The sequence below is a fragment of the Polyangiaceae bacterium genome (assembly GCA_020633205.1).
In the GTDB taxonomy this organism is placed as follows: domain Bacteria; phylum Myxococcota_A; class Polyangia; order Polyangiales; family Polyangiaceae; genus JAHBVY01.
Genome location: JACKEB010000014.1, coordinates 1 through 115,343, shown reverse-complemented (window position 1 = coordinate 115,343; position 115,343 = coordinate 1). Strand labels below are relative to the sequence as shown.

The following is a 115,343-nucleotide window of genomic DNA, read 5'->3' as shown; positions in this document are numbered from 1 at the left end:
TATGCTGTGGCGGTGCTGAGCGGTGACGAGATCTTGGTCGCCGATCGGGACAACAATGTGATCCGCAAGGTAACACTTGCCGGCGTCGTAAGCACCTTCGCAGGTGACGGCAGCGCAGCAACCACCGACGGTGTTCTCGCAAGCGCCGCTTTCAACGCCCCCCAGGGACTCACCGTGGACGGCAGCGGTAACGTCTACGTCAGCGAAACCGGTGGGAACGTGCTGCGCAAGATCTCTGGCGGGCAAGTGACCACCATCGCGGGCGACGGTACCCAAGGCTGGATGGACTCCTCGACACCGCTCACCGCCGAGTTTTACGGGATGGAAGGCATCAGCGTGAGCAGCGATGGCAGCACGCTCTACGTCGCTGATGGCAATCGCGGTGATGACAGCGGAAACCATCGGGTGCGGGTAGTTCACCTCCAATAAGCACGCAGTGCTTCGCTCGTGCTGAAGGCGCTGACCTGCCGCTTTCCATGGCCAACCCGCGCAGCGGGACTACCATCGGCGCATGCTGAAGCAGGACTTCGTCATGCGCATCATCGAGAAGGCGATGCAGGCGATCGCTCGCGCCCTGGGCTATCAAGCCAAGGGGGAAGACACGCGAGCGCTGGAAGCGCTGTCTGAAGCCTACCTGGACTTGCTGCGCGTCGATCGGCAGACGTTCGAGACCTTGGACATCAAGACCCTGGTCACGCTGCTCGGGCCCCCGGAAGTCGTGCGCACGTTGGCGCGGGTGATGACCATCGAAGCACGTACCTTCGAGCGCATGGATCGCCCCTACCTGGCGAAGCAGCGGCGCACGCGAGCGACGGAACTCTACCTGGCGGTTGGCGTCGGGGACGATGCGGAGGACCTCGCGGCTCTGCGCGAACTGCACGCCTGGCTGAAGCAACAGCGAGACTGAAGCCTATTGACAGCAGCACCGCGGCGAAGGAAGCCATCTTGAGCGGCGAACACTCGCCGCGGCGAAACAGTAGGGCGGCGAAACAGTAGGGCGGCGAACACCTTGAGCGACTACTTCAAACTCTGCAGCAGCTGCAAAAAGCCGATTGGCTTCGAGCAGAACTACTTCGTGTGCAGCGTCTCGACCTGCAACCGCAAGCGCCTGGGGCTCTTCTTCTGTTCGCTGCCCTGCTGGGAGGCGCACTTGCCGATGATGCGGCACCGCGACGCATGGGCAGAGCAAACCAAGTCGCCCACTCAGGCCGCCTTCGAGCGCGAGCAGGCAGAAGAAGCCGCAGCTCAAGAGCGCGCCGCTGTTCGCGCCACCCCCGAAGCCCAAGAGGTTGCCGCGCGGAATGAAGAAGCACGTCAACAAGCGGTGCAACGCGCGCTGGAAGGCGATGACTCGGACCCCGCCCAGCGAGCAGCAAAGCTAGGGGTCGTGAAACGAAGCGCCGGCGGTGACCACGGCGGCGGTGAGAGACACGGCGGCGGTGAGAGACACGGCGGCGGTGAAAGAGGAGCAGGCAGCGGTGAAAGAGGAGCAGGCAGCGGAATGAGCGGACTACCCGAGATCGACGACAAGGACCTGCCTCAAGATATCCTCATCGTGGCCTCCAAGCTGAAGAAGTACATCCGCGCACGCTCAGAGTTCAACACCTCGGACAATGTGATGAGCGTGCTCAGCGACCACCTACGGCGGCTAAGCGTGGAGGCCATCAAGACCGCCGCGCGCGATGGTCGAAAGACCGTGCTCGACCGCGACGTCCTGAGCGTCCTGAACAACATCTCCTACCGCTCCTGAACCCGCGGCTTCGGACAACACCGCTTCAGACAACACCGCTTCAGACAATCGCGGCAAAACGCGATTTGAGGGAGCCGAAGGGCGGGCTACACTGAGAGATCGTGGTGTGGTTCTCCAGACCAGGTTCTCGCATCGTTCATGGCGGCTCCGCAGCCTGGCGGGAGATCAAGCGAGCGCGCCGCTTACTGGCCATGGCGCTGGTCGGCCTAGCGTGTAGCGAAGCCAACCCGGAGCTTCACCCAGCCGGCGTGCGCGGGGCAGAAGGTCTCGAACGCTGCGACCTCAAAGGCACCCTCGCATTGTGCGGCCAGACCTCGGTGTGGGAGAACCGCGAGCTCGAGAGCGGTCGGCGCATCCAGCTTCACTACGCAGTGCTTCGCTCATACTCGGCGTCCCCGGCCAGGGATGCAGTTTTCTTTCTCGCTGGCGGGCCGGGGCAATCCGCCATCACGCTCGCCCACGACATGGCCCCGCTACTCGAGAGTGTGCGCCGCGAACGTGACATCGTCTTCCTCGATCAGCGCGGCACTGGCCAATCGAATCCACTCAACTGCGAGCTCGCGGATCCAAACGACCCCAACGAGCAATTCCGTACGGATTTTAACCAGAACAAGCTCAAGCAATGTGTTGCCGCGCTAGACGCTGACACGACTCAGTACACGACCGCTGCCGCGGTAGCCGATCTGGAAGATGTGCGCAAAGCTCTGGGCTATGAGCGCGTAAACCTGATCGGCGCCTCCTACGGGACACGTCTCGCCCTCGCTTACGCTCGCGAGCACTCGAGCTCGCTCCGGAGCATGGTGCTCGACGGCGTCGCACCACCGCAGCTGCGCTTGTTCTTAGACTTCCTCCCCGACGGTCAGCGCGCGCTCGATCAAGCGTTCGACTACTGCGAACGCAACGTGGACTGCAACCGGAGCTACCCTTCCCTGCGGCAAGACTTCGCCGCGTTGATGGCCCGCCTCGAGCGCGAGCCGCTGATCGCCAAGGTGCAGCATCCGGAGACCGGAGAAGAGCTCGAACTCACGCTCACGGCGGATGCTTTCGCCTCTGCAGTTCGGGGCATGCTCTACTCCGCAGAGGTGAGCCAGCTCCTGCCGGTGGTGATCGAGCAAGTCGCCGACGGCAAGCTCGATGCGCTCCTCACCCAGGCGATGTTGGTGTCCCACAGCGTGCAAGAGACGATGAGCCTTGGGCTCCTGCTGTCGGTTGCCTGCGCTGAAGATCTACCTCGCGTCAGCGACGCCGAGCTGGCGGAGTACTCGAACCAGAGCTTCCTCCCCGCATCGAGCGTCACGGAAATCCGCAAGGCGTGTGATGTCTGGCCCCACGCGATAGCAGACGCCAAGGCCGCGGAGCCGGTGGTCAGCGACGTTCCGACGCTGCTGCTGTCAGGCGAGCTCGATCCAGCGACGCCGCCCCGTTGGGCGGATTTGACTTTGGATGGCTTACATCAAGGGCTGCATCTGGTCGTGCCTGGTCAGGGCCATGGCACCTTGAGTGTGGGGTGCGTGCCCAACCTGGTGAGTCGGTTCGTTCGCGATGGCAACACGCAGGGCCTGGACACCGGCTGCGTCGAGGGGCTGAAGCGCCCGCACTTCTTCCTGGATCTACTGGGACCGCGTCCTTGACGCCGCGCCTGGGTAGTCGCCAACTGACGCGCCTAGCGACGCAATGATTCAGGTCAGCGAGCTCGACAAGCGCTTTGGTGCGATCCACGCAGTGGCCGGAGTCAGTTTCCGTGCCGCTGATGGCGAGATCACCGGTTTGCTCGGTCCAAACGGAGCTGGCAAGACGACGACCCTGCGCATGCTCTACGGACTCACCCGCGCAGATTCAGGTTCCGCCACCATCGATGGAGTAGACATTGGGCGCTCACCGCGTGCGGCTCAGCAGCGCCTCGGTGTCGTGCCGGACCAGCGTGGGTTGTATCCGCGACTTACCGCACGGGAACACATTCACTACTTCGGCTCCTTGCAAGGCCTCGCTGGCGCTACCCTCGACGCGCGCATCGAGGCGCTCCTGGACGAGCTCGAGATGCGGTCCCTCGCCGATCGTCGCGTGCAAGGCTTTTCCCAGGGGGAACGCGCGAAGGTCGCGATCGCGCGCGCGCTGATCCACGCTCCGCAGAACCTTATTCTCGACGAGCCAACCAATGGCCTCGACGTGATGGCGACCCGGAGCATGCGCGGCGTGATTCGCGAGCTGAAGCGCCAAGGTCGCTGCGTGGTCTTTTCGAGCCACATCATGCAAGAGGTCGGCGAGCTGTGCGATCGCGTGGTGGTGATCGCCCGGGGTAAAGTCGTCGCCACCGGGACACCTGCCGAGCTACTAGAACGCGCCGGAACGAGCAACCTGGAGGACGCCTTCGTCGACGCGATTGGCAGCGCTGAGGGACTCGGATGAGTGAGTCAGCGCCCGAGTCGCCCGGGTCGCAGCCCACGGGTTTGGGGGGGAGGGTGCCAAGTCCCCTCAAGGTGCTGCTCGTTGTATTCCGCAAGGAATTGATAGACGCCCTACGGGACCGCCGGTCGCTGTTCTCTGCGCTCCTTTTCCCCCTGCTCATGCCGTTGCTCTTCTCGGTGATGTTCCAGACACTGATCGAGCGCGAGGCACCGACTGCGCGCACGAAATTGCCAGTGATCGGCATGGAAAATGCGCCCGGGTTGATCGAGCACCTGGGGACCCAGGGAGTTGACGCTGAGGCAGCTGCGGCTGACCTCACCCCCGATCCTCGACGCGCCGTCGAACTAGGCAAGGCTGAGGCCATCTTGGCCATTCCCAAAGACTACGCAGAACACTACCAGGCCGGCCGCCCAAGCTCCTTGCAGCTCTACTTCGACGACAGTCGCTCCGAGTCGCGGCGCACCGCGCGCAAAGCCCAGCGTGTGATCCTCGGCTACTCCCAGCGCGTGGGGGCGTTGCGCTTGATCGCCAGGGGAGTGAGCCCCGATCTTTTGCTGCCAATCCGCGTGGAAGAGCACGACACGAGCACCCCCAGCAAGCTCACGGCACGCCTCTTGAGCCTGATCCCGATGCTAGCGTTGATGGCGTGCTTCATCGGTAGCATGCAGGTAGCCATCGACACCACCGCGGGCGAACGGGAGCGAGGCTCCCTCGAGCCACTCTTGATCAATCCGGCGTCGCGCTTTGGATTATCCGGAGGGAAATGGCTTACGGCGTCCCTGTTCGGCTTGGTGAGTTGTAGCTTGACGCTCTTCACCAGTCTCGTCGCGATGAGTCAGGTCGATCTGCAGAAGCTAGGCTTGCACTTCTCCATTGGCTGGACGCAGGGCCTTCAGATGTGGCTCGTGCTTGTCCCCTTGTGCGCGCTTGCGAGCGCACTGCAGATGTTGATCGCTACCTTCGCGCGCTCTTACAAAGAGGCTCAAACGTACCTCTCGCTGATTCTGTTTTTGCCCATGTTGCCAGGGCTCCTCTTGAGCCTGTCGCCCGTCGACACCCAGCCGTGGATGTGGAGCGTGCCGATTCTCGCGCAGACTCAATTCCTCACGGATGTGATGGCGGGCAGCCCACCAGGTGCCCTGGGACTAGCACTGGCGGGCCTAGCGACGCTCGCGCTGTCACTCTTGTGTTTGGGAGTCGGCGCGCGCCTCTTGAACAGCGAGCGCATCGTGTTCGGGCGCTGAACGGCTTAGCGAGCGATCCGCACGGGATAGATGGCATGCTCTTTGGCAAAGCCACCAGGCAGATCCAGCGCCCAGCCAGCGCGAGTCAGACACTGCCGCGCGACGGGCACCTGCACGCCTTGCAGTGGAACCACCGAGAGGGTGTCGACGTCGACCACCTCATCGAGGGTCGTCTCGATCCGCAAGCTTGCGCTCTTCGCGCGGCAACGAACGAGCGCCCTACGAAGCGCCTGCTTGAACCAGCTCTGCTCGTCGATGCGCCCCAGCGTTCCGACGCCACCAAGCCCAATGCCGATTCCGCGGCCGCCTCCGCCAGCTCCGGTTCCGACCATGCCCCACTCGATGCCTTCGGTTGAAGGGCGCACCCCAGGCTCAATCGCGAGGTAGCTCGTCACGGGACTAACCGCGCCGCCGTAGGTAGCCAGAGTCATCATCTCGGGCTCGCTCAAGTCGGAGTAGAGATCCTGCCCAAACACCAGCGCCGCCCAGCGCTTGCTCTCCGCGGCGTCGGGAGACAAAGTGCGCTGCACCGACTTTTGCCAGAGCTTGCCTTGCAGCCGCACGAATCCTCCCGGAACCGAAACGAGCTCCGTTAGCCCGACGGCTTCTCCCTCCCAAAGCTCTTCGGGCTCTGGTAGCATGTCATTGGGCACACCGGGCGCGGTCAACTTTGGCGCGTGGAGGCGCAGCGGACGCACCAGCTCCTCGGCGCGCACACGGGAGTCGGCGCTATCATCGAAGCCGCCGTGCCAGAGCACGCCCCCCGTGGCCGCAGCCACTGGCGCGAACGCGTTGGTGTCGTCGCGTTCGAGGGCAGAGTCGCCAAGTCGGATGTCGACGATGTGCATCAACGCCTTGCTGCGAGCCAGCTTGCCTTTCAGCATGCCAGGAGTCAGCGAACGCCGAGTCTTCACGTCGGTGAAGAGCACCACCCGGCGCGGCCCCTTGCGATCCGCGAGGAGACGGTCAGCCGTGTCCAGGGCGTCTCCCAGCTCGGAGCCGTTGGCAAGCTTGGGTGAGTAGGCGCTCAAGTCTACCCGCGCCCGCTCGACGCCCACCCAGGACTTGAAGCGCTCCTCTGCTTTGCGATTGAAGTACACCAGCTGAACTTGGGCATCAGGAACGTAGCTGAGGTACGCACGCGCCGCGTCGGATGCAGCGCTCGAGCGCGATCCCATCGACTTCGAGGCATCGATCAACAGCACGACGCTGGCCCCTTTCGGGGCCTTGCTGAGCTGGGGCGCGAGCCGAAACTCGAAGTGGGTCAGCACCCGCTGCTTGGCAAATACGTATTGTCCGAACTCTCCGCTGATGCGCGGGGCCTTGGTGGGTACCAGCTCTAAGGTCGTCGCGGCATCGCGCGGCAACTGATACCGCCTGCCAGCTTGCCATGCTTTGCCGTTCAGCTTCAGCTGGTCTCCGGAGCGCGCGGCGCGCACTTCGATGCGCGCCGGCAGCTCTTCGGTTCCCATGCTCGGGAGCTCCACCAAGTAGCTGCCCTGAGAGTAGGTGAGTGGCATTTGCAGCGTGTACTCGACTTGCTTCACTTGACCCGGCGGACACGGGAACACCTGGAGAGCGAGATAGTCTTGCTGGCGCCACGAGAGCAGCGCTGGATCCTTGGGGTAATAGCCACCAACACCAGTCAGCTCCTGGTACTTCGCCGCTGCGGCTTCCGCCTCCATCAGATCACCAGCGAACCAGTGGGGCTTTCCGTTCAGGGATCCAAGCGTCCGCAGCCCAGTCGCCACTGCAGAGTTAGGCAGGTTGATCCAGAAGGTGGCCTGGTCGTGGCGCTCACCACCATTGAACACACTGCGCTCTACGACCAACTTCGCGAAGCCACGGTCAAGCGTCACGGAAACGCTGTTGTCCCGCTCGACCAGCGCGTCGGAGCGCAGGCCTTGCATCTCGTCCGCGGCAGCCGACGGCGCCGCCAAGCAAACCGCGGTGCACCCTAACCCCCAAACCCACCAGCTTCTCAAGGTCCGTAGCATCGTGGGGGCCTTCGACACGGAGCATCCCGCTAGGTTCCGAGGGAATCTTCTTCGCAGTCGCACATCGCTACGGCGCGAGAATGTTGCGACATCAGAAGAATCCGTTTGCGTGCTTCCGAAGCCCCAGAGTGGTACTTTGAAGCCATGCGTTGGCTTGTTTTGCTTACGGTTTCGAGCCTTGCTCTCGCCGCGTGCGGTGGCAGTGAGTTCACTTCCTCCGGCACTGACGGCGGCTCAGCCGGCGTGGGCGGCAGCGCAGGCGCTGGCGGCTCCGGTGTGGGTGGCAACGTCGACGGCGGCATGGGCGGCTTCGGCGGCACGGAAGTCGGCGGCCGCCCTAGCGGCGGCACTTCGGCGGGTGGCAGCGGTGGCTCGACCGTCGCGGCTTGTGCATTTCCAGCTGGATTGAGTGTGCCCGCCCAACCCCGCTACCACTCGACGCTCGACACCCTGGACGACGTGTTGTCGCCGGCGCTGGGAGTCGGCAAGTCGAGCAGCGTCAGCACCGATCCGAACAATGACTTCTTCCAGAGCGAGTGTGAGTTCGGGATCCGGATCAACGCGAAGAACGAGTTCTTCACGATCCCCGAGGCGGGAGACGGTACGGTCAACATCGACTACCGCCAAGGTGCGCTGATGTTCTACTTCGACTCCTACTTCGACAGCAGCGACAACACCGCTCACATGCTGTTCGAGACGGACAATCAGGAGAACGGTGGCTTCACCCTAGAGAAAACAGCCAACAACACCCTGCGCTTCATCGCCAGGGCGAGCGGCGCAGTTGGGGTTCCGTTCCAGGGTATCGTTCAGGCGCAGGACTACAGCATCGTCCACGACCAGCGCGTCCACATTGCCGTTAGCTGGAGCCTGCTGGTCAACGGCAGCAGCGGGAGCGGCGTGCAGCTCTACCTGAACGGTCAACGCCTGAACCTCCAGGGGGCACTGAGCCCCCTGAACATGCGCAACGGCAGCGAAGACCGCAGCCTGCGTTTCGGCAACACCGTCGATGGCGGCAACTTCGCGAGCGGCGTATTCGACGACATCTGGATCTTCGCTACGCCGATCCAAAATGGCGGCTAGCCTCCGACGCCGGCCACTAAATCCGCACTGCAATCAATCGAAGACGACGGTCTTGTTGTTGTAGACCAAGACGCGATCTTCCAGGTGCCAGCGCACCGCCTGGGAGAGCACCAGCTTCTCCAGGTCGCGTCCTTTCCGTACCAGCTCATCTACGGAGTCCCGGTGGCTCACCCGCTGCACACCTTGCTCGATGATCGGGCCCTGATCCAGGTCGCTTGTCACGTAGTGCGCCGTCGCCCCAATCAGCTTGACCCCACGCTGATGCGCTTGGTGATATGGCTTGCTGCCAACGAACGCAGGCAAGAACGAGTGGTGGATGTTGATCACGCGGCCATGTAGTCGGTCACAGAACTCGGGTGAGAGGATCTGCATGTAGCGAGCCAGGACCACGAGGTCGATCCCGCGGTGTTCCAGCAGTTCGAGCTCTTTCCCCTCTTGCTCCGCCTTGTTTAGCTTATCCACCGGGAAAACATGAAAGGGCACACCGAAGTCTTCAGCGACGCGACCAAGGTCCGGGTGATTGCTGATGATCAGCGGGATCACGCACGGCAGCTCACCTGCGCGGTGACGCAACAGCAAGTCGTACAAGCAGTGGTCGTACTTGGAGACGAAGATGGCCACGCGCTTGACGTCCTGCGCGTACGCGATGCGCCACTGCATATCGAAGCGTTCAGCGACCTCCCTCACCCCCTGCTCCAGCGCGGTGCGGTCCGTCATCAGCTCGCTCATGTCGAAGCGGATGCGCTGGAAAAACATGGCTTCGGCGGGATCCGAGTGCTGGTCGGAGTCGAGGATGTTCGCGCCGTGCCCATAGAGCAATTGCGCAAGACCAGCGACCAGCCCACGGCGGTCGCGGCAAGAGACCAGAAGCGTGGCGAGGTGCGGGGCTGAGTCGGTCACAGCCGGAGAATAGTCGCGCGTGGCTAGCAGGCCAGACGCCTCGCGTCGTCGTCAGCCCCCTGGACGGAAGAACACGACGTACGCGGCGACAGCTCCGACAATCAGAAGCAGGAAGAACAGGCCGGCGATCAGGATCCAGCCAAGCACCCGGTTGCCCTCTCCGGCCTTGGGTGGCGCGATGGACCCGCCGCTCGGAGGCTCCATCTCAATCTGCACGGTAAAGCCCTGCTGCCCCAAGAACATCCGCGCGTTATCGAAGAACTGCTGATAGCTCTGAGGGTCGACATCCAGGGGACGACCCCGCTGCTGGTAGAGCTTGTTCAGGCAGTTGAAGGTGCGAAGCTGACCAGTCTTCGCCGCGACGTTCACGGAACCGACCGTCACGGGCGCAAAGCCTGGCGCATCGGGCTTGAGGGAAATGTGCTGGAGCGCCTGCTTCCCGCCCCCGGTACTGTCGACCTCCGGCGCCAGCAACTCCACGCTGCGCACACAGCTCCCCGCGACCTTGAGCCGATGGAACTGCAGCGTGAAAAGCCCCGCGAAGTCGAAGCCTTGCTGCGCAATCATCGTGCGCTTCACCGACGCCATCGCTTGCTCCTCGACCTCTCTACCGCTCGCCTGCCGCAACACCGCGGCGAATGAAAGATTGCCGAAGGTCGTGAGCAAAGGACAACTGCTTGGCGGCCTGACTCACTCTACGACACATCCTGGCACAGCAAGGTAACCATCGGATTTCAATAGCAATTCCAAATGCCAGCGGTGGCACAGCGCGTGCTTGATGGGAGGCATGCGAATCGTCGGAAGCTTGTTCTTGGGTTTGGCGCTCTGCGCTGGTGCATGTGGTGGACAGACTGCGGGTGACCTCGGCAGCCGCGGGGATGGCGCGGGTCGCGGCGCAAACCAAGGAGACGGTCAAGGCGGCCAGGCGAGTTCCGAGGACTCCAGTGTCGACCCGGGTGAGCCCCAAGACGACGACTGGCAACCTGAGGACCTACCGGAAGAAGCGGACCCCAACGACGACACGGACCCGTCAGGCGATGTTCGCTACGGCTATTACGCGATCAACGGCGACCAGATCACGCTTACGTGGGGAAGCACGGATCGCGCGTGCGGCGACTCGCCGACCGTCACGTGCAACGAAGCCAAGGCCGAAGTGACGCTCAGCTTGCAACAACTCATCTCGCAGCAAAGCATCGATCTGGAGACCACACAGGGTGTGATGACCTCCAGTGGCGTGAACCAAGGCGGCAGCGGACCCGACGATTGTTGGTGGGGGGGAGGCAGCCCCTGGGGTCAACTCCGCCTCGATACGTTCACGGAGGATGAGTACATCATCGTCGTCACCGGTTCTGCGGCCCCCGGTGAACCAAACGTCGACGGCTACATCAATCTGATCGCCTGCGAGTAGCGGCTCTCACTCCGCTGCGGCTGCGTGAGACTGCCCCTCACGCAGCGTCGCCAGGATCGCGTCAACGTTCTTCTTGGCGTCTCCAAAAAGCATCCGTGAATTTTCCTTGTAGAAAAGCGGATTGTCGACACCCGAGTAGCCCGTCGCCATGGAGCGCTTCATGACCACGGTCGTCTCGGCCTTCCACACCTCGAGCACCGGCATGCCGTAGATGGGGCTGGAAGCGTCGTCGAGGGCGCCTGGGTTCACGATGTCGTTGGCGCCGATCACGAGCACCACGTCGGTCTCGGGGAAGTCGTCGTTGATCTCCTCCATCTCGAGCACGATGTCGTACGGCACCTTGGCTTCGGCCAGGAGCACGTTCATGTGACCGGGAAGGCGCCCAGCGACAGGGTGAATCGCAAAGCGTACCTGAGTGCCCTTCGCACGGAGGATCTTCGCGACCTCGAACAACGGATGCTGCGCCTGTGCGACCGCCATGCCGTACCCCGGAACGATCACCACGCTCTTCGCTTCTGACATCAGCGCGGCGACCTCAGCTGCCTCCACTGGCGTCGGCTCACCCTCCGGCGCGGAACCTCCTGCCGGCGCTGCGCCTTCCGTTGCCCCAAAGCCGCCGAAGATCACGTTCGCGATCGAGCGATTCATCGCGCGGCACATGATGTAGCTCAGGATCGCGCCGCTCGAACCAACCAGCGCACCGGTGATGATCAAGAGGTCGTTGGAGAGCATGAAGCCCGCGGCTGCGGCTGCCCAACCCGAGTAGCTGTTCAGCATCGAGACCACTACCGGCATATCGGCGCCGCCGATCGCCATCACCAAGTGGATCCCGAGAACACAGGCGATGCCAGTCATGATTCCCAGCGGAATCAGGCCAGCATGACCTTCTGCGGCCATGAATTGAGTCAGCAGGAAGATGCTCCCGCCAACCATCGCGAGGTTGATCAGGTGCCGACCCGGCAACATCAGCGGCTTGCTGCCGATGCTGCCGCGGAGCTTGCCGAAGGCGATCACGGAACCGGTGAACGTCACGGCGCCAACGAACACGCCGAGGAAGATCTCGACGTCATGAATCTTCGCCTCCACGCCAGTGAAGTGCTGATTCGGATCCAGGTAGGTCGCGTAGCCAACCAGCACCGCAGCGGCACCAACGAAGCTGTGCAGAATGGCAACCAGCTCCGGCATGCTGGTCATGGCGACGCGAGCCGCGAGCAGCGCGCCGATCAGCGCACCAACCACCACCACGCCACCCAGAACCGGGTAGCCACCCGTCATACGCGCCGCCGTGGCAGCGATGGCGAGCAGCATGCCGATGATTCCGTACAGATTTCCCCGCCGCGCCGTTTCCTGCGTCGAGAGTCCGCCGAGGCTCAAGATGAAGAGCACTCCAGCGCCGATATAGGCAACGGTGGTCAAGCTATCGAGCATCGGAGTGCCTCACTTCTGAAACATCTTGAGCATGCGCTGAGTGACCAAGAAGCCTCCAGCGATGTTGATGGTGGCGAGCAGGATGGCTGCGGCGCCGAGAATGGTGACCGCGCTCGTCAGTGGACCTGAGAGCTGCAGCATGCCGCCTACGATGATGATGCCACTGATCGCGTTGGTGACGCTCATCAGCGGCGTGTGCAGTGACGGAGACACATTCCACACCACCTGCCAGCCGACGAAGCAGGCGAGCACGAACACGGTGAAGTGGCTCAAGAACTCCTTGGGAGCGACCGCGCCGAGCCCCGCCAGCACCAACCCACCGACGAGCATCGTGATCGCGGTGGTCTGCGCTTTTTTCCTCGCGGCAATTACCGGATCCGGCTTGGTGGGCACCGGCGCCGGGATAGACGCCTTCTTGGGCGGCTCCGGCACGATCTTCGGCTTCGGCGGTGGCCACATCATCTCGCCGTCGTGCAGCACGAGGGCGCCCCGCACGACGTCGTCCTCGAGATCGACGTGCCAGCTCTTGGCGCCACCCATATCAGCGAGCAAGTGGGTGAGGTTCGTGCCGTAGAGCTGACTGGCTGTCGGCGCTAGACGACTAGGCAAATCCACATAGCCGATGATCGTGACGCCGTTGTGCTCGGTGACCTGTTCGGGCTGTGTGACTTCGCAGTTTCCCCCGGCCTCCGCAGCCAGGTCCACGACGACTCCGCCGGGACGCATCAGCTCCACGCACTTCTTGGTGATGAGCACTGGAGCAGGGCGACCGGGGATCAGCGCCGTGGTGATGATGATGTCCACTTCACGCGCCTGTTGCTCGAAGAGCTTCATCTCGGCGTCGATGAACTCTTTGCTCATCACCTTCGCGTAGCCACCCTCACCGGTGCCATCCTCCTCGAACTGCAGCTCGAGGAACTCAGCGCCCATGCTCTCGACCTGCTCTTTGACGGCAGGTCGCGTGTCGAAGGCGCGCACGATGGCTCCTAGACCGCGGGCGGCGCCAATGGCGGCCAAACCGGCGACGCCAGCGCCAATCACCATCACCTTCGCAGGCGGCACCTTGCCCGCCGCGGTGATTTGCCCGGTAAAGAAGCGACCGAAGAAGGACGCCGCCTCAATTACCGCACGGTAACCCGCAATGTTCGCCATCGAGCTCAGCGCGTCCATCTTTTGCGCGCGGCTGATGCGCGGGATTTGATCCATCGCAAGCAGCGTGACCTTGCGCTTCGAGAGACGTTCGAGCAGCGCCTCGTTCTTGGCCGGCCAGACGAAGCTGATCAGCGTCGCCCCTTCCCGCAGCAAGTCAGCTTCGTGGTGGCCACGCTGAGCATCCAGCTCCGGGGGCCGAACCTTCAACACGATGTCCGACTTCTCCCACAGCTCTTTCGGGTCCTTGATGATGCGCGCGCCGACGCTCTCGTAGTCAGAGTCGAGGAACGACGCGCCTTCGCCGGCTCCCGACTCCACCACGGCGTCGAAGCCAAGCTTCGTCAGGCGCTTGATGGTCTCAGGAGTCGCAGCCACCCGGCGTTCTCCGGGGCCGATTTCACGGGGGATCCCAACCAACATATGTGTCTCCTCGCGCGAGCCGCAGCGCAGTGCGGCCCGAACAGAAGTCATGGTCGTTCGCGCCGCGACGACGCGAAGCCGAATGAGCGTCGTTGCTCCGCTTGCGCAGAGAAACGGCAGACCGCCGTGCCAATGGGCGTGGACTGCTGCGGCCCCTTGATAGCGCAAAACGTTGCAGATTGGGGTACTGCGTCGCCTTCTGCATTGCGTCATTCGCAGGGGGTGAGGGAGCGTCGTCCAATAGCCGATTTTGTCGAAGGATCCGCCAGCGAGACTCACGCAATCGGAGCCCAATGTGCGCCCTGGTAGGTTGCATTGAAGTGCAGGATCGCCTCGCGCGCGCCGCGTGCGACGGAGTGGGTGGAGACCAACTGACCTCCCCCCAAACTCCTGAGACGCGCGAGGCCAAGACAGCAACAACCGGCGTCGGACTATCCTCGAAGGGGCGATGGGGGAATTCCGAATCTATCGAGCCGCCTGGGCACTGGTGGTCGTTGCCTGCGCTGGCTGCGGGGAAGATGCAGTGGACTCCGGCGACCGTCAGGTTCAGCCCGGAGTCGACGTGGAGACTTCAACAGGTCCCATCCATGGCGAAGAAGCAGGCGAGCTCAGGATCTTTCGCGGGATCCCCTATGCCGCTCCTCCTCTCTCCGAGCTGCGTTTCCGCGCGACAACGCCACACGCAATCTGGAGTGAGCGCCTCGACACGACCCAGTTTGGTCCGGGCTGCCCGCAAAACGGTGATAGCGTTCTGAACCCAGTGAGCGAAACCTCGGAGGACTGCTTGACGCTCAACATCTGGGCCCATCAGAACGCTCCTGATGACGCGCTCAGGCCGGTGATGGTGTATCTCCATGGCGGGGGCTTTGTCTCGGGCGCCGGCAGCTCGCCTTTGTATGAGTCGACCCGCGTCGCCAGTCAGGGTGATGTCGTGGTGGTGACCCTCAACTACCGCCTGGGCGCTCTCGGCTTCCTCGCTACCGACGAGATCCGCGCGGAGAACGGTAGCGATTCCGCATGGAACAATGGTCTATTGGACCAGCGCGCCGCCCTGCGCTGGATACAGGCGAATATCGCTGCGTTTGGCGGCGACCCAGGGAACGTCACGCTATTTGGACAGTCCGCGGGCGGCGTTTCCGTGTGTGCGCACTTGGCCATGTCTGAGAGCCGTCACCTGTTTCACAAAGCCATCCTTCAGAGTGCTGGCGGGTGCAGCGACATGCGGCTTCTCGAGGGGGATCCGCTCCCACCGGGCGGTACCCTCGCCCTAGCCGAAACGTTCATCGAGGCCGCAAACTGCGCGAGCGAGTCTTCTCCAGTGGCATGCCTACGCCGCCTACCCGTTGACGAGTTGTTGAGAGCTCAGACCGAAGTTCCTGCGAACTTTTGGGGGAATCAGGCGCTCGGGCCAAGCGTGGGAGGCGCCGAACTCAGTGCTCAACCCCTCGAGCAGCTGCGCCAGGATGCCGACGTCGCGGTCCCACTGCTCACAGGCGCCATGTCGGCGGAGATGGCGCTGTTCGTGTTCGGCAACGTCGTGAAGGCGGATACCGACACTGACTACCATGACGTCGCCGTCGCGTTGACCGGAAGCGCCGAGAAAGCAGCCAAGCTGGAGTCGGTGTACCCGCTCTCTCAGTTCGCTTCCGCGCGGGAAGCCGTGGTCGTCATGGGTACCGAGTTCGCGTACGCCTGCCCTGCCAAGCACCTTGCGACCTTCATGGCAGGACGCGGCGCACCGGCGTTCAACTACGAGATGCGCGCCACGGTTGGAGGCCTAGCGGGCGCCGTCGGTCCTGGGCATGGCTTGGACGTTCCCTTCGTCTTCGGAACACTGGACGCGAGCAACTTGCTCTCCTACGACGCTGAAGATCGTGCGCTATCCGACGCGATGATCGGCTTCTGGACCGAATTCGCGCGAAGCGGTGCTCCTGGCAGTGAGTGGCAAGCAGTGACCCAAGGCAGCTACGTTCTAGAGGAACAGAATCCCCATATGGAAATGGACGCGAGCGCGGGTCGCTGTCAGCAACTCGAGGTGCTTGGCCTGATCGGGATATGAGCAGGGGAGCAACTTGAACACAGCGGACACCCACTGGCTGAGGCGCAGCATGCGGCCGCTGCTCGGTGCCGTGGTCCTGATCAGCGTGATCAGCTTGCCGTTTATCCTGCTCGGGGAACAGCGCACGCTCGTCTGGACCAAGGAGCTCGTCGAACGCTCGGGGGCAGGCTTGGTCGTCGCGCTCGTCAGCCTGCTCGCCGCCGACGTCGTGCTGCCGGTGCCTTCGAGCTGGGTAGCTACGCTGAGCGGCGCGTCGTTTGGCTTCTGGGGTGGCCTCGGGGTCAACTGGCTCGGCTTGAACCTCGGGGCGCTCCTCGGGTATTCCCTGGGTCGGCGCGCGGGTCGGGTCGGTGCGCGACGGTTACTCGGCGAAGAGACCCTGGAGCGCCTGGCCAAGAGCTTCGACCGCTTTGGCATCTGGAGCATCCCTCTTTTCCGCGGGGTACCGGTACTTGCCGAAGCGAGCCTGATTGTCGCTGGAAGCTTGCGGCTCTCCCCCGCGCGCTACTGGGTAGCCTGCTTTAGCTCCAACTTGGGAGTCGCGGCGGTCTACGCCTGGGCAGGCGCGATGGCGCTCGACGGCACCAGCTGGCTGTGGGTGTTCCTGGGGTCAACATTGCTCCCCGGCGTGCTTTGGCTGGTGGCTCATCTGCGTCGGCCGAAGGTCGAGTCGTAGACTAGCCTGGAAGGCTGGCGGCATCGTCGCTCAGCTGAGTCAGCAGTGCCTCCGGCAGATCCCGTTCATCGTCATACGCAATACCAACGACCGCCCGTACTTCGCCCGCGGCGTCGAGTATGGGGAGCGCCACCGCTGCCTTTGCGCCAACGGCCGCTGCCCCTGGGCGCACATCCTTCGACGGCGCCTGCAGGTTGCATGTCGTAACGGGCGCCTTGCGCTCCCACGCCAGGCCCGCCATACCTTTACCGCACGGAATCGTCTTGGTCGCGGCGACTACTGGAGGCGGCAGTGCCACGGCGGCGCGCATTTGGAGCAGGTCCTCCTCGATCGCGTGCACGCTCCCAGCGACACCGCCGTTTCTAGCCAGGTAGGCCTCGAGCCATGTTTGGGCGTCCATTGGTAGATCCTTACTCCTTCCCGCCAGGCGGGCGATGGTCAAAGTCAAGACCCCCGTACAAACCGTGCATGCGGATTTCCCGCACACGGCTTACCAGTAGCCACTCAGCGCACAGCATTACGCGGCCTCCATCAAGATGGATTGCTCCGGATAGCGGACAGTGCCTCGGAGTTGGTACAGGCCCAGACGGTAGAAGTAGTCGCGATCCCAGCGGTCGACTTGTTTGGGTTTCAAGTGGCGACCCTTGCGAGCCACCAGCAGCCCTTTCAGCTGCTTCCAAACATACGTGTCGAGCTGATTGAATCGCTTCGCGGCATTTCCCGTGCGGAAGTAGTTTCCCCAGCCCCGTAGCACGGGGTTCAGCTGTTCGATGACGTCACGGATATCCGCATGGCATCTCGAGCGAGGGGTGAGGCCCTTCACACGGCTCCGGATCCGCTGCATCGCGCGCTGTGACGGCCAGCGATGGAGGAAGTAGAGCCGCTCACCCGACCTCTCCAGCACCTTGCCGCTCAACCGCTTGTGCAGATGACAGCCAAGAAAGTCAAAGCCCTGCTTGCCATCGTAGAGCTCGACTCGCCTGGTTTTCTCCGGATGTAGCTCGAGACCGAGGCGCTGCAGGATCACTCGGATCCGCGCCTCGGCCAGCTCGCAGTCCTTCTTGGTGCGGCAGATCACCACGAAGTCGTCCGCGTAACGCACCAGCGTTCCATACGGAGCGCTGTGGCGGGTCCACAAGACGTCGAGCACGTGCAAGTAGATGTTGGACAGCAAGGGGGAGATCACTCCCCCTTGTGGCGTGCCGCGCACCGACGCCTTCACGACGCCGTCCTCCATCACTCCGGCTTCGAGCCACTGCCGCAGCAACTTCAGCACCCGACGATCCGAGATGCGTCGCCCAACCAGCTTCATCAGCTTGGCGTGGTCGATGCTCCCGAAGTAGTCGCGGATGTCAGCGTCCAGCACGTGATGACCACCCTTCGAGCCGAGTTTCCTCAGCGTCTCGAGCGCCATCGTCGCGCTGCGCCGGGGACGAAACCCATAAGAACAAGGCAGAAAATCCGCCTCGAAGATGGGCTCAATCACCAGCTTTGCCGCCATCTGCACCACCCGATCGCGCACCGTCGGGATGCCTAGTGGCCGCTTCTTACCATCGGCTTTGGGGATGTACTGCCGCCGCACCACCTGCGGCCGATACTTCCCCGCTTTCAGCTCAGCTTGCAATTCCTCGAGGAATCGATGAGCCCCGTACTCCTCCACGTCGCAGATCGACTGGCGATCCACGCCCGCGGCTCCTTGGTTCTGTCTGACTCGCTTCCACGCCTCCTGGAGGATGTCACCCCGCCAGATGTGGTCGTACAGGGCGTGAAAGCGCCTATCCGGTGCCCGCTTGGCTGCTGCATATAGTTGGCGTTGTAGTTGTTGCGCTTTTCCGTGCGGTTTACACCTGCCGGGGTCGTTAGGTCCGGACTTGCCGGCCATTCCCTCACGCTTACCTACGCTTCCAACACGACTACCGCAGGGACCCTTCCCTCCTGCCGCGTTTTGCCGCACGGCATTCGTTCCCGCTGGTTGCCCAGCGGTCTTCGGTACCATGATCCCCTCGGACTCCCGCTGTGCAGTGGCCGATTTCGCCTTCGGCTTATACGACGCACCTCGCCCTGACTTGGGCCGCACAGACGGGCCTCCCGAGTTCCGCGCTCCTCCTTGCACACGTGCTGCCCCCCGTACCCCGCCGGAGCCGACTGCAAGCTTCGGTGCTCTCGCCGTCGATGTTGCCTTCGCCGTGATATGAGCGGCTCGGCCTCCGGATTGTTTCTCTGTCGAGGCTGCAGGTTTCACTTCATGTTGCGGCCCGCGTGCTTGCTCCCCGCTACGCAGCTCTCGCTGCTTCACGAGCTTTTGACACCCCGCTCGGGCAGGGAGATCTCGCTCCACTACCTGGGGCCTGCTACCCGGCGCACCGACGCTTACCGGAACGGGACTCTCACCCGCTGGAGAAACGCAGCTAGCGAAACACTCAGCATCCTGCGAACAGGCTTCCAAGTCTTTCGCGTCACGGCGCACCATAGCTGCAGCCTAGCGAAAGCCGGCAGCGCGGGCGAGGCTCGCTAGATGCAGCCTCACCACAGCTGACCGTTGAGGCCGAGGACGGCTCCGCCTGCGACCGGTTGCGTGACAAACGACCAGGGTCGACGAGGTGAGGGCGTGGAGCCGGGCCTCGATGGCGCGAAGGGTGAACTGTCGAAAAGCAACGCATATGCCACCGAGTCGACACCGCCTGCGAAGGCGAAACCAGGCGCGTCGAAGGTGACCGTCGGTGGCGGCGGCTCCGGGAGGCAACGCAAGTGACGCCGGTACGCGATAGGACGGTGTTGCAGTTCTTACCACACTGAGCGACCCTGCCCGCGCTGCGCTGTTTCCACATCGACAGTTCGCGGGGAGTAGACAAGTGACTGGGCGAGCTCGAACGGACGAACTGGTTGGGTTGGTTGGGGGCGCGATGGCACTCGCCGGAGCGCTCGGCTTGGTTGGCTGTGATGGTTGCGAACAACCTCCCCCCACGAGGCCGGACGCGGCGAGCTCCGCCAGCGGCTCCGCACAGCCCGGTCCCGCACCCAGCGGCTCGGCGGCAACGAACGCATCCCATCTCGGCCTGAAGCAGCTGAGCGCGACCTTCACTGACGCCAAGCAAGCCAAGGAGCGAGCGACCGCGACACCGATTGCGTTTGCGTGGGACCTCTTTCTCTACGTCAACTGGCCCGCCAAGAGCGGCGAGCGAGGTGTACCGGATCCTGCCCTAGAGCTCGGCGCCGATGGGCTAACGACCTGGAGCACTTGGAAACACACCAGCGAGGTGTACCTCCCAGGAGGCAAGCCTCCAGACGCCTGGAAGAGCGGCGATCCAAGCAAGCCGCCGCTGCTCGAGGCGCCCGAAATCGACGGACGCACGTTGACCGATAGCAACGGCAACCTGGTCGAATTCGAGGTCCGAATGAACGAGGCCACGTTCAGCTACATCGTGGCGCGACAGCTGTACGGCTACGCCGGTCAGCAGGCGTTACGCAAGCCAGGCGCCGAGGCCGTTGCGTTTCCTCCCGGATCACTGGAGGTGAAAGCCACCTGGCGCCTGCTGGATCCGATCAAAGACAAGGCCATCCTCGGCAACTACTACACGCGCACGGTTACCTACGCTTCGGACGGCGGTGGCACGACCCAGGCGGCGGCAGGCCTGACAGGGCTCCACATCATCAGCAAGGCGCTCCCGAACTGGGTGTGGGCGACCTTCGAACAGGTGGACAACGCCAAGACCACAGAGGCGAAGCTGTTGCAGCCCATTGCACCAGACGTCGCAGCGGCCAACGCCAAGATGCAGCAAGCGCTGCAGGGGACCGTTTGGGCCAACTACCAGCTGATCGGTGTGATGACGGAGCCTGTAGCGGATGGCAAGCCGGTCATCCTGGCCAATTCCCAAATGGAAACTGGTTTCCAGTCGACGTCTTCATGCCTGACGTGCCACTCCACCGCGTCTATCGGGCCCGACGACAACCCGCGCTTTCAGTTCTTCAAGCCGGGTTTTCAAGGCTACGTCGGCGAGCCACCGAGCCAGCCTTTCGACGCCGCACAGGGTGGCAAGTTCACCCGCCTCGATTTCGTGTGGTCACTGAAGCGCGCCCGTCAATGATCGCCGCCTCACCACTGCTGTTTTTGCGCTGACTAGCGCCTCCAAGGAACACGCCATGAGCGCACTCTTCGTACCGCGTATCCACTTCCTCGGGCTGATGGGCGCCAACACGCCCACCGCGAACAACAACAACTACGACTTGGTGCTGGACCCTGAGAACGTCGACTTGTTCGAGCCGTACAAGAGCATGAGCGACGACGCCTTTCGTCAGCTGATGCGCAGCCTGATCTTGAAGAGCCTGCCCTACAACTTGGGCACTCAAGAGGTCCTGAACGCCAACTGGGACTACGAGGGCGACAACAGCATGGTGATGAGCAAAGCCACTGTCACCACCCTCGACGACCTCAGCGGCAAGCGTCTGAGGAGCGCCGACGAAGATCCGTTGATCGGACTCAAGGTCGACATGTTGGGTGATCCGTGGGGAGACACTCCGTCACCTCCGGTGATCGTCGACAATGACCCGACCGGCGATCTCACGAGCCAGATCTTCAAGGCCAAGGTGTTGCTCGGCGACGAACAGCTGGGTTTCGTCGCCGACGCGCAGAAGGCGGGTCCACTGCCTCGCTGCTACTCCCGCTGGATTGACCTGCAGCGAAACCTGGTCGAGACCCCCGACGCCTGCTTCGCTGCGATCTGGCAGCAGGCACTGCCCAAAGCCGCCCTGGACTTCTACGGCACCGAGCGCTCGCCCATACTCAAGCACCTCGCCGAACAGGCAGAGCGCGAGGCAGGCTTGGTGATGCGCTTCTGCACCTACTACTTCGAGCGCAAATACACCGACCAGCAGATGGCTGACTTCTTCAAGAACGGCCAGCGGGTGCAGAACCTCTCTCAAGGCTTCTGCTTGGGTACCATCGGCGTGTGGCGCTCGGGCGACCTCGGGAGCGTTCCAATGGGGCGCCAGCTGCACTCGAGCGCTTCACTCAAGTTCGACAACCAAGGCACGGAGGTCGACTACGTCTTGGCACCGGCAGTCAGCGCCGTCGACGAGCAGCGCAGTGTGATCGCAGTGGACCTGATCACAACTTTCCCCGAGGTAACGAAGATTGGCCCGGACCAGGACCCGAAGAGCATCCAGAAGGTCGATCTCGGGACCGCCACTCTGGAGGTCGTCACCGCAGAAGGCAAAGTGGAGCCGCTCGGCGCCCTCGACTACTCGACCGCGACGTACATCGACGGCGCGGGCATCGTGGAGCTGCCGCTGAGCGCCGACCAGATCACGAAGATCAAGTCGGGGCGCCTTCAGTTGAGCTGCAGCAAGGCTCAGCAGAACCCGGTAATGCAAGAGCAGCTCCTGGTCTCGGAGACGGACGATCGCTCCGTTTACCTGACGGTCGGCGAATCCACGACGATCCAGGTGAAGGTGTTCGAGCGTGGCTCCTCGCCCACGACTCCGGTGAACGTTGGCGTTCAACAGTACCGGGTGAGGCAGACGCTAGAACCGCCCCAAGACGGCGTGCCCGGTGTACCGTTGAAGAACAACCTGCTCGCACCGCAGCACATCGAGCCCTATCTCAAGCTCGAACCGGAAGCAGCAACAGTCGGCGAGGACGGTATCCTCAACGTGAAGCTCGCCGCGCTGTGCGCCGGACTCGGCAAGCTGCGCTTCGTCCCGGGGAGTGACAACCCGCCAGATCCCGATCCGGTGATGCTCGCGACGTGGCTCAATCTCTACTTCTGCAACGTCCGGGTCCTGCCGAGCGATGATCACTACGACGAGGTACCCGACGACCAAATCACCTTCGAGTACCTATACGACGAAGTGCTTCGCTACTACTGGCGCTTGTTCCCGGTGATGGATCGCTACATGCCGCTCAACAACAAGCAGGCCATGACCCAGCGAGCGCAGAACATCTTGCTCTTGATCGACAAGAACCAGTGGTTCTCCACGCTGTTCATGCCTATCACCCGCGAGATGAGCGACGGCAAGCGCCGACTGCTTCAGCGCTGGTGCAACCGCGTACTGCGCGGCGAAGACACCTGAAAGTCCGCGGGGCGCAGCGTGAGATCGTCGCTCGCATTGCCCCATGGAATTTGTCTTCAGTCTTTCAACGGCAAGGCTCGAACGGGGTGTACGGTCCGGCGTAGCCGATGGTTTTGTAGACATCGAGGAAGGCCTGGACGATGGAGTCAGCGCGCATCTCGCTCGGGGAGGGAGCAGCGATGATGGCGACTTCCTTGTCCTTGGCGATGCTCAAATCCGCGTTGGAGAACACCTTCCCGTCCGTGGTGAGGTAGCAAATCAGGTCTGGCGACATGATCACTGGTGCAGCCTGATCGGAGCGCCAACCCATCAGGTTCTCGTTCTGGTTGTAGATCCAGAACTCGGTCCCCGATTTGTCCGTCAGCACGACGTATCCGAGGTCGAAGCCGCCGCTCGTCTCCTCGTTCGTGCGGGTGATTTTCCCCGTGAAGAGCAGCTCGCCGCCGAGGTACTCCACCACGGCTTGAACCGGATCCTTGGCCTTGCGCAGCGCCGCGCCGAGCCCCTCTGCGTAGGTCGTCGTGTGAAGCATCGCGCTTTGCTTCATCGTCTTTCCGGTCATGGTCCAGAACGCGACGCCCACGTATTGGTGAAAGGTGCCACCAGAGATGATCCCGTGAATGGCGTTGTTCGCGCTCGTCGGGTCTTGAGTATCGAGCCGCAAGTGCTCGTCACTGTTCGCCATCGCGATGGGTGAGATGGGCACGTTGTTGGATGCGTACGTGCACATGGAGAACTCAGGAATCGCCCGCCGCGCACCAGCGGCGTCCACCACTGGGATCCCTCCCTTGGCGGCGGTGCTCATGGGGATCAGGCTGTTTCCTGCCCCCACTTCGCCCGCCAGCACGAATGACAGCGGCTTACCGTCGATTTCCTCGAGGAACTTAAATGCCGTCGGTGCTGCCCCGAAATCAAAGTTGTCCAAGGTGGCATCAGGCGAACCGACGACTGCACTGACCGCCATTCGAGCATCATCCGCCACGTCTTCGTCTGGGTCTGCAAGCCGCAGGGGGCGCCCCGACGCGATGATCTCGGCCGCGATCTGCTTTCCGATGACGAGCGGACCGCCACCTCCCGCTCCTAGGATGGTTGCCCCCTGCAGGATGTCCTCGATAGCTTCTTTCTTCAGCTCGCGCATATCACCCTCCTCGCCTCCGGCCGCTGGGCGCCCCACGCACCTCAGCTCCCCGTGAGTCAGCGAGCCTACCGCAGATCTGCGAGCAACGCGCGGGCACGCTGCACCAACGGAACGGGCTTGGCACCCAAAGCGCGCCCTGTTGTCGCATTGGAACTCGGAACCGTGGATTCAGCGTCAGGCACCTCGGCGAGCGCGGTTTCGAGGGCCGCGCGCGCAGCCACGCGGTCGCCCTTGGCCACCTGAATGCGAGCCAAAGTGGTCGAGGCCGACAACACGAAAGCGGGTGCACCACGCTCGCGGGCGAGGTCAACAGCGGCCACCAGCTGAGGGATCGCCTCGTCGCTACCCGCGCCGTGGAGCAGCTCTCCCCGCCAGCGCAGTAGCTCGCTCTCGAAGGCAAGCTCCTGACGCGAGCGCGCACCATCGATCACGACATCGATGAAGTTCAGGCCATCCCTGAAAGCGCGCACTCGCCAGTGCCCCTCGGCGAGCATGACTCCGTAGAAGCTGGCCGCGAGCCCCGCTCCCATCGCTTGCCACCCGCCCCACGCAGACATCATCTCCGCCAGCGCTTGTTCCGGAGCCGCTTCGAGCGCCGCCCAGCCAGAGAGCATCTGACCCGTGGTGCGATAGATTGGAAACTCCCCCGCCAGGCGCAGCAAATCCTCTCCCCGTACGCCGGCGTTCTCGCGCTCCCCGAGGATCTGACTGGTGATCCCCTGAATCTGCCGAGCGATGGCGCGGCTGAAGTCGTGGTTCATCCCATCAGCCATGGCCCACGCTTCATCACCGCGAGCGCGGGCGAGCTCGAAGTGCCCAGTCACGGCCGCGTTCCACGCGCCGTAGGTCAAGCAAGTCATCCGCGGGTTCTGGGCGAAGAGCTGCACGTGGTGCATCACCCGCTCCGGGTTGAACAGCTCAAACACGCGTTGTACGTGCGCTTCCGCCTGGTTGAACTCCGCCAGCCAAAACGCCTTGTTGCCGACGGCAAACTCCGCTTCCAGCAACAGATCGGCATCCCCGGTCTCGTTGGCGATACCCAGGCATTGGTCGGCGAGCTCGCTCGCGCCTTTTAATTCCCCACGGAACAAGTGAGAGACACTCTGCCCAAACAACACGCGAAACAGCTGCTCGTGCGCACCCACGCGCCTGGCGAGCGCGCCTGCGCGGTCGAACGCCCAGCGCATCTCCTTGGAGGCAAAGCCTCGAGTCACCAAATAAACAGTGCCCAGATTCAGTTGGAGCGACAGCGCCAGCTGGTCCCGCTGCTCAAGCTCGGGGACGACGTTTTGGAGCTCCATTGCGCGCTCCAAGGACTCGAGGGCTCGGGCATAGGCGCCGTCGAGCAGCAGCTGCTCTCCGGCGACGCTCACCGCGAGTAGCTCATCGGAGCTGAGCCCCGCCTCTCGGAAGTGATGGGCAGCAAGCGGCGCGAGGCGCCGATCCTGCTGCATGCGAACCTCGAAGTAGCGCCCCACGCTCGCGTGATAGGCGCGACGCTGCTCGCCTCGCATACCGCTCAAGAGCGCTTCCCGCAGCTTGTCGTGACTGAAGCGCCAGCGGTCTTCCGACAGCTCCACGACCGGACGCGAACGAAGCAAGAGGTCTTCTACGTCGTCTCGCCGGGAGAGCTCGGCGAGTAGCTCGAGATCGAACTGGCGCCCTGTAATCGCGGCCAGCTCCAACACCGGTAAGGCATGCGACGGAACGCGGTTCAAACGCCGACGCAAGACGCCATCCATCCCGCTCGTCATCACCTGGCCGTCCGCCGGGCGTACGGCTTCCAGGCTCCCGGCCTCTTCTGCTAGTGCGCGCAACACCTCGACCGCGAAGAACGCGTTGCCCTCAGTTTGTTCCGCAAGGAAACCAATCAGCGCAGGGTCACCACCGCGATCGCCAAGCACAGAGGTGGTCAGGGACGCCAGTTCACGCTCGCTGAGCCTGCCTAGCCAAAGTTGGTCTGGGTCCCCAAGCTCGCTGGCGAGCGTTGGACGCTCGTCGTCGCGGTAGCTACCCACAATCAGGAGCGGGAGGCGCAGCGTCATCGGGAGAATGCGCTCCAGCAGCGACTGGCTCTCCGGCCCCATCCAGTGCAGATCCTCGAGCATCAAGAGCAGCGGCGCAGCCTGCTTCGCCAGCAGGGCCATCACGGCACCAAACATCGCGTCACGGGCGATGGTCGGATCGGGAGCGATGAACGGTGGGATCTGCCGGCTCAGCAAACGGGCAGCATCAGGCACCAGCACGGACAGCGCAGAGAGCTCATTGTCAGTGAGGCCGCGCGCACCGAGTAACAACGCGCGCAACGGATCACGCCAGATTTGATACGGGGCCTGAGCACCGTCGATCGCCTGCCTCACCTGCACAGACAGCCCGCGCACGCGGGCGCGGGTGCGCAGCTCCGACAGCAACCTCGACTTGCCGACGCCGCTCTCCCCCCGGAGCAGGACGAAACCTCCAACGCCTGCCTGCAACGCACGCACGGCATCTTCGAGCTGCTCGAGCTCCGTGCGACGCCCGATGAAGCGCGCTGACTGGAGGTAGCTCTCGCGCACATCGGACGCACGCTGCGGCCGGGTGCGCCCGGTCACTTCACTGAGATCGGCAATCACCGCAGCAGCATTCGAGTAGCGTCCCTCGGGACGCTTGGCCATCAAGCGGCGCAGCACGCCATCAATGGTCGTTTCCGTGACGTTGCTGGTGGCCCCCGCCCTGCGACCGCGCGCGCGCTTTAGCTGCTCCGGCGTGGCAAGCTGTGTCGACTCATCCACCGCACGCTCGTCGCCGCCAGCACTCACTTGGGTTGGCAGATCCAGGAGCACGCTGAACTCCGGGGTGTGGTTGAGGATTTGATCGCGTAGGCGCTCGGCGTTCGATGCGTCGAAGGGATAGCGCCCGGTGAGCGCCTCGAACAACATGACACCGACCGCGAAAAGGTCGCTTGCTTCCGTGGGGAGCTGACGAGCGTACACCTCGGGTGCCATGTAGCTCAGGGTGCCTGCAAAGTTCGGGATGTCGTCCCGCAGCGCAGCGACCCCAAAGTCCAACAGCTTGACCTGCCCACCGCTCGTCACCAGCACGTTGCCCGGCTTCACGTCCCTGTGAAGCACCCCGTGGCGATGCAGGTAGGCGAGCGCCTCCAGCAACTGCAGCCCCAGACCGACTCTTCCCGACGGAGGCAGCTTTTTTGTTGCCTCGCGGAAGTTAACTGCGTCTTCCAGCAGCTCCATGGTGAGGTAGGGTTGACCTGAATCGAACCCGTAATCATAGACCTTGATCACATGGGGATGGCGGAGCGACGCCAGCACCTTGAACTCGTTCGCGATCGCAATCAGGTGCTGCTGGCTCGCCGATGGGTAGCCAGCCGCCTTGCCCTTGGGGCTCCCCCCGGTGTCGGTTTCAGGCAATTCCGGCGCCGTGGGCGCCAGCTTGGCCTCCGGGGTCCCCACGAGGGTGGGCACGAGGTTCAGCTCCGACGGCGGTTTGGAGCTTTGGGAGGTTGGAGGCTCTAGCAACTTCAGCGCAACCGCACGGTCGGTCAGCAGATCCGTCGCTCGATAGACGACGCTCATGCCTCCGACCCCGATTTCGTCGTGAACTACGTAGCGGCGATCGACGATCGCAGCTCTCGCACGACGGGGTCCGGGCACCAACGGCATGGGGCCGCAGGATAGCTGGTGCGCGGCTGCTTGTGCTGCGATTCCTGCAGTGGCTAGTGAGGCGAATCTCTGATTCGCCGAACAATCAACACAGCGTTCCGCGTCTCAAAAGTAGCGCGAAGGCGCAAAACTCGGGCGCCCACACCCCAGAGGGGGCGGGCGAGTTTTGCAGCGAACTACGGAGACAGGACACTACCCGCTATTGAAACAAGCCGCGCACTTCTGCGCACGTCGTCCCAGCGGGCACCCGTTGGGATACGAAACGGCTTGTGTTAGCGGGCTGAAAGTCGGGGCGATTGGTATCAAGAAACTCGGTCTGCTGCGCGTTGCACTGATCGCCGTTGTCCTTGATACAGCCGATGATGTGTGACTGCAGCCCGGGCTTGCCGGCGATCATCGGCACTTCTGCGGAACCAGTGAGCGCGTCACACGAATCAACCTTCGCGCTGAGTTTTGCGACCGTGCGACTGACGATCCAAAGCGCCTGAGCACGTTCGAACTTCAGCGCGTCGGTCGGTGGATGAAAGTAGCCGTTGCCCTTTGACGCGAAACCCGTGAGACCGGGCTTGGTGTCAGCGTCAGGATCGCTCGCCTTGACCTGGGTTAGCGCGGGCCAAGCGTCATTCAATGGGTCGATCATCGTGTGACCCACGAGCAGAGCAACCGGTGCACTCTCCACGCTACCTCCAATTTCGAAGGCACCCGAGAAATCGATGCGGAAGATGGGAATGCCTCCCAAGTCGAATACATCCCCGGGGAACCAAACACCGAAGCGCTCGTTGCCTCCCAAGAAGTTGCTCTGGAAGTCGGGCAACGTGATGCCACAGGTGTTCACGGTCTCGTACGCGCCCGCTGCCTCCTGCACGCGGTTGCCAAGCAGCCAAACGCGGATCTTGTCGTTGCCTGCTTGCAGCACCATCGTGTTCGTCCAGGCGACGTCGATCTCCAGATAGCTTCCCCAGCTACCGGAGAGGTCGCAGGGTGCGCCCGCCGCGCCGGCGCTACCGCCCGTCGTGTTGCCAGCGCTGCCGCCGCTGCTTTGCCCCCCGCTGCCGCCAGCGCTGGTCGTCCCACCAGTTCCCGCGGTGCCCGCGCTACCCGCGGCACCACCTTGAGCACCCGAGCCTCCGCCGAGCAGCCCCGAGCTGTCGCTCGAACCGCACCCCACGGCCAAGAGGCTCAACAGCGAAACGCTCCATGCGAACCTGGAACCACACTTCAGAGACCCGCAAACCATTTTAGGTTTATAGCATTCGCGGCCCGGCTCGGGAAACCGGAACGCTCCCGCCTGCAGCAGACCACCCGGTGGAAGCTCACGGGTAAATCCTTCGCGATCACGGCGCTGGTCGCGAAACCTGCTGGCAACCGAGCGACACGCCGCGATCGTGGTCAAGGAGCGCCGACGCGAACGCTGTCTCCGGAGTGCGTCGCCCGCATACCTGATACTGAAAGGGCGTCGCCGTGTGTCGACTTCGGCCGCGCCGGTTTCCAGGCCCACATTTCCCCGCGGCAACCTTCCGTAGGCAAGGGAGGCCCACCTTGGTTCTGGTCCTCGAACCAATGCCGCAGCCTTTCCTGTGGGGGGGAGGTGCTCCGCCTACGCGCTGTGTCCGTTCGGCGTCTCTGTCAAGCGCGTGTGCGCCGATTCACTGCTGAAATCGACGTTGAAGATCCGGGTGAGGCTCGAGCCTGCGGTGTAGTGTCCAGAGCCGTGGTGTCCGCACGACCCGGGACGGCTCGCTTTCAAAAAATATCCGCCGAGGAAACGTGCGGATTCGCTGGTTCATCACCACTCTGGTGTTCCTGCGCCTCGCCTTATGGCAGCCTCAGCGCCCCCTGCGCTTGGGGGCGGTGTCGGCGCTAGCACCGTAGATCGCAATGAGGCCCAGCCGGGCCCAAGGGAATCGACGGAGCGAAGTCGAATTGTTGTTCTTCGCGCCTGCCGGGCGCGAAATCGGAGACCGCTCCGAGATCACCCGCGGCCTTCAAACGTTGCCAACCAGAGATGCAGGAATTCCTCGCAGCTAGCCTCAGCTACCCGACGGTGATCTTCAGCGCGCTGATGGTCGCGATGCTGCTGTACTGGCTGCTCGTGATCATCGGTGCCGTGGGCTTGGATCTACTGGGAGGCCACGATCACGCGCTGGAGATCGACGGACACCACCTCGACGCGATGGACGCCGCAGAAGCGCCGAGCGCGTTCCGCCTACGACAGGTGCCGGTGACGGTCGTGGTGTCGCTGCTGACGTTCTACAACTGGTTGCTGTGCCACCTCGGTAGTCACTACCTAATTCCGCACGTCAACTTCCTGAATCCGGGAATCGCCGCGACGCTCCTACTGTTGCTGAGTTTGGTCGTCAGCTTCTTGCTCACGAAGCTCAGCGTCGTTCCCCTGGCTCCGCTTTTCCACACGCATCAAGCCACGCGCCGCAAAGAGCTCGTGGGTGAGATCGTGACGGTGCGCACTGGGCGCGTGGACAGGAAGTACGGTCAGGCGCTGCTCGACGAGGACGAGCACGCGCTGCTGTTGGAGGTACGCTGCGATCCTGCAACCGAGCTGCGACGCGGCCAGCGCGTGATGATCATTTCGGTAGACGATGAAACCGGCAGCTATGAAGTTGAGCCGGTGGACGAGCTGCTTGGAGCTTCTCCGCGGAAACACCAAGAAGGCTGATTCCAGGTGCTCCTGGTACTGAGCCGTGCGCCGGATGGCGCCACGGGGCGAGAGTGAGGAAATGCGATGAACTTCGAACTTTCAACGCTATTGGCCGGGGCCGGTGCCCTACTGGTGTTTGTGGTCGGTTCCCTACTGATCATCACGCGCTTCTATCGCAAGGTGGATCAGGGCAAGGCGCTGATCGTCAACACCATGCGCGCAGAGCCGACCGTGACATTCACGGGCAAGGTGGTCATCCCGGTGTTCCACCGCGCGGAGGTGATGGACATCTCCGTAAAGACCATCGAGCTCGACCGGCGGGGACAGGAAGGCCTGATCTGCGCAGATAATATCCGCGCAGATATTAAGGTTACCTTCTTCGTGCGGGTAAACAAGACCGCTGAGGACGTGCTCAAGGTCGCACAGTCAATCGGTTGCGAGCGCGCCAGCTCGCAAAACACTCTCGAGCAACTGTTCAACGCAAAGTTCGGCGAAGCGCTGAAGACGGTCGGCAAGTGGCTCGAGTTCGAAGAGCTCTACACGAAGCGCGAAGAGTTCCGCGACCGCATCATCGAAGTCATCGGCAAAGACCTAAACGGCTACGTGCTGGAAGACGCGGCGATTGACTACCTGGAGCAAACGGCGCTCGAGTCCCTGGATCCGTCGAACATCCTCGACGCCCAGGGTATCCGCAAGATCACCGAGATCACCGCGCACATGAACGTCAAGACGAACTCTCTCAAACAGGAGGAGCGCAAGGCGATCAAGAAGCAGAACGTCGAGGCTCAAGAGGCCATCCTGGAGCTCGAGCGCCAACAGGCGGACGCAGAGGCCAAGCAGGCCCGCGAGATCGCCACCCTGCGTGCGCGCGAAGAAGCAGAGACACTCAAGGTTCAAGCTGAAGAGCGCAAGAAGCACGAACTCGCTCGGTTGAAGCAAGAAGAGGAAGTCTCCGTTCAGGCGGAGAACAAGCAGCGGCAAGTCGAGGTCGCCCAAAAGAACCGCGAACGCGTGATCGCGGTCGAGAGCGAGCGCGTCGAGAAGGAACGCGCCCTCGAGGCCATTGGGCGCGAGCGGGAAGTGGAACTCCAGCGCATCGAGAAGGAGAAGGCGCTGGAAGTCGAACGCAAGGCGATCGCTGACGTCATTGCCGCGAGGATCGCGGTCGAGAAGAGCGTGGCTGAGGAGGAAGAGCGCATCAAGGACCTGCGGGTGGTGGCGGAAGCCAAGCGCCTCAAGGAGTCCACGGTGATCGCCGCTGAAGCAGCTGCTCAGGAGAAGGTCACCCACAAGGTGAAGGAAGCCGAGGCGGACGAGCAGGTCGCGAAGCACACCGCCAAGCGCACGCTGACCCTAGCGGAGGCAGACCTCGAAGCCTCCGACAAGCAGGCCCGCGCCAAGATCCGGCTCGCGGAAGGCATCCAGGCCGAGGCCGCGGCCCAAGGCTTGGCGAACGTCAAGGTGAAGGAAGCCGATGCCGTCGCCGTGGAGAAGCTCGGCACGGCCAACGCCCGGGTCGCCCTCGAAACGGCTCAGGCCGAAGCGCGCGGACTGGAAGAGAAGGGCATGGTGGAGATCAAGCTCAAGAACGCAGAGGCCGAAGCCATCGAGCGTCAAGGCAAGGCCAACGCAGACGCTTCTCGTCAGATGTTCCTTGCGGAAGCACAAGGCGCCGAGAGCAAGGGCCTCGCAGATGCCAAGGTCAAGGAAGCGGACGCAGCCGCAACCGAGAAGCTCGGCACAGCTCAAGCCGTGGCCATTCGCGAGAAGATGTCCGCAGAGGCGGTGGGCCTGCAGGAAAAGGCCGGCGCGATGAAGGCACTCGACCCCGAGAGCCGCGCCCACGAGGAGTACCGAATCCGCCTGGAACAGCAAAAGGAGCTGGCACTCGCAGCCATCCAGAGCCGCGTCGCGGTCGCCGAGAGGCAAGCCGACGTCATGGGCTCCGCGATGGAGCACGCGAAGATCAATATCGTGGGTGGCGACGGACAGTTCCTCGATCGCTTCTTCAAGGCGGTGAGCCTGGGCGCCGCGGTGGATGGCGCCGTAGACCAGAGCGAGCTCCTGAAGAGTTCCGTGCGGGAATACCTGGAGGGCGACGCCAGCCTTCGCGGCGACGTAAAGGAGATCCTGGCCAGCCCCGGCTTCAACACCGAGGCGCTCAAGAACCTCTCGATCGTCGGCGCGCTGCATAAGCTGATGGGTGAGCTGGACCATGTGCAGCGCCCCAAGGTGGAGCAGCTGGTGCAACACGCCAAGGATTTGGGCCTCGGCTGACGAGCCTGGCGTGGCCCATTCGCCGCGCCTCACCCCCAAACTCGAGACATCCGAAGGATTAGCCCACGCGGTCTCCCGCGTGGGCGGATGACGAATCGATGGCTGACGACACGCCAGAAAACCAGCGCGACCTCGAAGGCGGAAGCTACGAGCTCATCCGGACGCGCCTGGTGGAGCAAGCCAAACGCTTGGCGCAAGGGGCTGAGGCGCTAAACACCGAGCGTCGGGCGGCCTTCGGCGGGCAAGAACTCGCAGTAGTCGGCAATGAGCGCGTACGCACCGAGAACAACTGCGTTCCCCGCGATATCGTGATGGTCGAAGGCCAACTGCTATTCGGCTACAACGTCTTCATTGGCTTGCGCACGGAAACGCAAGTCGCAGATGTATTCAGCCTCCATCGCTTCATGCGCACCGGAGAAGGCTTTGACGTCTCCGCGATTGGCAAGGGGGAACACGCACGTTCTTTCCTCGAGGATACGCGCTTCGTGGAGCAGTTCCTCGAGCTGTATACGTACTACAAGGACGCAAAGCTGATTCAACTGACGCGCTCGGAGTCGAAGCTCCTCGCGGTCTTCCAAACCGGCGCCAGCGTGGACGACAAGCGCGTTTTCCGCTGGGGCTTGGACTCCGGCGGGCACGCGACGTACATCGACAATCGCGGAGAACGGGACCACGTCTTCCCCAAGAGCCACGACTTCACGTGGCGTGAGACGACGCGGGAGCAGCACGTCAAGGGCCGGCATCCTCACGTCAACATCGAGAACGTCGTCTTCGTCGAGTGTGTGGACGGAGATCTGACGATCAAGGTCGAGAACAACACCGAGACCGGTCAAGGCATCTACGCGGAGCCTGTGGATGATCCACGGCAGAGCCTGGACGACGCAAGCATCTCCTACGCGATGCTTGGGCACCTGGTGTTGCTCAGGATGATCCCCTACGGCGAGACCCAACCTCGCTACCTGGTCTTTGCGACGCGTACCCACAAAGTGGTGCGAGTCGACGCCATCGGCGCCGCGTGTGTCCAGCTGCCGGAAGATCACGGTGTGATTTTTCCCGGTGGCTATGTGCTGATGGACGGTCAACACAAAGTCTTCGAAGGAGACTACGAGCGCTTCCTCTTCGAGCGCAGCGTGCGCTCGCCAAACGGCGAAGACGTGCTCTACATCTTTCATGAGCGCGAACAGGGCGTGTATGCGCTGTTCTCCTACAACCTGATCCGCAAGGAAGTACAAAACCCCATCGTATGCAGCGGGTATTCGCTCTTCGAAGACGGCCGCATGGTCGTGTTCCGCCAGAGCTCCGAGGAGCCTACGCGGGTGCACCCGATGCAGTTCTGGCAGACGCCCTTCGTTTCGATCGAGCACGCGGCGAAGCAACCCGTAAAGGGTGGTCCGCTCGGCAAGGTCGGCAACGCGGAGCTGGTGCGAGGCATCAGTGATTGTTTGAGCCTCTCGCGCATGGCGATTGAGACGACACCTACCCGGCAGATCTACGAAGACCTGATCCGCGCCATCACGCGCACCAATGACACTTACTACTGGCTGGGTCAGGAGGAGCTCGGCGCTCTGGGACCGGTGCTCGGCGAGCTCCGCTCAACCGCCGAGCTGATCGTCGATGAGTTCGACAAGGTCGTTGCGATCAAGGAGCGCGCCCAAGCTGCGCTTGCGGAGGCGCTCGAGAAACAGCAGGCCCTCGAGGCTCGAATCCGCCCGGATTCGTTCAATGCCATCGAGCAGTTCATGCAAGGACTGACGGAGCTCAGGAACCAACGGGGTCACCTGATCAGCTTGCGGGAGCTTCGCTACATTGACACCGCCCGCGTGGACGAACTCGAGCAGGAGTGCGTCGAGCAGTTCGACCGGCTCAGTCAAGCGACGGTCGGCTTCCTGCTCGATGCGGCGGCCCTCGCGCCCCTTCAGACTCAGCTCGCGGAGTTGCTGGAAGGGATCGCGACGGTAGAAAAGACGCCGGAGCTCAAGCCCCTCAGTGAGCGCCTGGAGACCACCAGCGAGGGGCTCACGCTGATGAGCGAAGTCGTGGGCAGCCTCGAGGTCGAGGATCCGACCCAGCGCACGCAGATCCTCGAGCGCATTAGCGAGGTATTCGCCACGCTGAACCGCGTCCGCGCCACGCTCCACAACAAAAAGAAAGCACTGCAGAGCGCCGAGGGGCGCGCGGAATTCGCTGCGCAGTTCAAGCTGCTTGGACAGAACGTGCAGAGCAGCCTAAGCCTTGCGGAAACGCCTGACGGCTGCGACGAGCAGCTTTCGCGACTGATGATCCAGCTGGAAGAGCTGGAAGCGCGCTTCAGCGAATTCGACGACTTCGTCGCCGAGCTGGCGCAGAAGCGTGACGAGATCTACGAAGCATTCAACCAGAAGAAGCAGCACCTCCTAGACGAGCGCCAGCGGCGCGCCCAGAACCTGGTCTCTGCAGCAGAGCGCATCCTGAGCAGCGTCGCGCGGCGTGGACAGGCGTTCGGCGATGACGATGCGCTGAATGCCTACTTCGCCAGCGACCCGATGGTGATGAAGGTGCGCGATCTGGCGGCGCGTCTCGCCGAGCTGGGCGAAGCGCCCAAAGCCGAAGAGCTTACCTCGCGCCTGAAGCAGGCGCGGCAAGATGCGTTGCGCGGCCTCAGGGACCGTCAGGAGCTGTTCGAAGACGGCGCCCAACTGATCAAGCTCGGAAAGCACCGATTCGCCGTCAACACTCAAGCCATCGAACTCAGCCTGCTGCCGCTCGGCAATAGCTCCGAGGACGGAATGGCGCTCGCCCTCTCAGGAACTGACTTCCGCGAGGCAATCGCAGATGAGGCCTTCAACGAGTACCAAGACTGCTGGCATCAACAACTGATCAGTGAAACGCCCGAGGTGTACCGAGGCGAGTTCCTCGCGGCGAGCGTCCTCCACCAAGCTCGCAATGGTGAGGGCGGGCTGTCTCTGGCGGCGCTACGAGAAGCCCAGCTCAGCGACGGCGGCCTCGAAGAGCTGGTCCGCAAGCAGGCTGCCGCACGCTACGACGAAGGCTACGAACGTGGGCTCCACGACGCGGACACCGCGCTCATCCTGCAGGCTGCCCTGAGCCTCAGTGAATCGGCAGGTCTGCTCCGCTACGATGCCGATGCCCGCGCCCTTGCCGCGTGGTACTGGGCGAACCTTCACTCCCAGCGCGCAGCTAGCGAAGGCTCTGACGAGCGCGGTCGGAAGCGCGCACTTTACGCACGCAGGGCGGCGAGCCTCGGTCGGCTGCAGCGTCAACTCGGCGACGACCACGGCCTGAAGGAGCTAGGCCGGGAGCTGGGCGCTGAAATTGCCGAGTTCTATCGGCATGCTCGGCGGGTCGGCCCGGAGGAGTTGAGCGAGCTGGCGGGCGGCTACTTGGCGGAAGAGCTGGCGGGGGAGACCCCAAGCTTCGTCTCGAGCCCGGGCGCGGAGCAGCTCCGGCGGAGTTTCCTGACGGCACTCGAAGATAGCGGCGCGCGCAGTGCCTTCGAAGCCGATGTGCGGGAACTGGAGTACGAGCCCGAAGCACAGCTCGTCACTGTACGCACCTGGCTCAGCGCCTTCGCGAGCAAGCTCCCCGAGCTTGAAAAGGGCGGCGCGGGAAAACATATCTTGGAAGCCTCCGTGCTCGTGCTCTCCGAGCGCATCCTCGACTACCGGGCCAGCAGCGCCTTGACCGAGTGCATCGTGGAGGGCTTGCTCGGCGATCACCCGCGAATCGTGGAGGGTAAGCTCCAGCTGTCGATATCGGAGTTCGAGCGACGTCTTGGCCGCTTCCTCGCGGTGCAAGTGCCGCGCTTCCGCGCCTACCGCACCGCGCGCCAGAACTTGCTCGATGGAGAACGACGCCGGCTACGCCTGGATGAGTTCAAGCCGAAGGTGCTCAGCTCCTTCGTGCGCAACCGGCTGATCAACGAAGTGTACCTCCCGCTGATTGGCGACAACTTCGCGAAGCAGCTCGGCGCGGCAGGGGACAACAAGCGCACGGACTTGATGGGCTTGTTGTTGCTGATCTCTCCGCCAGGCTACGGCAAGACCACACTCATGGAGTACGTCGCCAGCCGTTTAGGCTTGGTGTTCATGAAGGTGAACGGTCCCGCCCTGGGGCACGGAGTGCACAGCCTGGATCCGAGCGAGGCCCCCAACGCGACCGCACGCCAGGAGGTAGACAAGATCAACCTCGCGCTCGAGATGGGAAACAACGTGATGCTGTACCTGGACGACATCCAGCACACGCACCCGGAGCTGCTACAGAAGTTCATCTCACTCTGCGATGCGCAGCGGCGTATCGAAGGCGTGTGGCAAGGCCGAACTCGCACCTACGACCTGCGCGGAAAGCGCTTCTGCGTGGTGATGGCGGGCAATCCGTACACGGAATCTGGGGAAAAGTTCCAGATCCCGGATATGCTTTCGAACCGCGCGGATACGTACAACCTGGGAGACATCCTGGAAGGCAAAGACGACGTATTCGCGCTCAGCTACATCGAGAACGCGGTGACCTCGAACCCGGTGCTGGCGCCCTTGGCCAGCCGCTCCACGCGGGACCTGCACGCCTTCATCCGTATGGCGCAAGGAGAGGAAGTACCGGCGTCGGAGCTGGAGCACGGCTACTCCGCGGTCGAGATCGGCGAGATCAAAGCCGTGCTGACGCGCCTATTCAAGGTTCAAGGCATATTGCTCAAGGTGAACCAGGCGTACATCGCCTCGGCGTCCATGGACGACAAATTCCGCACGGAACCCTCCTTCAAGCTTCAGGGCAGCTACCGCAACATGAACAAGCTCGCCGAGAAGGTGGTGAGTGCGATGAACGAGGCGGAGCTGCAGTCGTTGGTGGAGGTTCACTACTCTGGCGAAGCGCAGACGCTGACAACCGGAGCGGAACACAACCTGCTCAAGCTGGCAGAACTCCGAGGCACGCTGAAACCTGAAGCTGCCCAACGCTGGGAGGAGATCAAGGCTGGGTTCAAGAAGCACCTGGCGCTTGGGGGTTCGGAGACTGACCCGGTGGTACGCGTCACGTCCCAACTGAGCAGCCTCGGTGAGCAGTTGATCGCGATCCGTGAGAGCATTCGCGAGGCGACGGCGTCCAGAGACACACCCAGCAAGCTCGAGTGGGTGGAGGGCCATATTCAGGCGCTAAACCAGTCGCTGGAGCGCCTGGCGGAACCAAAGGTGGCGCTCACGGTTCGCAACGATCCGCCACCAGGCATCGACGAGCTGCTCGCGATGCAGGTCCAGATCATGGAGCAAACCTTGGTGCCGTTCGTGCGGGTTGCGACACAGCGTCTCGATGACAGCGAAGCCTTGCGCGAGCGACTGGATGAGTTTATCGCCCAGGTTAAGGCGATCGACGCGCGCCTGAAGGGCGCTCTCGGTCCGACATACGGCTCATGAACTCCCCCATCCTATACGCCGCTCTGGGTGCGGTGCTCGCCTGGCTCGTGATGCGCCTGATGATGCGCCGCGATCAGATCAAACCCGAAGATGCCCAACGCCTGGTCTCCGAAGGCGCGCTGCTGGTTGATGTGCGCACCACGGCAGAGTTCAACGCTGGGCATCTACCGGGCGCGATCAACATTCCATTGCACGAGCTCGGAAAGCGCGCGGTGGAGCTCGAGCCGAAAGAGCAGGCCATCGTGGTCTACTGCGCCAGTGGGATGCGCAGCCGGGGCGCTCGGCGCGTCCTTCAGCAGGCAGGTTTCAACGCCGTGAGCGACCTCGGCTCCGCCTCGCGTTGGAAATAGCCGTATCGCCAGAAGCCGACGGGTTGTCGCGTGTCTAGAAAGCTCCCGTGACGATGCAGGGATTGCCCACCTCAGTGCCCCGGCGCCCACATTTGGTGCTAGGTCATCCCGACGCCGAGTCGCGCGAGTGAGCGAAAGCGCAAGCAGTTAGAGGCCAGATGACCTTGCACTGCCCGAAGCGCTCCCGGAAGCTTGGAGAGTGAGACGACGTTCCAGGGGTGGTGGACGGTTCGGGAGCACGCTCGGCCACGCGGGCCATTTCCGCACGACTTTGCTGACGGGCGCGCTGCTGGGCGTGCTGGCCGTTGCGCCGATCGCCTCCGCGAAGCCGAGCTGGAAGGAGATTGCCGCGGCTAACAAGGCGGCCGCGAAGGGGCGCGCTGCGGAGAAGCGTGGCGACTTCCAGGCAGCCCTCGAGGCCTACGAAGAGTCGGGGGGCCACGTCGACAGCTCAGCCAACCGGCGTCGCCTCGCTCGGGCCAAAGCTGGGCTGGGGCGCTTCCTCGAGGCAAAGGCGGAACTCGATCACGTGTTGAGCGACGACAAAGCGAGCAAGGGTCAGAAGCAGAGCGCACAGAAAGAGCTTGATGAGCTGCTTCAGCGCATTCCCAAGATCGCTTTCGAGCTCCCTGGCGACTTCGCGGGTCAACTCGAGCTAGACGGCGCTAGCGTCACACAGCCGAGCGAGGCTCAGCTAGTGGATCCCGGTACGCACAAGGTGCGTGCCACGGCGGATGGCTTCGAGGACTTCGAGCTCGAGCTCGAGCTCAAAGAGGGCGAGAGCAAAACGGCGTCGATCGAGCTGACATCAGTGGCCAAACAGAGCACCTCACCCCCAAAAGCGGAGCCTAAGGAGGAGTCAACGTCCCTGGCGAAGCCGCTTGGTTATGTGAGCCTGGGGGTAGGGATAGTTGGCGTGGCTCTGGGAAGCTACTTTGGTCTACAGGCGAGGAGCACTCGCAACGACCTTGGGGACGCTTGCGTGCAAGATCGTTGCCCCGCGGATTTAAAATCCAAGTACGACGATGGCAAACAGCAGGCGTTGTTCTCCACGATCGGCTTCGGGGTAGGCACTGCAGGGCTCGTGACGGGAGTCGTGCTCTTGATGCTCGCACCCAGTGAGACGGAGCAGGGTCCCGTTCAAGCGGGCGTTGGTGTGGACTCGGTCTGGGTCTCGGGGAGGTTCTGATGACGCGGCGACTTGGGCTCTACACTGCGCTTGGCGCGCTACTGACCTGCGGCTGCAGCAACCTGCTCGACTATGACTCCCTTGAGTTCGAAGAAGCCAGTGGTGGCGCCGCAGGCCAGGGCGGCGCGGGAGGCAGCGCAAACGGCGGCTCCGGCGCGAGCAACGGCGGCAGCGATGTGGCGGGCGGAAGCGCCGTTGGCGGAAACGGCATTGGCGGCAGCGCGACGGGAGGAGACAGCGGGTCAGGCACGACCGGTGGCACGTCGAACGGGGGCACTAACGCCGGTGGCAACGGCGGCAGCGCGGCTGGTGGCAGCGGCGCGAATGGCGGCTCGGCGACCACTGGAGGCAGCGCAAACGGAGGCGCGGGCAATGGCGGCAGCAGCACGAACGGCGGCTCGAGTGGTCAAAGCCAAGGCGGCACATCCTCAGTGGGACCTTGCCAGGGCGTGACTTGCGGAACGACCGAGTACTGTGATCCAGCGGACAGCCAGTGCAAATGTCTCCCGGGTTGGACGGCCAGTGGCGGGAGCTGCGCTCCCAATCTCCCCGGGGATCCGGCAGGACACTCGCAGCAGGCGGTGTGCGATATGTGGAACTGGGGTCATCAGGTGGACGACGCCAGCCCCTGGACGTCCGGCGGCAGTCAGTGTGATCCGGGCACTACTTCACGCGTCGGACTGAATGACACGGTTCGACGCCTGAACGCTTTCCGCTGGCTGATTGGCCTAGGTCCCAGCGCAGACAGTCCTACCGCAGACGAAACGGGGCGCTGGTGCGCCGTGCTCGCCTCTTGGAATCCTCCCGGAACCGTCCCGGATCCCCACAATCCCCCGAGCAGCGCGACGTGCTACACGGCGGCGGGTGCAACGGGCACGGGCTCCTCGAATCTCGCCTGGGGTCCCCGGCACCCAGCCAACGCGATTGACCAGTTCGTGCAGGACAACGGCGTGGCCTCGTTGGGACACCGCCGCTGGATCTTCAACCCGCCGCTCGGGCCCGTGGGCATCGGCTACTACGCTGGCGGCGGCCAGTACGGTGACGCCCAGTGCCTAGGCGTGTTCGCCAGCAACGGCGGTGGTCCCAACCCGGACTGGGTCTCCTGGCCTCCTCCTGGGTTCGCACCGGTCTCCGTCTTTGGGTGGGCCTGGAGTTTCCACCATAAAAACAGCCTCTCTGGCGCGAGCGTCAGTGTCACCCGTGACTCAGATGGCATGAACATGCCCGTCAACGTGACGGCTCTCACCGGCGGCTACGGCAGCTTGAAGGCCATCAGCATCACCAAGAGCTGGTCTGCGAGCGTCGGCGAGTCCTACACGGTAACGGTTTCGGGCTTCACAGGCGGACCAGTCACCTACCAAGTCACCCCAATCAGCTGCTAAACCTCGCGTCGCAACCCATGACGCGGCGGATTGTCTCCTGGGGTGAGACCCTTTGGGATCTCTACGAGCAAGAACGCTTGCTCGGTGGCTGTGCAGCCAACGTCGCGGTGCACCTTGCCCAGCTGGGCTGCGCAACACACCTCGTCACGCGGGTGGGCAAGGATGAGTTGGGAACCGCAGCGATCGAGGCGCTCGCCGCGCGTGGTCTGGATACAAGCAACGTGCAGGTCGACGCTGAGTCGCCAACCGGCTGCGTCCAGGTTCGAATCGAGAAGGGCCAGCCACGCTTCAGCATCGCGGGCCAGGCAGCCTGGGACCGCATCGAACTCGACGACGGACTGCGCAGCCTGCTGCAGCAGGCAGACGCCCTGGTTTTTGGAACGTTGGCCCAGCGAACACCTCTCGGCTTCACCACCCTGCGTGAAGCCGTGGCGCTCAGCGCGGCGCGCTTCCGCGTGTGTGACTTGAATATCCGCCAACCCTGGGCGAGCCCGGAGGCGATCGAGCAGTCAGTGGCGCTGGCTAACGTGATTAAGCTAAACGCCAAGGAAGCCGAGACGCTGCGCCAGATCTACGGAATCGAGGATGTCTGTGCTTGGCTCCTGTCGCGCGGAACCGAGATCGTCGCCCTCACGTTAGATGCTCAAGGGTCCGAGCTTCACACCGCACGCTCGTGCATCCAGATCCCGCCGTTTCCCCTCTCGGGGACGACCATCGACGCGGTTGGGGCTGGAGACGCCTACACGGCGGTGCTCACGGCGCATTTGGTGGCGGGGAGCAGCCTGCAGCAGGCGGGGGAGGCGGCGTCTCGCTACGCGGCTGCCGTGGTCGGATTCCCTGGAGCGACGCCCCAAATCCCCGCGGATGTCCTCGAAGCGACGCGCCCGCGCGACATCTACGACAACGTTCCGGCTGGCTAGGCCCTACGTCCGACCACCATCGGCTCGGCGCTACGCCAATCACCCACCTTGTCGTGTGGCTGAGTCGCTGACTCGGCCGGTACAGCAGGGAAACGACGCAAACCCGGCGTGTGCGCGGTCTATTCCCAGTCCCCAGCGGAAACGCCAACGCCGCTTCATGAAGCGTGGGGAGCAGCGTGTTCCGGGCCGGAAACGCGGGGCAAAGCGCGCTTTCTGGGTTCCGCGGCGCCCGTCGTTCGGCCTCCCGGATAGGACCCTGCTCACGGAAGCGCTTCCGCCGCGCGGAAGCCAACTCGGGCCTCCGGTCGTGGCTCGGCGCTCCCTCCCGCGCAGCGAACTTCACGGCGGACTCGTATTTCGCCCGGAAACGCCTCGAGCCCGAGGGGCAAGCCAGCGCTCTGATCGCGCTATTCGGAATATCCCGCAAATCCTCCGCACGGACCGACCAGCGGAAACGCCTGTCTTTTCACACGCGGAACCAAGCCCTGGGTCACGCATGACCGCACAACAGCGTCCGAGCTGAGACCGCATGGAAAAGACGTGGCCTCCAAAATCGGTTCCGCAGACGATTCCGTATGCAACCTTCCGCTAGTCTTTCCGTGATCAATCAGCTAGGTTTCAGCGATGCCGAAGGGAACCAAGAAAAAAGGCGGACACAAATGGCCTGCTGCCGCGCGAAAGCGCCCAGTCGAGCCGCTCACCCTCAAGGATGCCTACGAGTGCGGTCGCATCGTATTCGAGCAGTTTGAGGACCAATCCAACCGCGAGATCGTGGAAGCGGAGAAGCTGAGCATCACGAAGCTCACGCTGCACCGCTGCTGCGCCGCGTACCGCGTGCTCTGCAACTTGAACTACACCCCGGAGAACTGCCCCTTCGGGTTCGGTATCGCCGCGCGTCTCGACCTCGTCGAGGAGAAGTACCAGGCGGGCCTGGCCAAGCGCGCTGTCGACGAGCAGCTCTCTACTCAGGAGCTCGAGTTCGCGATCGCCGAGCTACGCCAGAAGCACCCGCGCACCGCGGGCAAGCAGCCCATGCTGCGCTTCGAGCGTGCACTCGGTCGCCTGGAGCCCTTCACCGATGGCCACTTCAACCTGCTGGGTGATTTGGACCAGGCCTCGCAGCTGTCCGAGGACAAGCGCGGAGTGCTCCTCGCACGCGCCAGCCAGCTGCGCGGTGAGCTAGAGAAGGTCGAGAAGGCGCTGAGCTCCGGTGGCGGTGCGAAGCCCAAGGCCGCGAAGAAGGCCAAGAAGAAGAAGACCTCGAAGAAGTGAGCCCTGGGTTCGCGTCTTCGGGCGCGAACCGGCCAACTTCGACTCGGTCTGCGAAAACGGCAGACCGTTCGGTAAGGCGAGTCAGCGATTCGCCGAACGATGGACAAAGCAGGGCGTCGAGTGGATCTCGGCGCCCTCTGTTGTTTGTAAGCGCCTGTTGTTTGTAAGCGCCTGTTGTTTGTAAGCGCCTGTTGTTTGTAAGCGCCTGTACTTTGTAAGCGCCCGTACTCTTTAGGGGCGGAGCAAGAAAGCAAAACGGGCACCCAGCTGGGTGCCCGTTTCGTTTTGGGTCGGAGGCCTGAGCTACTCTCCGATTTCCTTCTCGAGCGCGTCTAGCTCGCTCTCCATGTTGGCACTGGTGATCTGCGTCTCCGCTTCGTCCTCGAAGTCTGCTTCCGTGGGGATATCTTCAGCGTCGTCAGTCGCCGCCGTCTCCCCGGTTGCCGCAGCCGTGCTGGTGGTTGCCGCGGCGGGCTTCTCGTCAGGCTTGGCTGCCTTGTCCTCGTTGCAGGCCAGCGCCAGCAGACCCGCAGCGATGAGTAGAATTGCGCGCTTCACTTCGCCTCCTCCGCGTTGTCCTTCTTCGCCTTCAAGGTCTCGACGTGCTTGTCGTGACGCGCCTTCTCTTTGGCGATCAGCGTGTCGCAGCGCTTCACGACCTCGTCCTTGCCTTCCGCCTTGGCTACCACGCGGATACGGTTGAGGCGGGCCATGCGCCGTGCGTGGATCTTTAGTTCCGCTTTGACAGCAGGGCGCTTCAAGTCGTCACCGAGCTTCTCCTTGAGCTCGTCGCGGCGTGCCTTGCGTCGCTCCTTGCGCTTGTCCTTCCACTCTTTCCAGGCCTCACGCACCTCAGCACGCTCCTCCTTTTTCTCGGCGTGCTTCTTCTTCCACTCTTCCTTCTCTTCGTCGGTCATGTTGTCGAGCTTCTCTTTGAGCTCTTCTTTCTTCTCTTCTCGCTTCTCTTTGCGATCCTCACGCCGCTCCTTCGCCTTCTCCTTCATGGCTTGGAGCTTCTCTTTGGGCGTCTTGGGCTCTGACATGGCGGGGATGCTCAAGGTCACTCCAAGAGCAATCGCGACACCCCATGCCGCGTGATGACGTGCAAGCTTCATTGATTTCCTCCTCGTTCGCTTCGACAGCGAAGCCTCAGGATACGCCGCTAACGGGCGAGTGGTCGCTTAAAGATCCTTATCCAACGATACAGGTCCAGGCCATTCAGGAGCCACAGCAGGTTGCCTTCGAAGGGCGAATGGATCGCGCCGGGCTCAGTTGTTTCCGACGTGGAGTCTGTGAACCCACAATGGATCCCAAACGAGCGTTTGAGTCTCGCTCTGAAACAGCGACGCTGTGCATGAAGTGGGCTACAGGAGCAAACCGCCACGTAGGGACGAGCAAGTCTGCAACATCCCGAGCAGAGCGGTCGCCTCTGCAAACCCCGTGTGTCTCGTTCAGTTTGGAAGGCTCGCGCTGAAGCGCACTGCGACGCCGGGGCTGAGGCGATAGCCGCCAGAATAGCGCTCGATCACGTCACGTAACCCAAGCTTCCGCAGCGCCGATACGGCGACGTACACGCGGTTCGCACCGGCCTCGAAGATTGGGGATTCGTCGGGCCAACCGGCGGCGATCAGGTCACCAACGCTGAGTGCCTGGATGTTGCCACTCAAACGCTGTTTGGCTAGTGCCTCGAGGATACGGCGCAACGCGGCGCGTGAACTCAAGTTGTGTTTCACACCGTCGGGGTTCACCACCCAGCTGGCTTCAGGGCCAAGTACGACGGCGTCTCGCAGCTCGATGCGCTCACCGGCGTCAGGCTCGAACTCACTACGGATCAGCTCGCCGAAGTAGGTCTCGCACCGCTCGCGGTCAGGGCAGACGCCAAGCTCGGCCCAGACTTGCTCGAGCCTATCCAGGGCCTCGGCGGCGCTCGCGCGCTCTCTGGCCGGTGCCGCAAGGATATGCTGACTCGCCCAGCCGAAGTGCTCGGCCGCCCTGGTCGGTCCGTCACCAGCGAAGATCTCCGGCGCGAGCTGCGGCAGCTCGACCAAGGGGATCAGGGAACGCAAGAACTGCGTGAGGGCATACACATCCGCCCCGCCGCTTGGCTTCGCTCCAGCGGCCACTTCGGGTGCAAAGTGCGCGTCATTGAAGCCAAAGGGCTGGGTGTTCTCGCGCAGCAACAGCACGTTGAAACCGAAACCCAACACATAAGGTCTGCCGTCCGACGCGAACAGCACATTGGCCCCGCCGAAGCCACCCAGGTGGAGCGGCGGGGAGTCGCCGCCACTCAAGGACTCAACACCGCTGAGCAGCCGAAACAACAGGCGCTCCATATGCGTCGCCGCCACGTAGGGCAGGCGCGGCCCTGCAAACGCCATCTGTTCCGCGAGCGCCTCGAAACTTGTTACCGCGTGGCAATGCACGAGCGCGACGGGATGCTCCGGGACGTCGAGCAGGTCCAAAGCCGGAACGTTCTCCAGCAGCGACGCGCTGAGCTCCGGGTCCAAGCGCTGATTCTGACCTCGCAACCATGCATGAGCGCGTGCGAGCTGGCTAAGGGCTGACAGCGCCTGGTCGCTGGGCACCCGCGGCGCTGGTACCACCAACACCACGGGCTCGTTTCGCGCCGCTTGGTCACGCGCGCTGTAGAGGTGAAATGCACCCCGCGAACGCAGCGGAAGTAGATCTTCGAAGCGTTGGAGCCACATGGGCAGATCGCTAGGTTAGCTCGACACAGGACAGTGCGGATGACCAAATCGTGCGCGGGCCCCGAGGCCCGCATTGCTCACTCTCGCAGCATTGCTGACGGCGGGGTCAGGGTTCAGCCGTCGAAGTCGCCGTTACCGCGAGGACCGCCACCACCGCGTCGACCGCCTTTACCGCCACGCATCCCGCGCCGGGCGCCCAGGAGCTTCGCCATTTCCTTTGGGGTAAGGATCTTCGCGATCTCTTTCTTCTCACTCTCACGCAGTGCCTGCTGCTTCTTCTGCGCGGCGTCGATGCCTTGGAGCGCCTTCTTATAGGCGGCCTGATCGTTGCTGTCAGCATCGAGGAGCTTCTTGAGCGCCTGGCGATTCTTCTTCATCTCTTCGCGGATCGCCTTGTGCTTGGCCTTGTTCTTCTGAATCACGGCCTTGATCTTCTCCATTTTCTCTTTGGAAATGCCGGCGCGCTCGAAGCGCTTGGCCTTTCCGCCACCTTTACCCTTCTTGGCGGCTGGCTTCGCCGCTTGGCCAACGGGTGCTCCCGGGGTCACGGCGGCCAAGGCGGGAGCCGCGGCGAGGGACAGCACGAGAGCGGTGGCGAGAGTCTTCACGTAACGCATGGTTTCTCCTGAACGGCGGGTAGCTGAGCCCTCAGCCCCAAAGCCGTACCCGCGAGCTCAGACCAGAATCGGCGCGCACTCGACACTCGGACACGGTTCGGAAGCGATGCCTGAGCAGCCGACACCGTTAAGCGGTACCTGTCTTTTTTGTCTTTTGTTGCTCTGGAGTGCGGTGCCGCCTCCCCCCCACACGCCAAACTTCCAAGGAATTGCGCTGCATTGGCCTCGGCCGTGCCCTTCCCTCACGAACGCTGCTAGCACCAGCACGATGGCCGATCGCCCCTCCGAAGACGAAGCCCTGGAGCGCTTTCGTCAGGTCTTCGATCAGTGGATCCCCCACAACAAGGCCCTGCAGCTGGAGTTCATGGGACACGCGCCGGGCATCGCCATGATTCGCTTGCCCTACGCCAAGCACCTCGTGGGCAATCCTGAGAGCGGCGTGCTGCACGGCGGCGCGATCACCAGCCTGATGGACGCCACCTGTGGCGCGTCGGTGTTCATCAAGCGGCGCAAGCCTGGCCGCATCGCCACCCTCGACTTACGCATCGATTACCTGAAGCCAGCCACGCCGGAGCTCGACGTGATCGCTCGCGCTGAGTGCTACAAGGTCACGCGTAGTGTCGCCTTCGTGCGCGGCATCGCTCATCACGGAAACGAAGACGACCCCATCGCTCATGCAGCGGGCGCCTTCATGCTGTTCGACGAACACTTTGGACCCAAGAAGGGCAAGCAATCATGAGCGCCGAACAGCCTTGCCTCGCGGATCTGGTGAACCGCGCGCGGGAGCAGTCCGATTTCGCCGGACTAGTCGCCGCCATTCCCTACGCGAATTTTTTGGGGGTGAGGATGGAGCTGCGTGACGGCGAATTGATCGGCGTCTTAGGCTTTTCTGAGCACCTCGTGGGTAACCCCGCTGTGCCGGCCCTCCACGGAGGCACCATCGGCGCGCTCTTGGAGTCGACGTCGATCTTTCAGGTGCTCTGGCAAGCGGACACCCTGGTGCTGCCGAAGACCATCAACCTCACCATCGACTACCTGCGCTCCGCAAAGCCAGAAGACACCTTCTGCCATGGGGTGATCACCAAACACGGCCGGCGTGTCGTCAATGTGCGCGCCATCGCCTACCAATCGGATCGTGAAAAGCCGGTCGCCTCGGCGAACGCGCACTTTCTCGTCGAACCTCGCGAATGAGTATGGGCTACGCCATCGCATTCTCCGATATCGAGGCAGCACGGGCACGCATCGAGGGCCGCGTGCATCGCACGCCGGTGCTCACTTCAAGCACTCTCGATCGCCTCGCAAAGGGACACCGCGGAGACGAGTGCAAGCTCTTCTTCAAGTGCGAGAACCTGCAACGGGTCGGTGCCTTCAAAATCCGCGGGGCAATGAATGCGGTGCTCGCTTTGAGCGACGAAGAGGCGCGCCACGGCGTCGTCACCCACTCGAGCGGCAATCACGCTCAAGCATTGGCCTTGGCCGCGAGGGAACGCGGCATTCCTTGTCATGTGGTGATGCCCATCACCGCACCCAAGAGCAAGCGTGCCGCTGTGGCGGGCTATGGCGCGCGAGTCTATGAGTGCGAGCCCACGGTAAGCGCGCGCGCTGCGGGAGCCATGCGCGTCTGCTCCGAGACCGGCGCGCACTTCGTGGCGCCGTTCGACTCCCCATACGTGATGGCCGGCCAAGGCACCGCCGCCTGGGAGCTCCTCGAGCAGATATCGGATCTCGACGCGATCATCACTCCGGTGGGTGGTGGAGGCCTCTTGAGTGGCTGCAGCGTCGCGGCGAAGCATGTATCCCCAGGGATCCGTATGTTCGGCGCGGAGCCGAGCGGCGCTGACGACACCGCGCGCAGCAAGGCAGCTGGCAAACGACTCGCCAACGAACGCGTGAACACCATCGCCGATGGGCTGCTGACCAATGTAGGGGAGCTCACCTGGCCGGTCATCGACGAACTGGTCGAAGCGGTGTTTACCGTCACGGACGATCAAATAGTGGATGCCATGCGGACGGTTTGGGAGCGCATGAAGCTGATCATCGAACCCAGTGCTGCCGTCCCCGTGGCGGTCGTGTTGAGCGAGCAGTTTCGGGCGCTTGGGCTCCGCCGGGTGGGTGTCGTGCTGTCTGGCGGCAACGTGGACCTGACCAAGCTTCCCTTCAAGTAAGATCCGCGCGGCAATATACCGGACGCCCGCAACTCTGACGGCAACGCCGAGGGTAGCTCCTGGGCCCCAAGCACCTGAGGAAGGGGGGGTTCCGCTGCGAGCCAATCGCGTTAGGCTCCCAGCTCATGACGCGTCGAGTGCTGATAACGGGAGCGAACAAGGGCATCGGACAGGCCACCGTGGCCGCGGCCCTGGAACGTGACCCAGAGTGCTTCGTTTTCCTTGGTTCGCGCTCCAAGGAACGCGGAGAAGCTGCAAAAGCGGAACTCAGCGCCGAGCGGAGTGGCTGGGCAGAACGCATCGAAGTGTTGGGTTTGGATGTGGCGGACGACGCTTCCGTAGCCGCGGCTGCGGAGCATGTGGCGCAGCGCTACGGTCGGACTCCGGCTCCGCTCTCGGGGATCGTCAACAACGCAGGCATCGGACTTGGGAGCGCTGACCTCGCCACCATCCTCGACGTGAACACCCGAGGGCCCAAGCGAGTGATTGATGCGTTCTTGCCGCTGCTTGTGGAAGACGGACGCATAGTCAACGTCTCGTCCGCCTCGGGACCGATGTTCGTCTCGGGTTGCAGCGAAGCTCGGCAAGCGGAGTTCACCAATCCCGGCGCAACTTGGCAGACAGTGGAAGCGCTGATGAAAGAGGCACTGGACGTCAGGGCAGCGGGCGGCGACTTCGCGGGTGCGGGTTTGGGTGAGGGTAACGCCTACGGTCTCTCGAAGGCGCTCCTCAACCTCTACACGATGAGCCTCGCCCGGGAGTACCCACGGCGCACGATCAACGCGTGTACGCCAGGCTACATCGCAACGGACCTCACCCTCCCCCACGCCAAGGCGCGCGGCATGGATCCCGCAGCGATGGGCATGAAGACTCCGAAGGAAGGCTCCCGGGCTTCAATCCACCTGCTGTTCGGCGAGCCAGGCGGCAGCGGCTGGTACTTCGGGAGCGACGCTCAGCGCAGCCCCCTGGATCGCTATCGCTCCCCAGGGGACCCGGCGTACACCGGCGCCTGATTTCATTACCTCACGGAACCGCTAGTTGCAGGCAGCGACCGTCTGCACCTTGGGGCTCGTGGCCTGACGCACATTGGTGCAGAACTCAGGACACAGCGTGATCGACGTCGGGCTGGTGGCGTCGTCCAGGTAGTACGCCGGTGCGCTGCCGCACTGCGCCTTGGACGGCAGCTTGACGACGTTGGTCGAGCTGACGCCAGAGGCTTGGTACGTGAGCGAGAGCCGCGCTGGGCTCACCCCGTTCGGGTACTTGTACTCGCACAAGCGCTCAACCCTCGCGACCTCGTTCAAGATGCCTTCGAAGCGCGCTGGCGTCGCTCCCGATGCGTCGTACTCGATGCACGGCGGCGTATCCAACGTGGAGCAGAAGTTGCTGTGGGGTGACACACCGCTGTCCGCCAACACGGTCTCCACGTCGGTGATGTCCTGGGCATCGAATGGATCGATGCCGCCCCAGTAGATGGGGATCTGCGTAGCCTCGTAGTGCGTCTTCACCAAGCCCGCGAGCACCGTGTTACTGAGTTCACAGGTGTTGGGAGTGAACGCGTCACTGAACAACACGGCAACCATGTTGCGCCCCGTGTGCGTGTTCGCCGCCGTGTAGTCGATCACACCGCGAATCGCCGCCTCGGTGTTGGAGGAGCCGTTCGGGGTCGTGGTATTCAGCGCGTTCAGGATGGGAGTCAGGTTGGTCGGCAACACACCATAAGGTACCGCCGGTGCCCCAACCGCAGTGCACGCGCTCGATAGACCCCAGAAGTTGAGCGCGACGCCAATCCCGGCGTTGTTGCTGGTGTTCGCGAAGTCGTAGACACCCTTGATCTGCGCGCACCAGCGGCCGCTACCGCCGGACGTCGCAGTGCAGGTGCCCCCACTCATGCTGCCGGTCGCATCCAGCATCAGGTACATGTCGAGAGGCAGGGGCTCAGCGTCAGTGGTCGTCGGTGAACAGGTCACGCACGAGCCACCAGAGCAGACCTTGCCAGTGGCGGCGCAGTTGGTTCCTCCCGGATTCGTTCCTGAGCCCGTCGCGTTGCAGGTAGTGGCACGGTCGCCTTCGCAGGTCGGTTGGTTCGGCGTGCACAGCTGATCTTCGCAACCCGTCGCCACATCGCAGTACTGGGTGGTCGTGCACAGTTGCTCGACGGTGTAGTCCAGGCCGTCCGCGTTACAGTGACGATACTCGTTGCCGGAACAAGAGTACTGATTCGGGACGCAGACCAGCGACTTGCATTGATCGTCCGCGCACACTTGGCCCGTCGCCGTGCAGTCGGTCGATTTCGCGACTGACAAGCCGTCAGCAGCGCACTCTTCCAGCTTTTCCCCCGCGGAATCGCATGCGGTGACCCCGGGCTCACACACCCAAGCATCGCAGGTCGCCATCGCACCCGCCTGAACACAGGTGGTGCTGCCGGGGCAGTCGACCACTGGCAACCAGCTGTCGCCGGTGTCCGAGCAGGTCGTGATGCCGCCGCCCTGGCATCGCTCGTAACCGGCTGAGCACACGTCGGCCAGGCACTCCCCAAGCGAGCAGTAGTGGTCCTCTGCGCAGTCAGCGTTCTTGGTGCACTCCACGCAGTAGCCCGCAGCGCGATCACACAACAGACCGAGGGGCGTGCAATCGTTGTCGGAGTCGCAGCCGGGCCTGCACTTACCGCCTGCACACAGTTCCCCCTCGCTACAGTCGGCGGTCTCGACGCACTGCACGCAACGGCTCGAGGCCGGATCACAGACTTGACCGTTGGGACAGTCGAGGGAGTTCACGCAAGGGGTGAACGGCACGCACTGGTTCAGCAGGCAGTCGTTGTTTTCCGGGCAGTCTTCTGGCGCCACACACTGCACACAGAGCTGAGTGACTGGGTCGCAGATGTTGCGGTTCCCGGAGGCATTCACGCAGTCGAGGCTGTTGCTGCAGTTGGTCGGGCCGCTGCCACCGGTGCCAGCGACACCAGCCGTCCCCGCATTGCCTCCCGAACCAGCGCTGCCTGCACTGCCGCCGCTAGCCGCGCTACCGCCGTTGCCAGCGTTCCCGGCCGCCCCCGCGGCGCCTGCCGCCCCAGCAGCCCCAGCGCTCCCGCCAAAGCCCAACCCCCCGGAATCGGAGCCCCCACAACCTTGCACCACCAACGCGACCGCGATCGCTGCCCCCAAGCCTAGACGTGTCACGACCCCTCCTACGCTTCGGGCGTCCGCCACCTTTCCGGCGCCCGGCGGGAGCTTCGCACAAAACCGCGTCGAGGGTCAGAGCCCCGCGGAGGCCGACCCTTTCCCGGATGGGATTGGTCGATAGTTTGAGCCTAAACTATCGTCATCGCAGTGAAACCGGACGGCGTGCGATATCGCGCAACCCGAAGAGCAGTGTTCCGGAGCAGGCGTTCCAGCTCAGGGATACACACACCGAAAGCCAATGTGGGGAGCTCGGAAACCCTCCGGTGAGCCCGTATCCTCCAGGCGCTCGAGGGACCAGCTCTTGAGCTCAGCCGCACCCCGAGAGCGGTACGACCCGCCGCGGGCGACGTAGGAGCCGTCCGCCTCACGAGTCCACTCCGCGACGTTGCCAGAGAGGTCGAACACGCCGTCAGGGGTAGCACCGTCTGGCATCGTCCCGCTCAGCTCTGGTCCACGCGCATTCGTGCCGCACGGCCCCGTCACCCTGCCAAAAACCGCCCGTCGACACACCAGCCCAGTGTTGCCCCAGGGAAACTTTCTTGCCTGAACGCCTGCAGCAGCAAACAACCACTCGTCGCTGCTCGGTAGCCTGCCACCATCGGCTCGACAAAGGTCACCCGCCTGAGTCGGTGTGAGATCCGTCACTGGGCGCCCGGGTTCCTCGTCGAGCTTGCCCTTGCAGCCACCGCGAGCCACACAGCCGTTCCAGCGCTGGGCGGTCACCTCGTACGCGTCGATCGCAAAGGCAGGCACCTCGATCACCCGAGCGTCGACGACACCCTGGGCTTCCCAGTCACTGGGACCGAGCTCGAGCCTGCCGCCCGCGATCTCTACGCGCTCAACCGGCACCACACACCCGACGCGCACCGCCCGCGAGATGCGTTGCATGTTCCCAGGACAATCCGTTGGGGCGTCCATGCACGTATCCCCGAGGAGGCGCTGACCTTCCCCACAGCAACGCGGGCCTTTGGCGACCAATCCTGGCGTGCAACGCAAGGAAGCTTCGCGCTCGCGGATCGCCGCCCACACGACGAGGCCACCGATCCCGATACTGATCAGGACGGTTCCAACGCTGAGGGGTACTTTGAGCTCGGGGCTCATGCGCGGCGGAGGGTAACCCTTGAGCCCAGCCCATGCTCCCCCTTTGGTCCGCTTGACCCGAGTGGGTGGGATGCGCTACCACACTAGTAACTCCTATCTGAGTCACTACTGGACTTGTGACTCTCAGGGCGACCCGCATGCAGCATAACCACAAGTTTTGTTTGAGTTTTCCCGCATTGCTCCTGGCCCTCATCGGGTGCTCCTCTGCTCCTGAGGCAGTGGAAAGCCGTGGAGCGGCGGTGGACGAAGGCAGCGGTGCGGACGCCGTCCTGACCTTCAGCGCCGACTATTCGGAGGCCATCAGCGCCCCCCTCGAGGCCGGCGGTCGAGTGCGGATCAGCTACGACGCGAGCCGCACTCCATGCACGAGCTACAAGTACGGACAACCGGCGTACTCGGTGCTCGCGCACTGGCGCCTGGACGGCGGGGACGTTCAAACCCTTCAGGTCGCTGGCTTCGAGAGCTACCCGGGCGCGATCGACGCGAGCTTCGTGTTGCCTGGTGCAGGTGATCTGGAGCTTTGGTTCGAGAGCAGCGATGTCTACGGCTGCCACGCCTGGGACTCGGACTTCGGCGTCAACTATCATTTCCCCGTGGCATCAGCGTCTAGCGTGGAAGAGCCGGCCTGGATGGGCAACACCGCCTACGTCATCAACCGGCAGACGTGCGGCGCCACGGCCTGCGACTCAGACCGCCGCTCCTTGGATGACGGTTTCGCATACGACTCGTACGCGCGCCAGCGCGCGGCGGTGCGCTCTGCGTTCTTCGACGTGTGGCAGCCCGGCGTAACCGATTGGGACAACCCGGATCTGTGGCAACAACTCGACGCGCGGGTCTACTACCGCTTCACCGACGGCGGCGACAACGCGACGGAGTGGAGCTTTGAGTACGTGAACTTCCAGAAGCGCGTCGGAAACGACGCCCGCTACGAGTTGCCGCTCCGGCCTCACGACGTCCTCGGCGGCTACACTCGCACCAGCGCCGACCAATGCCCGGATGTACCGCTCGAGGTGGTCGAGGTCGCCGGGACGCCCACGTACGTGCGCACACATTTCGAGTTCTACTTCACAGTCAACGGGCGCGTACTCCAGGCAAGCGGCGGGACGCCGTTCGAAGGCGTCTTTGAAGACTACTACGGCCTGTACACGCCCTGCTTCTAGCCTGCAGAAGCGCTCGGGGCTCGTTCCCCGAGCAGGCCGAGCGCTTCAACCAGGGCATCTTCAACCAATGTGAAGCTCAGGCGCATGCCTTGAGGCGCACCGAAAAATTGCCCCGGGGAAATTGTGATCCCAGCCTCGTCTCGCAGCGTTTCGAGCCACGGCATCAGGTTTGCCCCGTCTCGCCTCTCTAGCCAGACGAACAGCGACTGCTCGAAGCCGGGATGCGCCGTCAGCCACCCCTGCTGACTTGCAGTCCAAGTATCGACCAGCGCGCGTTTCCCCCGTTGGAGCTTGGTGACGCGCTCCAAGAGCCAGGTCGCCTGTTCAACCGCTGCGGCGCCCCAAGCAAAGCAACCAGGTGGGGCGTTGCCAACGCTGAACAGCTCGCTGCGCCTGAAAGCTGAGACCAGCTCCCCTGGCGCGGCGATCCACCCTGCGCGCGCCCAGGGCACGCCCAGGCACTTGGTGGTGCTGCTCACCGTGATCAGGTTCGGCGCCTTACCAAACGCCGTGCTCACGGGCATGGCGAGCTCACGATAGACCTCGTCCACCAACAAGTAGCGCCCCTCGAGGCCGTTTGCGAAGGCCACGAGCTGCTCGTCGCTGAGCACTGCCGCCGTTGGATTGTGGGGGTTACTCACGATGACCAAGCGGGGCTCGACCCCCAGGTGGTCCAACATCGCGCCCACATCTTCTCCTCGCGGAAACCTTACGACGCGCGCGCCAAGCGCCTCAGGTATACGCCACAACGGTTCGTAGCCCGGCTCTTCAACTGCGACGCAGTCGCCGGGTTTGAGCAAGCCCTGGCAGACCGCGAACAACGCACCAGAAGCCCCCAAGGCAGGCACCAGCGCTTCGACCGGCACCTGATAGCGACCCGCGATTGCCCAAAGGAAGCGTTGACGTGCCTCGGGGTCGTCCGCGGCCTCGTATCCGAGCTCACTCGCCTGCACGGGTGGGGCGCCGCTACTCGCGAGATCGAAAGGGGTCTTACCGAAGTGCCGAATGGCGTACTCGAGGTAGTCGATGGTGGGCAGCACGGCGCGAGCATAGCCCCTCGCGCAACGAATGCGAGATGGGGCGGTCGGCGGAGGTGTTTTGGTGGTTTTGCGCCACCATCGGTGTGTTTGGCGCATCACCGCCACGCGAACTTGGAGATCTTGAGGTCCCGCGCCCGGACTTTCGCCACCCGCTGCACAGTTTGGCACAGCGCGAGCGGGACGCTTGCACGTCGTGTGTCACCCCTGGGCCATTGATTCCTCAAGGATATACGAATCGGACATTCCAGATGGAAAGCAAGGACCCCATATCAGCGCCATTACGGAAAAGTCTTCGCGGAACGCGAGCTACCGTGCGGCGCGCATCTTGGGTAGGCTAAGGGCATGAAAGCGTTTGCAGTTGTCTGTCTAGCAGTCCTGGCTACCACCGCGTGCGGCGGCTCGACCGATGACAACGCTGGTTCCGCAGGGAGTGCGGGCAACGGCGGCAGTGGAGGCAGCGCAGGGAGTGGAGGCAGCGCAGGCACCGGTGGCGTCGCCGGAGCAGCAGCCAAGGAGTGTATCGAAGGCGGCGGCTGGTGTGCCTACACCGACGGCACGTGCGGCCAGAGCGTCGACTGCTTCTGCCAAGCTCAGCGCCCCCAGGTCTGCGATCCCGTGGACCACTGGGTGTGCGGATGCGACGGGCAAGCGTACCACGGGGAGTGCGAGGCCCAGCGGGCCGGCGTAGACATCAACCGCACGGAGTGGACCTGTGCCTCTGGCGAGTACCAGCGTGGCCGCTGCGGCTTCTTACAGTGTGCGAACGAGGAAGTCTGCCAGGCAACGTATACGGACCGCCCGGAGCCTTCTAGCTACGACTGCGTGCATGTTGGCCAGTGCTACACCTGCGACTGCTTGACTCCGAAGATCACCGATGCGAACTGCGAGTGCGTAGAGCCTGTGGGTCAAGAAGCGCGCATCGAGTGCCATCTCCAGTAAATTTCCTCCCGGATTCAATAGCGAGGCTCCCCAATGAAGACGACCAAGCTCTCACTCTTGGCCACCGCCCCGCTCATGGCCGCCGGCCTGCTGCTCAACGCTTGCAGCTCCTCCGATGACTCCACGGGTAGCCAGTTGAGCGCCGCGGAGAAGGCTTGCAAGGATCGGGGCGGCTGGTGCCAATACGGAGGCCTGGCGTGCGGGGAGACTTCGGAGTGCATTTGCCGCGAGGGGAGCCCAGATGACTGCAGTCAGTTCCCCTTCGCTGCGGTCTGCGGCTGCGACGGCCAAGTGTACGACAACGTCTGCCTCGCCTGGCAGCAGCGCACGGACACCCGAAGCGGCTGGAGCTGCAGTGAACCGGAGGGCACCACGCCGTGTGGCTGGGTGCGCTGCAGCGCGGAGAGTCAGGCCTGCCTCGAGTTTTGGACGGATCGCCCCGAACCATCAGCGTACCGATGCCAGGAGATCGGTGACTGCACGTCTTGCGATTGTGTTCAGCTGGACCCGGACTGCACCTGCTCGATGGTTGGAGGCCGGCCGTACATCGAGTGCCACGCCCTACTTTGAGCTGGAGCCCGCGGAAGTTCTCGCGCCACGCTCAGACTCCGTTACGCTTGCGGGATGGGGGCGCTGAGCGCTGGGCTGATCACGGAACTCGCGTTCGCCGCTAGCGACTGGAGCAGCGTCGAGACTCAAGTGCTCACGCTCTTCGAGCAGCACATCGGCGGGGATACGTTGTTCTTCGCTGACGAGCGGGGACCGAGCGACGCGACTCGCGGCGTGCTCGTCGACTACCTGGCTGAGGTTCGGCCACTGTGGCCGTCGTTCAGCTTGGAGCTTTACCCCATGGCAATGGCGGCGCAGCAACGTGGCGGCGTGCTGGTGGACTCCGACGTCTTCGGCACGACGATGCGTGCGATGGCGCACTACCAACAGGTGATGGCGCCGGTGCGCGGCCGCACGACGCTGATCGGCGCGCTCACCCATCGCGGGCAATTGCTGCAAAAAGTGGCGATCGGTCGCTGTTGGGGCTCGCGGGACTTTCGGGATGCTGACGTCAGTGCGTTGCGCGAGGTGATCGGCGCACTCAGCTTGGCTCGGGCGGCATTCATGGCTCCTCCCCCCCAAAATCGAGGGCAGCAACCGCCAGAGCAGCGCCATGAGTTTGGGCTGACAGCGAGAGAGCAAGAGGTGGTCAGCTACCTGAGGCTTGGCTACACGAATCGCGACATCGCTCAGGCGCTGGGGACCAGTGTCAAAACCGTACGGAATCAGCTGAGCGTGGCATACAGCAAGCTAGGTGTTGCGAATCGCGCTGAGGCCGTGGGGCTCTTGTCAGCCAAATTCAGCTAGATAGGCCCTGCCAACACGAGCCATGGGACACTTGTCCCATGGTGCTGCTGCCTGCCTGACGCGAACCTTCAGGCATGGAACGACGCTATGACGTGATCATCGTTGGGGCCCGTTGTGCCGGTGCGAGTCTCGCCGCATTCCTCTCGCGCGGAGGCATGAAGGTGCTGATGGTCGACAAGGCGCGTATGCCGAGCGACCAAGTCTTGAGCACGAACACCTTGCACAGGACTGGTGTTTCCGTGCTGGATGAGCTGGGACTCGGGACGGCGCTGAGGCAGCTCTGCCCGGCGATGACCAGCATGCGCTATGACTGGTTTGGGGCGATCCTCGATCTGGATATCACGGAGCGCGCAGAGTACTGCCCGCGCCGCTACTCCCTGGATGGGCTGCTGCAAGAGGCGGCGCTGAAGAGCGGCGCAGAACTCTGGGACAGAACCAAGGTGAGCGGCTTGATGACCGAGAGGGGGCGAACCGCTGGGGTGTACCTGACCCGAGCAGACGGCACGTCAGGCAGCGTACGCGCAGACCTGGTGGTTGGCGCGGATGGGCGCAAGAGCCGCGTGGCGCAGTGGGTGGGGAGCGAGGAGCTGCTCGGCTACGACGCCCCGCGCGGCATGTACTGGAGCTACTGGCCCGCGCCTCGAAGCTGGGGGCACAGCCACCGTTTCCCCGCGGGAATGTATCTCTATCGCAGGGGTGAACACATCTCGGTGGCGTTCCACGCCCAGGACGATCAGCTGCTGATCGGCACGCTCCCGCTCAACTCCGAGATCGATGCCTTCAGACAACGACCACTGGACAGCCTGAGAGAACGCGCGGCACAGGTACCGGCCTTCGAAGAGACCGTGCAGCAGGAGCCTTGCGAAGCCGTGCGCGGCTATCTAGCGCAACGCTATTTCGTGCGCCGTCCAGTGGGTCCCGGTTGGCTCTTGCTGGGAGACGCAGGCGTGCACAAGGATTTCGTCTCCGGCGATGGGATCAGTGAGGCATTGCTCCAGGCCCGCTCAGCCGCGCAGGCGCTCCTGAGCAACACCCCGCGGGACATCGCCTTGGAGCGCTGGTGGCGCCAGCGAGACGTTGATGCCCTCCCGTTGTTCTTCCACAGTCAAGACGTCGCCCAACCAGGCAAGCCGGGCGAACTCGATCGCCTGGTGCTGAACAAGGTCGCTGAGGACGCGGAGCTCAAGCGGCGCTTCGCCGGCACGATGATTCGCGAGTCCAATCCCTACGAAATGCTCAGACCGACGACGGCGGCAGGTTGGGTGCTGAGGGCCGCGCTGCGAGGCAAGCCAGGGATCCTCTCCGAGTTTTTATCACGTGGAAAACGCGTCGCCGCGGTGAAGCGTGAACTCGCGCTGCGCGAAGCGCTGCTTCGTCGCGCTACCAGCGAGGCGTGGGCACCGACCACAGCGCAGTCGACTGAAGCGCAGGAGACAACACCAGCGCAGCAAACCCCCGCAGAGCAGAATCCAGCAACAGCGTGATTGTACAGCTGCGCGCGCCGTGATTGCCAACTCGTTGCGCGCTCGACGCTCCCCGGGCAACTCGGGCTTGGTATGGTGCTCCCATGCGACTCCGGATCCTGCCCCTGTTGATGTTGGCCGTCGCTTGCGACGAAGCGCCCGCGGACAAGCCCGCGGCGTCCGCGTCAGTACAAGCCGCCACGGCACTGCCAAGCGCCGTTCCCACGCCGGAACCCAAGAAGGAAGAGCCACCACCGGTGGTGAAGCGCGAGTGCAAGGCTGGGAACGTCGTGGACTTCGCGGACGCCGATGTCGAGGCCGAGGTGCGCCGCAAGCTGCAGAAGGAGAAGGGCGACATCACCAAGGCGGAGCTCGGCAAGATCAAGAGCCTCAAGCTCTCGTCGAGCAGCCTGAACTCCCTCGACAACTGCATCTTCCCCCATCTGACCCATGTGCAGGGGCTGTTCTTCGGCCGAGGTAAGATCAGGGACATCGAGCCGCTGGCCGAGCTGACGACGCTGCTCGACCTGAAGCTGGCGTTCAACCCGATCACGGACATCGCAAAGCTCGAGAAGCTGACCAAGCTCGACCGCCTCGATCTAGGGCACACCCAGATCCGCGACCTGAAGCCTCTCGAGAAGCTCACGGAGATCACCGATCTGCAGCTCGACGACACTCCCGTCGACGACCTGACACCCCTGGCCAAGCTGACGAAGCTCGAGAAGCTGTCGATTCAGCGCACGCGGGTAAAAGATCTGAAGCCGCTGAAAGAACTGAAGAGCCTGAAGTTCGTCTACATCAACGGCGCGCCGGTGGATGAACCCTTCGTGATCATGCGTCCGGGCCTAAAGGTGGTCGATCAGTAGTCGACTCGTCCGTAGAGCAACCTAGGTCTTCATGGCAAAGTCGAGTTCTCGTCTTCAGTCGTTTCCGCAAGGTTTTGGGGTCGCGGTGCTGCTCGCAGGCTTGCTTGCCTGCAAGAACGCCCAGAAACCCGAAGACCTAGGCCCAGACCCAGGCAGCTTGCCGCAGGGCACTGTTCCCGTCGGCACCGCTCCCCTCGGGACCACGCCTGTCGCAGCGCCGCTCGTGCCCGCCGTCGCGGCGCCTACGAGCCACGCGACCGCTTGCATTCCGATCACCGCTGAAGACACCACGACTGGCAGCGGCAATGCCCTCGTAACCCTGGTGGAGTTCACGGACCTGCAGTGTCCGTTCTGCTCTCGCGCCCAGAAGACGCTGGAGACCTTGCGCACCAACTACAACGAGAACGAGTTGCGGATCGTGGTCAAGCACAACCCGCTGCCGTTCCACAAGCAAGCGCGGGACGCAGCGCTCGCAGCCCAGGCCGTACAGCAGACCAGTGGGTCAGCGGTCGCGATGAAGTTCATCGGTCTGGTCATGAGCAACCAATCGGAGCTGCCGTCCACGGACTTCGCGCCCTGGGTGCTACAAGCAGGCGGAGACACCGAACAGTTCCGCACGGCAAAGCTCTCAACCGCGGTGAGCGCCAAGGTCGACGCGGACATCCAACAGGCCAAGGCCCTCAGTGCGAACGGTACACCGGCGTTCTTCATCAACGGCGCGAAGCTCAGTGGCGCGCAGCCCTACGAGAAGTTTCAGTCGGCCATCGAGGCGGAGATCAAGGAGACCCAGAAGCTGAAGGGAACGGGCACCGCCCCGGATCAGCTCTACGTAGCGCGCTGTCGGGAGAACCTGGGGACCGACACCAAGTAGCCGCCCAGCCCCAGAGCTGCGCGCAAATCTCCTGTATTTTTCGCCAGATCGACGGACCGCACTGGGACCATGTCACCCAATCTGAGTGACGAAAAGGCGTTGCCTGGTGGGATTTGCGCTATAGGCCCGGGGCTCATGGGCGAAGCCAGCATGGAGCGCATCGAGGTCACCGCTGAAGCCGCAGAAGGCCAGAGCCGGCCTGCGTCCACGCAAGGCCCTGACAACGCAGACTCGCCGTTCGTGGAGCCGTCCGCTGGAGCGATGGAAAAAGAGACTGAGCAAGGATTCGTGTGGCGCCTCGGCGGTGTGATCAAGACGCTCCGTCCACACCAATGGGTGAAGAACGCCTTCGTGGTGGCACCCGTGGTGTTCGCTAGAGAGATCTTCGACCCGGCCCTGCTCACCCGAGCGGCCAGCGCGTTTGGCGTGTTCTGCTTGTTGGCTGGCGCCGTCTACACGATGAACGACGTGGTGGACGTGACGGCGGACCGGGTGCACCCGGTGAAGCGTTACCGTCCAATCCCTTCCGGCCGCGTGCCGCTGCCCCTCGCGAAGGTGCTCGCGGCGGTGCTGGTCGTGCTGGCGCTTGGCTCGGCGCTCCTGATCAACGTCGGCTTCTTCGCGGTCGCTGCGCTCTACTTCCTGCAGAACCTGGCGTACTCGTTCAAGCTGAAGAAGGTCCCCTACCTCGATGTCAGCCTGATCGCCCTCGGGTTCGTGTTGCGGGTGGAGGCAGGCGGTTTCGCCACGCACATCTCGGTCTCTCGCTATCTGATCGCGTGTACTGCGCTGTTGGCGCTGTTTCTTGGCTTCGGTAAGCGTCGTCACGAGCTGGCGGCCGCAGCCGCTGACGTGGGCAAGACGCGCGCATCCCTCGAGCGCTACACGGCGGGTGGCCTAGACACCGCTTTGGTCGTCACAGCGGTCGCGACGATTGGCGTGTACCTGGCGTACACGCTGGATCCTTCCACTCGAGCATTTTTCCACACGGATTATCTCTGGCCCACGACGGCTTTCGTTGTCGCTGGCGTGCTGCGCTTCTTGCAGCTGGTGCGCAGCCGCCCGAAGGCTGAGAGCCCCACCCAGGAGATGCTTCGCGACGGCCCGTTCGTCGGCATCGTGCTGTTGTGGATCGGCCTGGTGCTCTGGATCGTCTACAACCTGCGGCCCGGGGGATGACCGACGTCGAGCAAGCGCCGCTACCGGCGCCGCAACCGGCGGCGCTGACCAAGACGGGTCCGATCACCGACTTGGTGCTGACGCTGCCGATCTTCTTGCTCTACCACCTGGGGGTGGTCTTTCTGCCGGTGCGCAACGCGGCAGACATGGTCACGCGGGAGCTGATGAGCCTCGCGGACAACAGCTTGCTCGCGTACTCCGGGCTGACCCTGGGCATCGGCGCGGTGTATGTCGCGGTGCTCTTGGTGTTCCGCAAACGCGGCGCCATGCAGTGGCAGCGCTTCGCTTGGGTCGCCGCAGAAGGCGTCCTGTACGCGGTGGCCATGCGCCTCATCGCAGGCTGGGTGGTCGGAGAAATCTTCCTGGGCGGTGTGTCCGGCGGCCCCTTCCAAGGCCTGGTGATGAGCCTTGGAGCGGGTTTCTACGAGGAAATTGCGTTCCGGGTGATCCTCTACGGCCTCGGGCTGAAGCTGTTGTTAGCGTTTTTGCCGGCGCCACTCCCCTTCAAGAAGCTGTGGTTCACCCTGGGCTGGGCGCTGGTCGCCTCGATGATCTTCAGCGGCTGGCACTACGTGGGGGCGCTTGGCGATCCATTCGACCCCAAGAGCTTTGTTTTCCGCACGGTTTGCGGCTTGGTGTTCACCGCCATCTATCACGTGCGCGGCTTTGCACCTGCCGTCTGGACCCACGCACTCTACGACATCTGGGTGTTGGTGTTCTGAGACTCGGCAGGCTCTGGGTTTGGGGGAGAGGTCAGCTGGGCCAAGACGAAGCACTCCAGGTTGCCCTTGGGACCCGGCAGCGTCGAGTCCGCCTCTGCCAAAAGCTCGAAGCCAACCGCTTCGAGCTGTGCCTTCACACCATCGATAGCCGCGGCGCGTAGCTTCGGATCACGAATCACACCCTTGAAGCGCCTCGCGACGTCTCGACCAACCTCGAACTGGGGCTTGATCATCGCCACCAGATGGCCTTCGACACGCAACGTCGCCGCAAGCGCAGCCGCGAGCTTCCCAATACCGATGAAGCTCGCGTCGACGACCACCAGGTCAATTGGCTCCGCGAAGTCTTTTGCCGCGAGGAACCGCGCGTTGGTCTTGTCGCGCACCTCGACTCGCGAATCTTGCACGAGCTTGGCGGCGAGCTGACCCTGTCCCACGTCAACGGCGTACACCTTCGAGACGCCCCGTTGCAGCAGGCAGTCGGTAAAGCCACCCGTCGACGCCCCGACGTCCACGCACGTGGTGCCAGCCAACGTCAGTCGGTCAGCAAACACCTCGAGCGCACCTTCGAGCTTGTGGCCCCCCCGGGACACGAAGCGATCGACGCCCCGCACCGTAAGGGGCGCGTCTTCCGCGAGCTGAGTGCCGGGCTTGTCGACGCGGGTGTCCCCCATGAAGACCTGGCCAGCCATCACCAGCGCCTGCGCCTTCGAGCGGCTTTCGCACAAGCCTCGCTCCACCAAGAGCAAATCTGCCCGCTTCTTCAACAACTTAGCTGCCTCAAGCTGAGAATATGGCACTTCGTGTAGCACACCAGCTTGGCCCGCTGAGTGCCCGATATAGCTAGTGTTTTCAGTGGTTTAACCAAACTGATTTGGCGCGGAAACGCCTTGTTTCTTGCCTGTATCACGGAAGGTTAGCAACCATGCGACGTAGCAGACTCGGGCTCCCCACAGGACGAACGTCTGGCCAGGCTGAGTTGGACTGGTTTCGGACGCTGGGAGAGGTAGGGGCGCCCACTCACGGAGGATAAAATGCAGAAGACTGCACGTTTGGGGATGGCGGGAGTAGTTGCTGCGGCGACTTTGATGTTCGCGGGTAGCGCATTCGCTCAGGAAGCGAGCGCAAGTGGCCAGGCCGGCATGACCCTGCCAGGCACTCCCGGCGCCTCGGCCACGACCGGTGGTTCCGATCACGCCACGATGTCAGAGCACATCGGTGTTGGCTACTTGGGGCGTCGGAGCATTCCGATTGCTGCCGATGGAGGTGGTGGCACCTTTGATGTGAACGGAGCGAGTGTTCAGGCACCGGTGATCGGCGTTCGCTACTGGCTGGATCCCAGCCTTGGAATCGATGCGGGGTTGGGATTCGTCAGCACCGGCGGCACCACCACGACGGACAACGGCAACACCAGCCAAGACCTTGACGATCAGGGAGCCACCGGCTTCCTGCTTCACGCCGGCGTACCGCTCAACCTGGCGGACGACGGGCACTTCAGCTTCCAAATCGTGCCGGAACTGAACGTGGGCTTCGCCAATTCCACCATCTCAGCACTCCCTGGTTCAGGTCAGCCGGATGTGAAGTTGAGCGGTTTTGGTCTGGATATTGGTGCGCGGGCTGGCGCGGAGATCCACTTCGGCTTCATCGGCATTCCGCAGCTCAGCCTCCAAGGCAGCGTCGGCTTGCTGTTTGCCATGGAGAGCCGCAAGGCCACCGTGGACTCCACGCCGGAGCAGTCGGTGAAGCACTCCACCACCGCGATTGGCACCACCGTCGGCGACAACCCGTGGAACATCTTCACGAGTAACGTCGCGGCGATGTACTACTTCTGAGATTGCGACCTGATCGTCGCCGGGATGCCGCAGCTAGCGAGCGTCCCGGCGTCGTGACAGACTCTTAAGCCTTGGAGGGAGCATGGTGCGCAACATCAAGTGGGGGATGATAGCCGTAGGTGCGCTGATGTGGGCGTGCGCAACTGACGGCCAAGGAGACCCAGGCGGTGCGCTGGGGAACGAAAGCCCGTTCAACAACGGCAGCGAGCAGCCCGGAGGCGGCGCTACTGAGAAGCCGACGAACTCCGCGACAGAGACCCCGTCCAGCTGCAACCTCACGGCCGCAGACGCGCTCGATATCCTGAGCAGCATGTGCGATCGCGCCGAGCAGTGCGGATGGAACGACGCGACCCAGGATCCACCGATTCAAGACGGAACCCAGCAACTGAACCTGGATCCACAGGGCATCGCCTTGCAGCTCTCAAGCAACATCTTGAGCCTGCCCTCGCTACGTGGCGAGAGCGACGCGACCAACTTCTTTGGTGATAGCTGCGAGTCGACGGATATCTGCGAAACGCACCCCGTCGAGTGCGGTATCACGATGACCGAGATCAACGGACAGCAGCTCTGCATCGGCACGCTGATGGCCTGTTTACAGGACATCGTGAACATGCTGCCCTGCACCGGAGACCCGCTCGAGTCACTCGGAGACTTCACGCTGCCCGCGTCCTGTGAGTTCTTCAACTACGAAGCGCCACCGGTGGACGACGGGAACAACCAGGGCTGAGTCATCGCCTCGAAAACCTCGGAGTTCGACTCTGAGAGAAAAGAGCCCGCGCTGGTCGCGGGCTCGACGCTTTTTGTCTCTATGGTTTCCGCACGGGTATCAAGAACGCCAAGATGAGCGCTCCAGCGGCGAGCCACCCGTTGAAGAAGGTTCCAGCGAAGCCGACCTCAGCGCACGCGCGCCCCTGAAGTTCGAGCGGCGAACCAGGGCTCGCACCCGTCGAATGCTTTAGCGCCCAGATGATGAAGCCGGCGACGATCGGCAGGCATGCCACTCCGAGCGCCACGGCTCCCAGCCGCCGGCGCCCGGCGCGACCTTTGACTGCCCAGACCATGGCGTAACCACCACAGACCATGCCAAGGACCATCAGCACGCTGATGGCAAGCGACGGCCAACCACAGTCCTGAATCGCGCTGTCACTCACTGCGGCCCCGATCTCACTGCGGCTTCGATCTCACTGCGGCTCTGGTCGGTTCCCTGGGGGAATCACGAAGCTCAGGCCAAGGGAGATCGTTCCAGCCAGCAACGGGAGCGCCCCACAAACCAGTCCCACCCAGACCGCCTGCTCCGCTTCGTAGTAACCCTGCTCACGAATGCGTGCCTTCGCGGACGGCTCGACCGCGTCACTCTCCAGCACCTCATCCACCAGTGCCCGACCGCGATACATTCCGAACGCGCCGAGGCCCGGTGCCAGCATCCCGAAGCAGAGCACGAAGATCGCAAACATGCGTCCTGCGCGCTGGCGAGCGATGACGAGGGTCACCCCAACCAGGCTGATCGGGATCGCCAAGATCAAGAGCAGCACGCAGAACCAGGCGGTCCAGCCGGCCATCTGAAACGTGTGCCATACGCCCGCCATGCGCTTCGCAGACTAACATCGAGCCAGCGAATCCACATCGCGGCGAGCTGCGATATCGCTCAGGAACTGCAGCACGGCATCTTGCATCTGCTGGGTGCCGGGCTGCTCTGTCGGCATATGGCTCGCGCCTTCGAGCACCACGAAGCGTTTTTCACCCGGGAGTCGCGCGAAGAAGCGCCGCGAGTGGGCGATGTTGGTCATGCGATCTTCACCTGGGTGCACCACGAGCACCGGACATCGGTCGAAGGCTTCAGGCTCCACATCGGGGACCGCCTGCATCAGGCTCCTGAGGAAGCGCGCCGGCACCCAGTTGCCGCCACCGAGTCGGTCGCGACTGCATAACGCCGAAAGCTCGGGAATGTTCGAGATGGCGTGCATCTTGGACATCTGGGCCATTGGCAGCGGGAGGTTATCCGTCAAGAACGCCAAGCGCTCCAGCAACTTAATCCCTACGGAACCAAGCAGCGGCGTGCGCGCGAAGTCGCGGCGCACCGCGTCCTCACGGGTGTCCGCCAGGGTGCTGGCGATGAGCCCCGCTACGCGCCCCGAACGCGCCGCGGCTTGATACGCGAGGAGCCCGCCAAGGCTGACCCCAAACAGCACGATCGGGCGCGAGTCCCGTCGCTGCTCTTCGGCGATCAAGTCGACGACGCAGTCGATCCACAGCTGATAGTCGAAGCGCCGCCAGGGAACCTGGGTGAGCCCGTAGCCCGGCAAGTCCGGTGCCACCGTCTCGTAGCCATGGCGCTGGGCGAGCACTGCCGCTGGCGCCATCACGCGGCCGTACGCCCCTGCTCCGTGGAGCACGATCGCCTTGAGCGGCGCGTTCGGATTCGCAAGCCGGTCGAGGTGCACCTCGAGGCCATTCCAGTGCCACCAGGATTCTTCCGGTGCGCTCTCCTCGTCGCAGCGCATTGCCTCAGGGAAAAATGGCTGGTAGCGGAGCCAAGCGGTTTGGCAACGGTAGCTCGGGGTCATCAGCCATTCATGGCTCCCCTCACCCCCAAATGCAGTGACCCTGGGCGACACTGCGTTGACTTCAGCTGCGGCGTTGACTTCAGCTGCGCGCGCGGCTCTCGAGGGGGGAGACGCCGGTCCAGCGCTTGAAGGCGCGGAAGAACGCGCTCGGTTCCGAGAAACCGAGCAGGAACGAAATCTCGGCGGCGCTGAGACCTGAGTCGAGGTAGCGCTTGGCCAGCCCGCTGCGCACTTCGTCACGCAGCTCTTTGAAGCCGTGGCCTTCCTCTTTGAGGCGGCGCTGCAGGCTGCGCGCCGTGAGGCCGAGCTCGGAGGCGACGTCTTCGATGCTGCTTTGACTGTTGCGAAGGCCCCGTTGAAGCGCGCTCCGCACCTGCTCGGCCAATAGTGAGCCGGTGGGCAGCGCGCCCTGCAAGTCCGCCGCGTGGCGGCTCAAGATCTCGAGCAGCGCGGGATCCGTCGTCTTGAGGGAAAACCCGAGCGCCTCGCTCGGCAACACGAGCTGCGTGTATTGGGCGCCGAACTTGACCGGCGCGGCGAAGAAGTCCTCGTACACCTTTGCTTCCCCGAGGCAATGATGCTGAAAGTCGACACGCACGGCCCGCAGGGTAGGCCCGTCGAGCAACTCTTGAGCGCGGCGCATCAAGAGCGCAAAACACAGCTCATGAGACGCCGGGGCTGGCACTGGGCTCTCCCGCAACACGCGCAGCTCGGCGACGCCAGCGCTCTCGAGCAAGCCAACCTCGACGGCGTCGTCCAGCAGGTTCAAGTAGCGCACCCACTGACGCAAGGCATCGCCTAGGGAGTTGGCGCTGCGGCACACGTACTCGACGACGCCGAACGTTCCCGCGGGGATCTGGTCTGCCAACCACAGCGCGAGGGTTGGTCGCTCGCTTAGCGCGACGGCGCTGTCCCAGGCCGCCGCAAACTGCGCGGGCCCAATGCGCGCGTCCGGCGCCAAGAGTTGCTCCGGAGCAAGCTCACACGCCTTCCAGAAGCTACTGGTGCGTGCCTCGTCTCCACCTAGAGCCAAGAGCAGCGGTTGAACGAGCAGACAACTGATCCCCGACACCAGGCCAGCATAGGCTAGAGGAGACTCCACACGACGATCCAAGCGGTGCCGCCCATCACCGCAAACGCGGCGCTCAGCCAAGCGGCGCGGTCGATGCCTTGACGCTTGATCAGCGGAACAGAGATCGACGCCAAGTCTCCGGCGTCCATCGCGGCATTGAACAGGAACACTGGCGCCGCGAGGGCTGGCTGCGCGACGGCGTAAAAGGCGAGCACCCCGAGGCCCATGTCGCGCACCCCAAACATCCGCGCCATGAGGCGCGCCGTTGGCGTGTCGTGAGCAGCCGGAAAGCCGAGCAGGCGGGATGTCACCCCGGCAGCAAACAACGGCGCTGCCCCAATCAGGAGTCGCATCACACCCATCCCAATCACCACGTAACCGAGCCAAGCCGTCACTTCGCCTCCCGCGCGTTGAGCCTGAACAAACCGGAGGCGGTGGAAGATCCGCCGGCTCCGCCCCAGGATCTGAGCCTGGGTAGGCCGCCCCACCAGTGACCACGCGCGACATTCCGCTGACGCTGGGCGCCGCGCCAGCTCATTGGCATCCGGAAGAAACTCCAGAATGCTGAGCCGTGGAGGCCCCTAGCGGCCATTTCAAAGCGAAGATCCATGCCCGCCCCGGTTCACCGACTCCAGCCCGCGCCGAGCGCTCTCGCCATTTTGGACGAGAGCGCCGAGCTCGAGCAGTTGGTGCGGGGCCTACAGTCGGGGAAAGCCTGGGCCCAGCGGGCGCTGCTCGAGGACCACGGCGCCTACGTGGAGCGGGTGCTGACGCGCATCCTGGGGCGCCACTCGGAGCTTGAGGATCTGGTGCAGGAAGTGTTTATCCGGGCGCTTTGCCGCGTGGATCAAATCGAGGAGCCGAGCGGCCTCCGGAGTTGGCTCGCGGCGTTTGCGGTGTTCGTCGCTCGCGAGGCGTTGCGCAAGCGGCGGCGCCGGAGTTGGCTGTTGTTCAGTGCCCCAGAAGAGCTCCCAGAACCGCCCGCTCCAACGGCGTCGCCGGAACTCTTGAACGCCTACCACGCGTTCTACGATGTGCTGGGCAAGCTCGACGTGGACCTTCGCATCGCCTTCGCCCTGCGGTGGGTAGAGGGAATGGAACTCACAGAGGTCGCCGCGCTGACCGATGTGTCCCTCGCCACCGCCAAGCGACGCCTCAAATCCGCGCGGGAACGCTTCGTGGTGCTGGCCGCCACGAATCCTTTCCTTCAGGATTGGTTGGGGGGGAGGGAGTCATGAGCGGCGATCTCCAAGAGCTGTCTCGGCAGATCCGCGAGCTGCAAGACGCGGAAGCCGACGCGCGGGAGCAACCCAGCGTCGAGCAGCGCATGGCGAGCATCCACGAAAAGCTAGGGCGCCGCAGCCAGGAGCGGCGCACCGCGGCGCGTGCTGAATACGCAAAGAATTTCCTCGCGGGCGCGCTGGGCGCGGCCGCGGCAGTGCTCGTCTCTTGGTTCTTCATGCGCGAGGTGCCGCTATCAGCAGCCGTCGATGGCGAGGCGGTCACAGCAGGCGCTTGGATCGCCAGCGCAGAGCAAAACAAGGCGCTCGCCTTCTCTGACGGGAGTCGTCTCACACTTCAAGCGAACGCTCGAGGCCGCGTAATCACCTTCGGCGAACACGGTGCAGACTTCGCATTGGAGTCTGGCACGCTCCACGCAGAAGTGGTTCCCCGCGAAAACAATCACTGGGTGATCGCTGCTGGCCCGTTCGAGGTACTCGTCACCGGAACGGAGTTCGACGCAACTTGGGATGCCAAAGCAGAAGCGCTGAGCGTAAACATGCGCCATGGCTCAGTCCGCATCAGCGGCAGTTGCCTGAGCGAGCCCCGCGCACTCAGCGGACAAGAGAGCGGCAGCTTCAGTTGCGCGCCGCAACGGGTGTCCGAGGCATCGGACACCAGCGCTGGGAGCGCCGCACCCAAGCCGGCCGCTGCGGTCGCCAAGACGGAGAACGCGGTCCCCAGGGCGGCGAGTGGACAAGAAGCGCCCCCTCAGAGCAAGAGCGCCACCGCTACGGCACCCAGCGCCAGCGCGCCTGCCGCAGCAGTAACGGAGGAAGACTGGCAAGCACTCGCCCGCGCCGGCCGCTTCAAGCCCGCGTTGGCCGCAGCTGAAGCGAGCGGCTTCTCCAGCCTGTGCACCAGCCTCGGGGCCGACCAGGTGCTCGAGCTCGGCAACGTCGCGCGTTTGGCGGGCAACCCCTCACGCGCCAGCGAGGCCTATCTATCCGCACGGCAACGTTTCGGCGGTTCGAACGCAGCGGCCACCGCCGCCTTCCAGCTGGGCCGTCTGGCGTTCGATGGCGCGCGCGACTACAGCAGCGCGCGTCGTTGGTTCGGCGCCTACCTGAGCGAGCGCCCCGGCGGCGGCCTTGCGCAGGAGGCATTGGGGCGCCTGATGGAGAGCGAACACCGCCAGGGTGACCAGACGAACGCGGCAGCGCACGCCGCGCAATACTTGAAGCGCTTCCCCGGTGGACCGCACGCCGGCTTGGCCCGTAGTATCGGCGGAGAATGACCCGAGGGCGTTCAAGGCTTTCGCTGACTGTAACTCGGTTGGCGCTGGTTGCTCTGGCCTGGCTCTGGATTTCTGAAGGCGCGGCTTACGCCGCGAGCATTCGCTTCATCGCGGAATCAGACACCGGCTTCGAACGCCGTCTCGCCGCGGAGATCGAGAGCGTCGGCTTCGAAGTGGAGAAGCCTGAGAGCCCCGAGACGCAATTACCAGAGCAAACCGCGGCGGTCGTCTACGTGCGCAACGATCCCCCTCAGGTGGAACTCTGGCTACTCGGAGAGAGCGGCAAGTTCGAGCTCTCCAGCGTGGTGCGGGATGACGCGAAGACCGCAGACGAAGACGCCGACACCGCCACGCTGCGCATCGCCGAGCGTCTGCGCGCGCTACTGCAACCGGTCTACGTGCAAGCGAAAGCAGCGGAGGCAGCGGCACAGCAGGCCGCTGCTCAAGGCCCCCCAGCGCCGAGCAATCCACCTCTTGTGAGCGTTCCTCAAGAGCCGCCTTCGCCACCTCGAAACACAGCACCCCCTCGAGCGGGCGCACCAGAACCCGCGCGCCCGCGTAACGAACGTCGTTTCTTCGCGGCAATGGGCATCGGTCTCGGACAACACGCGAGTGACGTAGTGCCTCAGGGGACGCTGGCGTTCGACTATCGTGCCCTGCCCAGTCTGGGACTCGGAGCGCTAGCGGTGCTGCCCCTCGCCAAAGCCACGATCTCCGATGGCGGCGACCAAGCCCAACTCGAGGCGTGGATGGCTGGCCTGCACAGCTACGCAAGGGTGTTCCCGCTCGAGAAGGTCGAGCTCCAGCTCGGTGCGGGCGTGTTGGCGGCCTACGTGAGAGCCGAGGGAGACGCGCAGTCGCCCCGCTTTGGCCGCAGTGTCGACGGGCTGCGCTGGGTGCCGTTCTTGGAAGGGGCAGCCGCGTATGCACTCACTGAAGCGTGGCTGGTGCGAGGCGCCGGGGCCATCGGCTTGGGTCTGCCGGACACGCCCATCGCGTTCGCTGGAGAAGAGGTCGCGGAGTGGGGAAAGCCGTGGATACTGACCCAGCTCAGCCTGGGCTATGCTTGGTAGCATTTCCTCCCGGTAATACTCTGTGGTCACTCTGCACCAAGCTAAGTCGTTGACCGAGGCGTCCAAAGGCCGTGCGCGGCCCCTGAGTGAGCAGACCTCGGTAGTGCTCCAGGTCAACCAGAGCATCCACGAGCCGACGCTGACCCAAGAAAGTCTCGACCCGCTTCAGGACCGCGTCTGCTTCCGGGGATGCCCCGAGCGCGCGCTGCAGCATCGCCAGGCGCGCCTCGACGTAGTGCTGATAGGTCGGGTCGACTTCCTCCAGGATCTCCCGAGCCGCGAGCAAGTGTTGCTCTGCATCTACCAAGTGCCCGCGCTCGAGTGAAATGGCTCCGAGCGCGGCGCGCGCAAAGCCGATGAAGCGCCGATTCCCAACCCGGTCGTGCTCCGCCAGCGCTTCCCGCTGTAGTGATTCGGCTCGATCCAGGTCCCCCATGAGATGCAGCGCAAACCCGAGGTTCGACTGGGAGTACATCTGCCGTGCAGGATCTCCGAGCTGCTTGAACAACATGCCTGCACGCTCCAGACAGCGTGCTGCCTCGACCAGGTCCGAATCGAGGCACAAGTTCCCAAGGTCCGTCAGGATCGTGCCGCACAAGGCATCGTCGCCCGCAGCCTCCGCGGCAACGTAGGCCCGCTGGAGCTGATTTCGCGCCTTTCTGGACTCGCCCCCTTCGAGTGCGAGCACTCCCAGCTGACGCAGTACCCTCGGCGCCAGTTGGCTGTTTCCCTGGAGCAAGGGATTTCGCAGCAGTTGCTCGGATCCGCGAGGATCAGTCTGTCGCCGAACGTCCGCCTCCGCGACCAACGTCAAGGCTTGAAGCTCCGACGGCATTTCCGACCGTGACCGCCCAAGCACGGCCAGGGCCTCTTCGTGGCGCCCCAGGACGCTGAGCGAGCGCGCTAGCTCGAGCTGCGCGAGGTGGCGCTCCTTCTCCCCAAGCAGATCCACCGACGCTGCCACCAGCGTGGTGCGCTCGAGGGCTGACTCGACGCTGCGGGCGAGAGCGAACGCAAGCTGCGCGCGCAACGTGCCCGAGAGCCGTCCCATCGCGAGACGCAGCTCCGCTGAGTTCGCTCTTGATTCGAGCACAACTCGCGCATGGGTCGTAGCGATCCCCCCCCACTTGTTTCCGCGGTGATATTGATTGGCGAGGTGGGAGAGTAGCGGTGGCCACACCACGAAACCCGACGCGTTTGCAGCGCGCTCGACGAGCGCCGAATCCACCAATTGTGCGACCAGTTCGCCCCCGACGCCCATCGAGCGGCCGAGCTCGAGGTCCCAGGGTCCCGCAAAGGCAGACAGCCGAAGCAACGCGTCGCGTTCCCCCTCGAGCAGCCCGCTCCATAGTTCCTCGAGGAGCTGGTGCCGCTCGCCACCCGACGCGTTGGAAGGGCCGACCAACGCGGAAACCTCTGCACAGGTCAGGGCCGTAAGGCTGTGCACGAGCTGATTCAGCGCCTGCATCCAGCCCCCACATGCACGAACCAAAGGGGCTACTTCTTCATTCCTTGCGGCAACGTCGAGCCGAGAAAGCTTCTGCGAGACGTAGTCCAACCCAGAGGAGAAGCTCAGCGGCTTGACCCGAACGTGCTGCGCGGCTTCTAGGTCGAGAGTTCGCCGACTCGTCACCAGCCGGGTCAGCCTAGGGTTGCTCTCACCCCAGGAAGAGAGGTGATGAAGCTCAGGATCCAACGCGCTCAGATTGTCCAGCCACACCACGCCACTGGGCAAACGCGCGATCGCGCTTTCGACCGCGTTTGGCTCACACTCAAGCGTCCGGCACAGGGCGTTGCGAAGGCCGGATCGGTGGCGCAGGTCACAACCCATGACGGGATTGGGCAAGCGCCGCGTCACTTCGCGCAGCACTCGCGACGTCCCTACTCGCGGGACCCCATGAACCACTAGCAAGCTTCCGGGACGACACGCGTCGAGCAGCTCCGCGATCAGACTGTCCCGACCAACCGCCAGATTGCCGTCACTCCCCGTTCTTGAAGAATCGGATGAGTGCCAGCGGTAGCCAACACCTTGCACCGTCAAGATGTGAAGCGGCTCGGCGGGATCGCGTTCGAGCTTCTTGCGCAGACGAGCAACCACGTTATCCGCCGCGCGCGTGAGGACCTGGGGAGCGTTCCCCAGCACGTCGACATTGATCTCCTGACGGGAGACGACTCCCTCCGCCTGAACCAGGCGCAGCAACACGTCGACCTCATTCTGGGTCAGCCGCACTCGCCGCTCACCCCGGAACACCAAGCGACTGGCCCCGTCTACGTATCCATCAATCAGGGAGATACGCAGGGTCATGAACGGAGAGTCTAGCTCCGCTCCAAAGCCGATTTGCGACATGTTGCGACGAGTCTTCGGGCACCTCCGAAGCTAGCGTTTCGCGGCCGAGTTCGCGCCGCCTGGGCGAACCGGCAGCCATCGGTGTTCGCGCCTTGGAGCGCGACTTTTCGCTGATTCGCGCCTCCGAGGCGCGAATTGGAGCATTCGGGAGAAGAGGATGAAAAAGCTCAACACATTACTGATCGCAGCATGCTGCGTCGTCGCATGCAACAAGCCCGAGGGTGAGCCCGCCGGCTCGGAGACCAAAGCTGCAGCCAGCCAGCCGCCCGCCGCCGCCGGCCCAAACGTCAGTCTCGAGGTCGTCGCCCCGTTTGCCAGCAAGGAACCAATCAAGATCAGCGGTACCCAGGCATTCGCGTTTCCAGGCACCAATGTGCTCGCATTTGTCGACGCGAAGGCCGCAGCCAGCTGCGACAAGCTGCCCTACAAGTTTGGGGGGGACATGGGGTCAGGCTTCGCCGTGGAGCTTCGGGTGTGGGACAATCCCGGGACGACTGAAGCGATCACACCTGGCTACACCATCTACTATCCGCTGAACGGACGCACCACCAACAGCGGCAACTCGAGTTCCAAGCTGGAAGTGAAGTTCAGCGAGATGAACGATGACGTCTGGGTGGGCACGGTCAGCGGTGTGATGACCGCCAACGACAAGATGACCGGCAGCTTCGTCGCGAAGGTCTGCAAGTAGCGATCGCTGGTGAGCCGTCTCGGCGCCCGGCGGCCATTCAGGGGTATGACGACGACTTACTTCAAGAGACCTCTCAAGCTTACGGCTCCTCTGCTCGCTTTGAGCTCTGCAGCACTGCTTTTGGCGTGCGGTAAATCAACGCTCGAACCGGTTGGGGCTGACTCTGGTGGCAGCGCTGGAGTGGGCGGGAGCAATGGCGGCTCGAGCGGCAATGCTGGTTCGAGTGGCAATGCTGGCAATGGCGGCTCCAGCGGCAGTGCCGGCTCCAGTGGGAACGCGGGAACGGCGGGCAGCGGAGGAAGCAGCGGAAGCTCGGCTTGCCTCACCCCCAACCCTGCGGGCTGCCAGCAAGACGGTTGCAACAACGACCAGTACTGTGACACCCCCGCCGACGAATGTTTCCCTACGGAATGCACCTGCGAAAACGGCGAGTGGAACTGCGTGGGGCGTAACTGCGGTGAGTACACCACGACCCCAGAGTGCGCGCAGGCCGAGTACTACGTGCGCGTCGGCTATGTCCAAGGTCAGGAAGCCACGGGTGACTTCTGCGTCGCCTACCAGGACGACAGTGGGGAGCAGCCTGCGTGGGAACCCGTTGGCTTGATGGAGGCCAATGGCTATCAGCCAGAACAGTTTGAAGGCCTGGACAAGCTCTCGCGCTACTTGCCGCTGAAGCAGAAGCCGCTCTACTTCACCAAGGCGACGGGCAGCTGCGCCGCGGGCGGTCCGGCGATCAACACCACCGGGGACGGGCACTACTTCACGTTCCTCAGCGTGCCTTACTCCCACGAGGCGGACCAGATGTGGGTCATCCCTGAGGTCGACCCGGATCCGATCGACCCAGGCTTCGGCGGCAGCCAGATCCGCATTCAGAACGCCACTTTCCGCGCGGATAACATCAGGGTCGCCGCACATGTTGCGGACGGTCCGCCCCAGGGTCTCGGTGACTACACCTTTGGTGACCCGAGCAATTCGTTCATCAGCTCTGAGAACCACCTCGAGTATCTAACGGTCGACGATGGGGAGCCTGCCGCAGCGGAACTCAGCTGGGCCGGTTGGGACCTACTGCCGCTCTACCACACCACGGTGTTCATCTCCGGAGACCGCGACGTGGGCTATCGTGGTCTCGGCTGCATCGGCTCTAATCCGGTGCTCGAAGGCTCCGACTACTCCAACTGCTACTACGTCGACCAGCTAGGGCAGTAGTCAGCGCAGCGGCGCGAGCGACTGGCAGACGGCGAGCACCTTCTGGAGCTCGCCGTCGTGCATTTGCACGTCGTACTCCAAGTACCCCGTGCACAGCGCGTGGCTGCCCGAGTCGATGGGCAAGATCACGAACACCCGACTCACCCGCTCGAAGTAGTGAATCGTCGTGCCCCCGCGGGTTTCCCCCAAGCGCACTCGATAGCTGCGCACGCTGAAGGGCAGCTTGGCTTGGTCGTCACCCCCAATTCCCCAACACGCGCTCGAGCATAGCAGCTAGCGGGTGTCGCCAGTCGCCGTTGGCCGCCACCCCTCGAAGCAGCGGCAAACGGCTCCTCGGGGTGATCCTCGAGCGGCCTCGATCTTGCAGCTTGCTACCCATGACTCCTGGGAGCCGCAGTGAGTTAGAGCTGCAACAGGCTCCAAGCGCATCGAAAACAAATCCTCAAGGAAATAAACGCGTCGACCCGGTGCTGATGCTGGGAGGCGCGCTCGCGCTGGGCGGCGTTGCGGTGACTCACCCGAGGTGGCTCATCGTCGCCGTGTTGAGCTTGCTCTTGCTCACCTGGCGTCACACCCGTTGGCCGACTCGCGCACTAGTGGTCCCATTTGTACTGCTGGGGGCCGCTCGCGCATCGCTCACGCTGGGCGACTACGATCGCGCGTGGCACGAGGCGCGCGCCTGGGTGGTGCCAGGGTCACGCTGTATCGGCCACGGCGAGGTCATCGCGTCTCCAGTGCTGCGCGGTGATCGCCTGGGAGTCACTGCACGACTCGAGCTCGAGTGCGACGCGAGGCAGCTGCCCCGCACACAGGTGGTGCGGCTATACGGCGGGCCAGACAGCCTCGGCCGCGGCGACCAGATCCACGTCGTGAGTCAGCTCTCGCCAGTGCAGATCTTGAGGAACCTCGAGCTGCCGGATCCGCGTCCAGGCGCCGCCCGAGGCGGAGTGACGCTGAGCGGCTCCGTACTGTCTCTCGAAATCGAGCGACCTGGCCGCGGCATTGGACACCGCATCGACGGCGCGCGCGGCTACGCGCGACGGCGCATCACCCAGACCTTCGATCCTCTCGCGGCGCCGATGGCTCGCGCCTTGGTGTTGGGTGAAAACGACTTGGACGCCGAGGACGACAGTGCGTTTCGCAAGAGTGGCCTATCGCATCTGCTCGCCGTCAGCGGCACGCACTTGGTGTTCGCGGTGGTGAGCTTGGTGACGGCGCTACAGGCGCTGCTCACCCGGCTTACGTTCATTTCCTCACGGTATCATTGTGGTCGCATCGCCGCGCTGATTGGTTGCCCGCTGGCGCTTGCCTACGCCGATTACGCCGGTGGCAGCGGATCTGCCTGGCGCGCCGCCTTCATGCTGTGTGCGGTGTTCGCGGCGCGCGCCCTGGAGCGACGTGCGGGGCCAGCGCGTAGCCTCGGCTGGTCTTTCGTAGCGGGCGCGCTGGTCGATCCGCTGGTCTGCTACGACGTGTCGTTCTTGCTCTCCGCTGCGGCGACTGTCGGCTTGGTCTGCATTGGTTCCCCGGCGCTGGCCTGGGCAGAGACCTGGAGCATCACCAAGAAGAGCAAGGTCATCGGCTATTTGGCGGCTTCGATCATGGCCACGGTCGGCTCGATGTTGCCCTGCGCGCCGCTCTTGGCGGTGCTGAGCCCGGATCTGACGCTGGCGGGGATCCTGGCAAATGTGGTCGCGGCCCCGCTGGGTGAGATCATCGCCTTACCCCTTTGCCTGGCTCATATCCTCGCGGCACCAGTTCCGGTGCTGGAGCAAGGCATGGCGAAGGCAGCGGGTGGCGCGCTGCTCGTGGTGCGCCAAGTGGCCCACTGGAGCGCCGCGGCTCGTAGCATGGCCTTCGCGGTTCCGCCGCCCACCGCAGCGCACCTCTGGGTGTTGGGCTGCACCGGGCTCGGCGCGTTGCTCGCCGCGTGGCGGAGGCGCTGGCGCGCGACCTGGCTTTGGGTAGCTGCACTGGTGCTGGGCAGCGTGGGTGCGGAAGCACTGGCTCGCTATCAGTCCCGTCCTCGCGGCGAGCTACGCATCGCCCAGCTCGATGTGGGCCAGGGCGACAGCGCACTGGTCGATCTGCCTGATGGCAAGCTCATGCTGATCGATGGCGGTGGTTCAGCTCAGCCAGAGGCCGGATTCGACCCTGGTCGGCGCGTGATCTTGCCAGTGCTCCGAGCCCGGCGGCGACGCCGCGTGGACGTGGTGCTCATCACGCACCCACATCCCGACCACTACGGAGGCTTGCCCAGCGTGCTCCAAGAAGCTCAAGTCGCCGAGATTTGGGACAGTTCGTTTCCCGGCGGCAAGACCTACGAACGCTTGCTACGCAGCGGCCCGCGGGTCCGTCACGCGGAGGAACTATGCGCACGCTACCCCGCTGGAGGGCACCCCGATCGCGGCTACTTGCTGGAAGTCTTGGGTCCCTGTCCCGGCTCCCCGGAGCTCGACGCAAACGACAACTCCATCGTGCTCCGCCTGAGCGTCGGCAAACGCCGCTTTCTGTTCACGGGTGACGCAGAGGCGGCCCAAGAAGCGCAGCTCCTCGAGCAACACGGCGGCGACCTCCAGGCGGACTGGCTGAAGGCTGGGCACCACGGCAGCCGCACTTCGAGCAGCGCAGAGCTGCTGCAGCACGTCGCTCCCGCGCTTGTCGGGATCTCATGCGGGGTACGCAACGGCTTCGGTCACCCACACCAAGAGGCGCTGGAACGGATCCAAGCCAGCGGCGCCGAGATTTGGCGCATCGACGACGCCGGGAGCTTGGAGCTGAATTTGGTCAACGGGACGCTCTACTACGGTGGCTTCGCCTGGGGGGATCGGGGGAGAGAACTACCGGCGCAGCCGCCCTTCGCAGCCAAAGCGACGCCATAGCCAGGTCCACCTCACCCCGGGTTTGACGGCAGCTCACACGCTCGGTAGCTCAGGCACATGACCGACGGCATCGAGACCATCTTCACCGCCGAGCAAATCCACGCCCGCGTCAAAGAGCTGGGCGCGGAGATCAGCCGCGACTACCAGAAGCGCAACCTGGTGCTGCTATGCATTCTAAAGGGCAGCTTCGTGTTCGCGGCGGATCTCGCTCGCGCCATCGACATTCCCTTGCGCATCGAGTTCATGGGCCTCTCCAGCTACGGAGAAGACACCAAGAGCTCCGGCGTGGTGCAGATCACTCAAGACGTGAGCACGCCCCTGGCGGGCGAGGACGTGCTCATCGTCGAGGACATCGTGGATACCGGCCTCACGCTGCACTACCTGCTGCAGCAGATTCAGACTCGCAGCCCTGCCAGCGTGCGCATCTGTTCCTTGCTCCACAAGCCGGCGCGAGAAAAGAAGAAGGTCGCAATCGACTACCTGGGCTTCACCATCGAAGACCGCTTCGTCATCGGGTACGGCCTAGACTGGGCGCAAAAGTACCGCAACCTGCCGTTCATCGGCGAGGTCACGAACCCCTGAATCCAGGGCGAGCAAACCCGAACCCGCGCCAAAGCGCCCACCATCCACCGCGCACCAGAGACATTGCCCCGCGGAACCAAGCATGGAATCCCAGAGCCTGCCCCACTTCCCAGCATTCGAAAAACTGCGCGGCGCACGCGTGCTCATCACCGGAGGAGCTGGCTTCATCGGCTCTCACCTTGCGCGGCGCGCGAGTTCGCTCGGAGCAAGCGTGCGTATCTTGGATGACTTGTCAGGCGGCTTCCTGGAGAACCTGGAAGGCATCGACTACGAGTTCTTCGAGGGTTCCGTCGAGGACGCGACGCTGGTGGAGCGAGCATCTGTAGACGTTGACTACGTGTTTCACGAGGCAGCGATGGTCTCCGTCCCGGAGAGCGTGGAGCAGCCCGCGCGCTGTTACAGCATCAACAATCTAGGCTGCCAGCATGTGCTCGAGAGCGCTGGCCGCGCCAAGGCCAAGCGTGTCGTGCTGGCGTCGAGCGCCGCAGCCTATGGTCAGACACCTAGCCTCCCGAGCAAGGAGACCGACGCGCCGGATTGCTGGTCGCCGTACGCTGCCAGCAAAGTCGCCGCTGAGCTCCAGAGCCAAGCCTGGGGCCGCGTGAGTGGGCTCTCTAGCGTGAACCTGCGCTACTTCAACGTGTACGGTCCCCGCCAGAACCCGAACTCAGCCTATGCGGCGGTTATCAGCGCGTTCGCCAAGGCGCTCATCTCGAGCAAGCAGCCGACCATTTTCGGAGACGGCTCTCAAACCCGAGACTTCACCCACGTTGACAATGTCGTCCTAGCTAATTTCCTCGCGGCAACGCATGATGCGGCTTTCATGGGTGACGTCTTCAACGTCGGCTTGGGGCATCAGACGAGCTTGCTCGACTTGCTCGCTGCGATGTGCCGCACCCTGGATGTGGACGTCAAACCCGCATTTGCGGAACTGCGAGCTGGCGATGTTGCCCACTCCTGCGCGGACATCGACCGCACTCGTAGCGCGCTCGGCTACGCACCATGCATCGACTTCGAGGCGGGCCTGCAGGACACGCTCGAAGACTTCAAGCAGCGCTACGCCGCAAACTGAAGCACGGCAACCTCAGCCGCGCTCAACGCACGCCGGCACACCGCGCTTGCCAGAACTCCGCGCTTACCAGAACTCCAGCCGCCTAGACGACGCTTCGGGGATCCACGCTCAGGCGGTATTCTGACGCGATGGACTCCCTCGAATCGCGCATCGAAAAGCTGGAGCGCTCGAACTTCCGTCTCAAACTGCTGATCGTTGGCGTGCTCGCCCTTTTCGCGGGCTGCAACGGCGTCACCTCTCACGTGGAGACGATGTACGCGCGGCGAGTCATCATCGTCGATCCAAGCGAGAAGGAAGTCGGCCGCCTCGAAGGCACGGCGGGCGGCGCATACCTACAGCTGAACGGCGGCGGCAAGCAGCTCAAGCTGGAAGGCAACACCGAGCTGAAGAAGTAGTCACTTGTTCTTTGCGCTGCGAAGCCGCTCGAGGCGCTCGCCAATCGCCTTTTCCAGGCCTTGATCGCTCGGCTCGTAGAACCTGGCACCCGAAATTGTTTCCGGGAGGTAATCCGCATCGACCCAGCCTCCGGCGTGGTCATGGGGGTACTGGTAGCCCGCGCCGTAGCCTTCCTGCTTCATCAGCTTGGTGGAGGCGTTGCGCAGTGACATCGGTACGGGCAACGCGCCGTGTCGCTTGATCGCCTCACGCGCGGCGGAAAACGCGCGGCCCACCGAGTTCGATTTGGGGCAGCTGGCGAGGTACAAGCACGCGTGGGCGATGGGGTATAGCCCTTCCGGCATCCCCATACGGCGAAAGGCTTGATCCGCGTTGACCGCGACCATCAGCGCTCGCGGATCTGCGTTCCCAACATCTTCACTCGCGAAGATGATCAAGCGGCGCAACACGAACAGCGGATCGTCGCCCGCTTCGAGCATGCGCATCAGCCAGTAGATCGACGCATCGGGGTCGGAGCCGCGCATGGACTTGATGAGCGCGCTCACCACGTTGTAGTGCTCTTCGCCGCTCTTGTCGTAGAGCAGCGTCGGTCCGCCGATCGCCTGCTCCACCAGATCCGAGTCGATGGCTGGCTGGTTCGGCTCCCGCAGCGACGCAGCCGTCTCCAACAATCCCAGAGCGCGTCTGGCGTCGCCTTGAGCCGCGACGGCGATCGTCTCCAGCACCTCCCGCGGTGCACTGGGGGGTAACGCCATGGTCGCCAAGCCGCGCACCTCGTCGGTGAGCGCGCGCTCGAGCAGGCTTACAATGTCGGCGCTCGATAGCTGCTCCAGGCGGAACACACGACAACGACTGAGCACCGCGGCATTCACGGCAAACGACGGGTTCTCTGTCGTGGCGCCGATCAGGCGAATGGTGCCGTTCTCGACGTGAGGCAGGAAGGCGTCTTGCTGGCTCTTGTTGAAGCGATGGATCTCATCGACGAACAAGATCGTGCTCTTGCCTTGATAGTCCCGGCGCTCCCGCGCTTCCTTGATGATGGTACGGAGCTCTGCCACGCCGCCGAGCACCGCGCTGAACGGAACGAACTCCGAGCGAGTGACTTCGCTGATCACATGGGCCAGCGTGGTCTTGCCGGACCCCGGCGGGCCCCAGAGGATCATCGACGGCAGGCGGTCGTCACGTATCGCCCGCGCAAGTAGCTTGCCCTCGCCGATCAGCTGTTGCTGACCAACGACCTCCGTGAGGCTGCGGGGCCGCATGCGGTCCGCCAGTGGTGCTTCGCCGCTCTGCTTTCCTTGCCGCGCGGCAAGAAGAGACGGCTGGCGGTCAGACGCTTTCATCCGTGCCTCTCACCGAAGATGGCAGTGCCGACGCGCACCTCGGTCGACCCAGCAAGCACTGCCGCCTCGAGATCGCCGCTCATGCCCATCGACAGCTCCGGCAAGGCTCGGCTTCCGCCGACGCGATCGCGCAGCTCGCGCAGGTTCTCGAAGAACCCGCGGGCTCCTTGTGGATCATCGGTCTGGGGGGGAATCGCCATCAACCCACGCACTTCGAGGCTTGGGTAGGCGCGGGCCGCCTGCAGCAAGTCCGGCAACGCGTCAGGGCTGACGCCAGACTTGTTCGCTTCGCCTCCGAGGTTGACCTCCAGCAGCACCTCGAGCGTCTTGGCTCTTCCCGCTGCGCCTTCGCACGCCTCGCTCTGCTTTGCGAGCTCAGCGAGCAGGCGCTCAGAGTCGACACTGCACACGCGCACCACACGGGGCACCACGAGCTTTGCTTTGTTCCGTTGCAGGTGCCCGATCATGTGCCAACGGATCTCCTTCAGGTCGCTCAACTCGTCGGCTTTGGTCGCAAGCTCCTGAGCGTAGCTCTCGCCAAAATCGCGCTGACCCAGCGCGTACGCTTCACGGATGGCGCTTACTGGCTGCTTCTTCGAGACGGCGAGGAGCTTCACGCTCTCCGGGTCACGCCCGGCGCGCACCGCGGCTTCACGCACGCGGGCTCGCACTGCCAACAGGCGCGCTGCAACCGAGGTGTCTGTCATCAGGCTCGGAGTGTTACCCATCCGTGGCGCCGGGCAATCAATCGACTCGGTGACGGCAACACCGGAACTCTACCGTCATCGGGTGAGGCTGTCGTAGACGTCGAGGGTGCCCCGGGCCATGCGCTCAACGCTGAAGTGGCGCGCTCTGGCGACACCTGCGGCGCTGTAGCGCCGACGCTCACTGGCGTTGTCCGCGAGTGTGACGATGGCGCGGGCGATCGCTGCGTGATCTTCAGGGTCCACGGTGATCGCCGCATCTGCCGCGACCTCCGCCATGCTCGACACGTCGCTCGTGATCACCGGACAGCCTGCAGCCATGGCCTCGACCACCGGGTAGCCGAAGCCTTCTGCCCGAGACACGAAGAGCTGCGCAGCCGCGCCACGCATCAGCGATCCAAGCTCCGCGTCGCTGACGAAACCCAACAGCTGCACCGCCCCAGGAGCATCCGCCTCAGCCAGTCGATCGGCAATCCTGCGCTGTGTCCCTTCGTCGAGCTCCGCCGCCCAGGCCAGCACCAGCTCGAGCTCTGGCGCCAAGCGTCGCGCCTCGATCACCGCAGAGAGCATCCCGTCGAAGTTCTTTCGCCAGTCACCCGCACCGACGTAGAGCACGTAGGTCTTCTCGAGCAACTCAAACTTGTCGCGCACCTGACGATCTCCACCGTCGGGTTCCGGACTCCACAGTCCGAGGTCGACACCGTTGTAGACCACCGATATTTTCTTTGGGGAAATACCCAAGAGGGTCACTAAGTCATTCGCGGTGGTCTCACTGATGGCGATGACGTGGTCGGCGGAAGCGTATCGCCGATGATCGAGCCGCAGCCTGCCTGGGTACCAGCCGTCGCGGTAGTCGAGGTAGCGGTCCGGATACCGCAGCGGGATTAGATCGTGCGCCGTGACCACTCTCGGGCAGCTCAGCTTGCCAAGGGGCGTTGCGTTAGGGTGACCTTGATGGAGCAAGTCCGGAGCAAGCTGTTTCAGCGCCCGTCCGAGGCTCACCCGCAAGCGATACGCCCAGGCAGCGTGGGTCTCTCGCGGTGCCGACCCCACGCGAGCGATCGCCTGCTTCACGTCCCCGTTGGCGACAGGTGCACCGAGGTAGCTGAAGGACTCGAGCGCCGTGAGCTCCAGCGGGTAGCCCCGCACTTCGCTCGCCAGTGCCTCCCCCAAGCTCGCTACATAACGACCGATACCGCGCGTGCGCGCACCGGTGCGCAGAACGGAAACATCATACAAAACGCGCGGCACTGAGGCTCGTTACTCCGCCGTGACTGATGGAGCAGGCGTTGGGGCCTCCGGCGCTGCGGGAGCGTCGGGCGCCTTGGCCGCTCCGGCGCCGCCTTTGGCCAGTGTCAGCTTTGCGTCGCGCACCATCAGGCTGTCACCAGAGGACGCTTGGAGCTTACCTTCCAAGCCTTCCCCCTTTTTATCCGCAAGGAAATATGCAGTGGTAATCTTTGCGTCTTCGGCGTCGGGGGTGAGGCGCACGCTCAGGGTCTCGCCCTCCACGCTGCCGGTTGCCGACATCTCACCCAAGGGTCCGGAGAGCTTCCCGCTCACTTCCCCTGCTTCATCGATGGTGAGGCTGATTTTGCCTTTGCCGGCTTCCGACTTACCGTCGTCATCTTTCCAGTTGCGGATGGCGCCGTCCTTCGCCTCCATTTCGATCAGGTAGTGCGTCGCGTCGTACTCGCCGGACCAGTCGCCTTCGTACCAGGGCTTGGGTTTGGGGGGAGGAGCAGCGCTCGCCACTTCGGTGGCGCTGGCGCTCGCTGTGGCGCCGGGCGCTGGGTCCTCTTTGCAGCCGCCGGCGCACACTCCCAAGGCGAGCGCCAGGGAGAGCCAGCCGCGTGACGAAGAATGCTGGAAGAAGCTCATGCTTGAGACGCTCCGTGTTGGCTGTTCCCGGTGACCATTTCAGTGATCCTCACCCCCACCTGACCTTCCACTTCTACCAGCTCCCCACGAGCGATTTCCCGTCCCGCACAACGCAGGACGACCGGCTCCGAGACGCGTTGCGTGGTCTCGATCACGTCGCCCGCCTGAAGCTCTGCCCACTCTCGCGCGCTGAGCGTTACGCTGCCCAGTTCCACACGGATAACCAGAGGCGCGTCCAGCGCCGACTGTCCCACGGGGGACTGACCTGACTTGTCTTCCGTCATCACGTTCTCCGATTCTAGATCCTGGTTGGAAGAAAGCGAGCCGTAGCCGGCTGTGCGCGAAAGGTTGGCTGCAGGAGTGAGGTCGCTATGGGAGGGCGGCGCCTGCTCCACGTCGAGAGGTACCGGAAGCAGCGTTCCAACGACACGCAGTCCGCCCCCCGCTTCAAGCTCCACCCGCGCCCCCATATCGCTGTCCGGTGCGACCAGCGCGGCGTGCCCCTGAAGTGAACCATGATGCGAGCTCAGCCAGAGCGATTCCCCAGGGATCCATGCATCGCCAACTTCTAGGATCTTCAAGAGCTCGCGGTCACACAGGCTCGTGCCCACGACGAGAGGCAGCTCGAGGGGCAGCCAGCCAAGGTCTTCGAGTGGCCGGGCTTGGCCCACGGAGGGCAGCGTCAACGGCTCGCACCAAGCGAAGACCGAGTAAGGGCTGCCATCGACCAGCAGCGTGAGCTCCGCCCAGAGTACCTTGGCGGCGTGCCAGGGCGCGCAAGCTGAGAGCGCCGAGTCGTGCCCTACGCGCCTCGCCGCCTCGATCAAGAGGGAGCTGAGCGCGCCGTGGGCAATGGCATCGAGCGGGGCGTCGGGGCGAGACATACGCCAGGGCTGGCCCAACAGGCGCGAGAGCAGCACGCTGCCGAGCTCGGCGCTCGACGTGAAGCCGAGACGCGCGACATTAGGCTCCGTGCGGAAATAAAGCGCGATGTCTCTCAGGGCGAGATCTGCGGGCTCTCGGACCCGTAGCAGCTCGACGCCTTGGAAGACGCCGTCAACATCGGCGCCGAGGAGTTCCCCCAGCGCACGCGCCCACTTTCCGAAGCGAAAGACGCGCTCGAGGTTCCTGCGCATGCCGCGACACGCGCGCACTTCTTCCCGGCCCAAGTGCTCCAGAGCTTCCCAGGGATAGTCTCGGACCTCGCGGCTCACTGGGGGTCACTATCACTGGCAGCGCATTGCTGACAGCCCGAGACGCGGCAGAACTGCGGCCCGACGCCAAGCGGTCCAAGTTCGCCTGCACCCCGAGCAAACCCAGCTCGCTGCCCACCCGTGGCGCTCAAGTCACTGATATTGCTCACAATTTATCTCGACCATCGGAAGGACGTCGCAGGCGTGTGGTCGCGGGGAGTCAAAGCACTGCAGCCCGTGGTAACTTGCGGTTCCGATGCGTACGACGAGTCGAATGGGAGTTCGAGCCGTGGCCCTCGCCTGCCTATTGGTCGGCACTGGCTTCGCGAGCTCGAGTCTGGCGCAAGGCACCGCAAAGAAGGACGCAAAGGCGGACTCTGGCGAGGTCAAGCGCGACCCCGACGGTGTGAAGGGCATCAGCCCCTTCTGGGAAGCGGTGAATCGCGGAAACAGCGCCTACATCGCGCGCGACTTCGACGGAGCGATCGCGGCTTTCCGTGAGGCCATCACCAAGGAACCGCAGAACGCCTTGGGGCATTACCGCATGGCAGAGGCGCAGCGCGGTAAAGGTGACCTGCCAGCTGCCGAGGCGTCGCTGGCAGACGCCTTGCGCTACTCGGGCAATGACCCCCGCCTTCGCGCCAAGGTGCAGTTTCTGATCGCTGACACCAAGGAGCGAGCGAAGGCTTACGACGACGCGATCGCGAAGTGGACCGACTACGAGGGCGCCGCAGCGAAGCCAGAGTCCAAAGCCTACGCGGAGACCGGCCCCGAGCGTAAGAAGCGCATCGAAACTTGGAAGCAACTCGTCAAAGACTACAGCGCCGTGAAGACTCGCATCGCGAAGCGCCTGGCCGAAGAGACCAAGTAGCCGCTTGACGTCTGCAAGAACAAGAGGCGACGGCTCAGGCCGTCGCCTCTTTCTTCGTTTGTAGCCAGGAGCCTGCGGCGGCTAGCGAATACGAATCGAGCTGTTCAGCGCGTTGTCCAACTGCCGCACGAAGCTCTGGAACTTCGCGTAGTCCGCGGGTTGGACGCGGCCAGACGCCAGGTAGAGATCCCGAGACAGCTTGAGTGTCGAGCCTTCGACGGAGTCGCTCACCCGGCCCTCGTGCTGCTGAAAACTCCCGCTGAACTTCGGCAGCTGACCGTCGACGTGCATGCCCGGGGGTAGCTGAATCGAGAGCTCGCTCTTGATGTGGGTCGCGTCGCCGAAGAAGAGCGGTGTCTGCCGCGCGGGCAACGCCGCGAGCTGTGCTACACGGGGTGAGAACGGCGGATCGATGACCAGCGCGCCGGCGGACAGCTGAGCGAACACGCTCATCTCCGCCGTCATCACCATTTCCAAGGGGAAATCGACGTCGTCCAGGTGCTTCAGCTCGAACTTGATCAGACGAGCGCCACGTAGCTCCTTCGCGAGCAACTTCGACTCGATGATGTCCTTCAGCTGGGCTTCGGGCACCTGCGCTAGCCCTGCTCTCAGCCCGACAGCGTACTTGCCATGGTAGCGCTGGGTGAGTTCGAGCGTTGCCGAACCGTTCTTCTGGAGCTTCACGCTTCCGAGGTGCTCAATCAGATCGAGCACGCCCTCCTTGGGGAGCTCCACCTTCACGGGGGCTTCTCCGCCGAGCTCGTAGCCGGGCATGCCACGCACTGAGTCGGGGATGTAGCCAAAGGGCGTGTACTTGCTGTCCAGGGTCAGCCACACATCCGCTTGCTTGGCGGGCTGAACGCGGAGCACTGCAGTGGTGTAGTCAGTGACCTTCGAGAGCGGCCCAATGCTCGGGGTCGTGATGCGGCTCTTCGCGACGACGTACTTCGCTGGAATGCCCCGCGCCTGACACAGCAAGATGAACGCCTTCCAGCGGTTGCCTTGCTTGCCGACGATGACGCGGCGTCCGTCGCTCTCGTCGCCCTCTTCGATGTTGGCGATCACCCAGTGGTAGAGCTTCTTGACCTGGTCGGTCGTCGCGCGGGTCGAGCCCACGATGTTCGCGGCGATGGCCTGAATCCGTGGATCCATCGGAGTGAGATCGATCGCCGAGTCGTTCAGGTTGCGGAGCCGATCGTCGAGGCTAACACCCCAGCCCACGTGGACAGACGGCAGGAACTCCGAGGCCGGGGCGCTAAGGGGTTCGACCGGCGCGGCGGGGCTCTTCGTGACGAGCCAGGTGCGTACCTCGCGCCCCGTATCCTTCTCGATCGTAGGTGGCGGCACCTGGCCACGAGTCTCGATCACCAGGTCCTTGTCGCTAGGAGAGATCAGCACGAACTGGCTGCGCCAGTAGGCGATGTTTTCCTCTCGGAAAAACCAGCGAGGTCCGTAGTAGGCGCGCCCGCTCTGACCATCCCCGTAGCGCGACACGATGTTTTCGGTCTCGATGTAGTCGCCCACCTCGAGGTGCGGCATGGTCACCGTCGGCTTGCCCGAGACGAACTCCGGCTCGAGGATGCTGCCGTCCTTCTTGATCACCCGCATGTGCAGCACCATGCCTTCAGGCGGGCTCTGCTCAGCGAACTGACCGATGGCTTCCGGGCTCTGAATCCGCACCACCTCGTGGCTCAGCATGCGACTTGAAGAGTCCCCACGGACCGCGACGGCCGAGTAGTCGAGGATGCGCGCGGCGGTGCCGTCCATCTCTTCGCCGCTCGCCTCATAGTCCGCGATCACCTTCAGCCCATCCACGCGATAGGGCTCGAGCTCGGTCACGCCCTCGATCAAGTCGATGGCGTCGGCGATGTCGCTGTAGTCTGCCCCCGCCTCGATGGCCTCGATCAACGCCTTGCGCAGCGCCCCGTGTTTGCCGGTGGCGAACTGCGCGTCAGCCAGCTCGAGGCGGGCGCGACCGCTCTTCGGCTCCTTCTTGATGGCCGCCTCGAGCTTCTTCCAAGTCTCGGAGGTATTGCCAGCGCGTACCAATACGTCCTCGATGCGCTCAGCAATGTCCTTGCGGTCCGGGCGTCGCTTGCCGAGACGCTTGAGTTCTACGAGCGCAGCGGCGTAATCCTGGCGTGCGAGGGCTCGGTCTAGCCGAATTTCGCTGTCTGGCGAGAGCTCGAGGATTCGCTTCACCAGCTCGTCCGATTTCTCGAAATCGCCCCGGTCGTCGTAAGCCGTTGCCACGACCGCCAGCGTCTCTGGATCCCTCGGGAAACGTTTGCCTAGCTCTTGAATCGTCTCGAGCCGCTCGGGCGCCCAGCCGAGCTGACCGTACAACGACGCCAGCGTACTCAAGATCCCTGGGACTTCCGGGAACTCCGCGGCGAGGGCGCGCAGCGGCTTGATCGCCTCCGGCAGGCCTTTGGTGCTCGCCTCACGCAAGATCAACGCCATGCGGGGCGCCCAGAGCTTCTGGTCACGCTTGGCCGCTGCCTCCTGCAGGCTACGGACCAAGTCGTCCCCCTTCGACTCGTCGTAGACGGGGTCGTCAGAGGCAAACACCGCAGCGGTCGCCAGCGCCACGCCGGTGGCCTTCGTGGGTCGCTTCACCAGCGGCTGAATCAGCACGCTGGCCACGTCATCTTGACCTTCCACATGAGCCAGCTCGGCGGCGATGAGGCGCAACAGGTCGTCTCCCTCCGTCGCTGCCTTGCCGCTCTTGGCCGCTTTCACGAACGGCATCAGCGCGTTTGGATCGGCGAGCTCTTGAGGTGGCACGATGGCGTAGGGCGCAGTCGCGTCGGTCGACGCCTTGATTTCTGCAGGGCGGCCATCGGACTCGAGCACCCGCATGGACGTGTAGCCCTCGGTCAGCCGCGCCAAGACACGGTGGCGGCCCGCTTCGAGGCGCACGGCAGCGCCGAAACGCGGCCAACCACCCCACTCGCGCGGATCCCTGGTGAGGACCTTCTGGTCGTCTACCCAGAGCGCAACTGCTCCCTGCGCGACCAGGATGAGGTTCCTGGCTGCTGGTAGATCGAGGAAGGTCTCCGCATAGAAGATCCCGGAGTGCACCGGCTCGTCCACCGCGACATTGCACCCCCGAGACTCGACCTTCAGCTGGCGTGGCTTGATCGAGGTGCCCGGCACAGAGTCCCAGGACATCGGCCAGGGACCGGGCTTTTCCGCCGGGTAATGACGAATGGTGTCCGACGCAGCTCGCCTGCCAAACGGACCGGCCATCCGCACGTCGCTGATGCAGCCGAATTGCTTGCGGGTGAGCGCTTCTACGTTGGAGTCGGCGCTCGCCCACGCCTCATCGGTCAGCCAATCGACGAGCTCCGCGCGAGCGCGCCAGCCAACGAAGCCAGGTGAGTCGATGGCGGTGGTGACGGTTTGCTTGTGGTCCGCCCACAGGTCTTTGCCTGCCAGGTGCCGGAAGCCGAGCCCCTCGTTGGCGGCATACCAGGCGATCAACGGAGACTCTGGCGCATTCTCCTGCCGCGCCGCCTGCAAGCTGGCGAGGTAGTGCTCCGACGCACTGGTCATGCGCCCGTGATGCACGTCATCGATGCCGCGCAATAGATGGGCCCGCGCCGATCCGACGTTGAGCTTGTCGAGCACCTCGCGCGCCTTGTTGGCGCGTCCAGGATCGCCACCTGGCGAGACCAGCTCTGCGGAGAACCAACGCTCGGCCACGCTCGGGTCGCTGGTCGTCGGACCAATCTTCCGCAGCTCATCCAGGCTCGAGTTGGCTCCACGGGTCGAGTGCCCACAGCCAACCAGAGCCAGCCCACAGACGCAGGCAACGAAAGCCAGCCGCGCGCTCATTTCTCCACCACCAATCGTTGCGCGAAGGCGCTGTCTACTTCGGTACAGAACTTCTTCCACTCTGCGTACTCGCTGCTCTTCACCCGGGCGACGTCGATCACCAGGGTGCTCGTCACCTTCACCTCACCGCCGACCTGGCTCACCTGGAGCTCGAAGCTGCCGAACTTGGACTTCCCGCTCTTGGCGCTGGGCAGCGCCACCACCTTCATGCCAGCCGGCAACTTGACGCTGAAGGTGTTCTTGCTGGTGCCGAGCGCGGGAAGAGGAACATCGAGCTTGCGCGACGACAGTGAGGCGAAGCTAGGAGTGAGGCGGTAGTTGCTCGTGACCGCCATGCTCAGCCGCTTGCCCTCAACCCGAGCAAAGCTCGGCGCCTTGCCCTTGATTTTCATGCTGACGGGTTGCTCGACGTCCTCGAGGTCTCCCGCGACGATTCCAGCCTTGCCCTCGTCGATTTCGATGCCAGGGAACTCCTGACCCAGGTCGCGCTGTACTCGCGCGCGACGCGTTGCTTCCGCGTGGTAACGCCGACGCCAAGAGGAGGCGCCGGTGCCCTTGGTCTCATACGCCAGCTCGAGCTTGGCCGAGCCGTCAGCGTCCACCACAGCCGTGATGTCGCGGGTATCGACGGCAGACTTGGGGTCGATCTGCGGCAGGTGAACCAGCTTGCTGTCCCCTTGATTGACCAACAGACCGAGGGCTCCCAGGTCCATCGCTGGCAGCTCAGTGCTCCCGGTGAACTCAGCGGTGCCATCCAAGTAGAGATCGAGCTCCGGCACGTAGGCGATGGCGTGGTCGAACGGCGCGAGGCTTGCGACCTGGGAAGCGAAGTCGCCACGTAGGCCGGTACGCAAGATCACGATCGTGGAGTTGATGCCCAACTCTTTCAACATGGAAACAATGACTGTCGCCTTGTCCTTGCAGTCGCCCCAGCCGCGGGCAACCGTCTGCACACAGCGGCGAGGCTTGAAGCCGTAGATGCCGAACTCCAGCGCGACGTAGCGCGTGTTCTCGATCACCCAGCCGTAGACGGCCTTCACCTTGTCGAGGGTCGTGGTCTTGCCCTTGGTGATGTCGTGAACGAGCTTGCGCGTCTCGTCATCCAGATCGAACTGGTCTTTGGCGAGGCCCCAGTACCAGGTGCCCATGGCTTTGTAGTCCTTGAACGTCGACACGTGGACGAAGCCGAGGACTTCAGGCCACGGCGGCATCGCCGGCTCAGGCACGATGGCCGGCACCTTCTCCATGGAGAAGCGGTAGATCTGCTGGTCGCCCTTGGCCTCTTGGGTCTTTTTCAAGCCCGGCAGGCGCACCGTGTCGATGTACAGCTTGCGCTTCTTCGGGGCGATCAGCACGTACTCCGCGTGACCAATGGGCTCGCTCGACTGCAGGTACTCGACCGCGCCGAAGTAGTCCGAGAACTCGTTCACCGGCGTGACATCGTCGATGCGGTACTTCAGCTCGACCACGTCCCCAGGCTCGAGGCGCGGGAACTGCACGTAGTAGCTGCGCGATGAGGTGTACATCGCGATGCTGGGATCGTCCGCGGCGGCTTCGCCGCTCTCGATCGCCTCATCTACGCTGCCATCAGCGCGGTACACCTTCGCACCTCGGAGCTGCACCCGCTGACTGTCAGCTTGGTAGGCAAAGCCGAATTGCCGCGAGGTAGCGGCCGCTGAGTCCGTGAGGGGTTGGAACACCACCTGTCGGAACTGACTGCTGAGACCGTTGTCGTAGACCGTGGTCACTGTCAGGTCGACGAGGGTGCGCTTGTTCTGTCCCTTGGGACGCGCGAGCCGATCCTTGAGGAAACGCTTGGAGGCCCACGCATAGGCCTCGTCGGAACGAGGTTTGGGGGGCTCGATGTGCTCGACGTATTCGCGCACGTCCTGCTCTTGCGGGCGGATCTGCAGGATTTGCCGCAAGAGCGCGAGCTGCTCCTCGCGGTTACCGGTCTCCGCGTGGAGGTCCGCGAGGGCGCGCATGGTGCCTACGTCTTCAGGCGTCAGATCGAGGGCTCGCTTGTATTCGGCGACAGCGCGCTGGGGCTGCCCGAGCATGCGCTGGGTCTGGGCGCTCACGGCATATGCCCAGAGGCTGTCTCCATCCGCCTCGAGCAAGCGGGATGTCCAGTGCTGGGCTGCGCGGGTGTTCCGCCGCGTAACGGCGAGGTCCACCTTTTGTCCAAGGTAGCTTCGGTCATCGAAGCGCCGCGCCGCGTAGCGGCTCTCCACTTCCTCGGCTTCCGTCGCGCGTCCGAGAGCACGCAGCTGGGAAGCATACATGTTCAGCAAGGTCACCGACTCCGGGCTCTTCTCGACGGCGCGCTCGAGCGCCTCTAGCGCAGTGCGCTTCAAGCCCGCTTCGTTGTAGAGTTCGATGCGGCCTTCGAGGCCCTCCAGATTGTCTGGGTCGAGGGCGAGAACCTTGTCGTAGTAAGGAATCGCGTCACGCCAAGCGGGGCTGCTCCGCGCGAGGCGCGCCCGCGCCAGCAGCACCTCGACGTCGTCGGGCTTCGCGAGCGCTTCCGCCTTCTTCACCCAGGCTGCGTATTTGTTTCGGTCCTCCGACAAGTCGCCCGCCAGAAGCAGTCGCTTGACGCTGGGCTCCTGCTCAGCCGCGCGGAGAGCGTAGTCCCTTGCCCAGTGCTCCTTTGGGTCGTCGCCGCCCGTTTCCACGAGGTAATCAGCGTAGGCGTACAACGCCGCTGCCGAAGGCTTTTTGCTACTGATCGTCTTCTCGAAGGCTTGCACCGCACCTAGCGGACCGCTGGGTGCGACGACCTCCACCTTCTTGGCGGCGTTCTTCACCGCGAGCTTGCTGTGCTCAACCGAGTTCGAGAACTCCAGGTCTGCATCCGGCTTCCCCGCCGCATCCGCGAGGCGCACCGTGGCTGCTGGGGCGCTCGCCTCACCGCACACCTTGATGGTGAGGTTGTTGAAGCCCGCCTCCAGCTTCACCCGGGTGGCAAAACGCTCGGCGTCGTGGCCGCGATAGGCGGTGTCTTCGAGCACTTGGTTGCCATTCCAGAACAGCTTGAACGCGCCACTGGCGCCAACCCAGGCGGAGATCTGCTTCGGCTTGCCTGCCTTGCTCTTCACGAAGCTCGTGAGGTAGCCGCAAGCCTTCTGCTCGGGGCGTACCAACGAGCCCAAATCCACGAACCCGTACGAGAACACGTTCGGTGCCTCCCGCCAGCGTACGGGTCGCTCCTTTCCGCTGTACGCGCGGCCCAGCACGATCGCCGAGGCAAATTCTGTTTCCGGCTGGAAAGCTTGAGCGAGACCCGCCTTGCCCTCGTTGTCGAAAGGTCCCACGACCAACCAGCGGTCCACGAAGCCGAGGTCGCGAAGTTGCTTGCGATTTGCGGTCAGATCGCCACGACGTCCGCGGGCGTAGGCAGCCAACATGGCAGCGTAGGCGCGCGTCGAAGGCGTGAGCTTTGAGTTCTCACTAGCCAAGCGGAGCACCTGCTCGACCTGGTCCGGATTGGCGCGATCCCAAGTCGCCCAAACCCGACGCAGGGCAGCGTACCCTTCGGCGCCCTTTGCGCTTTCCACCTCCGCCGACGCGCGCTCGAGGTCCGGATGAAACCACTCCGCCCGCGCAGTGCCGCCGCTTAGAAGCGCGAGGGCCAGGGTGCTGACCGTGAGTGCGATGCGTTGGGGGTTTCGGCGACGGTGTCCCGGACACGCGTCGTTCGGCAGTTGGCGATCCTTCACGTCCCGCGTCCTACTCCCGTCCCTGGATGATGTCGATTCAGGTCGGTCAGACATCGAAACGTCCAGCGGCAAAGCAGCCCGTCCGTCCGGGGCACCCAACGACAGCGCCCTGGCGCGGCAGTGTGGAAGCAGCCAAAGCAAGCGTGTTTCTGCGAAGACAGCGCCGGAAACCCGCAGCACGCGCTAGAAGCTGCGGCGCTAGAAGGTTGCAGCGCCAACAGGCTTCAGCGCTGCAACCGGCAAGCGCACCCTAACCCGCATCGGATCCAGCGCCGGCGCGACTCGAATCCAGCCCGCGATGGACATACGCTTCTCACTCTCAAGCTGCTTGCTGGCGGTGATGGGGTCAGATAGGGTCTTCGGACGCGTTGGCGCGGACGGTGACCGTCCACACGCCACCCGTAACCCGAAATTGCCACTGCTCGCGCCGAGGTCGGCGTGAGCGCAACCGACTCTCTCAAGTCACCTGCTCAGCCGGGTGTCGCCCCCCGCATGGGATTGAACATTCGCCCTCCCACAGACTGCCGCTTCGAGCGCAGCCGCCTGGACCGCAGCCGGACTCTTGATGCCCTGCCAGCGCTGGACAGCGGGCGCGGGTCGAGTTCCCAGACGGCGGAGGCGCGGGTGCAGCCCTCACCTGGGGGGAGCGATGACAGCGAGGCAGTTGCTTTCGGGCGCGCGCCACGCGATGAAGAAGACTCTCTCGCTTGCGCCCTAGGCGCGCGTTTTCAGTTTGGTGCGGTGCTCGACGTAGTGCCGTGCGAGGTCCTACTGCGCAACGGAATGCGCGACTTGGTCAGCGAGCAACACTCGCGGACAATCTGGAGGCTCTGATGGTCAACCCTCAGATGGTGATGTACGAGGAGGAGTTCAACCAGATCCAGACGGTAGTGGACCGTCTGGTTCGGGAAGCGAACGCCAAGGTCGTCTTCATCGTCGACAAGAATGGTCAGCTCATCGCGGCAAGCGGCGAGGTCGACAACATCGACACGACGTCCCTGGCGTCACTCACCGCGGGCAACATCGCCGCAACGGGTGGCATCGCCAAACTGCTTAGGGAGAACGAGTTCGCCACTCAGTTCCATGAGGGTGAGAACGCGAACATCCACATCCAGCTGGTTGGCAATCGCGTCATCCTGGTCGTGATCTTCGACTCCAAGTCGAGCTTGGGTCTGGTCCGACTACGCGTGCGCAAAGCAAGCGACGAGCTCAATCGGATCTTCGAAGCGCTCTTGAGCAAGGTTCAAGAGCCGGGTGGGGACTCGCCCTTCGCGGAGATCACCGACGAAGACATCGACAACCTGTTCAACGACTGAGTCAAAGGTCGATGAACCGAGTCGATGGAAGGAACGCGTGCAGAAAGCCGTTCAGAATGGCTGGTGCTGGGCTTGCCCGGCTGGAGCGCCACCAGGTTGAACTCGGGCCTCACGGCCAGGCAGCTGCAGTGCCGAAAGCCAGCTCGGGAACTCACAGCGTGAGGAAACTGCGATGAGCTTCATCAACTACATGGCCCGGGAGATCAACTGCAAGATCGTCTACTACGGGCCAGGTCTCTGCGGAAAGACGACCAACCTTCAATACATCTACGAGCGCACCAACCCGGACGCGAAGGGCAAGATGATCAGCCTCGCGACGGAGACGGAGCGTACGTTGTTCTTCGACTTCCTTCCGCTGTCGCTGGGTGAGATTCGCGGCTTCAAGACGCGCTTCCACCTCTACACGGTGCCGGGTCAGGTGTTCTACGACGCGAGTCGTAAGCTGATCCTGAAAGGCGTCGACGGCGTCATCTTCGTCGCGGACTCTCAGATCGAGCGCCTCGAGGCAAACCAGGAGAGCGTGGACAACCTACGCACGAACCTGGCGGAGCAAGGTTACTCCCTCGAGAAGATCCCGTACGTGATCCAGTACAACAAGCGGGACCTACCCAACGCCGTAGAAGTCGAAGAGCTGCGCTCGCTGATCAACCCGATGAACGTGCCCGATTTCGAGGCTCAGGCGAGGACCGGACAAGGCGTGTTCGACACGCTGAAGGCCGTCTCCAAGCTCGTGCTCACCGAGCTCAAGCGCGGCGGCTGATCCAGCTGCGCCGGGCTAGCACCCAGCGCGCTCTCACCCCCAGTCCCAGGTCGCCCGAAACGGCACCCTCAAGGGCTTGGGGGTTTCGCTTATTTAAGCAGCAGAATGGCTGCGATCCTGGCTAGTTAGCACGGGGGCAAAGCGTGGCTTTTTTAGGGGGAGAGAAAAAGCTTGAACACACCCGGGTTCAAGCGTAGGCCTCCCGACCCCATGTACCTGTTCACGAAAAAGCCCCGCAAGACCGACCGTAAGCGCTGCAACCGCAAGAACGCCAAGAACAAGGCGAAGAACCGCGGCCGCCGTAACCGCGTCGACTCGAACCGCTAGTCTTAGCCGCTGGTCTGGCCTTGGAGCGCACGCTCCTGAGGGCCACTAGCAGGTATCCTCGCCCCCACGCGCCTCGCGCCGGGGGCGCTGGTGCTTTGTGGCGAAGCAGCGCCCGAGCACGACTCGCGATTTCTGCACAGAAATCAGGTAGGCGATTCAGGGTAGGAGCACGGTCCGCGCGTCTCGCGTGCTGCTCTCGCAGCGACCCGTCATGCAGTCCAACGTGAGCGCGCGCACCGACTTGCCCCCAACGTCCGCGCCCTTCTGGGTGATGCCGTGCTTCCACAGCACCTTCTTCAGGACGTTGAGGTTCTTCGTACCGGTTTGCATGAACCCACCCGTGGGTGTCGCTCCACCGGCGACTGCGGCGAGCAGACGTGTCCGCGAAGCACCTGCAGCGTAGAGTTCCTTCAAGAGCGCGTCTGCACCGGCGTCGACGAACTTGGCAGGTGCCTCGGTGGGCCCATTGCTCGGGCCCGACAGCATGGCGTGTAGAACACCACCGATGCGTAGCGTGGGGTCATACAGCACCAAAGCGACTCCGCTACCCAAGCCATAGGTGACGATCACTTCGCCGGACTGCGCGAGACGTAGCTCTCCCACCCGAACGACGACTTGATGCGACTGGATAACTTGTACTGCGCCCACGAGCTTCCTCGGAGATTTGTTTGGAGACGTCAGGCCTCGATGGCTTCTGCGACGGCTACGGTCAGGCGAGTGTGGCTCTCATTTTCGGTCCACTCGTCGTTCTCAGCCTCAGGAACCGGCCCCAGCACGTCGGTCATGCGCCTCAAGCGATAGCGTTCGAGGAGCGCATTCATCTCGGGCTCTGACACCACGCCAGCAGCGACGAGGAGCTCGCCGATTTTGGGCCGTGACTCCATTTGGAGCACCAAGATCTGTTGAACTTGATTTTCCGTCAGGAATCCCAGTGACACGCCGATTTCGCCGAAGCGACCGCCGTGATCAGCCTGGTGATTCAGGATGTGCCAGATCTGCTGAATGGTGAGCAGCTTCCTACCGAGAGCTAGCTTCCCAAACTGCGGAGTCTTTGCGAGTTGTTCGTCCAGGGCGGCGACGATCTGGTCGGCCGTCGCCACGCCTTCATCCATTAGATACCTTCCGAACATCTTTTTCCCCTGTCGAAAGTGCGGCAATAGCCGCGGCTGCGACCTTCTGGAGTGGCTTGCTCTCGGTCACTCCACCCATCTCAACGGCTACTTTCGGCATTCCATAAACAACACATGTCTCTTCATCTTGAGCGATGGTGTGCGCCCCCGCTTTGTGCATGGCCAACATGCCCGTTGCGCCGTCCTGACCCATACCCGTAAGGATCACCCCCACCGCGTGCTTGCCCGCGTGCTTGGCGACGGACTCGAACATCACGTCGACCGAAGGACAGTGTCGCGTTTCAGGATCCGTCCCACCCACACGTGCCACATAGTGGCCGCCGCTGCGGACGACGCGGAAGTGCACGCCACCGGGCGCCAGGAGCACACGACCGGCGATCACGCGATCGCCGTCCACGGCCTCCTTCACACTCAGCGGGCATTCGCGGTCCAGACGCTCTGCGTACATCTTGGTGAAGACGGGAGGCATGTGCTGGACGACCACCACCCCAGGGCCGTCGATCGGCAAGCCCAACAGCACGTCTCTCACCGCCTCGGTGCCACCAGTGGAAGCACCAATCGCGAGGATCTTGTCGGTCGAAGCCACCATTGGGGAGGTGGCTTTCGCCGCAACAACCTGGCGCACAGCGTTGCCGTCTCGCTTGAGGTGACTCACGGAAACCCGGGACGCCGCCTTGATCTTGGCGATCAGCTCAGTCAGCAACAGCTCCACCCCGTTGTGCACGTTTGCTGCGGGCTTCAGCACGAAGTCGACCGCACCGGCGCTGAGCGCCTCCATGGTGGTCTCCGCCGAGCGGCTGGTGAGGGAGCTCACCATCACGACCGGCATCGGGTGCTGGGGCATCAGCCGCTTGAGAAACTCGACACCAGTCATGCGCGGCATTTCCACGTCGAGCGTCAGCACGTCGGGGTTCAACTGCACGATCAAATCACGGGCGACGTATGGATCGTTCGCCGTGCCCACCACCTCAATCGCCGGGTCCATGGCCAGGCCCTTGGTGAGCAGCTGACGAATCAGCGCCGAGTCGTCGACCACTAGCACTCTAATCTTGCTCACATTACCTCCGTTGATACACGCCTGAAGAAACGCTCTGGATGCCCGGGATGCCGCGCGGCAATGACTCCGACAACCCGACGACCAGGTAGCCACCAGGGTGGATGTACTGCGCAATCCGCTTCACCAGCTCCACGCGTGTTTCTGTATCGAAATAAATCATCACGTTGCGAATGAACACGTAGTCGAAGGGACGCTTGAACGGGATGGGGTTCATCAGGTTGAAGCGCCTGAACAACACATCCTTCTTGAGCTCCGGCTTTACCTTCCAGAGGTCTGGCCCCGTCCGCTGGAGATAGCGCTCTCTCAGGTGGGCAGGCATCGCATCGACTTGTTCGTCGGGGTACTCACCCTTGTCGGCCACAGCCAGCGCCTGGGCGGAAATGTCCGTGGCCAGCAGACCAGCGTCCCACTCACGGTAGCCAGCACCGAAGTGCTCCCGCAGCAGCATGGCGAGCGTGTAAGGCTCGTGCCCGTACGAAGCCGCAGCGCACCAGCCCCGAAGCTCCTTGCGCTTCGCTCTCCGCTCCGCGCGCTGACTGAGCTCGGGTAGCACCCGGGTGAAGAAGTCGTAATGCGCCGGCTCGCGGTTGAAGTAGGTGTGGTTCGTGGAGACGACATTCATCAACTCCTCGAGCACATCCGGGGATGGGCGTTGAAGGCATGTGTCGATGTAGTCTTTGAATGAAACGAGCCGATGCTTGTCGAGCACCTTCCTCAGGCGGCTCGCGAGCATGCCGCGCTTGTGGTCCGCCAGCGAGATGCCGAAGTTCTTGTGGATGAAACTCTGAAGGAATCGAAACTCGGGTACAGCGAGATCCGGTCCTCCTACGCTCAGTTCAGCTTCCATACGTTCTCCTCATACAGAGCGAGCCGTCAGAGATGAGACTCTCGACGGCTCGCTCATATCCCCAGGGATACCGTCTCAGTACTTACCGAACTCGCTCGCGTCGAGGACGATGGAGGGGGCGCCATTCGAGCGACCGTTGCTGCCATTCGAGCGACCGTTGCTGCCGTTCGAGTGACCGTTGCTGCCCTGGTAGCCGTTTGACCCGTTGGACTTCTGCGCCACCTGGGGGAAGCCACCACCACCAGCCATGAAGGCCTTCAGCGCCTCGAGCAGCTCGGGAGTGATCTCCGCGGGTAGCTCGCCGCCCTTGGAGGCATTAGCCTTGGCCAGGGTGAACTCGCCCAGCATCTGCTGCATCTTCTCGACCTGTCCGAGCATCTCCTGAGACGCGGCGGCGCTCTCCTCCGCGGTAGCGCTGTTGCGCTGAGTCACCGCGTTGATTTGGTCGAGGCCGACGTTCGCTTGGGTGATGGCATCTGCCTGCTCGTTGCTCGCCGCTGCGATTTCGGCGACCAGGTCGCTGACCTTTCCGACATCGCGAACGATGGCGGCGAGGGCACCAGCAGTCTGGTTGGCGATCACGGTGCCGGAGCTGACCTTCTTGATCGAGCCTTCGATGAGCTCCGTGGTCTCCTTGGCAGCACTGGCGCTGCGAGCGGCGAGGTTCCGAACTTCTTCCGCGACGACCGCGAAGCCTCGACCGTGGACGCCGGCTCGTGCGGCTTCGACAGCCGCGTTCAGGGCGAGCAGGTTGGTCTGGAAGGCAATCTCGTCAATCACCTTGATGATCTTCGAGATGTTGTTGCTGGCTTCCTCGATGCCGCCCATGGCCTCGACCATTTGCGTCATCTGCTTGTCGCCTTCTTGTGCGCCGTCTCGAGCAGCACGCGCCAGGGCGTTGGCCTGAGTCGCGTTCTCGGCGTTCTGCCGAGTCTGCTCGGTGATCTGCGTGATCTGCGAGGAGATCTCCTCAACGGTGGCCGCCTGCTCGCTAGCGCCTTGAGACAGGCCCTGTGCCGAAGCCGCAACCTCGGTGCTGCTGCGCGAGATCATGTTGGACGAGTCCGACACCTGGGAGAGCAGGTTGTTCAAGCCGTTGAGGCTGTTGTTGAGCGCCTCCTTGAGCGCTGCGTGATCCCCACGGTACTGCTCCGTGACGTACAGCGTGAGGTTGCCGTCGGCCAACGCCCCAAGGGAACGCTGGAGGGCGTTCATGGGCGACATCAGCGCATCGACCATCTGGTTCACCCCCACGATCATCTCGTGATAGGAACCGGAGAAGCCGTCCGCAGAGGCGCGCACTGAGAGCTGACCGTCCTTGGCCGCGGAGAGCAGGGTGCCAATTTCGTGGAGGAACGACTGCAGCACGCTCGCGATGTTGTTGACGTTGCCCTTCATCTCCTCGAGGTCGCCCTCGAAGGTGTCGGTGATGGACACGTTCCAGTTGCCCTGCGCAAGCTCGGCGAGGGCGGCTTGCACCTGGGCAACTGCCAGCTTGGCAGCCTTCTCGTGCTCCTCGAGGCGCACGCGATCGGTAATCAACTCCCAAGCCAACGCCGCGCCAGCGAACTTCCCGTCGTTGTCGTACGTCGCGAACACGTTGAGGTCTGCGAACTCAGGACCGATGGCGATGCGCGCGTTGTGGGGCAGCTTGTTCGGGTCCTCCACGATGGCGCGGATGCGCCCGGGCACCTTGTGGAACACGTCGATGCACGTACCGATGATGTTGTTGGGATCGATGGGTAGGTACTGCGCAACGCCCTTGAGCAGATCCTTCGACGCCTGGTTCGCGTAGGTCACCTCAGCCGTCTTGGGGTCGATCATCATCACCGGGCGCGGCATGTTGTCGACGATCGACTTCACCTTGGCCGACTCACGGCGCTGCTGCACTTCCTTGGTGACGTCGACCGCGAACTTCACGACCTTGTAAGGCTTCCCCGCGGCATCAAAGATCGGGTTGTAGGAAGCCTGAATGAAGACGTCGTTGCCAGCCTTGCCGATACGACGGAACTCGGCGCTCTTGAACTCACCGCGACGTAGAGCCTCCCAGAAGCTCGAGTAGTCGGGGCTCGCCGCGTAGCTCGGATCGACGAACATGCGGTGGTGGCGGCCCTTGACCTCTTCCTGGGTGTACCCGAGGGTCGCGAGGAAGTTCTGGTTGGCGGTGATGATCGTGCCGTCGAGCTCGAACTCGATGATCGCTTGCACCTTGTCGAGCGCCTGGAGCTTTGCTGCGTGCTCCGCGCTCTCCTTCACCAGCGCGTCGTAGCGCGCCTGCAGTTCCTGACAATCCGTTCCTGTATCCGTTTGCTTGGTCATCTTTCCACTCCCTTTTAGTCTTCTTGCACTCACGCTGACGCCCTACGCCCCGTGGTGTCGAGGTCGTCCATATCCAACAGTTTGTCTGCATCGAGCAGGACCTTTACGGAGTCCTCCACCTTGGCCATGCCCGAGATGTATTGCGCAGTTTTTCCCGCGCGGAAATCTGGCGGCGGCTCGATCTGAGACTCGTCGATGGCGAGCACCTCAGAGACCGCATCCACCACGAGGCCGACGCTCTTCCCGCCGACTTCGACCACGATGATGCAGGTGCGGTCGTGGTAGTCGATCTCCGGAAGGTTCACTCGAGCTCGCACGTCCACCAGGGGAATCACCTTGCCACGCAAGTTGATCACGCCTTTGACGTAGCGAGGCACATCCGGCACGACGGTGATACGTTGCAGCCCGATGATCTCGGTGACGCGGCTAATATGAAAGCCGTACGTCACGTCGCCGATGGTGAAGGTCAGGTACTTCTGACCGTCGTCGTCCATTTCCGTGTGGTCCAGAGCAGCTATAGCTTCTTGCATATGGTCTCTCCCTCAGGCTGCTGCCGCGCGATGCTTGGCGAGCCCCTCGACATCCAAAATCAAACTGATTTCCCCGTTGTGAAGAATCGAACAACCAGCAACACCCCTCACACCCTTGAGGTAATCGGGCACTGGCTTGATCACGGTCTGCCGCTGGCCAACGACTTCGTCGACTAGGACGCAAAGCGTCTGCGGACCGTCCTGGACGAGGATCAAGATCCCCTCGTCGATGTTGTGCGCCTTGGGCTTGATGTTGTGCACCTCGTGCAACCGAACGACCGGGAAGAGCTTTTCCCGAATCTTGAACATTTCGGTTCCGTCCGGCAACATCACCAGATCCTTGAGTTGGGCTCGCACGTGCTCTCGAATCGACAAGAGCGGGATCGTGTAGTGAGAGTCGCCCACCTTCAGCAGCATGCCTTCGATGATCGCCAGCGTGAGCGGGATGCGCAGAGTGAAGATGGTGCCTTCGCCGGGGCGAGACTCGATCTCGACGCGACCGTTCATCGACTCGATGTTGCGGAGCGCCACGTCCATGCCTACGCCGCGACCTGAGAGGTCCGTGACCTGCTCTGCGGTGGAGAACCCCGGAGCGAAGATCATGCGATGGATCTCCTCCGGCTTGTACTCCTTCTCCGGATCGATCAGCCCCTTCTCGAGTGCTTTCGCACGGATACGCTCGGTGTTGAGCCCGCGTCCGTTGTCACGGATCGTGATCCAGACCTCCTGGCCTTCGTGGGTCGCCGTGAGCCAAACCGTACCGTTCTCAGGCTTGCCCACCGCCAGGCGGTCGGCTGGCGACTCGAGCCCATGGTCCACCGCGTTGCGGATCATATGCACCAGCGGGTCGCTGATCAGCTCGACGACGGTCTTGTCGACCTCGGTGTGCTCGCCGTCGATGATCAGGTCGACCTTCTTGTGCTGCTTGCTCGAGACATCCCGGACGAGCCTGAGCATCTTGCGGAAGGTGGAGGCAATCGGCACCATGCGCACCGCCATCGCGATGTTCTGCAGTCGGCGGGTCAGACGGTTGAGCTGCAGGGCTGCCTTCTGGAAGTTTTCGAAGTGCAGGCCTTCCAGGTCGGGGTTCCTGGTCACCGTGGTCTCGGCGATGATCAACTCACCCACCAGATCCATGAGCTCGTCGAGCTTCTCGGTGTCGACGCGGATGCTCCCCGCGCGTTGTGCCTCGCCGTGCTCCGCCTTGGGTGGAGGCGCCTTGCCAGGCTCGGCGTCGTTCGCCGCGACTTGGGGTTGCTCCGGCTCCGGGTTCGTTGCCTTGCGCAATTCCACCCGGATTTGGTCGTTCGCCTTGAGTAGGCCATCAACCACGTCCGAAGAGATGGTCAACGTCTTCGCTCGCAACTCGTCTAGCGTCGTCTCCATGCTGTGCGCCAGCTTGGAGAGCGCGGTGAAGCCGAAGAGCCCTGCATTGCCCTTGATGCTGTGCATCCCGCGGAAGGCAACTTCGATGAGCTCCATGTCGGGGGTACCGACATCGAGCCCCATCAACGCCTCCTCGACCGACTCGAGGTGCTCCTCGGACTCGATGCGGAACTTATCCACCATCTCAGGGCTGATTAGATTCGCGAACATGCTGCCCGCCTTGTCCTCCTCGGTGGCTTCCCAGGCGTCGAGCACGAGGAAGCTCGAGGGAGCCTTTGCGGCGCCCGGCTCGGGAATCGTGTTGATTGCCTTGTTCACCGCAGCGTCGAGGCGCTTTGCTAGGTCCTCGACGCGGTCTGGGTCGCAGGTTGCGTCGGTGTGAGTCGTCTCAACGCACTGCAGGAGGATGCGTACGACGTCGACGGTCTCGCACAGCAGGTCGACGTGGGTTGGCGTGAGGGGCGTTGAGCCCTTCCTCACCAAGTCCAACAGCGACTCGGCGACGTGGGTGACGCGCACGACGTGTTGCAGTTCGAGGAAGGAGGCAGTCCCCTTCATCGAATGAAAGAAGCGGAAGATCGCCGCGAGCGTTTGCTCGTCGATCGCATCCCCCGGATGCTGCTCGAGCTCCACGAGAAGCGGCTCGACCGTCTCGAGTGCTTCCGTGGACTCAGTGATGAAGTCCCGAAGGATCTCTAATTGCTCCTCATCCATCGCCTCCCCACCGAACGGCAGCAAGGAAGCGAGGCTTAAGCGAGGGGATATGCGAAAAGTACTTGTGGCCAGGGCTCAAGGTTCCAGCCTGAGACCCGTGCACTGAGGCAATGACCTACGCGGCCCAAGCCACCACGGCAGTTGCACCCATCGTTGTTGGCATTGGTGATGGTGCAGTGAGCGCCACCCCCGGCGCGCGTCTAAAGACGTACGGGCTGGGCTCCTGTATCGGCATCGTGATCGTGGACCCGACGTCAGGAGTGACGTCGCTAACGCACGTCGCGCTGCCCGACTCGCGGCTCAATCAGACCCTCGCCGAGCAGAAGCCGTTCCACTTCGCCGACACCGCGATCAAGCTCGTGGTGCAGAAAATGCTGGCAAGCGGCGCCGCCCCAAGGAAGGCGCTCTGGCGCGTGAAGCTGGCCGGCGGGGCGAGTGTCCTCAAGAACAGCGACCATTTCGACATCGGCAAGCGCAACCTGCTCGCCGTGAAGAAGGCGCTCTGGCAGCAAGGGATGGCCGCGCTGGCGGAGCACGTCGGGGGTAGCCACAGCCGGACCGTTCTGGTCACGGTCGCGAGCCTCGATGTGTCACTTCATCTTGGTACAGGTCAAGTCGTACAACTCTGATTTCGTTTCCGTGGGGAGTATTAAGAGGTATGAAAATGCAGGTGTTGATCGCAGATGATTCGGCAATCGCCCGAATGTTCGTAAAGCGTTGCGCGCAGGTGGCTGGCCTCGCCGACGCAGAATTCACGGAGGCCAAAGATGGCGCCGAAGCGTTCGAACTGGCTACCGGAAGGGACTTCGACCTGTGCTTCATGGACCTGAACATGCCAAAGGTTCATGGTCGTGAGGTGCTCGCCAACCTCGCCGCGCGCGGAACCAAGCTGCGCGTCGTGGTGATCAGTAGCGCCGTCAACGAGCACGTTCGTAAAGAGCTGACGCAGCTGGGTGCCTTTCGAGTGATTTCGAAGCCCTTCTCCCCCGCCGAGCTGGGAGAGGTCATCGCAAGCGCGACGGAGGTAGCAGCATGAGCCACGAAGCTGTTCTGAGCGAAGCGGTGTGCGAAACCTTCGCGAACATGGCGTTCCTCGATTTGCTACCGTCGCACTCAGCGGTGGGTAAGCCAGAGGCTCCGTGTGTGTCGATCGACGTGTTCGAACCCGTCCATTGCAATCTCTCGTTGAACGTACCAGGCGAGTTGCTGGACGAAATGGCGCTCTCCGCTACCGGTGGTGAGGTTGAGGGAGAGGAACTGGAGCAGGCCAAACACGACATCTTGCTCGAGGTGGCCAACGTGATCGCTGGCGCGTTCGCGTCGCGAGTTCAAGAAGGCGGTGCGCCGGTGGAGCTAGGTCTCCCTAAAGTCGAAGCGCCGGAGTGCACCAAGACCTGGCAGCGCTTCGAAACCGAGACGAGCTGGGTCGATGTGAGCCTGGAAGTTCGCAGCGCGTTCTAAGCCGCGGAGTACGCCTCGATATCTACTCAACAACTGCCCAGTAAGTGCGACGACCACGCCGTCCGGCCCCGCAAGGAGTGCCGGACGGCCGCGTTTTGTGCGCCAGTTCAGCCGGGGCGTTCTCGCTTAAGTGATCGCGCGCTGAGCCGTTCTTTTCTACGTCCCACGCCGGGACGAGAAAGAAAGCAAACGAGTGAGCGACTTAGCCGGCTGGAAATCCGTATTCGTCAAGATTCGCGAGACTGTTCTCGGACGCATCCGCGACGTCAACGCGTTGACGGAACGAGAAGTGGTCACGGCTGGCGGCTTGCTCGAGCGCATTGTCACGGAGGCGCAGCGTCACGTTGAAGACACGCAGCACTCCGTCGCGTCCATCTCTGGAAGCGCAGCGGAAGGCAGCATTGGTGATGTGCTCGAGTCCCAGACGAAGACCGTCTCGGACTTCTTGAGCGCCGTGCGCAGCCATGTGGACAAGCAAGCGCAGATCGCGCTGCGAGCTCATGAGTCCACTCAGAAGATGCGACGACTGACCGAGTCGATCACGGGCATTGCTTTCCAGACCCGCGTGCTGTCATTGAACGCTTCGATCGAAGCGAGCCGTCTCGGCGCGGCAGGTGCTGGCTTCGATGTGATCGCCTCAGAAATGAAGCGGCTCAGTGACGTCGTAGAGGAGTCTAACCGCTTGGTTAGCGCCTTGGCGTCCGAGCTGAGCCAGAACATGGAAGCGCTCGCTACGTACGCCGAGCACGTGAAGGTGGACACCTCACAGTTCGGGGAGCGCATTGATCAAGATCTCCATCGGGTGAGGGGTGCGTCCAGCTTCCTCACGCAAACGCTGCACTCAATCGTGCAGTCGGGTGAGCGCTCGATCCGGGAGATCATCAAGAGCTCTCACGAGGCGCTCTCCCATCTCGCATTCCAAGACCCCGCATCGCAGGCGCTGCTGATCGTCGACCGCGACCTGATCGCGCTGAACGAGTCGGCGGAGGTGCTGATGGAAGGCGGAGAGGTAAGCTTGGATTCCATCAGCGCTGCTGACTGTCACCGGGACCAGTTCGCCGGACACGTCGCGATTCTGGACCACGAAGCGGACGCGCCGCCCGCGGGTGACGTGATGCTTTTCTGAGCAGACTTTCGGACTGCGCCCTCAAAAAGAGCGGCACCGCAATCAATTCGATTAGCTCAACAATCGGAGTAGACATGGCAAAGAAAATTCTCGTAGTGGACGATTCAGCTTCCGTGCGGCAACAAGTCAAGCTCGCACTGAGCCAGGCAGGCTTCGAAGTACTCGAGGCGGGGGACGGGCAGGACGGCTTCGACAAGATCACCGGTGACACGGGGATCGCCGCCGTGGTTTGCGACGTGAACATGCCGCGAATGAACGGCATCGAGATGGTGGAGAAGGTCGCCGGCTCACCGCGTAAGGGCGTGCCGATCGTGATGCTCACCACCGAAGGTCAGCCGGCGATGATCCAGCGTGCAAAGGCAGCTGGCGCCAAGGGCTGGATCGTCAAGCCTTTCAAGCCCGACTTGCTCGTCGCGGCACTCAACAAGCTCGTAGCCTGAACCGCGCGCGCTTTGGCGCGCGCTCACTCCGCGCCGACTCTGGGCGCCCAAGGGGGACAAGCATGTCGCACCGAGACTCAAAGACCATAGCCGCACTGGTGGACACCAACGCTCAGGCGCTGTTCGACGCCTACGGTGTTCAGCTGAAGCAGGGCTGTGACTCGCCAAGAATGACAACCTACGCAGCCATCATCGGGTACTCGGGTAGGGAACTCTCCGGCAGCCTTTGCATTACCACCGTGCCGGAAGTCTCTGCGAAAACTTACGGAGGCGACGCTCCAGCGGACTGGTTGGGCGAGCTGGCGAACCAGCTGCTCGGTCGCCTCAAGACCGATCTGGCGAAGCGCGGCGCGGAGGTCTACTTGACCACGCCGCTCGTGCTCAAGGGCTATCGCCTACAGGTGTGCCCCAACGACGAGCACGGCATCGAGAGCGTGCACCAAGACTACGAGTGCGAGGAGGGCCCGGTAACCGTGATGTTCCAGTACGAGTTCAAGCACGGATGCAACCTCAGCCCCACTCAGCACATCGAGAACGCGCTTGATGTGAGTGACGCCATCCTGTTCTGAAATTTCCGGATGGCAATTAAGTCAACGGGGTCTAGCGCCGCAGTCCAAGGAAGTGCTTGGCCGCGGGGTGATCACTCTCGTCGAAGTAGGGGAAACCGATTTGATCGAGTGTCTTCTTGAGCTCGTAAATCTGGGTTGGGGGGACTTCCATCCCACACAGCACTCGCCCGTACGCCGCGCCGTGATTGCGGTAGTGGAAGAGCGAGATGTTCCAGCGCCCGCGCAAGCTGGAGAGGAACTCCAGCAGCGCACCGGGGCGCTCCGGAAACTCGAAGCGAAAGAGTAGTTCGTTCTCCGCCTCGCCATGACCCCCGACCATGTGTCGAAGGTGGGTCTTCGCGAGGTCATCGTCCGACAAGTCCACGCAGCCGTAGCCCGCAGCAACCAGCGCGTCGTGGAGTTGCCGTGCCTCGCTGCGAGAGCCCACCTCCACGCCGACGAAGATCTGCGCCTCGCGCCGCGTGGCGAGTCGGTAGTTGAACTCCGTGACCTGCCGGTCCCCCAACACCTCGCACAGCTTCAGGAAGGCGCCTGGCTTCTCCGGAATGGTGACCGCGAATACCGCCTCGCGACCCGCACCGAACTCGGTGCGCTCCGTGACGTAGCGCAGGCGATTGAAGTTCACGTTCGCGCCGGAAGTAATCGCAACGGCGGTTCCAGGCACGAGCTCCCCGGCCCGCACGTGGCGCTTGAGACCGGCAATTGCCAGAGCGCCGGCTGGCTCGAGCACGGACCGCGTGTCCTCGAACGCATCCTTGATCGCCGCGCAGATCTCGTCGCTGCTGACGGTCACCGTGTCGTCGAGGTACTCCTTGCAGAGTTCGAACGTATGCTCTCCAACTTGCCGCACGGCAACGCCATCGGCAAATATACCGACCTTGTCCAGCACCACGCGATGCCCAAGGCGCAACGAGCGATGCATGGCGTCGGAGTCATCCGGTTCGACGCCGATCACGCGCACCTCGGGCCTGACCGCCTTGCAGATGGCAGCGATGCCGGCCGCCAAGCCACCGCCTCCGATGGGCACGAAGATCGACCTCAGGTCTCGGGGGGCTTGATTCAAGATCTCCAGGCCCACGGTGCCCTGCCCCGCGATCACATCCAGATCGTCATAGGGGTGCACGAAGGTCATGCCGGTTTCGACGACGAGTTGCTTGCAGTGCTCCGCGGCGTCCGAATAGCTATCGCCGACGAGATCGACCTGCGCGCCAAAGCGCCGCACCGCGTTCACCTTGATCGACGGGGTGGTACGCGGCATCACGATTCGGCACTTCGCGCCGAGCCGAGCCGCGCCGAACGCCACGCCCTGAGCATGGTTCCCTGCGGATGCAGCAATGACTCCAGCGGCGAGCTCCTTGTCGCTTAGCATTGCCATGCGGTTGTAGGCGCCGCGCAGCTTGAACGAGAAGACCGGCGTGAGATCCTCGCGTTTCAGCAGCACCGGGTAGTGCAGCCGAGTGCTCAGGTTGGGCGCCGGATCCAGCGGCGTGGGGGACGGTAGGACATCCGCCACTCGCGCGTTTAGGACTCGGCGTAGGAGCTCCTGCTTCATGAGACCGCCTGAGCTTTAGCAGGTCGTCGCGGCTCCGTCCGATTGTCCCCTCACCCCCGATCCCCCTGACAGCGAGTGTCAATTGAAGGGCTTGAGAGGAGGCGGAGCGAGGGTTTTTCTTCCGCGTGGGGCGGTGGTGACCCACTCAAGCGGCGAGGAATCCCCCTTTGGACCCAACGAAGGCCCGGTAACCACTTGGAATAACAGAACATTTCGTGCGCTTGACTTGCTCCGCGCGGGGTGAGAAGCAGGCATCTAGGAGGAGTCGGGTGGCATGTTGCCGCTCCAAGCTCCCCGAGGTGTTCCGATGCCCCGACCCCAGCGCCGTCTGTTCCAGTGCAGCTCCGTGCGCGGGTCGAGGCCTCTAGCGTTTTTCTATCGTCAATGGCTCGAAACCTACTCGTCATCAACGTCGCGCTTCGTGAGACGCGCGTCGCCCTAATCGAAGACGGCGTCATCGCCGAACTACAAATCGAGCGCGCCCGCGCGCGAAACACCGTCGGGAACATCGTGCTTGGCAAAGTCACGCGTGTGCTTCCCGGCATGCAAGCGGCGTTCATCGATGTGGGAATGGAGCGCGCGGCGTTCCTCCACGTGGAAGATCTGATCCGCCCGGACGACTTCGAGGACTACCTCGCGGGCGCCGCACACGCGCTCGAGCGGAAGAGCGATCTGGAGAAGGACGACGACGGCGAGGCGAAGTCTTCCGACGACGAAGACGACGAGGAAGTGCTCGTCTCGGGCGGGGGTGAGGGTGCGGACGACGACGAGGAAGACGACGAAGACGACGAAGACGATCGCGCAGACGAGTCGCGTCACGAGGACGATGACGAGGACGTCGACGAAGACGACGAAGACGATCGCGCAGACGACGAAGACGATCGCGCAGACGACGAACCGGTAGCCAGCGCGGAAGACGACGAAGACGCGGAAGACGGCGACGAAGTCGACGACGAAGACGACGAAGACGCGGAGGAAGTCGACGACGACGAAGACGCTGACGAAGACGACGCGGAAGAAGTCGACGACGACGAAGACGACGAAGACGACGAAGACGACGAAGACGCGGAGGAAGTCGACGACGACGACGAAGACGAAGACGAGGTCGTTAGTGCCAGGGCTTCCGACTCGGCAGACGCTGAGGACGACGACGTCGACCCCGCTGAGGAAGCGGACGACGATGGTGATGAAGACGACGACGAGGCTGCGGATGCGGACGTCGATCAGGACGACGTGGACGACCGAGCAGACGATGAGGTGGCTGCCGCCCCAGAGGTCGACGAAGACGGCGACGTGATCCGGGTGCGTCGGCGCGCAGCGCCTGCAGTTGACGACGATGAAGGCTGGCCGGACCCAGAGGCTCCCACCGTGCTCGCTGGCGATGCCCTGCGTGGATCAGGTGACGAAAACACGAAGGACGACTCGGGCGAGGGCAACCGCGAGGGGCGTAGGCGCAGGCGCAGGCGCGGAAGGCGACGCAAGAACGGCACCGAGAGCTCCGAGAAGCAGCCCGCGGCGCAGGAACAGCGCGCGAACCGCACGGAATCAAAGCAAGACCGCTCTCGGCGCGGGCGCGACAAACGACGACGCGGGCGCGACGGCGATCGAGAGGCCAAGCGAGGCGACTCCAAGCGAGGCGACTCCAAGCGAGGCGACTCCAAGCGAGGCGACTCCAAGGACGGAAAGAACCGCAAAGCGACGAACCTCCGCGTTTCGCGCTCGGTCCCGATCACGGAGGTCGTGCGCGAGGGCGACGAAGTGATCGTGCAGATCTCGAAGGAGCCCATCGGTACGAAGGGAGCCCGTGTCACGAGCCACGTGTCCCTTCCGGGTCGCCATGTCGTGTACCTGCCAACCGTCGAACACATCGGCATCTCCAAGCGCATTGGCTCCTTCCGTGAGCGGCAGCGGCTTCGTAAGGCGATCGAATCCGTAAAGCCCCCCGCGGGCGGCCTGATCGTGCGCACCGTCGCCGAAGGCCTCACCAAGAAGCACCTGAAGGAAGACATCGGCTACCTACTCAAGCTCTGGGCAGAGGTGGCTCGCAAGCGTGAGAACGCCAAGTCGCCGAGCGTGCTTTACGAAGAGCTCGACCTGGTGCTCAAGGTGGCGCGTGACCTGTTCACCGATGAAATCGAGAAGATCGTCATCGACGACAAGGAGGAGTACACGCGCCTCGTCCGCTTCGTCGAAATGTTCATGCCAAACCGGGTCAAGGACGTGGAGCTTTACAGCGGCTCGGACCCGATCTTCGACGCTTATGGCATCGAAGACGAAATCGCGCGCGCACTCAGCCGCAAGGTGCCACTGCCGAGCGGTGGGTACCTGATCTTGGATCAGGCCGAGGCGCTCACGGCGATCGATGTAAACACCGGACGCTATGTCGGCAAGGGCAGCAAGGACCTCGAGGAAACGGCGCTCAAGACGAACCTCGAAGCCGTAGACGAAATCGCTTATCAGCTGCGGTTCCGCAACATCGGCGGCTTGGTGATCCTCGACCTGATCGACATGGAGAACCCAAAGAACCGCGACAAGGTTTGGCGGGCGCTCGAGCAACGACTCGAGAAGGACAAGGCCAAGACGACCCTCAATCGCATCAGCGAACTCGGCTTGATCGAGATGACGCGCAAGCGCACTCGAGAGAGCCTCGGGCGCACGATGCACGAGCCGTGTTTCTACTGCGACGGCACCGGCCAGATCATGAGCCGCACCACGATCGCCTACGAGATCCTACGCCAGGTGCGGCGCGAGCTGCGCCACCTTCAGGGCTACTCGGTGCACGTGAACGCGCACCCTGCGATCGTCGACCTCTTGAAGACCGAGGAGAAGGACGCGGTGATCGAAGCTGAGCGACGTTACATGCGCCGCATCGAGTTCACCCCGCGGCGCGAGTACCACATCGAGCAGTTCGACTTGACGGGGAAGTAGCGTGAGCAGCGGACGACAAGATCAGCGACTGACGATCAACAAGGAGTTCGACTCCTTCGATCAGTTCATCCAAGAGTACGTCACCAACATTTCGCGCACCGGCGTATTCATCAAGACCAAGACGCCGGTGCCCGTTGGGACTGAAGTCGACCTTCGCTTCACCGTGATCATGAACGACATCGAGACCATCGAAGGTGTCGGAGTCGTTGTCCGTGTGGAAACGGACCCACCTGGCATGGGAGTCGTCTTCAAGGAGCTCTCCGGTTACTCCCAGGATCTGATCAACAAGCTGCTGACCCGCGGCAAGTAGGGTCACGCCGCCGCTTGGTACTGACGAATCGGGTCCTCGGCCATGGTTTGCTTGGGGAAGCTGAAGCGCACGCTCGTCCCTTTACCCGGCTCAGCGTGCACCTCGATGCGCCCGCCACGGCTCAGGCATTCGTTGCGCATCGCGCCCATGCCCACTCCCCGCCCGGAGAATAGGCTGGCCTCTGAGCGGGTGCTGATGCCATCACGGAACAGCGCCTCGACCAAGTCGTCTTGGGTCGCACTGGGCAAGCCGGTGGCCTGCGCCTTGGCGGCGACGGCGCGCCAGTCGATGCCGCGGCCGTTGTCAGCGATCTCGATCGCAAACTCCTCATCGTTGACCCGAGTCGTCAGGCTGATGGTGGGGACCTTGCTTCCGTCCTCCGCGGCGGCTTCCAGTCCATGGTCCACTGCGTTGCGCACGACGTGCACGAAGCTGCTCCAGAAGCCTGCCCACTTCTCCGCGTCTAGCCGCAGGTCGGAGTGGTCGATATCCACCTTGATTTCGCCCTTGCCCAGCCGACGCGCGATGCCTCGCGCTTGTTCGGCAACTCGGCAGAGTCGCTTTTGCGTAGGCTCCAATTTCCAGGCAGCAATTTTCCTGGCAACTGTCGTGCGTGGCGCGCCGCGGACCAAGCTGCGGAGAACTTCCTCGAACTCCTGGTCATCCACTTCGATGCGGCCATCGCTGCGCTCGCCGAGCAGCGCGTCCATGCTGTCCTTCACTTGGTCCCAACGTGCGCTGAGCTGAGCGAACTGCTCGACCGGCGGCAACTCCTCGCCCTCGTCCATCCGGTTCTCCAGCTCGTGACACAGGTCACCGATGGTGTGGATCCCGAAGAGCATCGCGTTGCCCTTCAAGGTGTGGATCTGCCGCTTGAGCACAGACAGATCGTCGGGGCGCTTCTCGCTGATGCTCTCCACCAAGCCGTCCGCTTCGTTGAAGAACTCGAGGAAGCCGCTCTTGTCACGCACGATGCGGTCGAAGATGTGCATCGTCTCACGGCGCTCGACCTCGAGGCGCTCGCGCTCGAGCTGCGCCGTGATGTCAGTGATCACCACCAGTGACCGCGCGAACTCGCCTTGATCGTCGCAGATGGCCGAGTAGTCGAAGTGCAGGTTGCGCCCCGCCAGGTCCAGGCGACGGGGCAGCTGCTCCAAGGTCAGCTCGAGCGGCATGATGCCGTCGACCACCTCGTCCCAGCCGAGCTCGAAGCGCAGCGCGAAGTCTGGATCGCAGCTCGCCAGGAAGTCACTCAGCTTACCGCCCGCTGGAGGCGTTCCGAGCCAGCGCTTGACGATCGACGAGTACTCTGGCGACAGCGTTCCGTCTCGACACACCGTCAAGAAGCCCTGGTCTACGTTGTCGAGCACCAGGCGCATCGCGGCGTTGCGCTTGTCGAGCTCGGTCGTTCGCGCTTGCACGATCTTCTCTAGCCCGATCACGTTGTCGAAGAAGCTACGCGCGATCGAGACGGTGGCGATGGACTCCAGCACGACGAAGGCAGCATGGACGGCGACCACCCAAATCGGTGCGTCGTAGTTGAACACGCTGCGGGGCAGGTACGCCCAGAGCAAGAGGTGGTGCAGCGCCACGGTCACCGCCGCCACCACGATCACCATCGGGTTGCCGTACACCGCGAGCATCGCCAGCAGGGCGAAGAAGTAGAAGTGCATCTCGATCTGCACCGGGCCCTGCCCGAAGTGGACCAAGAGGCCACCCATGATCATCGACGTGAAGCCATAGACCAGCGAAACGCTGCGGGGGTTGTCGAAGCCCACGTACGCGAGCGTCGGCCCTGCGAGGGCCGCCAGCGTGAGCACGAGCGCCGTCCAGGGCCCAGTATCGTTGAAGTACGCGATCGCCACGAACACCGGTAGGTGAAGTGCGAAGAACACCAAGCCTATCTTGTTGACCCGCCCGAGATAGCTCCGCTCGAAGTCCGTGACCTCCTTCGGCAGCAGCAGCGTATCCAGGATCTTCGAGCGGGTTCGCTCGACGGCTTCAGTCGACATGTTCGTTCCTCTTCATCTGGAATACTTGATGTGAAGTGGGTCCAACGCGTCCTGGAGAGACGCGCCGACAGCGCAACCGAAGACCGGGCGCTCTCGCTCGGCTTCACCCTCCATCAGGTGCTGGATGATCTCGCGGTCCGCGATATCCGGACCTTGTTTCCTCGCGGTATAGCCACCCATGTAGGCCACGTCACCACGGGGATTCACCACCAGAAACATGGGCGCCGCCATGAGGTGGTACTTGCTGAGGAGTTGCTCCATCTCGACGACGTCAACAGTCAGCCCCTTCTCCCGAGCTCGAAGCTCGAACTCGGGGTCCTGGCCTACCAGCACGAGCTTCTCGCTCACTCCCTTGGGCCGCTCGCTGTTGAGCACGTGTTTCAGCACCCGACGTGAGCAAGGACAGTCTCCGTAGAGCACGTGCACCGCCATCCAGGGCTGGTCACCCTTGCTCCGCAACTGGGCGACGGCGGCGCGCACTTCGGGGTCACCTGTAGGTGGACGCGGCAGGATCACCCAGTGACCCACCATGAGGCTTGCTACCACCATCAACAAAACCGGAACCCACAGCACGAA

Annotated in this window: 97 protein-coding genes (1 of these 97 running past the window's edge); 55 read left to right on the top strand and 42 right to left on the bottom strand. The window is 63.4% G+C overall.

From position 1 onward, the window contains the following. From H6718_20520 to H6718_20495, 6 genes are all read left to right on the top strand, one after another. Window positions 1-429 carry the 3' portion of a hypothetical protein gene (locus H6718_20520; GenBank protein ID MCB9587800.1) on the top strand. It extends 954 nt beyond the left edge of the window, so 429 of the gene's 1,383 nt are visible here — the last part of the coding sequence; its start codon lies off the left edge, out of view; its stop codon occupies window positions 427-429. 82 nt (window positions 430-511) lie between these two features. Then, entirely contained in the window at window positions 512-907 is a 396-nt protein-coding gene (locus H6718_20515) for a hypothetical protein (GenBank protein ID MCB9587799.1), read from the top strand. Between the two features lie 102 nt (window positions 908-1,009). After that, window positions 1,010-1,750, top strand: coding sequence for a hypothetical protein (locus H6718_20510; GenBank protein ID MCB9587798.1), 741 nt, complete (start codon window positions 1,010-1,012; stop codon window positions 1,748-1,750). Window positions 1,751-1,854: 104 nt separating this feature from the next. Further along, window positions 1,855-3,381, top strand: a complete 1,527-nt coding sequence (locus H6718_20505; GenBank protein ID MCB9587797.1) for an alpha/beta fold hydrolase — start codon at window positions 1,855-1,857, stop codon at window positions 3,379-3,381. 43 nt (window positions 3,382-3,424) lie between these two features. After that, window positions 3,425-4,156 (top strand): ATP-binding cassette domain-containing protein, encoded by a 732-nt coding sequence (locus H6718_20500; protein ID MCB9587796.1) that lies wholly within the window; start codon window positions 3,425-3,427, stop codon window positions 4,154-4,156. Then, window positions 4,153-5,400, top strand: a complete 1,248-nt coding sequence (locus H6718_20495; protein MCB9587795.1) for an ABC transporter permease — start codon at window positions 4,153-4,155, stop codon at window positions 5,398-5,400. The genes H6718_20500 and H6718_20495 overlap by 4 nt, the downstream gene beginning before the upstream one ends. A gap of 5 nt (window positions 5,401-5,405) precedes the next feature. Here H6718_20495 and H6718_20490 read toward each other — a convergent pair whose 3' ends face one another. Beyond that, a complete protein-coding gene (locus H6718_20490) occupies window positions 5,406-7,385 on the bottom strand; it encodes a VWA domain-containing protein (GenBank protein ID MCB9587794.1) in 1,980 nt (659 codons plus the stop codon). Window positions 7,386-7,541: 156 nt separating this feature from the next. Between H6718_20490 and H6718_20485 the strand changes: the two genes are divergently transcribed. Beyond that, window positions 7,542-8,477, top strand: coding sequence for a hypothetical protein (locus H6718_20485; GenBank protein MCB9587793.1), 936 nt, complete (start codon window positions 7,542-7,544; stop codon window positions 8,475-8,477). A gap of 33 nt (window positions 8,478-8,510) precedes the next feature. Here the strand turns inward: H6718_20485 and purU are convergent, their stop codons facing one another. Both purU and H6718_20475 read right to left on the bottom strand, forming a co-directional pair. Then, a complete protein-coding gene (gene purU, locus H6718_20480; protein ID MCB9587792.1) occupies window positions 8,511-9,377 on the bottom strand; it encodes a formyltetrahydrofolate deformylase in 867 nt (288 codons plus the stop codon). Between the two features lie 51 nt (window positions 9,378-9,428). After that, entirely contained in the window at window positions 9,429-9,965 is a 537-nt protein-coding gene (locus H6718_20475; GenBank protein ID MCB9587791.1) for a hypothetical protein, read from the bottom strand. Window positions 9,966-10,164: 199 nt separating this feature from the next. Between H6718_20475 and H6718_20470 the strand changes: the two genes are divergently transcribed. Beyond that, window positions 10,165-10,785, top strand: a complete 621-nt coding sequence (locus tag H6718_20470; protein ID MCB9587790.1) for a hypothetical protein — start codon at window positions 10,165-10,167, stop codon at window positions 10,783-10,785. A gap of 6 nt (window positions 10,786-10,791) precedes the next feature. Here the strand turns inward: H6718_20470 and H6718_20465 are convergent, their stop codons facing one another. After that, on the bottom strand, window positions 10,792-12,213 hold the full coding sequence (locus H6718_20465) for an NAD(P)(+) transhydrogenase (Re/Si-specific) subunit beta (protein MCB9587789.1): 1,422 nt from the start codon (window positions 12,211-12,213) through the stop codon (window positions 10,792-10,794). Window positions 12,214-12,222: 9 nt separating this feature from the next. Continuing rightward, window positions 12,223-13,836: a Re/Si-specific NAD(P)(+) transhydrogenase subunit alpha gene (pntA, locus tag H6718_20460; protein ID MCB9587788.1), complete on the bottom strand. Its 1,614-nt coding sequence runs from the start codon at window positions 13,834-13,836 to the stop codon at window positions 12,223-12,225. A 397-nt stretch (window positions 13,837-14,233) separates the two neighbouring features. Between pntA and H6718_20455 the strand changes: the two genes are divergently transcribed. After that, window positions 14,234-15,844, top strand: coding sequence for a carboxylesterase family protein (locus H6718_20455; protein ID MCB9587787.1), 1,611 nt, complete (start codon window positions 14,234-14,236; stop codon window positions 15,842-15,844). Window positions 15,845-15,857: 13 nt separating this feature from the next. Beyond that, on the top strand, window positions 15,858-16,520 hold the full coding sequence (locus H6718_20450; protein MCB9587786.1) for a VTT domain-containing protein: 663 nt from the start codon (window positions 15,858-15,860) through the stop codon (window positions 16,518-16,520). 1 nt (window position 16,521) lies between these two features. On the opposite strand, the gene H6718_20445 is transcribed toward H6718_20450, so the two are convergent. Together H6718_20445 and ltrA are read right to left on the bottom strand one after the other, a co-directional pair. Further along, complete coding sequence (locus H6718_20445; protein ID MCB9587785.1) at window positions 16,522-16,920, bottom strand: GAF domain-containing protein; 399 nt, start codon at window positions 16,918-16,920, stop codon at window positions 16,522-16,524. A 117-nt stretch (window positions 16,921-17,037) separates the two neighbouring features. Next, entirely contained in the window at window positions 17,038-18,255 is a 1,218-nt protein-coding gene (gene ltrA, locus H6718_20440) for a group II intron reverse transcriptase/maturase (GenBank protein ID MCB9587784.1), read from the bottom strand. A 1,117-nt stretch (window positions 18,256-19,372) separates the two neighbouring features. Here ltrA and H6718_20435 point away from each other — a divergent pair. Then, entirely contained in the window at window positions 19,373-20,605 is a 1,233-nt protein-coding gene (locus H6718_20435; GenBank protein MCB9587783.1) for a hypothetical protein, read from the top strand. Window positions 20,606-20,660: 55 nt separating this feature from the next. Next, window positions 20,661-22,589 (top strand): hypothetical protein, encoded by a 1,929-nt coding sequence (locus tag H6718_20430; protein MCB9587782.1) that lies wholly within the window; start codon window positions 20,661-20,663, stop codon window positions 22,587-22,589. A 64-nt stretch (window positions 22,590-22,653) separates the two neighbouring features. On the opposite strand, the gene H6718_20425 is transcribed toward H6718_20430, so the two are convergent. From H6718_20425 to H6718_20415, 3 genes are all read right to left on the bottom strand, one after another. Beyond that, the gene (locus H6718_20425) at window positions 22,654-23,727 is read right to left on the bottom strand and encodes a DUF917 domain-containing protein (GenBank protein MCB9587781.1); all 1,074 of its coding nucleotides are present in this window, start codon (window positions 23,725-23,727) and stop codon (window positions 22,654-22,656) included. 65 nt (window positions 23,728-23,792) lie between these two features. Continuing rightward, complete coding sequence (locus tag H6718_20420; protein ID MCB9587780.1) at window positions 23,793-27,386, bottom strand: protein kinase; 3,594 nt, start codon at window positions 27,384-27,386, stop codon at window positions 23,793-23,795. A gap of 199 nt (window positions 27,387-27,585) precedes the next feature. Continuing rightward, complete coding sequence (locus H6718_20415; GenBank protein MCB9587779.1) at window positions 27,586-28,569, bottom strand: hypothetical protein; 984 nt, start codon at window positions 28,567-28,569, stop codon at window positions 27,586-27,588. An 822-nt stretch (window positions 28,570-29,391) separates the two neighbouring features. Between H6718_20415 and H6718_20410 the strand changes: the two genes are divergently transcribed. The 8 genes from H6718_20410 to H6718_20375 all read left to right on the top strand — a co-directional run bounded on the left by H6718_20410 (window position 29,392) and on the right by H6718_20375 (window position 42,831). Continuing rightward, window positions 29,392-30,060 carry a hypothetical protein gene (locus tag H6718_20410; GenBank protein ID MCB9587778.1) on the top strand — a complete coding sequence of 223 codons (669 nt, stop codon included), beginning with the start codon at window positions 29,392-29,394 and terminating at the stop codon, window positions 30,058-30,060. 66 nt (window positions 30,061-30,126) lie between these two features. Continuing rightward, window positions 30,127-32,319, top strand: coding sequence for a hypothetical protein (locus H6718_20405; GenBank protein MCB9587777.1), 2,193 nt, complete (start codon window positions 30,127-30,129; stop codon window positions 32,317-32,319). Window positions 32,320-32,417: 98 nt separating this feature from the next. Beyond that, window positions 32,418-37,718, top strand: coding sequence for a DNA repair ATPase (locus H6718_20400; GenBank protein ID MCB9587776.1), 5,301 nt, complete (start codon window positions 32,418-32,420; stop codon window positions 37,716-37,718). Between the two features lie 62 nt (window positions 37,719-37,780). Continuing rightward, window positions 37,781-38,068 carry a rhodanese-like domain-containing protein gene (locus H6718_20395; protein MCB9587775.1) on the top strand — a complete coding sequence of 96 codons (288 nt, stop codon included), beginning with the start codon at window positions 37,781-37,783 and terminating at the stop codon, window positions 38,066-38,068. Window positions 38,069-38,267: 199 nt separating this feature from the next. Continuing rightward, window positions 38,268-39,257 (top strand): hypothetical protein, encoded by a 990-nt coding sequence (locus H6718_20390; protein MCB9587774.1) that lies wholly within the window; start codon window positions 38,268-38,270, stop codon window positions 39,255-39,257. Continuing rightward, on the top strand, window positions 39,257-40,639 hold the full coding sequence (locus H6718_20385) for a hypothetical protein (GenBank protein ID MCB9587773.1): 1,383 nt from the start codon (window positions 39,257-39,259) through the stop codon (window positions 40,637-40,639). Before H6718_20390 ends, H6718_20385 begins: the two co-directional genes overlap by 1 nt. 17 nt (window positions 40,640-40,656) lie before the next feature. After that, a complete protein-coding gene (locus H6718_20380) occupies window positions 40,657-41,559 on the top strand; it encodes a hypothetical protein (GenBank protein ID MCB9587772.1) in 903 nt (300 codons plus the stop codon). A gap of 624 nt (window positions 41,560-42,183) precedes the next feature. Then, window positions 42,184-42,831 carry a hypothetical protein gene (locus H6718_20375; GenBank protein ID MCB9587771.1) on the top strand — a complete coding sequence of 216 codons (648 nt, stop codon included), beginning with the start codon at window positions 42,184-42,186 and terminating at the stop codon, window positions 42,829-42,831. Between the two features lie 303 nt (window positions 42,832-43,134). Here H6718_20375 and H6718_20370 read toward each other — a convergent pair whose 3' ends face one another. The 4 genes from H6718_20370 to H6718_20355 all read right to left on the bottom strand — a co-directional run bounded on the left by H6718_20370 (window position 43,135) and on the right by H6718_20355 (window position 46,156). After that, window positions 43,135-43,389, bottom strand: coding sequence for a hypothetical protein (locus tag H6718_20370; protein MCB9587770.1), 255 nt, complete (start codon window positions 43,387-43,389; stop codon window positions 43,135-43,137). Then, window positions 43,386-43,946 (bottom strand): hypothetical protein, encoded by a 561-nt coding sequence (locus tag H6718_20365; GenBank protein MCB9587769.1) that lies wholly within the window; start codon window positions 43,944-43,946, stop codon window positions 43,386-43,388. The genes H6718_20370 and H6718_20365 overlap by 4 nt, the downstream gene beginning before the upstream one ends. Before the next feature lie 336 nt (window positions 43,947-44,282). After that, window positions 44,283-45,539 carry a hypothetical protein gene (locus H6718_20360; protein MCB9587768.1) on the bottom strand — a complete coding sequence of 419 codons (1,257 nt, stop codon included), beginning with the start codon at window positions 45,537-45,539 and terminating at the stop codon, window positions 44,283-44,285. A gap of 113 nt (window positions 45,540-45,652) precedes the next feature. Beyond that, entirely contained in the window at window positions 45,653-46,156 is a 504-nt protein-coding gene (locus H6718_20355; GenBank protein MCB9587767.1) for a periplasmic heavy metal sensor, read from the bottom strand. Window positions 46,157-46,424: 268 nt separating this feature from the next. Here H6718_20355 and H6718_20350 point away from each other — a divergent pair, with 268 nt between their 5' ends. From H6718_20350 to H6718_20335, 4 genes are all read left to right on the top strand, one after another. After that, window positions 46,425-46,895, top strand: coding sequence for a PaaI family thioesterase (locus H6718_20350; GenBank protein ID MCB9587766.1), 471 nt, complete (start codon window positions 46,425-46,427; stop codon window positions 46,893-46,895). Then, a complete protein-coding gene (locus tag H6718_20345) occupies window positions 46,892-47,347 on the top strand; it encodes a PaaI family thioesterase (protein ID MCB9587765.1) in 456 nt (151 codons plus the stop codon). The genes H6718_20350 and H6718_20345 overlap by 4 nt, the downstream gene beginning before the upstream one ends. Further along, entirely contained in the window at window positions 47,344-48,321 is a 978-nt protein-coding gene (locus H6718_20340; GenBank protein ID MCB9587764.1) for a pyridoxal-phosphate dependent enzyme, read from the top strand. Before H6718_20345 ends, H6718_20340 begins: the two co-directional genes overlap by 4 nt. Before the next feature lie 125 nt (window positions 48,322-48,446). Further along, window positions 48,447-49,334, top strand: coding sequence for an SDR family NAD(P)-dependent oxidoreductase (locus tag H6718_20335; protein ID MCB9587763.1), 888 nt, complete (start codon window positions 48,447-48,449; stop codon window positions 49,332-49,334). Between the two features lie 21 nt (window positions 49,335-49,355). On the opposite strand, the gene H6718_20330 is transcribed toward H6718_20335, so the two are convergent. Together H6718_20330 and H6718_20325 are read right to left on the bottom strand one after the other, a co-directional pair. Then, complete coding sequence (locus H6718_20330; GenBank protein MCB9587762.1) at window positions 49,356-51,500, bottom strand: VWA domain-containing protein; 2,145 nt, start codon at window positions 51,498-51,500, stop codon at window positions 49,356-49,358. 216 nt (window positions 51,501-51,716) lie between these two features. Then, the gene (locus tag H6718_20325; protein ID MCB9587761.1) at window positions 51,717-52,604 is read right to left on the bottom strand and encodes an SUMF1/EgtB/PvdO family nonheme iron enzyme; all 888 of its coding nucleotides are present in this window, start codon (window positions 52,602-52,604) and stop codon (window positions 51,717-51,719) included. A 218-nt stretch (window positions 52,605-52,822) separates the two neighbouring features. On the opposite strand from H6718_20325, the gene H6718_20320 reads away from it, so the two are divergent. Then, complete coding sequence (locus H6718_20320; protein MCB9587760.1) at window positions 52,823-53,764, top strand: hypothetical protein; 942 nt, start codon at window positions 52,823-52,825, stop codon at window positions 53,762-53,764. Here the strand turns inward: H6718_20320 and H6718_20315 are convergent. After that, window positions 53,761-54,804: a pyridoxal phosphate-dependent aminotransferase gene (locus tag H6718_20315; GenBank protein ID MCB9587759.1), complete on the bottom strand. Its 1,044-nt coding sequence runs from the start codon at window positions 54,802-54,804 to the stop codon at window positions 53,761-53,763. The genes H6718_20320 and H6718_20315 overlap by 4 nt on opposite strands. Before the next feature lie 342 nt (window positions 54,805-55,146). Here H6718_20315 and H6718_20310 point away from each other — a divergent pair, with 342 nt between their 5' ends. The 8 genes from H6718_20310 (at window position 55,147) to H6718_20275 (ending at window position 62,200) form a co-directional block, all read left to right on the top strand. After that, window positions 55,147-55,743, top strand: coding sequence for a hypothetical protein (locus H6718_20310; GenBank protein ID MCB9587758.1), 597 nt, complete (start codon window positions 55,147-55,149; stop codon window positions 55,741-55,743). 33 nt (window positions 55,744-55,776) lie between these two features. Further along, complete coding sequence (locus H6718_20305; GenBank protein ID MCB9587757.1) at window positions 55,777-56,313, top strand: hypothetical protein; 537 nt, start codon at window positions 55,777-55,779, stop codon at window positions 56,311-56,313. Between the two features lie 54 nt (window positions 56,314-56,367). Further along, on the top strand, window positions 56,368-57,099 hold the full coding sequence (locus H6718_20300; protein ID MCB9587756.1) for a response regulator transcription factor: 732 nt from the start codon (window positions 56,368-56,370) through the stop codon (window positions 57,097-57,099). 74 nt (window positions 57,100-57,173) lie between these two features. Continuing rightward, window positions 57,174-58,583, top strand: coding sequence for an NAD(P)/FAD-dependent oxidoreductase (locus H6718_20295; GenBank protein ID MCB9587755.1), 1,410 nt, complete (start codon window positions 57,174-57,176; stop codon window positions 58,581-58,583). Between the two features lie 83 nt (window positions 58,584-58,666). Then, the gene (locus tag H6718_20290) at window positions 58,667-59,428 is read left to right on the top strand and encodes a leucine-rich repeat domain-containing protein (GenBank protein ID MCB9587754.1); all 762 of its coding nucleotides are present in this window, start codon (window positions 58,667-58,669) and stop codon (window positions 59,426-59,428) included. Window positions 59,429-59,459: 31 nt separating this feature from the next. Beyond that, a complete protein-coding gene (locus tag H6718_20285) occupies window positions 59,460-60,299 on the top strand; it encodes a thioredoxin domain-containing protein (protein MCB9587753.1) in 840 nt (279 codons plus the stop codon). A 150-nt stretch (window positions 60,300-60,449) separates the two neighbouring features. Next, a complete protein-coding gene (locus H6718_20280; protein MCB9587752.1) occupies window positions 60,450-61,478 on the top strand; it encodes a decaprenyl-phosphate phosphoribosyltransferase in 1,029 nt (342 codons plus the stop codon). Continuing rightward, window positions 61,475-62,200 (top strand): CPBP family intramembrane metalloprotease, encoded by a 726-nt coding sequence (locus tag H6718_20275; GenBank protein MCB9587751.1) that lies wholly within the window; start codon window positions 61,475-61,477, stop codon window positions 62,198-62,200. The genes H6718_20280 and H6718_20275 overlap by 4 nt, the downstream gene beginning before the upstream one ends. Here the strand turns inward: H6718_20275 and H6718_20270 are convergent. Continuing rightward, window positions 62,173-62,967: a TlyA family RNA methyltransferase gene (locus H6718_20270; GenBank protein MCB9587750.1), complete on the bottom strand. Its 795-nt coding sequence runs from the start codon at window positions 62,965-62,967 to the stop codon at window positions 62,173-62,175. The two genes, H6718_20275 and H6718_20270, sit on opposite strands and share 28 nt — an antisense overlap. A 264-nt stretch (window positions 62,968-63,231) precedes the next feature. On the opposite strand from H6718_20270, the gene H6718_20265 reads away from it, so the two are divergent. Both H6718_20265 and H6718_20260 read left to right on the top strand, forming a co-directional pair. Continuing rightward, window positions 63,232-64,029 (top strand): hypothetical protein, encoded by a 798-nt coding sequence (locus H6718_20265; GenBank protein MCB9587749.1) that lies wholly within the window; start codon window positions 63,232-63,234, stop codon window positions 64,027-64,029. Between the two features lie 82 nt (window positions 64,030-64,111). Beyond that, window positions 64,112-64,756, top strand: coding sequence for a hypothetical protein (locus tag H6718_20260; GenBank protein MCB9587748.1), 645 nt, complete (start codon window positions 64,112-64,114; stop codon window positions 64,754-64,756). A 79-nt stretch (window positions 64,757-64,835) separates the two neighbouring features. On the opposite strand, the gene H6718_20255 is transcribed toward H6718_20260, so the two are convergent. The 5 genes from H6718_20255 to H6718_20235 form a co-directional block, all read right to left on the bottom strand. Next, complete coding sequence (locus H6718_20255) at window positions 64,836-65,180, bottom strand: hypothetical protein (GenBank protein ID MCB9587747.1); 345 nt, start codon at window positions 65,178-65,180, stop codon at window positions 64,836-64,838. A gap of 30 nt (window positions 65,181-65,210) precedes the next feature. After that, the gene (locus tag H6718_20250) at window positions 65,211-65,615 is read right to left on the bottom strand and encodes a hypothetical protein (protein ID MCB9587746.1); all 405 of its coding nucleotides are present in this window, start codon (window positions 65,613-65,615) and stop codon (window positions 65,211-65,213) included. A 12-nt stretch (window positions 65,616-65,627) separates the two neighbouring features. Then, a complete protein-coding gene (locus H6718_20245; GenBank protein ID MCB9587745.1) occupies window positions 65,628-66,593 on the bottom strand; it encodes an alpha/beta hydrolase in 966 nt (321 codons plus the stop codon). Window positions 66,594-66,672: 79 nt separating this feature from the next. Beyond that, the gene (locus tag H6718_20240) at window positions 66,673-67,665 is read right to left on the bottom strand and encodes an AraC family transcriptional regulator (protein MCB9587744.1); all 993 of its coding nucleotides are present in this window, start codon (window positions 67,663-67,665) and stop codon (window positions 66,673-66,675) included. Window positions 67,666-67,679: 14 nt separating this feature from the next. Then, window positions 67,680-68,060, bottom strand: coding sequence for a hypothetical protein (locus H6718_20235; protein ID MCB9587743.1), 381 nt, complete (start codon window positions 68,058-68,060; stop codon window positions 67,680-67,682). 213 nt (window positions 68,061-68,273) lie between these two features. On the opposite strand from H6718_20235, the gene H6718_20230 reads away from it, so the two are divergent. Genes H6718_20230 through H6718_20220 form a run of 3 tightly spaced genes read left to right on the top strand, consistent with a single transcriptional unit; the run spans window position 68,274 to window position 71,256 of the window. Further along, entirely contained in the window at window positions 68,274-68,903 is a 630-nt protein-coding gene (locus H6718_20230; GenBank protein ID MCB9587742.1) for a sigma-70 family RNA polymerase sigma factor, read from the top strand. Further along, window positions 68,900-70,183 carry a FecR domain-containing protein gene (locus H6718_20225; GenBank protein MCB9587741.1) on the top strand — a complete coding sequence of 428 codons (1,284 nt, stop codon included), beginning with the start codon at window positions 68,900-68,902 and terminating at the stop codon, window positions 70,181-70,183. The genes H6718_20230 and H6718_20225 overlap by 4 nt, the downstream gene beginning before the upstream one ends. Further along, window positions 70,180-71,256 carry a hypothetical protein gene (locus H6718_20220; protein MCB9587740.1) on the top strand — a complete coding sequence of 359 codons (1,077 nt, stop codon included), beginning with the start codon at window positions 70,180-70,182 and terminating at the stop codon, window positions 71,254-71,256. Before H6718_20225 ends, H6718_20220 begins: the two co-directional genes overlap by 4 nt. On the opposite strand, the gene H6718_20215 is transcribed toward H6718_20220, so the two are convergent. Continuing rightward, window positions 71,234-73,603, bottom strand: coding sequence for a winged helix-turn-helix domain-containing protein (locus H6718_20215; protein ID MCB9587739.1), 2,370 nt, complete (start codon window positions 73,601-73,603; stop codon window positions 71,234-71,236). The genes H6718_20220 and H6718_20215 overlap by 23 nt on opposite strands. A gap of 157 nt (window positions 73,604-73,760) precedes the next feature. Between H6718_20215 and H6718_20210 the strand changes: the two genes are divergently transcribed. Then, on the top strand, window positions 73,761-74,291 hold the full coding sequence (locus H6718_20210) for a hypothetical protein (GenBank protein MCB9587738.1): 531 nt from the start codon (window positions 73,761-73,763) through the stop codon (window positions 74,289-74,291). A gap of 99 nt (window positions 74,292-74,390) precedes the next feature. Beyond that, a complete protein-coding gene (locus tag H6718_20205; GenBank protein ID MCB9587737.1) occupies window positions 74,391-75,497 on the top strand; it encodes a hypothetical protein in 1,107 nt (368 codons plus the stop codon). Here H6718_20205 and H6718_20200 read toward each other — a convergent pair whose 3' ends face one another. Further along, window positions 75,498-75,707 carry a hypothetical protein gene (locus H6718_20200; GenBank protein ID MCB9587736.1) on the bottom strand — a complete coding sequence of 70 codons (210 nt, stop codon included), beginning with the start codon at window positions 75,705-75,707 and terminating at the stop codon, window positions 75,498-75,500. Between the two features lie 167 nt (window positions 75,708-75,874). Between H6718_20200 and H6718_20195 the strand changes: the two genes are divergently transcribed. The 4 genes from H6718_20195 (at window position 75,875) to H6718_20180 (ending at window position 80,428) form a co-directional block, all read left to right on the top strand. Beyond that, entirely contained in the window at window positions 75,875-78,379 is a 2,505-nt protein-coding gene (locus H6718_20195) for a DNA internalization-related competence protein ComEC/Rec2 (GenBank protein MCB9587735.1), read from the top strand. A gap of 57 nt (window positions 78,380-78,436) precedes the next feature. Further along, on the top strand, window positions 78,437-78,961 hold the full coding sequence (hpt, locus tag H6718_20190; GenBank protein ID MCB9587734.1) for a hypoxanthine phosphoribosyltransferase: 525 nt from the start codon (window positions 78,437-78,439) through the stop codon (window positions 78,959-78,961). 82 nt (window positions 78,962-79,043) lie between these two features. Then, complete coding sequence (locus tag H6718_20185) at window positions 79,044-80,033, top strand: NAD-dependent epimerase/dehydratase family protein (GenBank protein MCB9587733.1); 990 nt, start codon at window positions 79,044-79,046, stop codon at window positions 80,031-80,033. Window positions 80,034-80,161: 128 nt separating this feature from the next. Then, a complete protein-coding gene (locus H6718_20180; protein ID MCB9587732.1) occupies window positions 80,162-80,428 on the top strand; it encodes a hypothetical protein in 267 nt (88 codons plus the stop codon). On the opposite strand, the gene H6718_20175 is transcribed toward H6718_20180, so the two are convergent. From H6718_20175 to H6718_20155, 5 genes are all read right to left on the bottom strand, one after another. Then, window positions 80,429-81,772: a replication-associated recombination protein A gene (locus tag H6718_20175; GenBank protein ID MCB9587731.1), complete on the bottom strand. Its 1,344-nt coding sequence runs from the start codon at window positions 81,770-81,772 to the stop codon at window positions 80,429-80,431. Then, complete coding sequence (locus H6718_20170) at window positions 81,769-82,479, bottom strand: YggS family pyridoxal phosphate-dependent enzyme (GenBank protein MCB9587730.1); 711 nt, start codon at window positions 82,477-82,479, stop codon at window positions 81,769-81,771. Before H6718_20170 ends, H6718_20175 begins: the two co-directional genes overlap by 4 nt. 75 nt (window positions 82,480-82,554) lie before the next feature. Next, window positions 82,555-83,727 carry a glycosyltransferase family 4 protein gene (locus H6718_20165; GenBank protein ID MCB9587729.1) on the bottom strand — a complete coding sequence of 391 codons (1,173 nt, stop codon included), beginning with the start codon at window positions 83,725-83,727 and terminating at the stop codon, window positions 82,555-82,557. A gap of 9 nt (window positions 83,728-83,736) precedes the next feature. Further along, complete coding sequence (locus tag H6718_20160; protein ID MCB9587728.1) at window positions 83,737-84,357, bottom strand: hypothetical protein; 621 nt, start codon at window positions 84,355-84,357, stop codon at window positions 83,737-83,739. Beyond that, on the bottom strand, window positions 84,354-85,571 hold the full coding sequence (locus H6718_20155; protein ID MCB9587727.1) for a FliM/FliN family flagellar motor switch protein: 1,218 nt from the start codon (window positions 85,569-85,571) through the stop codon (window positions 84,354-84,356). Before H6718_20155 ends, H6718_20160 begins: the two co-directional genes overlap by 4 nt. Before the next feature lie 253 nt (window positions 85,572-85,824). Between H6718_20155 and H6718_20150 the strand changes: the two genes are divergently transcribed. Then, window positions 85,825-86,421, top strand: coding sequence for a tetratricopeptide repeat protein (locus H6718_20150; GenBank protein ID MCB9587726.1), 597 nt, complete (start codon window positions 85,825-85,827; stop codon window positions 86,419-86,421). An 81-nt stretch (window positions 86,422-86,502) separates the two neighbouring features. On the opposite strand, the gene H6718_20145 is transcribed toward H6718_20150, so the two are convergent. Continuing rightward, the gene (locus H6718_20145) at window positions 86,503-90,261 is read right to left on the bottom strand and encodes a hypothetical protein (GenBank protein ID MCB9587725.1); all 3,759 of its coding nucleotides are present in this window, start codon (window positions 90,259-90,261) and stop codon (window positions 86,503-86,505) included. Further along, window positions 90,258-93,983 (bottom strand): DUF3857 domain-containing protein, encoded by a 3,726-nt coding sequence (locus H6718_20140; GenBank protein ID MCB9587724.1) that lies wholly within the window; start codon window positions 93,981-93,983, stop codon window positions 90,258-90,260. Before H6718_20140 ends, H6718_20145 begins: the two co-directional genes overlap by 4 nt. Before the next feature lie 833 nt (window positions 93,984-94,816). Between H6718_20140 and H6718_20135 the strand changes: the two genes are divergently transcribed. Continuing rightward, on the top strand, window positions 94,817-95,299 hold the full coding sequence (locus tag H6718_20135) for a roadblock/LC7 domain-containing protein (protein ID MCB9587723.1): 483 nt from the start codon (window positions 94,817-94,819) through the stop codon (window positions 95,297-95,299). A gap of 172 nt (window positions 95,300-95,471) precedes the next feature. After that, window positions 95,472-96,059, top strand: a complete 588-nt coding sequence (locus H6718_20130) for a gliding-motility protein MglA (GenBank protein ID MCB9587722.1) — start codon at window positions 95,472-95,474, stop codon at window positions 96,057-96,059. A gap of 483 nt (window positions 96,060-96,542) precedes the next feature. Here H6718_20130 and H6718_20125 read toward each other — a convergent pair whose 3' ends face one another. The 7 genes from H6718_20125 to H6718_20095 all read right to left on the bottom strand — a co-directional run bounded on the left by H6718_20125 (window position 96,543) and on the right by H6718_20095 (window position 104,393). Next, window positions 96,543-97,034, bottom strand: a complete 492-nt coding sequence (locus tag H6718_20125; GenBank protein MCB9587721.1) for a chemotaxis protein CheD — start codon at window positions 97,032-97,034, stop codon at window positions 96,543-96,545. A 29-nt stretch (window positions 97,035-97,063) separates the two neighbouring features. Further along, on the bottom strand, window positions 97,064-97,486 hold the full coding sequence (locus tag H6718_20120; GenBank protein ID MCB9587720.1) for a hypothetical protein: 423 nt from the start codon (window positions 97,484-97,486) through the stop codon (window positions 97,064-97,066). A gap of 4 nt (window positions 97,487-97,490) precedes the next feature. Beyond that, a complete protein-coding gene (locus H6718_20115) occupies window positions 97,491-98,573 on the bottom strand; it encodes a chemotaxis response regulator protein-glutamate methylesterase (GenBank protein ID MCB9587719.1) in 1,083 nt (360 codons plus the stop codon). Window position 98,574: 1 nt separating this feature from the next. Then, window positions 98,575-99,420, bottom strand: a complete 846-nt coding sequence (locus H6718_20110) for a protein-glutamate O-methyltransferase CheR (protein MCB9587718.1) — start codon at window positions 99,418-99,420, stop codon at window positions 98,575-98,577. Window positions 99,421-99,495: 75 nt separating this feature from the next. Beyond that, window positions 99,496-101,739 (bottom strand): PAS domain S-box protein, encoded by a 2,244-nt coding sequence (locus H6718_20105; GenBank protein ID MCB9587717.1) that lies wholly within the window; start codon window positions 101,737-101,739, stop codon window positions 99,496-99,498. Between the two features lie 29 nt (window positions 101,740-101,768). Continuing rightward, on the bottom strand, window positions 101,769-102,269 hold the full coding sequence (locus tag H6718_20100; GenBank protein ID MCB9587716.1) for a purine-binding chemotaxis protein CheW: 501 nt from the start codon (window positions 102,267-102,269) through the stop codon (window positions 101,769-101,771). Window positions 102,270-102,281: 12 nt separating this feature from the next. Next, complete coding sequence (locus H6718_20095) at window positions 102,282-104,393, bottom strand: chemotaxis protein CheA (GenBank protein MCB9587715.1); 2,112 nt, start codon at window positions 104,391-104,393, stop codon at window positions 102,282-102,284. A 152-nt stretch (window positions 104,394-104,545) separates the two neighbouring features. Here H6718_20095 and H6718_20090 point away from each other — a divergent pair, with 152 nt between their 5' ends. The 6 genes from H6718_20090 (at window position 104,546) to H6718_20065 (ending at window position 107,965) form a co-directional block, all read left to right on the top strand. Further along, the gene (locus tag H6718_20090) at window positions 104,546-104,998 is read left to right on the top strand and encodes a chemotaxis protein CheD (GenBank protein MCB9587714.1); all 453 of its coding nucleotides are present in this window, start codon (window positions 104,546-104,548) and stop codon (window positions 104,996-104,998) included. Window positions 104,999-105,033: 35 nt separating this feature from the next. Next, a complete protein-coding gene (locus H6718_20085) occupies window positions 105,034-105,405 on the top strand; it encodes a response regulator (protein MCB9587713.1) in 372 nt (123 codons plus the stop codon). Beyond that, window positions 105,402-105,830, top strand: coding sequence for a chemotaxis protein CheX (locus H6718_20080; GenBank protein MCB9587712.1), 429 nt, complete (start codon window positions 105,402-105,404; stop codon window positions 105,828-105,830). Before H6718_20085 ends, H6718_20080 begins: the two co-directional genes overlap by 4 nt. A gap of 193 nt (window positions 105,831-106,023) precedes the next feature. Continuing rightward, window positions 106,024-106,956: a hypothetical protein gene (locus H6718_20075; protein MCB9587711.1), complete on the top strand. Its 933-nt coding sequence runs from the start codon at window positions 106,024-106,026 to the stop codon at window positions 106,954-106,956. A 74-nt stretch (window positions 106,957-107,030) separates the two neighbouring features. Further along, window positions 107,031-107,396 carry a response regulator gene (locus tag H6718_20070; GenBank protein ID MCB9587710.1) on the top strand — a complete coding sequence of 122 codons (366 nt, stop codon included), beginning with the start codon at window positions 107,031-107,033 and terminating at the stop codon, window positions 107,394-107,396. Window positions 107,397-107,458: 62 nt separating this feature from the next. Further along, entirely contained in the window at window positions 107,459-107,965 is a 507-nt protein-coding gene (locus H6718_20065) for a chemotaxis protein CheX (protein MCB9587709.1), read from the top strand. Window positions 107,966-107,996: 31 nt separating this feature from the next. Here the strand turns inward: H6718_20065 and ilvA are convergent, their stop codons facing one another. Then, entirely contained in the window at window positions 107,997-109,517 is a 1,521-nt protein-coding gene (ilvA, locus tag H6718_20060; protein ID MCB9587708.1) for a threonine ammonia-lyase, biosynthetic, read from the bottom strand. A gap of 384 nt (window positions 109,518-109,901) precedes the next feature. Between ilvA and H6718_20055 the strand changes: the two genes are divergently transcribed. Together H6718_20055 and H6718_20050 are read left to right on the top strand one after the other, a co-directional pair. Further along, a complete protein-coding gene (locus H6718_20055) occupies window positions 109,902-112,445 on the top strand; it encodes an Rne/Rng family ribonuclease (GenBank protein MCB9587707.1) in 2,544 nt (847 codons plus the stop codon). 1 nt (window position 112,446) lies between these two features. Beyond that, a complete protein-coding gene (locus tag H6718_20050; protein ID MCB9587706.1) occupies window positions 112,447-112,755 on the top strand; it encodes a PilZ domain-containing protein in 309 nt (102 codons plus the stop codon). Between the two features lie 2 nt (window positions 112,756-112,757). Here H6718_20050 and H6718_20045 read toward each other — a convergent pair whose 3' ends face one another. Next, entirely contained in the window at window positions 112,758-114,767 is a 2,010-nt protein-coding gene (locus tag H6718_20045; GenBank protein ID MCB9587705.1) for an Hpt domain-containing protein, read from the bottom strand. A gap of 12 nt (window positions 114,768-114,779) precedes the next feature. After that, window positions 114,780-115,316, bottom strand: a complete 537-nt coding sequence (locus H6718_20040; GenBank protein MCB9587704.1) for a hypothetical protein — start codon at window positions 115,314-115,316, stop codon at window positions 114,780-114,782. Window positions 115,317-115,343: the final 27 nt, after the last annotated feature.

What these genes read in the sequence shown, in the direction of transcription:
- H6718_20470 (MCB9587790.1), top strand. Translation starts at nt 10,165, where the DNA reads ATGCGAATCGTCGGAAGCTTGTTCTTGGGTTTGGCGCTCTGCGCTGGT.
- H6718_20365 (MCB9587769.1), bottom strand. Translation starts at nt 43,946, where the DNA reads ATGAAGCTTGCACGTCATCACGCGGCATGGGGTGTCGCGATTGCTCTT.
- H6718_20215 (MCB9587739.1), bottom strand. Translation starts at nt 73,603, where the DNA reads ATGTCGCAAATCGGCTTTGGAGCGGAGCTAGACTCTCCGTTCATGACC.
- H6718_20310 (MCB9587758.1), top strand. Translation starts at nt 55,147, where the DNA reads ATGAAAGCGTTTGCAGTTGTCTGTCTAGCAGTCCTGGCTACCACCGCG.
- H6718_20350 (MCB9587766.1), top strand. Translation starts at nt 46,425, where the DNA reads ATGGCCGATCGCCCCTCCGAAGACGAAGCCCTGGAGCGCTTTCGTCAG.
- H6718_20265 (MCB9587749.1), top strand. Translation starts at nt 63,232, where the DNA reads ATGCAGAAGACTGCACGTTTGGGGATGGCGGGAGTAGTTGCTGCGGCG.
- H6718_20085 (MCB9587713.1), top strand. Translation starts at nt 105,034, where the DNA reads ATGCAGGTGTTGATCGCAGATGATTCGGCAATCGCCCGAATGTTCGTA.
- H6718_20250 (MCB9587746.1), bottom strand. Translation starts at nt 65,615, where the DNA reads ATGGCGGGCGTATGGCACACGTTTCAGATGGCCGGCTGGACCGCCTGG.
- H6718_20225 (MCB9587741.1), top strand. Translation starts at nt 68,900, where the DNA reads ATGAGCGGCGATCTCCAAGAGCTGTCTCGGCAGATCCGCGAGCTGCAA.
- H6718_20375 (MCB9587771.1), top strand. Translation starts at nt 42,184, where the DNA reads ATGCCGAAGGGAACCAAGAAAAAAGGCGGACACAAATGGCCTGCTGCC.
- H6718_20340 (MCB9587764.1), top strand. Translation starts at nt 47,344, where the DNA reads ATGAGTATGGGCTACGCCATCGCATTCTCCGATATCGAGGCAGCACGG.
- H6718_20055 (MCB9587707.1), top strand. Translation starts at nt 109,902, where the DNA reads ATGGCTCGAAACCTACTCGTCATCAACGTCGCGCTTCGTGAGACGCGC.
- H6718_20175 (MCB9587731.1), bottom strand. Translation starts at nt 81,772, where the DNA reads ATGAAAGCGTCTGACCGCCAGCCGTCTCTTCTTGCCGCGCGGCAAGGA.
- H6718_20485 (MCB9587793.1), top strand. Translation starts at nt 7,542, where the DNA reads ATGCGTTGGCTTGTTTTGCTTACGGTTTCGAGCCTTGCTCTCGCCGCG.
- H6718_20260 (MCB9587748.1), top strand. Translation starts at nt 64,112, where the DNA reads ATGGTGCGCAACATCAAGTGGGGGATGATAGCCGTAGGTGCGCTGATG.
- H6718_20150 (MCB9587726.1), top strand. Translation starts at nt 85,825, where the DNA reads ATGGGAGTTCGAGCCGTGGCCCTCGCCTGCCTATTGGTCGGCACTGGC.
- H6718_20345 (MCB9587765.1), top strand. Translation starts at nt 46,892, where the DNA reads ATGAGCGCCGAACAGCCTTGCCTCGCGGATCTGGTGAACCGCGCGCGG.
- H6718_20220 (MCB9587740.1), top strand. Translation starts at nt 70,180, where the DNA reads ATGACCCGAGGGCGTTCAAGGCTTTCGCTGACTGTAACTCGGTTGGCG.
- H6718_20420 (MCB9587780.1), bottom strand. Translation starts at nt 27,386, where the DNA reads ATGCCGTTGGTGCCCGGACCCCGTCGTGCGAGAGCTGCGATCGTCGAT.
- H6718_20465 (MCB9587789.1), bottom strand. Translation starts at nt 12,213, where the DNA reads ATGCTCGATAGCTTGACCACCGTTGCCTATATCGGCGCTGGAGTGCTC.
- H6718_20100 (MCB9587716.1), bottom strand. Translation starts at nt 102,269, where the DNA reads ATGCAAGAAGCTATAGCTGCTCTGGACCACACGGAAATGGACGACGAC.
- H6718_20395 (MCB9587775.1), top strand. Translation starts at nt 37,781, where the DNA reads ATGCGCCGCGATCAGATCAAACCCGAAGATGCCCAACGCCTGGTCTCC.
- H6718_20275 (MCB9587751.1), top strand. Translation starts at nt 61,475, where the DNA reads ATGACCGACGTCGAGCAAGCGCCGCTACCGGCGCCGCAACCGGCGGCG.
- H6718_20405 (MCB9587777.1), top strand. Translation starts at nt 30,127, where the DNA reads ATGAACTTCGAACTTTCAACGCTATTGGCCGGGGCCGGTGCCCTACTG.
- H6718_20305 (MCB9587757.1), top strand. Translation starts at nt 55,777, where the DNA reads ATGAAGACGACCAAGCTCTCACTCTTGGCCACCGCCCCGCTCATGGCC.
- H6718_20455 (MCB9587787.1), top strand. Translation starts at nt 14,234, where the DNA reads ATGGGGGAATTCCGAATCTATCGAGCCGCCTGGGCACTGGTGGTCGTT.
- H6718_20160 (MCB9587728.1), bottom strand. Translation starts at nt 84,357, where the DNA reads ATGAGCTTCTTCCAGCATTCTTCGTCACGCGGCTGGCTCTCCCTGGCG.
- H6718_20495 (MCB9587795.1), top strand. Translation starts at nt 4,153, where the DNA reads ATGAGTGAGTCAGCGCCCGAGTCGCCCGGGTCGCAGCCCACGGGTTTG.
- H6718_20400 (MCB9587776.1), top strand. Translation starts at nt 32,418, where the DNA reads ATGGCTGACGACACGCCAGAAAACCAGCGCGACCTCGAAGGCGGAAGC.
- H6718_20300 (MCB9587756.1), top strand. Translation starts at nt 56,368, where the DNA reads ATGGGGGCGCTGAGCGCTGGGCTGATCACGGAACTCGCGTTCGCCGCT.
- H6718_20475 (MCB9587791.1), bottom strand. Translation starts at nt 9,965, where the DNA reads ATGGCGTCGGTGAAGCGCACGATGATTGCGCAGCAAGGCTTCGACTTC.
- H6718_20385 (MCB9587773.1), top strand. Translation starts at nt 39,257, where the DNA reads ATGACGCGGCGACTTGGGCTCTACACTGCGCTTGGCGCGCTACTGACC.
- pntA (MCB9587788.1), bottom strand. Translation starts at nt 13,836, where the DNA reads ATGACTTCTGTTCGGGCCGCACTGCGCTGCGGCTCGCGCGAGGAGACA.
- H6718_20135 (MCB9587723.1), top strand. Translation starts at nt 94,817, where the DNA reads ATGGTCAACCCTCAGATGGTGATGTACGAGGAGGAGTTCAACCAGATC.
- H6718_20040 (MCB9587704.1), bottom strand. Translation starts at nt 115,316, where the DNA reads ATGGTGGTAGCAAGCCTCATGGTGGGTCACTGGGTGATCCTGCCGCGT.
- H6718_20380 (MCB9587772.1), top strand. Translation starts at nt 40,657, where the DNA reads ATGACGCGGCGGATTGTCTCCTGGGGTGAGACCCTTTGGGATCTCTAC.
- H6718_20145 (MCB9587725.1), bottom strand. Translation starts at nt 90,261, where the DNA reads ATGAGCGCGCGGCTGGCTTTCGTTGCCTGCGTCTGTGGGCTGGCTCTG.
- H6718_20430 (MCB9587782.1), top strand. Translation starts at nt 20,661, where the DNA reads ATGAGCGCACTCTTCGTACCGCGTATCCACTTCCTCGGGCTGATGGGC.
- H6718_20230 (MCB9587742.1), top strand. Translation starts at nt 68,274, where the DNA reads ATGCCCGCCCCGGTTCACCGACTCCAGCCCGCGCCGAGCGCTCTCGCC.
- ilvA (MCB9587708.1), bottom strand. Translation starts at nt 109,517, where the DNA reads ATGAAGCAGGAGCTCCTACGCCGAGTCCTAAACGCGCGAGTGGCGGAT.
- hpt (MCB9587734.1), top strand. Translation starts at nt 78,437, where the DNA reads ATGACCGACGGCATCGAGACCATCTTCACCGCCGAGCAAATCCACGCC.
- H6718_20080 (MCB9587712.1), top strand. Translation starts at nt 105,402, where the DNA reads ATGAGCCACGAAGCTGTTCTGAGCGAAGCGGTGTGCGAAACCTTCGCG.
- H6718_20195 (MCB9587735.1), top strand. Translation starts at nt 75,875, where the DNA reads ATGACTCCTGGGAGCCGCAGTGAGTTAGAGCTGCAACAGGCTCCAAGC.
- H6718_20245 (MCB9587745.1), bottom strand. Translation starts at nt 66,593, where the DNA reads ATGACCCCGAGCTACCGTTGCCAAACCGCTTGGCTCCGCTACCAGCCA.
- H6718_20445 (MCB9587785.1), bottom strand. Translation starts at nt 16,920, where the DNA reads ATGGACGCCCAAACATGGCTCGAGGCCTACCTGGCTAGAAACGGCGGT.
- H6718_20290 (MCB9587754.1), top strand. Translation starts at nt 58,667, where the DNA reads ATGCGACTCCGGATCCTGCCCCTGTTGATGTTGGCCGTCGCTTGCGAC.
- H6718_20425 (MCB9587781.1), bottom strand. Translation starts at nt 23,727, where the DNA reads ATGCGCGAGCTGAAGAAAGAAGCTATCGAGGACATCCTGCAGGGGGCA.
- H6718_20355 (MCB9587767.1), bottom strand. Translation starts at nt 46,156, where the DNA reads ATGCGTTACGTGAAGACTCTCGCCACCGCTCTCGTGCTGTCCCTCGCC.
- H6718_20065 (MCB9587709.1), top strand. Translation starts at nt 107,459, where the DNA reads ATGTCGCACCGAGACTCAAAGACCATAGCCGCACTGGTGGACACCAAC.
- H6718_20210 (MCB9587738.1), top strand. Translation starts at nt 73,761, where the DNA reads ATGAAAAAGCTCAACACATTACTGATCGCAGCATGCTGCGTCGTCGCA.
- H6718_20515 (MCB9587799.1), top strand. Translation starts at nt 512, where the DNA reads ATGCTGAAGCAGGACTTCGTCATGCGCATCATCGAGAAGGCGATGCAG.
- H6718_20130 (MCB9587722.1), top strand. Translation starts at nt 95,472, where the DNA reads ATGAGCTTCATCAACTACATGGCCCGGGAGATCAACTGCAAGATCGTC.
- H6718_20335 (MCB9587763.1), top strand. Translation starts at nt 48,447, where the DNA reads ATGACGCGTCGAGTGCTGATAACGGGAGCGAACAAGGGCATCGGACAG.
- H6718_20185 (MCB9587733.1), top strand. Translation starts at nt 79,044, where the DNA reads ATGGAATCCCAGAGCCTGCCCCACTTCCCAGCATTCGAAAAACTGCGC.
- H6718_20280 (MCB9587752.1), top strand. Translation starts at nt 60,450, where the DNA reads ATGGAGCGCATCGAGGTCACCGCTGAAGCCGCAGAAGGCCAGAGCCGG.
- H6718_20500 (MCB9587796.1), top strand. Translation starts at nt 3,425, where the DNA reads ATGATTCAGGTCAGCGAGCTCGACAAGCGCTTTGGTGCGATCCACGCA.
- H6718_20295 (MCB9587755.1), top strand. Translation starts at nt 57,174, where the DNA reads ATGGAACGACGCTATGACGTGATCATCGTTGGGGCCCGTTGTGCCGGT.
- H6718_20360 (MCB9587768.1), bottom strand. Translation starts at nt 45,539, where the DNA reads ATGTGGCTCCAACGCTTCGAAGATCTACTTCCGCTGCGTTCGCGGGGT.
- H6718_20285 (MCB9587753.1), top strand. Translation starts at nt 59,460, where the DNA reads ATGGCAAAGTCGAGTTCTCGTCTTCAGTCGTTTCCGCAAGGTTTTGGG.
- H6718_20110 (MCB9587718.1), bottom strand. Translation starts at nt 99,420, where the DNA reads ATGGAAGCTGAACTGAGCGTAGGAGGACCGGATCTCGCTGTACCCGAG.
- H6718_20105 (MCB9587717.1), bottom strand. Translation starts at nt 101,739, where the DNA reads ATGACCAAGCAAACGGATACAGGAACGGATTGTCAGGAACTGCAGGCG.
- H6718_20070 (MCB9587710.1), top strand. Translation starts at nt 107,031, where the DNA reads ATGGCAAAGAAAATTCTCGTAGTGGACGATTCAGCTTCCGTGCGGCAA.
- H6718_20180 (MCB9587732.1), top strand. Translation starts at nt 80,162, where the DNA reads ATGGACTCCCTCGAATCGCGCATCGAAAAGCTGGAGCGCTCGAACTTC.
- H6718_20325 (MCB9587761.1), bottom strand. Translation starts at nt 52,604, where the DNA reads ATGAGCCCCGAGCTCAAAGTACCCCTCAGCGTTGGAACCGTCCTGATC.
- H6718_20410 (MCB9587778.1), top strand. Translation starts at nt 29,392, where the DNA reads ATGCAGGAATTCCTCGCAGCTAGCCTCAGCTACCCGACGGTGATCTTC.
- H6718_20170 (MCB9587730.1), bottom strand. Translation starts at nt 82,479, where the DNA reads ATGACAGACACCTCGGTTGCAGCGCGCCTGTTGGCAGTGCGAGCCCGC.
- H6718_20045 (MCB9587705.1), bottom strand. Translation starts at nt 114,767, where the DNA reads ATGTCGACTGAAGCCGTCGAGCGAACCCGCTCGAAGATCCTGGATACG.